Consider the following 115,343-nt stretch of genomic DNA (forward strand, 5'->3'; position numbering starts at 1 on the left):
TGAATGAGTTTTGTGTGGGAAAAGATGTGGATAACATCGAAGACATGTGGCAGGCGGCTTATGTCAGTTCCTACTGGCGCAACGGCCCGGTTCTGAACAACGCCCTTTCGGGACTCGATCAGGCGCTGTGGGACATCAAAGGCAAACGCGCCAACATGCCGGTGTATCAGTTGCTGGGCGGAAAAGCCCGGTTTGCGATTCCCTGCTACACCCACGCGGGCGGCAACACGCCCGAAGCGGCAGCCGACAGCGTGAAGAAATTTATGGAGCAGGGCTTTCAGTACATCCGGATTCAGCAGGGTGGCTACGGAGCCGTGGGGGCCAATTCGGCAACACCCGACTTCAAAGCCGCCGGTTTTGGCGGTGCCACCGACAACTACATGAACGAGCGGATGTACCTGAAATCGGTGCCAAAAATGTTCGAAGTCGTTCGGAAACAGTGCGGTGACGAAATCGAGCTGCTGCACGACATTCACGAGCGGGTGCAACCCATCGACGCCATCAATATGATCAAGCAGGTGGAAGAATACCGCCCGTTCTTCATCGAAGATCCGTTTTCGCCCGAAAACATGAAGTGGTTTGCGCAACTGCGTCAGGCGACGTCGGTGCCGATTGCGATGGGTGAACTGTTCAACAACATCAACGAATTCAAGGAGCCGATGGTGAACCAGTGGTTCGATTTCATCCGGATTCACGTTTCGCAAATCGGCGGTATTACGCCCGCCATGAAAGTGGCCCGGCTGGGCGAATGGTTCAACGTTCGGACGGCCTGGCACGGCCCGGGCGACGTGTCGCCGGTGGGCCACGCGGCTCACGCGCACATCGATCTGGCGGTCTGGAACTTCGGAATCCAGGAAGCGGTGCAGTTTTCGGACAAAATGAAGGAAGTGTTCAGCGGTTGCCCGACCATGAACAAAGGCTATATGTCGGTCAACGAGGTGCCGGGGCTGGGCGTCGATATTAATGAAAAAGAAGCCGCCAAATACCCCATCGGCACGAAATCAAACTGGCAGGTTCGGAAAATTGACGGGACGATTATCCGTCCGTAAAAAGAGTAATTTGGCAGGAAAAATTTTTCAAAAAGACACCTGTTTTGACCGCATTCCGTAAGCTACCCCGGAGGGGTTTACTGTTAATAGTCAAAAATCCTGAATAGTATTTGAGCTCCGGAGGAGCGTTCTAAATCCCAAAACAGGCACTAGGACGCCCCTACCGGGGCTCAAAACGATTAACTAACCTGGTTGGACTATTAACAGTAAACCCCTCCGGGGTAGCTCACGGAATGCGGTCAAACGAGTGTCTCCTCCCTTTAGTATGAACAATTCCAACCACTCCTCCAACCGCCGGGCGTTCCTGAAATCGGCGGCTGGTCTGGGCGCTCTCGGTACGGTTTTGCCCGAAGCAGTTCTGGCAAACAACCCACAAGTGGTGTCGCCCGATCCAGCCAAAGGCCACGTTTTTCTGAGCGAGCCGTATCTGCAATACACGGGGCCGGGTTCGATGACGGTGCGGTGGATTGCCAATCTGCCTTCGTACAGTTGGGTCGAATACGGCGAAACCGATTCTTTAGGCCAGAAAGCACACAGCGTGACGGATGGATTGGTCGATGCCTACAACCGGATCAATGGCATCACGCTCCGGGGCTTAAAACCGGGGACAACGTACCACTACCGGGTGTATTCCAAAGAAATTACGGATTTCAAACCGTATAAACTCACGTATGGCCAGACGATTGAAACCGGCCTGTTGCGTTTCAAAACACCTGACGAACAGTCCGATGCAGTCAGTTGTCTGGTGCTGAACGACGTCCACGACCGGCCCGAAACCATCACACACCTGCTGAGTCTGAAAGGCAGTGATCCGTTCAATTTTGTGTTCCTGAACGGCGATTTGTTCGATTACCAGACCGACGAGCAGCAACTGATCGCCCACCTGCTGACGCCCTGTTCGGCCGGTTTTGCCAAAGAAATTCCGTTTCTGTTTGTGCGGGGCAACCACGAAACGAGGGGCAAATACCGCCGTGAATTACCGCAGTATTTTTCCAATCCGGGCGGTAAGTCCTACTACAGTTATACCTGGGGGCCGGTTCATTTTACGGTCATCGACACCGGGGAAGACAAACCGGATAGCGAACCGGTTTACGCGGGCATTGTCGATTTTGATGCCTATCGTGAAGAACAGGGGCGTTGGGTCGAGCAGGTAATGCAGAGCCCGGCGTTCAAAAAAGCCAAATTCCGGGTGGTTTTCATGCACATCCCGACGTTTTACCACAACAACTGGCACGGCCCGATGCACTGCCAGAAAGTCTTTACGCCTTTATTCAACAAGTACAAAGTCGACCTTTGCATCAGCGGCCACACCCACAAATACGGAGTTCACGAGCCGGTGGCCAACCAACACAATTATCCCATCATCATCGGCGGTGGCTCGAAAGACGGCACCCGGACGATTATGAAACTGAAAGCTGACCGAAAAGACCTGCATCTGAGCATGTTGCTCGATGATGGCAAAGAAGTCGGAACGTACCATTTGAAGACTAAACGGTAACCGGTTCAATTCATGAAGAAGCGGTTGTGGCTGTTTAAAGGACTTGCGGTGCTGCTGCCCGTGCTGCTGTTGGCGCTGGCCGAAGGTTTTCTCCGGCTGTTTGGCTATGGCCAGGACTACCGACTGTTCGTGGAAGACCCGCAACGAAACGGTTTTTTGATCATGAACCAACGCGCGTCGGAGCGGTATTTTACCGAAACCGCCAACGCGACCGTTGGGAATTTCGAACCTTTCCGACAGCGAAAAGCGGACGGCACCTTCCGTATTTTTGTGCTGGGCGAATCGACCACGATTGGCTATCCGTATTTCCACAACGGCTCGTTCCACCGCTGGCTGCACTACCGGCTGATGCATACCTTCCCAAACCGTCATTTCGAAATCATCAACCTGTCACTGACGGCCGTCAATTCCTACACGGTTTTCGGGTTTGGCAAACAATTAATTGATTACGAACCGGATGCGGTTTTGATTTATACCGGCCACAACGAATATTACGGTGCCATGGGCGTCGGTTCGACCAGTTCGCTGGGTGGTCATCCTGCTCTCGTGCGTCTGGTGCTAAAGCTCCGGGAATTCCGGCTGATGCAACTCCTGAATCGAATGATTGCGGGCATTCGGAAAACCGTTTCGGATGAAAAGGTGGATTTGCGCGAAAACCTGATGAAACGCATGGCCGCCGACCAGCAAATTCTGTACGGATCGGATGCGTATCAGCAGGGCATTGAACAATTTAAAACCAACCTGAATGATCTCTGTCAACTCTTCTCGGCGCATCAGATTCCGGTATTGATCAGCAATCTGGTCAGCAATGAAAAGGATTTAAAACCGTTCATCAGTGCGCCGGGAAATGCCCACCAATCAGCGGAGAAGCAGTTTAAACAGGCCCAACAAGCCTACGCGAAAGGCGATACGAAGCAAGCCAAACAAAGTTTCGTTCAGGCGAAAGAATTGGATTTGCTACGGTTTCGGGCACCACGAGCCATCAATCAGGTCATTCAGGAGCTGGCGGCCCACTACCCAAACGTGACGGAAGTCGACACCCGGGCGGTTTTTGAACGGTATTCGCCAAATGGCATTCTGGGACACGAGACCTTGCTGGAGCATGTTCACCCGAATTTGCACGGCTATGCGTTGCTGTCCGACGCGTTTTACGAAGCCCTGAAAAAAAGGCGGCTCATTGCGACCGACTGGAAAAACGAAATGTCGTTGGCCCAACTCCGTCGGCAAATGCCGATTACGCCCGTCGATTCGCTGAAAGGCGTTTTTGAAATGCTGATTCTGAAAGAAGGCTGGCCGTTTAATGAACCCATGCCACCCGAAGAAAAACGTGCCAAAACCGTGGAGGAGCAACTGGCGGGGGCTTTGGTGGTGAAGCAACTTTCCTGGCGCAACGCGATGGATCAACTGCTGGCGCATTATCAGAAGGTGCATAATCCGCAGGGGGCTTTGCGGGTAAGCGAAGCTTTGTCGTTGGAACACCCGTATGATCCCGGTTTTTATGCGCAGGCCGGGAAATTATCCCTGAGCTTGAATCAGCCTGAACAGGCGGTTTGGCATCTAAAAAAGGCGTTTGACCTGGAACCAACTTTTCCCACGGCGCAGAGTCTGTTCATAACGTTGCTGAAACTGGATCGGCCCGACGAAGCCCTCATTTACCTCCGCTACGCAACCGCCCACAACGAAACGCCGTTCAGTCTGACCGAATTGCAAACGTTTGTTGAACAACTGGTGGCTGTCAAAAACCGGTATTTAACCGATACGACGAATGTAACGCTGAGCAATCAGCTAGCTGCCGGGTATCTGAAATTTGCCAATACTGACGGGGCCGCTAAATACGTCGCCAAATCTCTGCGCACCGATCCCCGAAATGCCGTAGCCCTGCAATTAAAAGCCCAACTCCAGGCGATCAAAAACTAACCCCACCCATGGAATTTCTACGCGAATTCTGGCTTTTCATGCGCACCCGCAAGCGATACTGGCTCTATCCGTTGCTGATTCTGTTGCTGCTCCTGAGTGCCCTGACGGTTTTAACGACGGGTTCGGCGCTGGCACCATTTATTTATTCACTTTTCTAACCCTGTCAGCGGTCGAAGACCCTGACAGCGGTTAGAAAAGCGATACTGCTGTTGTCGATTGCGTAATACTAACAACAAACCGCTGTCAGGGTCTTCGACCGCTGACATGGGTTCCGCACTATTGATTATCAACACTTTGATGAAGTGAAATCTTAACCCGCTGCTTTTCGTTTCCCTGTATAATCTCAAACTCATACTTTCCCTGCGGCAACTGGAAAAGGAGTTGTTGCATGCCTTCAGACTCGGTTTTGTTGTCGATCAGTTTTTTCACCGCCCGGCCTGATTCATCAAAAACCGTCAAGGTGATGGCTCCAGCCCCTCTTACGGCAAAGTCCAGCACATACGCGCCCCGATCCGGATGTTTCCAGAGATCGATGTAACCCGTCCGAAAATCCGGGGCGTAGGCGTAGAAACCCGTCGGATACACCGGCGTTTTGATCCCCATTTTGGTCAATCCCGCCCAGAGTTCCGGCGTTTTCTCACCCAGTTTCCAGAGCAAACCCGAGCGGTAATTTTCCATCATGACCACAATCGGCCCCTGATCGATGGCCAGATACTGGTTGGAATACCAGTTTAGTCCCTTGTTGTAGGCATCGTAAAAACCGTACGGCCCGAAAAACCGGTTTCCTTCGCGTAGATACAGATTTCGCAACACCTGCATCGAATAATACGGCGTGTAGGGAAACGACGACAAAGCCGCCGTCGGGCTAATGGTGCCGTTGTCGTTCGTCGGCGAATGAGCATCGTAGAAATTGTAGTCGTCGCTGGCGGTCAGGCCCCAGTTGCCCGGCCCGTAGCCAAACATCGCCTGACGCGGTTGCAGACAGTGCGCCCGGTTGACGAGCGTATGGTTTCGGTTCTGCTCCCAGTAATTCGTCTGCTCATCCTGCATCAGGCGCGGATCGAGGCTCAGGAAGGAATAATGCGTGAAGAACAGCGGTCCACCCATCGGAAAACCGAGCGGCAGTTTATAGCCAAAATACGTCTGATTGTTTGTGTAATGATCGCTTTGCTTGTAGGTATTCTGGTAGACTTCCGGTTTGATGGCGTGCGTTGGCGAACCGAGCGCCAGCACATACGTAATCAGGGTTTCGTCGTGGCCGCGAAGGGGGTGGTTCATTTTCCATTCGTGGTTCGGAGACCAATGCCAGAGCAGTTTTCCATCGCGAACGTACCAGTCCCATTCGACCTCCCGCCAGAGTTTATCGATCCGTTGCCGGAGGTCTTTTTCAGCAGCGGTCGTCCCATCGAAATACGCCCGTGCGCTCAGCAAACCGTTCACCAGAAAAGCCGTTTCGACCAAGTCTCCGCCGTTGTCATGCTCCGAAAAGGGAATCACTTTTCCCGAATTGCCATCGAGCCAGTGCGGCCAGGCGCCGTGAAACCGGTCGGCTTTTTCCAGAAAACCGGTCATTTTCCGGAGTTGCTCCACGGCTTCGGCACGGGTTACCCAACGGCGGTCGGCGGCTAAGATGATGGCCATAATCCCAAAACCGCTGCCGCCCGTCGTCACGATGTTGGGCGTAGCCGTTCGTTCGGGAGCCAGGCCGGAAACCGGGTGCGCAAAATCCCAGAAATACCGGAACGTGGCTTTTTGAGCGGTTTCGAGGTACTCGCTGTATTCGTTGGCAACGGGAGGAATGGCTTCGTTCGCAGACTGCGCCGAGCAGGTGGTCAGCCAGCCCAGAATAGGGGAAAAGAAAAGGAGTAATTTTAATAGTCTCATGCCTACAGAATTGGATGGGAACGCGGGTTGAACGGATCAAAATGGATTTACACAGATAAAAATCCGTTTTGACCCGTTCAATCCGCGTTCCCACCATCAACAAATTAATAACCGGGATTTTGCGTTAATACGCCCCCGCTGGCGTCGATTTGCGGCTGTGGAATGGGCATCAATTCGCTCTTGCCATCGACAAATTGCTTGTTGAGCGCCCGCAGAACCGCGCCAGCCCGGCCCTGCCGCACCAGATCCCAGAAGCGGTCGTGTTCCATGGCCAGTTCCACCCGGCGTTCCTTCCAGATCGCGGTTTTCAGTTGTTCCTTGCTGGCGAAAACGACATTGGGCAACAGGGCGGCATTGCTGCCCCGAGCCCGCGCCCGAACCGCATTCAGCGATGTTACGGCCTGGGGTGATTGTCCCAGTTCGTTGGCGGCTTCGGCGTTCATTAGCACAATGTCGGCATACCGCAACAGGCGAATGTTCTTGTTGGAATCCCCCATACCGTTGGGCGATTTGGTTTCGTTCTGCGCCACGTATGCCTTTTGATTGTAGTACGGATTCGTTGCATTCTGGATGATGACGACCCCATCGGGCATCGTTTCGCCCCGCTCGATAATCGTAGCCGCTTTTCGCGGATCACCGGTTTCGTAGGCTTTCACCAGATCTTCGGATGGCACATTGAAACCCCAGCCAAACTGCCCCCGGACGCTCTGCACCTCGGCATACTGCGACCCTCCACCGCCCTGGGGTAAGGCCGCATTTTGTACTTCGAACAGCGACTCGGACGTGTTCTCCCCGGCTTCGGTGAAGATCACTTCGTAAGGCGTTTTGAGGTCATACTGTCCCGATTGCATGATTTCATTCGTCAGCCGGAGTACTTCACTCCACTTTCCCTGATACATCGACACCTTCGCCAACCAGCCTTTGGCGGCTCCTTTGGTGACCCGGCCCAGTTCGGTGGCTGCGTATTCCGATTTTTCCGGTAACACCGTGATTGCGTCATTCAAATCCTTTTCGATCTGCTGGTAAATTTGCTGCTTGCTGGCACGCGGCACCGCCGGTGCATCGTCGTCCTGCAACTGCGTAATCAGCGGAACACCGCCAAAGGCCCTTGCCAGATTAAAGTAAAAGTAAGCCCGTAACATTTTGGCTTCTGCAATCAGCCGTGCCTTGAGCGTTTCATCCATTTCGATGGCCGGAACCCGCTCGATGACCTGATTGGCCTTGGCAATGCCCAGATACTGGCCGTTCCAGAAATCATTCAAACCGCCATTGGTCGACGTAACCGTAAACAGATCGAACTCGCTTAGGAAACTCGCATCGCCCGGTTCGCTCCCTTTATCAGCATCATCCGACGGTAGGCTCGAAAGACCGATGAATGCAAAAACGTGGGTCGGCCACTGGCGAAGTTGCCAGTAAATGGCATTGGTAGCCTGAACGGCCCCTTCCTGGCTGTTGAAAAAATCCTCGGTAATCAATTCACCCTGCGGTTTTTTATCCAGGAATTCTTCACTACACGCCTGTCCCGTCAGCATCAGGGAACCCGCCAGCGCAATTCTCAAAAATTGTTTCGATATGGAAATCATGATTCTTGCCCGTTAAAAATTAAAATCCAATTTGTAAACCAACCGTCGTCGTGCGGTAGACTGGCACAACGTCCAGGTCGACCCCCCGGCTCAGGGTGCTGGCATCGTTACCGCCTACTTCCGGCGAGAAGCCCGAGTAGTTGGTGAACGTAACCGGGTTCAGGGCATTGACATACGCCCGGATGGAACGCACACCCAGCGTACGCAGCAAGGTTGCTGGCAGGGTGTAGCCAATTTGAATGTTCCGAATCCGGACGAAGGAGCCGCTTTCGATGAAGTAATTCGACACATCGTAGTTGGGTCCGCCGTTGGTCAGACGCGGCTGGGTCGTCGATGGATTCTGGGCCGTCCAGCGTTCCAGGGCAATCCGTTCGTAGTTTTCGTTGCCGAAACGCACCGCCCGTCGGCCATTGTAAATTTTGTTGCCGTGCGTACCCTGCAAATCAACGCCCAGATCGATGCCTTTAAAGGCAAAGTTGGTATTGAAGCCCCAGAACATCTTTGGAATCGGTGTTCCCAGGTAAACACGGTCATCGCCGTTGATTACGCCGTCGCCGTTGACGTCCTCATAGCGCAGGTCGCCCGGTTTGGCATTCGGTTGGGCGCTGCTCCGCACTTCGTCCGCTGTCTGGAAAACGCCTATTCGGTTATAGCCGAAGAAAGCGCCAATGGGTCGGCCGACATCCGTCAGCGTGGCCGTCCGGCCATTGCCCAGGCTACCGCCAATGATCGGAATACCGCCGTTGCCCAGGTTGGTTACTTCGTTCTGCACCGTGGTGAGATTGGCGTTCAGGCTGTATTTCAAGTCGCCGGCGGTGTCGTTCCAACCCGTCGTGAATTCAAAACCTCGGTTGTAGGCACTGGCGGCATTGGACTGTACCTGACGGCCATTCCCGATGTTGACATTCAGGATCATGTCGGAAGTATTCCGGTTGTAGTAATCGATTTCTGCCGTCAGACGGTTATTGAGGAAGCCCATTTCCAGGCCAATATCCGTCTGGGTAACGGTTTCCCAGAGCAGGTTCGAGGTGTTGGTGCTTTGCAAAGTGGCTCCCTGTTGCAGCGTTTGCCCGGATCCAAAAATGGCGTTCAGACCGCTGCTGATGCGGGAATAATACAGATAGTTGGGAATGTTGGTGTTTCCCAGCTTTCCGTAGCTGACCCGCAATTTCAGGTTGCTGAACAACTGCTGGTCCATCATGAAGGGTTCGTCGATAATCCGCCAGCCCAGGCCAACGGCCGGAAAGGTGGCCCAACGGCTTTCGGTCGGAAAGCGCGACGAACCATCCCGCCGGAGACTTACCGTCAGTAAATACCGGTCCAGCAAACTATAGTTGACCCGAAACAGGTACGATGCGTAGGTAAATTCATAGCTCCGGTTGTCGGGATTGTCGGTCGTTTGGGCACCGACGGTGCTACCCAGCGACAGGAATTTCACGTTGTTGTTATACCCCGGCACGTTGAAGCGGATACCTTGTAGTACGTCGGCGCGGCTATTCTGCGCTGTCGCGCCCACCAGCACGTTTACATTGTGAATCTTGTTGAATGTCCGATTGAATGTCAGCGTGTTTTCCCACAACCAGGTCGTATTGAGTCCATACTCGCGGGTTAGTTTGCTCTGGTCATTCCGCTGGCTGGCCGACACCAGATATTGGGGCAGGTAAATGCTGCTGTTGTTGAGGCCCAGATCCACCCCGAAGCTGGAGCGCACGGTGAACGATTTCAAGAAGTCGAGTTCGCCGTAGATATTCCCGACCAGTTGGCCGCTTTTGGCAATGTCGTCGGTCTGATACGCCAACACCGCTGCCGGATTCGCTACCGTGCTGACACTCGAAAAACCGTAAGTGCCGTCGGCGTTGACCGGCGTGATGGTCGGGTCGGCGTTGTAAGCCGTTTGAACAATCCCCCCCGGGATGTTATTGGACTGCGCCCGTGAGAAAGCGAGGTTGTTGCCAAGCCGGAAATTTCCCGTCAGTTTGTAGGTATTGTTTAACCGGAAAGTCAGGCGGTTATAGGCCGACTTGTCCACAATTCCCTTTTCGTCGTAATAACTGCCACTGACGTTGAAGGTGACCTTTTCGTTGCCGCCTGAAGCCGTAATCTGGTGACTCTGTACACTCCCGTTGCGGAAAATATAATCGAACCAGTCCGTTCCGGCCCCAAACGAGTTCGGGTTCGGAAATTTAATGGCCCCACCTTCGCTGACGGCCACTTCGTTCACCAGCGTGGCAAACTCGCTGGCATTGGTCATATCGAGCTTTTTACTGAGCTGGGTAACACCACCGAAACCTTCGTAATTGAACGTGGTTCGACCGGATTTACCGTTTTTCGTTGTCACCAACACCACGCCATTCGCTCCCCGAACCCCGTAGATAGCCAGCGAGGAGGCATCTTTCAGCACATCGATGGTTTGAATGTCGGACGGATTCAAAAACCGGATGTCATCGACAAACATGCCATCCACCACGTACAGTGGATTGCTGTTTCCCACCGTGCCGACCCCCCGAATCCGGACGTTCGGTGCTGCGCCCGGCAAGCCCTGGTTGGTGGTAATCAACACGCCAGCCGCTTTGCCCTGCAAGGCCTGCGTCGCATTGGCCACCGGACGGCTGGCAATATCCTGGGCTTTCACGGTAGAAATCGCGCCGGTCACATCGGCCTTCCGCTGCACACCATATCCGACCGCTACTACTTCGGTCAATGTCGTCACATCTTCTTCCAACTGCGCATCCACGGTTGGGCCATTCACCGTGCGTTCGGTTGGCTTCATACCGATAAAACTAAAAACCAGCACATCCCCCTGATTAGCCTCGATGCTGTACTGACCATTGGCGTCGGTATTGGCTCCTTTCGTTGTATTCTTGATCTGAACACTGACACCCGGTAAGACCGAACCATCAATCGCTGTCACTTTCCCATTGACTCGTTGTTGCGCCCAGGCCGTAGCCGTCAGTAGCAACAATACCATTAAACTGAGTATACCCCTCTCCATAATTTTTCTGATAAATTGTTTGCTTATTCTTAGCTCAAATGTAAACGAACTCCGACCAGATTCTGTTAAAAAGGGGTACATCACTACCACATCATTTTAACTATACAATTAGTTAACCCCTTGAAAACTACCCAAAACTACCCATTAAAGCACTGTAAGTGAATACATTATATTTTCAATAACTTTTTACATTACTTGTGTACACTCATCATGTCAAGGCGTTTTCGACAAATAAGGAGGTTTATCTTCTTTCCAATTTGGTTACTCCTGTTATCCGATTTGACGGCGACACCTGCTTCCCAAAATTTGTTCCTGGCTCCCTACATCCGAAATTTTCCCAAGCAGGATTATCAGGCCTACAATCAAAACTGGTCGCTTTGTCAGGATAAGGTTACCGGTTTCTTCTATGCTGCTAACTCCAAAGGCTTGCTGGAATACGACGGAACGCGCTGGCAAACCTATCGACTGCCCAAACGGCAAATTGTTCGGTCGGTTGCGATTGATCCAACAGGACGCATTTATACAGGTGGTTTGGGTGAGATTGGCTATTGGCAAGCTAATGCTGCGGGCATACTTCAGTATCGTTCACTTTCCGGTCAAATCCCCAACAAGCTTTTCCCCAAAGAGGAAATCTGGAACATCGTTATTGGCTCCGACTTCGTCTTTTTTCAGTCTTTTTCAACCGGTTTTTTGTACCAACATGGGCGGATTTCCGAAGTGCGTTTACCGGGCAATGTGCTATTCCTTTACGGAGTTCGTAACCGGTATTATCTTCAATCCATCGGAAAAGGGTTGTATGAATTGGTGAATGGGAAATTCGTTTCCCTTCCCAATACGGAGCCGCTGGGTTCCACGGCGGTTCATGCGATCCTCCCGTACGGGCAGAAAGGGCTGCTGATCGGCACCCGTGATCACGGTTTATTTCTATACGAAAATGGCCAGCTTTCGAAATTGAACCACCCTGCCAGCCAGTTTTTGCAGCGGTATCAATGCAATAAGGGGCTGGCGTTGTCGGATGGCCGGTATGCTTTCGGTACGATTCTCAACGGGATGATTGTCACCGATACCATCGGCACTATTTTGTATTCTGTCAATCAGCGGGAGGGGCTACAAAACAATACCGTCCTCTCGCTGGCCCTCGACCTCAAAGGAAACGTCTGGGCCGGGCTCGATGATGGCATCGATGCCCTTGCATTCAGTTATCCGCTGAAGTATTTTACCGATCCGAACGGTCAGCTGGGAACACCCTACGATGCGGTTCTTTACGATAAGAAGCTGTATTTAGGCACCAATCATGGTGTTTACTGGTGCGAATTTCCCTCCGCCGGTTTACCGGTTTATCATCTGGTGGATGGCTCGCAGGGGCAGGTCTGGGATTTAACCGTGCTCGACGGACAGTTGCTCTGTGGCCACAACGCCGGTACATTTCGAATAACCCCTTCCGGTGGGTGGGAACCCCTTTTCACGCAAACCGGTGGCTGGAATTTACGCGCATTGGCTTCACAGCCCGGTTTTGCACTACAGGGGACCTATACCGGCTTGTGTGTTTATCGTCGTGCTCCGGACGGCAAATGGCAATTTAGCCATTCCATCGCAGGATTTAGCGAACCCATTCGGGAGGTTTGGGAAGATTCGGAGGGAAAAATCTGGCTGCGTCACGCCCACAATGGCGTGTATTCGATCCAATTATCAGCTGATTTACGGAAAATCATTCACCTCAACTGGGTGGCTTCCTACTCCAAAGAGGCCGATTTGAAAAAGCAGTTTGGGGTTTCGGGAACGATTCGGCGAATTTTTGATGGCTGGAACGATGAACAGCTCTTCTTACGGCAGGATGGCAGTCTCCTGGTGGCCAAACCGGATGGCTTAAAAGCGGAATTTTCCATCAGCCATTTCGCCTGGATGGACGATTATGAGAACATTGTCCCACTGGATTCTACTTATTACTTGCTGTGTTTTGAGAAAGGTTATGCGCTTTTGCCCCGGCAGGAGCTGTCAACGGTAAGCAATCAACAGCTGACCAGTAAACCCTTGATCCGGCAGTTGGCCGTTCTGAATGGAAACGACAGCCGATATTTTACCTTTCGCAGTGTCTCATTGCATTCATTTTCACCGGTTCTGAAAGCCAGAGAAAACCACCTGGTCTTTCAGTTTAGTCAACCCGAATCCATTCAGGAGCCTTTATTCAGCTACCGTCTGGCCGGATTGGACGAGGATTGGTCAGATTTCAGCCCACTGGCCGAAAAAGAGTATGCCAGTCTGAGGCCAGGTATCTACGAATTTCAGGTGCGCTCTACCTCTGACGGTTCCGTTACCTCGTTTCCGTTTGAGATTCTGCCGCCCTGGTACCAGCGCTTCTGGGCCTATGTTGCCTACTTTCTGATTGGATGCGGTTTGATTGGTGGGAGCTTTTACGTTCACCGGCGACAGGTGGCGGCTCACCAGACCAAAGTTCGGCAGCAAATGGAGGAGAAACTGACCCGTGAGCAGGAAAAGCACCGGCAGCAACTGATGCAGGTTCAGAAAGAAAAACTGGAGCAGGACGTCATCGGCAAGTCGGAGGAGTTGGCCAACACCACCATGAACCTGATTCACAAAAATGACCTGTTGCTCAAATTAAAAGGAGAAGTTGAAAAACTGAAAGATGAAGTGCAACAGCGGCAAACCATCGATCAGGCCACGGGACACATCAACCAGCTCGTCAAACTGATCGATTCAAATATTTCAAGCCGGCACGACTGGAAAGTGTTCGAAAAGAACTTCAACAAAGTTCACGAACAGTTCTTCAAGCGGTTACTGAGTCAATACGACGGTTTGACGCCCGACGACATGCGGCTGGCGGCCTATCTGCGGATGAATCTTTCGAGTAAAGAAGTGGCTAAATTGCTCAACATCACCGTCCGGAGTGTCGAACTGAAACGGTACCGCTTGCGAAAACGATTGAATCTCCCACAGGAAGCGAACCTGAACGAATTTATGATGGCCTTTTAAACGAAAAAAACCGCCTTTTGAGCGGTTTTTTCAATACGAATCTGGTTCGGATTAGAACCGGAAGTGGGAGAATGCCTTGTTGGCTTCGGCCATCCGGTGGGTGTCATCCTTTTTCTTGACGGCAGCGCCTTCACCTTTTGCTGCTGCTACGATTTCCGCTGCCAAACGATCGACCATGGTTTTTTCACCACGTGAACGGGCATACTTGATCAGCCATTTCATGCCTACTGATACTTTACGATCAGGACGTACTTCCGTCGGAACCTGGAATGTGGCACCACCTACCCGGCGGCTTTTCACCTCAACTGAAGGCATTACGTTGTTCAACGCCTTTTTCCAAACATCTAAGCCATTGTCGTTGGTTTTTTTCTCAACCAGCGCCAGTGCGTCGTAGAAAATGGAGTACGAAAGGCTCTTTTTACCTTCGTACATGAGGTTATTTACAAATTTCGTTACCAGCGTCTCCTTGTATTTAGGATCGGGTAAAACGTATCTTTTCTTTGGTTTTGCTTTTCTCATGATCTTCAGATGATAAATCTTACTCTAAACGTTGTGCATCTTTGGCAACGCTCAGTCAATTAAATCCGGGAGCTATTATTTTTTCTTTTTAGCTGGGGCTCCCTTCGTCGGTGCAGCTACCTGACCCGGTTTCGGACGTTTCGTACCGTATTTCGAGCGGGCTTGTTTCCGGCCGCTTACGCCAGCCGTATCAAGTGCTCCACGCACGATGTGATAACGCACACCCGGAAGGTCTTTCACCCGACCACCCCGTACCAGCACAATCGAGTGCTCCTGCAGGTTGTGGCCTTCGCCCGGAATATAGGCGTTAACTTCTTTGCCATGTGACAGACGCACACGGGCTACTTTACGCAAAGCCGAGTTTGGCTTTTTGGGGGTGGTTGTGTATACACGCGTACACACACCACGGCGTTGTGGGCAAGAGTCCAATGCCGGCGACTTTGATTTAAAAGTCAGCTTTTCACGGCCCTTGCGTACTAATTGTTGTATCGTAGGCATTGTATCAGAATTGGTATTACTACAGTCCTCTGGAAAAATAGGAGTGCAAAATTAGCTAAATTGGCCGAAAAACCAAAGTGACGGGCGAATTAATTTTTAGTAATTTCTTGTCCATTACCGCATTAGGCTTCGCCGATCGGCCCGCCAAATTGGGTCGGAAACCGAAATGCGTCCTCAGCCCCATTAATGTCACCGTAGGTATCTTCAAATTTCCGGATGTTCTCTTTCAGGGCTGTCAACAACCGCTTGGCGTGTTCGGGGGTCAGAATGATCCGGGATTTTACCTTGGCTTTGGGAATACCGGGCATCAGACGAATGAAATCGATGATGAACTCACTGTTGGAATGCGCAATCATGGCCAAATTGGCGTAGATCCCTTCCGCAATTTCTTCCGTTAATTCGATGTTGATCTGTGCGTCCTGATCGGGTAACTGGTTTTCCATAGTCATTCGGTGTAAGAATCAAAGATAAAGAACTCTCTGCGGTTTTCCGTAGTTCAAAAAAACTGCGGGTATTTTTTATCCACCTGACCAGCAACCTATTGACTATGCGGTGTCAGATTGTTCTGGATTGAGTCGGCATTGATCTATACAAAAACAGGGCCAGACCGAATGGCCTGACCCTGTTTACCTTTTATGTGTCGATCGAAACTAAACCGTTTCGCGTTTTTTGCTCCGCGTGAATTTCTCGCGCGTTTCAACGAACGTTTCGTATTCTTCTTTCGAGTTGACAATGATGTTGGCGTACCGGCGCGTTCCCGTACCAGCCGGGATCAGGTGGCCTACCAACACGTTTTCTTTCAAGCCTTCGAGATAATCGGCTTTTCCACGGATCGACGCTTCGCTCAACACCTTGGTCGTTTCCTGGAACGAAGCTGCCGACAGGAAGCTTTCCGTACCCAACGACGCCTGAGTGATTCCCTGCAGGGTCGGTTGTGAAACCGCCGGCATGGCATCGCGAACATCGACCAGTTTCAGATCCCGACGTTTCAGGCTCGAGTTTTCATCGCGCAGACGACGTACGGAAATGATCTGACCGGCTTTCAGGGTTTCAGAATCACCCGGATCCATGACGACTTTCATGTTCATGATTTTGTCATTTTCGGTCCGGAAGCTCCATTTGTCAACCGATTGCATATCCAGGAAGATCGTGTCACCAGCGTCCATGATTTCCACCTTCTGCATCATCTGACGAACAATCGCTTCGATGTGTTTATCGTTGATCTTCACCCCTTGCAGACGATATACCTCCTGAATTTCATTTACCAGGTATTCCTGCACCGCGGTTGGCCCTTTGATCGACAGAATATCCGACGGCGTAATGGCACCATCCGACAGCGGATCACCCGCCCGAACGAAGTCATTGTCCTGAACCAGAATGTGTTTAGACAAGGGCACCAGGTATTTTTTCTTCGTTCCGTCTTTCGACTCGATATAGATTTCGCGGTTACCGCGTTTGATCGTACCATAGGTAACAACACCGTCGATTTCGCTCACAACCGCCGGGTTCGACGGGTTACGCGCTTCGAACAATTCCGTTACCCGGGGCAGACCACCCGTGATGTCGCGGGTTTTACCGACATTACGCGGAATTTTCGCCACCGGCTGACCGGCTTTGATCGACTGACCATTTTTCACAACCAGACGGGCACTTACCGGCAGGTTATAGCTTTTCTCGGTTGTGTCTTCCAGCAGGATGCTGGTTCCTTTCACCATGATTGCCGGGTTTTTGGTCTTATCCCGGCTTTCGATGATCACCATTTCCTGGAAGCCCGTTTGTTCGTCAAACTCTTCGCGGTAGGTAATGGCCTCTTCGATGGCTTCGAATTCCAGTTTACCGGTTATTTCAGACAAGATAACGGCGTTGTAGGGATCCCAGGCGCAAAGTTCGTCTCCCTTCTTCACCAGTTGGTTTTCTTTAACCCGCATGAAAGCACCGTAAGGCACGTTATTGCTGATCAACACCAGATTCGGATTAGCCGGATCGACAATTTTCACTTCACCGGAACGACCCATCACGACCGTAATCGGGTTGCCTTCGTTATCGACCGATTCAACAGTCCGCATTTCTTCAAACTGAACCATCCCGTCGAATTTCGCCCGGATGGACGCATCGACTGCGATGTTTGAAGCAGTACCCCCAACGTGGAAGGTCCGAAGCGTCAACTGCGTACCCGGTTCCCCGATAGACTGTGAAGCAATTACGCCCACGGCCTCACCGATGTCGACCATCCGACCCGTTGCCAGGTTCCGACCGTAGCATTTCGCACAAACGCCTTTTTTGGCTTCGCACGTCAACACCGACCGGATTTCAACGGTTTCGATGCTGGTTTCGTCAATAGCAGCCGCGATTTCTTCGTTGATTTCGCTACCACCCGCCACGATCAGTTCTTTCGTCAACGGATTGTATACATCGTGTACCGTAACCCGGCCCAAAATCCGCTCCGACAGTGGTTCAACAACGTCCTCGTTGTCTTTCAAAGCCGAGATCTGCAGACCGCGCAACGTTCCGCAATCATCTTCCGTAATGATGACATCTTGTGCCACATCGTGCAAACGACGGGTCAGATAACCGGCATCCGCCGTTTTCAAAGCGGTATCGGCCAGACCTTTCCGCGCACCGTGCGTCGAGATGAAGTACTCCAATACGTCCAGACCTTCTTTGAAGTTCGACAGGATCGGGTTTTCGATGATTTCACCAACTGAACCTTGCAGGTTCTTCTGTGGCTTGGCCATCAAACCCCGCATACCACCTAACTGCCGGATCTGTTCGCGTGAACCCCGGGCTCCGGAGTGCATCATCATAAAAATCGAGTTGAATCCTTGCTGATCGGCTTCCAACTGCTTCATCAGGGTTTCGGTGATCCGGCTGTTGACGCGCGTCCAGATGTCGATCACCTGGTTGTACCGTTCGTTTTCTGTAATCAGACCCATCAGGTAGTTGTTCCAGACCGACTCAACCTCCTGTTTGGCTTCACCAATCAGTTTTTCTTTCGCATCAGGAACCTTCACGTCACTCAAACCGATGGACAAACCGCCTTTGAAGGCCATTTGGAAACCGAGTTCTTTGATGTCGTCCAGGAACTGAGCGGTTTTCGAACCACCCGAAATCTTGAAGATATACGAAATGATTTGCTGCAGTTTTTTCTTCGTCAGCAGTTCATTGATATAACCTACTTCTTCCGGCACGGACTGGTTGAACAGTACCCGACCGGCTACGGTTTCGATGATTTTGGTTTCCAGTTCGCCTTTTTCATTCCGAACTTTCGTCCGAACGTTCACATTGGCGTGTTTGGAAACTTTCTTTTCATTGATAGCAATGATTACCTCTTCTGCCCCGTAGAACGTCATGCCTTCGCCGATGATCGGATATTCGGGCGTACTCTTGCGGCCTTTCGTCACATAGTACAAGCCCAAAACCATGTCCTGCGACGGTACCGTAATTGGCGCGCCATTGGCCGGGTTCAAGATGTTGTGCGATGCCAGCATCAGCATCGACGCTTCCAGAATAGCTTCCTGTCCCAGCGGAACGTGAACGGCCATCTGGTCACCGTCAAAGTCAGCGTTGAAAGCCGTACAGACGAGTGGGTGCAACTGGATTGCTTTTCCTTCAATCAGTTTCGGCTGGAAAGCCTGAATACCCAAACGGTGCAGCGTTGGAGCCCGGTTCAACAAAACGGGGTGACCTTTCAATACGTTTTCCAGAATGTCCCAAATAATCGGGTCTTTCCGGTCAACGATTTTCTTCGCTGATTTTACGGTTTTGACAATACCGCGTTCGATCAGTTTCCGAATAATAAACGGCTTGAAAAGTTCAGCCGCCATGTCTTTCGGCAGACCGCATTCGTGCAGTTTCAGTTCTGGTCCAACGACGATTACGGAACGACCCGAATAATCGACCCGCTTACCCAACAAGTTCTGACGGAAACGTCCCTGCTTTCCTTTCAGCATGTCCGACAGCGACTTCAGCGCCCGGTTTCCTTCTGAACGAACCGCATTGACTTTCCGGGAGTTGTCGAACAAGGAGTCGACTGCTTCCTGCAACATCCGCTTTTCGTTCCGCAGAATCACCTCCGGCGCCTTGATTTCGATCAGACGTTTCAGACGGTTATTCCGGATAATCACCCGGCGGTATAAGTCATTCAAATCAGAGGTAGCAAAACGGCCACCATCCAGCGGCACCAGCGGACGAAGTTCCGGCGGAATAACCGGCACCATGCGAATCACCATCCACTCGGGGCGGTTTTCAACGCGGGTGTTGGCATCCCGGAAGGCTTCAACCACTTTCAGACGTTTCAGGGCTTCTGCTTTCCGCTGTTGTGATGTATCCGTTGCCGCAGCGTGGCGCAGGTTGTACGACAGTTCGTCCAACTTCACCCGTGACAGCAGCATCTCGAGGGCTTCGGCCCCCATTTTGGCAATAAACTTCTGCGGATCAGAATCCGGCAAAAGCTGGTTGCCACTCGGCAGTTTATCAACAATATCCAGGTATTCATCTTCCGTCAAGAAGTCCAGTTCCTGAATACCATCTTCCCCTTTGATACCGGTTTGAACGACAACGTATCGTTCGTAATAGATAATCTGATCAAGTTTCTTGGTAGAAAGACCGAGCAGGTATCCAATTTTATTCGGAAGGCTCCGGAAATACCAGATGTGAGCCACCGGAACCACCAGTTCAATGTGTCCCATCCGTTCCCGGCGCACCTTTTTCTCCGTTACTTCCACCCCACAGCGATCGCAAATAATGCCCTTGTAGCGAATCCGTTTGTACTTCCCGCAATGGCATTCCCAGTCTTTGACCGGCCCGAAGATCCGCTCACAGAACAAACCGCCCATCTCAGGCTTGTAAGTCCGGTAGTTGATCGTTTCAGGTTGGGTCACTTCCCCGTACGAACTCTCCAGAATGGACTCAGGCGAAGCCAGGCTTATCAGCACCCTGGAAAAGTCGCTGTTGAGTTTTTTGTTCTTCTTAAAGGACATACTTGTATGGATTTTTTAAAAGCTAACCACCACTAGATTAAACAACTTTTACGCAACTATCATTCACCGGTGTGATTGCCCGCACACCCTGTACATATTAGGTAGCTGATCGTAAAGCATCCTGCGCTTTTCAGGAAGAGAAAGAAAACCGGTTTTGGCAATGTAAAAGCGCATATGCATAAAAAACAAGCACGTAGATTGAGGATGTTCAACCGTGTACTTGTCGTTTTTTCAGGAAATTATGAGTTTTGGTGTCACACATGCAAATCCGTTCAGCGAACTAGTAATACCGGTCGATTCGGTTGAACCGACCGGTAAACTATTTTTATCAGTCCATCGTCACCTCAAGGGCCAGACCGCGCAGCTCGTGTACCAACACGTTGAACGATTCCGGAATATTGGGTTTCGGCAGATTTTCGCCTTTCACGATGGCTTCGTATGCTTTGGCACGGCCCACGACATCATCGGATTTAACGGTCAGGATTTCCTGAAGAATGTGCGATGCTCCGAATGCTTCGAGCGCCCAAACCTCCATTTCACCAAACCGCTGACCTCCAAACTGTGCCTTACCACCCAACGGCTGTTGCGTAATGAGTGAGTACGGCCCAATCGAACGGGCGTGCATTTTATCATCTACCAAGTGACCCAGTTTCAGCATGTAAATAACACCCACGGTAACCTTCTGATCGAAACGTTCGCCCGACAACCCGTCGTGGAGATACGTACGGCCAAATGAAGGCAGCCCGGCATCATTCAATTCCGAAACAACCTGATCTTCTGTCGCTCCGTCAAAAATGGGCGTAGCATATTTGCGACCCAATTTCAAACCGGCCCAACCGAGTACGGTTTCGTAAATCTGACCCAGGTTCATCCGCGAAGGTACACCAAGCGGGTTCAACACGATGTCGACCGGCGATCCGTCAGACAGGAACGGCATGTCTTCATCCCGAACAATGCGGGCCACAACCCCTTTGTTCCCGTGACGACCGGCCATCTTGTCACCCACTTTCAGCTTGCGCTTCTTGGCCACATAAACTTTCGCCAGTTTTACAATACCCGCCGGCAATTCATCACCCACTTCCAGCGTAAAACGCTCGCGCTTGAAGCGACCGGTGATTTCGTTCCGACGGTTGTTGTAATTTTTAACCATCTGGGTCAGCAACTTGTTCGTGTGCGGATCATCTGTCCATCCTTCGATCAACAAGTCACCCAACAGGTTCACTTCTTCCGGAACGGAATAGCTGCTTTCGTCACGATACGGGTTTTTGTCCGGGAACAGGTTATCCGTGATGTTCTTCCGTGTAAACTTAACGCCCTTGCTCGTGATGTTATCGCCGAATTTGTGGTTGATTCCCTGCGAAGTCTTCCCTTCCAGCAACGTCGACATCTTGTTGATCATGCGCTCGCGCACACCGATCAACTCCCGGCTATACCGTTTCATCAACGCCTTGATTTCATCCTTATGTTTAGAGCGTTCGTCTTTGTTCGGGCGCGAGAACAGCTTCGTATCAATCACAACACCTTTCAGCGACGGTGGTGCTTTTTTGGAAGCATCCTTCACATCACCGGCTTTGTCGCCAAAGATGGCACGGAGCAGTTTTTCTTCCGGCGTCGGATCGCTTTCTCCTTTTGGCGTGATTTTACCAATCAGAATATCGCCTTCCTTCACTTCCGTACCGACACGAACAATCCCGTTTTCGTCGAGGTTCTTCACGGTTTCTTCCGAAACGTTCGGAATTTCTGCCGTCAGTTCCTCTTCACCGCGTTTGGTATCACGTACTTCGAGTTCAAACTCTTCGATGTGGATCGACGTAAAGATGTCTTCGCGAACAACGCGCTCCGAAATCACAATCGCATCCTCGAAGTTATAGCCCTGCCAGGGCATGAAGGCTACCTTCATGTTCCGGCCCAGCGCCAGCTCACCGCCTTCGGTTGCATATCCTTCGCAAAGCGGTTCGCCTTTTTTCACTTTCTGACCTTTCAGAACCATCGGCCGCAGGTTGATACAGGTATCCTGGTTCGTCCGGCGGAATTTAATCAGGTTGTAGGTCTTCAGATCGTCGTCAAAACTGATCAACCGCTGATCGTCGGCCAAATCGTAGCGAACCACAATTTTGGTCGAATCCACGAACTCAATCACGCCGTTTTCTTCGGCAATAACCAGCGCGCGGGAGTCAATCGCAACGCGTCCTTCCAGACCGGTTCCGACGATCGGAGCCTGCGGGCGGAGCAGCGGAACGGCCTGCCGTTGCATGTTCGATCCCATCAGAGCCCGGTTGGCATCATCGTGTTCCAGGAACGGAATCATCGAAGCGGCCACCGAAACGATCTGGTTCGGCGCAATATCCATATAGGTAATGCTCGACGGTTCCGAGATTGGGAAGTCACCTTCAAAACGTGACTTGATCCGGTCTCCCGTCAGCACCCCTTTCGGATCGACCTGCGTATTCGCCTGGGCGATATAATGCGTATCTTCTTCTTCGGCCGTCAGGTATTTCACCGGAATATCGGGCACAACTTTACCGCTGTCAATAATGCGGTAAGGCGTTTCGATAAAGCCCATGCTGTTAACCTTCGCGTAGACACAAAGCGACGAAATCAAACCAATGTTTGGTCCTTCCGGCGTTTCAATCGTACACAGACGACCGTAGTGCGTGTAGTGAACGTCACGAACCTCAAAACCGGCCCGCTCGCGCGACAGACCACCGGGTCCGAGTGCCGACATCCGACGTTTGTGCGTCACTTCGGCCAGCGGGTTGGTCTGGTCCATAAACTGCGACAACTGGTTCGTACCAAAGAACGAGTTGATCACCGAGGACAAGGTCCGGGCATTGATCAAATCGACCGGTTTGAAATCTTCGTTATCGCGAACGTTCATCCGTTCTTTGATCGTCCGCGCCATCCGCGCCAGACCGACGCCAAACTGGGCGTACAATTGCTCACCGACCGTCCGGACGCGCCGGTTGCTCAGGTGGTCAATGTCATCGACAACGGCTTTAGAGTTGATCAGACCGATCAGGTATTTCACGATGGAAACAATATCTTCCGTCGTCAATACCTTCGTATCAGGCGCTACGTCCAGACCCAGTTTTTTATTGATCCGGTAGCGGCCAACATCGCCTAAATCATAGCGTTTGTCCGAGAAGAACAAACTCTGGATGATTTCACGGGCGGTTTGCTCATCCGGAGCCTCGGTGTTCCGAAGCTGACGGTAGATTTGCTCAACCGCTTCTTTCTCCGAGTTAGAGCTATCTTTCTGCAGGGTGTTGTAGATGATGTTGTAATCAGCGACGTTCATATCCTCCTTGTGCAGGATGATCGACTTCTGTCCTGAATCGGTAATGGTGTCGATGTGATCAGCCGCAATGACTGAATCACGCTCCATCAATACCTCATTCCGGCTGATTGACACTACTTCTCCCGTATCTTCATCCACAAAATCTTCCGTCCACGTCCGCAAAACCCGTGCAGCCAGCCGACGGCCTACTACTTTTTTCAGGTTTGCCGGCGTTGCCGGTATCTCTTCAGACAATCCGAACAAGTCCAGGATTTCCTTATCCGAACCAAAGCCAATGGCCCGCAGCAACGTCGTTACCGGAAATTTCTTTTTCCGGTCGATGTACGCATACATGACGTTGTTAACGTCGGTCGAGAATTCAATCCAGGATCCTTTGAACGGAATGATCCGTGCTGAATACAATTTCGTTCCGTTGGTGTGCTTGCTCATCGAGAAGAACACGCCCGGTGACCGGTGCAATTGAGAAACAATTACCCGCTCGGCTCCGTTGATGACAAACGAACCTTTCGCCGTCATATACGGAATATTTCCTAAAAATACTTCCTGCTCAATGGTCTCGAAGTCTTCGTTGTCCGCATCGTTACAGGAAAGCCGTAATTTAGCCTTCAACGGCACCGAATACGTCAGACCCCGGTCGATACACTCATCGACCGAATATTTCGGGGGATCCACCGAATAATCGATAAACTCCAGCACGAAATTCTCGCGGGAGTCAGAAATCGGAAAATTTTCTTGAAAAACTTTAAACAAACCTTCTTTCGAACGATTATCAGAAGGGGTGTCTAACTGAAAAAAATCTTGGAAAGATTGTATCTGAACATCCAAAAAATCCGGATATTCGATCACTGGTTTGATTTTCGCAAAGCTTATACGCGTGGTTGTTTTCGTAGCCAAGACTTCGTTGCGTTTAGTTATAGTGATCGAGATTGACTCGTCCGCTTACTTTTGCTATACAAAAGGGCGTAAACGGACAACGTAATATACAGGAAAATAGTTTGCTTTCCCGTGTGTACAGCGCAAAACTCCCCAAACAGGAAAAGACCTGACAGATGCCAGGCCTATTCCCGGGGGAGAATGTGATGCCCCAAGCAGGGTTATTTCACTTCAACTTCTGCTCCGGCTTCTTCCAGTTGCTTGCGCAGCGCTTCGGCTTCGTCTTTCGCAACACCTTCTTTCACTGGTTTTGGAGCTGTATCAACCAATTCCTTGGCTTCTTTCAGGCCCAGACCGGTCAGGTCTTTCACCAATTTCACAACGGCCAGTTTGCTGGCGCCTGCTGCTTTCAGGATCACGTCAAAAGACGTTTTCTCAGGAGCGGCTGCAACTTCTTCACCGCCACCACCACCGGCTACCATCACGGGAGCTGCTGCTGCTGGTTCGATGCCGTATTCGTCTTTCAGAATAGCAGCCAGTTCGTTAACTTCTTTTACCGTCAGGTTGACAAGCTGCTCCGCGAACGCTTTCAAATCTGCCATTTTCGTATTCTTGATTAGATTGTTACAAAATTGATTTAAAACTGTACCCAGGGACAAGAGTCCATGAGCCTTGTACTATATCAGGCGGCTTCCCGCTCCGACAGTGTTTTGAGGATACCGGCCAGTTTGTTGCCACCACTCTGCAGACCAGAAATAACATTCTTGGCAGGTGATTGCAGCAAGGCGATAACGTCGCCGATGAGTTCGTTCTTGGTTTTCAGTGTCAACAGCGTCTCCAATTGGTCGTGACCAATAAACAGGCTGTAATCAACCGATGCGCCTTTCAGCTTCAGCTTATCATTACCGGCTTCTTTGCGGTATTGCTTGATCAGCTTGGCTGGAACTTTACCCGATTCTGCGTGGAACATAACGCCGGAGAATCCCGTCAGTACAGCCTCATCGAAGGAAGCATAATCGGTTTCCAGCGTTTCCAGTGCTTTCCGGATCAGTGTGTTTTTGATAACCCGGTATTCGATACCCTGGTCGAAACACATCCGACGCAGTTTGTTTACTTCGGCAACCGACATGCCACTGGCATCGGTGATATAGAAGTAGGGAACCGTCTTGAACTTCTCGCTCAGTTCCTCAATAATCGCTCCTTTTTCTTCCCGTGTCATGTTACAGTCCTGATACCGTCGTTTTATCAATTACTACACTCGGACTCATCGTGCTTGACAAATGAATCGTTCTTACATACGTACCTTTGGAGGACGAAGGCTTTAGGCGCAGCAGGGTTGCAATAATTTCCTGTGCGTTTTCGGCCAGTTTGTCCGGGTCGAACGACACTTTACCAATACCGGCGTGAATGATTCCGAATTTATCGACTTTGAAGTCAATTTTACCGGCTTTCACTTCACGAACCGCCTTGCCTACTTCCGGCGTCACCGTGCCCGATTTCGGGTTTGGCATCAATCCGCGCGGCCCCAGAACCCGGCCCAGTTTACCAACTTTAGCCATAACGTTCGGCATCGTAATGATCACGTCGACGTCCGTCCAGCCTTGTTCGATTTTGGTAATGTATTCGTCCAGCCCAACGAAGTCAGCACCGGCTTCTTTCGCTTCAGCTTCTTTATCCGGTGTGCACAATACCAGCACACGAACGGTTTTACCCGTACCGTGGGGCAATGTAGCTACACCCCGTACCATTTGATCGGCTTTCCGGGGATCAACGCCCAAACGAACGTCGATGTCCACCGAAGCGTCAAACTTCGTATACGAGATTGTCTTTAAAATCTCGGCAGCCTGCGCCAATGAGTACTCTTTCGCAACTTCGTATTTGCTCAGAGCATCCTTTTGTTTTTTAGTCAGTTTTCCCATGATCGTCTCTGAATTTGACTGCTGAAATTAATTTTCCCAGGGAGCTTTCCCCGATACCGTGATGCCCATACTCCGGGCGGTACCGGCAATCATCTTCATCGCTGATTCGATGGTAAAGGCGTTCAGATCCGGCATTTTCGTTTCAGCAATCTGCCGAACTTGATCCCAGGTTACTGAGCCAACTTTGTTCCGGTTCGGCTGGGCCGATGCGGTTTTGACTTTGGCGGCCTCCATCAACAGGATGGGTGCAGGCGGTGTTTTGATGACAAATTCAAACGATTTGTCTTTGTAGTACGTGATCAGTACAGGAAGGACCATGCCTGCCTTATCCTGCGTCCGTCCGTTGAACTGCTTGCAGAATTCCATGATATTCAAACCCTTGGAACCCAACGCTGGTCCGATCGGAGGAGAGGGATTGGCAGCACCACCCTTCACCTGCAATTTCACGTAGCCAACTACTTCTTTTGCCATTGCTTCTGGTTTGTTACGCTAAGCCCTGCGAATGACTGTCCGTCCAGTGGGAAGCATACGACGGCATGGTCTCGGGCATAGCCAGTTAATTTTCCTTTTCTACTTGTGCGTAACTCAGCTCTACAGGGGTATTTCTACCGAAAATTTTGACTACCACATTCAGCTTCTTCCGTTCGTCGAACACTTCCTCGACGGTTCCAATAAACCCACTGAACGGGCCATCAACCACTTTTACCGACTCTCCTTTGATAAACGATACCGTAGGGGTCGTCACTTCCTGAGTTACCTCATCGACTTTCCCTAAAATACGATTTACCTCAGCCTGCCGCAACGGAACCGGTATTTTGGTCGGGCCGTTGGCGTTTCCCAGAAAGCCCAGAACGCCGGGCATGCTGGTAATCAAGTGGGAGACTTCGCCGTTGGAGAGATCGGCTGAAATTAAAATATAGCCCGGAAAGAACGTTTTCTCACGAACCCGCTTTTTTCCGTTCCGCATTTCGTATACTTTTTCAGAGGGAATCAGAATCTGAGGAACAAAGTCACCCAACCCTTGTCTGGCAATTTCATTTTCCAGATAAGACTTGACTTTCTTTTCCTGGCCAGAAATGGCCCGGACGACATACCATTTGATTCCGCTTTCCATCGTGAATTCGTTACGAATTGTAATTGTTGCTGAATGATTACCAACTCCGAATCACACAGAGACAATTATGACCTGGCATCAAAACGACTGATAAAAAAGGTTCAGCGCGTTTTCAAACAAAAAATCGATGCCTCCTACCAGCAGTGCAAAAATCAGCGATGCAATCAAGACCAATGTAGAGCTGGCTTGCAAATCGCCAAACTTTGGCCATGTAACATTGTGCTGAACCTCCTCCAGGGAGTCTTTCAGAAATGAGGTAACCTTGTCCATCTGTGATGTGATTGGCACGGGTGGAGAGATTCGAACTCCCATCAACGGTTTTGGAGACCGCTATTCTACCCTTGAACTACACCCGTGTTTAGTTAGAAGAAAGAGAAAAGAAATAAGACAAAAGATGCGAATCAGGCCTTTTATCTTAGCTCTTTTCTCTTTGTTCCGGTTTGCCCGCCGAAACGGACTGCAAAGTTACTAAATATTCAGAAAAAACAAGTGCATTCCCCGAAAGAAATGCACCTGTTTCAATAGCCTTGTATTAGTCGAGGATTTCCGTTACCTGACCGGCACCAACCGTCCGGCCACCTTCGCGAATAGCGAAACGAAGACCTTTCTCCATGGCGATTTTGTTGATCAGGACTACTTCAATCGTGATGTTATCACCGGGCATAACCATCTCAACGTTTGCAGGCAGAGAGATCTCACCCGTTACGTCCGTGGTACGGAAGTAAAACTGTGGACGGTATTTGTTAAAGAATGGCGTGTGACGACCACCTTCTTCTTTCGACAGAACGTAAACCTCAGCTTTGAATTTAGCGTGTGGTTTTACAGAGCCTGGCTTGCAAATAACCATACCACGACGGATATCAGTTTTTTCAATACCACGCAACAGCAAACCTACGTTGTCACCGGCTTCACCACGATCCAGAATTTTCCGGAACATTTCAACCCCCGTAACAACTGACTTCATGTTTTCGGCACCCATACCCAGAATCTCAACCTGCTCGCCAGAGTTGATGATTCCGCGTTCGATCCGACCCGTAGCTACCGTACCACGACCCGTGATGGAGAACACGTCTTCCACCGGCATCAGGAACGGAAGTTCGGTCTGACGTGGAGGCAGCGGAATGTAGCTGTCAACGTTAGACATCAGATCTTCGATGGTAGCAACCCATTTGGCATCACCATTCAGACCACCTAAAGCAGAACCCTGGATCACCGGAATGTTGTCACCATCATATTCGTAGAAGCTCAGCAGTTCGCGGATTTCCATTTCAACGAGTTCCAGAAGTTCCGGATCGTCGACCATATCCACTTTGTTCATGAAAACAACCAACTGAGGTACACCTACCTGACGGGCCAGCAGGATGTGCTCGCGGGTCTGGGGCATTGGGCCGTCTGTAGCAGCCACAACCAGAATGGCACCGTCCATCTGAGCAGCACCCGTAACCATGTTTTTCACATAGTCAGCGTGGCCTGGGCAGTCAACGTGTGCATAGTGACGATTTGCCGTCGAATATTCTACGTGCGAGGTATTGATGGTAATACCACGCTCTCTTTCTTCCGGTGCGTTGTCGATGGACGAGAAGTCGCGTTTTTCGGCCAAACCTTTTTCTGACAACACTTTCGTGATGGCAGCGGTCAGGGTTGTTTTACCGTGGTCAACGTGACCAATCGTACCAATATTGACGTGCGGCTTGGAACGGTCAAAATTTTCTTTAGCCATTGTTGGAAAAGCTTAAATTGAACTGGTTATTTTAAATTGATTGAAATTTGCCGTTTCTGAGCCGTTGAGGGGATTTGAACCCCTGACCTCTTCCTTACCAAGGAAGTGCTCTACCACTGAGCTACAACGGCTTTTGTATACGCAAAACTAAGAAAAATGAATAATGCAGAATGAAAATGATTGACTCGTCACGTTCATTATACACTATTCATTATCTGGAGCGGGAGACCGGGCTCGAACCGGCCACCTGAAGCTTGGAAGGCTACCGCTCTACCAAATGAGCTACTCCCGCTTTTTTCAGTTTTTAATTTTACTGCTCGCCGTTTCAACCGGAAACGATAAACTCAAAACTATAAACTAACTTCACTTTTACTTGGTGGGGAGTGGAGGATTCGAACCTCCGAAGGCGTACGCCAGCAGATTTACAGTCTGATCCATTTGGCCACTCTGGAAACTCCCCTTTCAGTCCTTAAAAAGTACTTTTTGATGTCACTCAACCAGCACTTCTGCCAACGGAGTTGCAAAATTACATGCTTTTTTTGCTAAGTCAACTATTCGCTTAAAATAAATTTAGATGAACCAATTTTGTAATAAACAAAAACCGCCACTGGCCTGCGCCAACGACGGTTTTTGCCCCTCAGAAATTCTTATAAACCAATTCCGAAGCTCAACGCCCGGACGTTCGGCCCTTTGTTGTCCTGGAACATGGGATTCAGATCGTACTTGACAAAGAAGTTCGTGCGGGCAATGCCGATGTGGGCAATGAGGCCATAGCGAAAATCATTCAGGTAAAAATTTGAGTGCTGCCGTTCCTTGTTATTATCCTGCTCTTTGATTTTCGTATAGCTATCGACCCGATACCCCGCGTATCCACCAAAACCCAGATGGCCCATCTTGCGGCCACTGCTGTTGTAAAAACTGAGCCGCGGCACCACCGGTAAATTTATGGAACAAACCGTCAGTTTACTTTTCTTTAAATCCCGCCCGGCATCTGAAAACACAATCCCGTCGGCCCCTTTCAGCGCAATGACATCGTTTTCAAACATGTAATTATTCCAGGACACTTCTATTCCGTAATAAAGCTTGAAACCTACGTGCTGGCTTCGGGCAATGGTTGGCATCTGACTCAGTGCCAGGCTGATGTAACGGGAACCCAATGGCCGTAGTCGATAACTTTCGGCGGGATAATTCGGATTGGCGCTCTTTTCAACCAGGCTGTTCAACCCGATGCCGCCCCCTTCGGCTCCCACTTCCCACTTGTCTTTTTTCCGACGACGGTTGTGGCTTCCGCTCGACCAGTCCGAATCATTATCCGAACGTTCATAGCGTCGATCATCCGATTCTTTGATCGTCACACTCACCTCGCCATCCCGCTGGGTCACAATCAAAACCGTATCCTGTAAATACCGCTGCACCCGGTTTTCGTCGATCACAATGAACGTCTCCCCCGCTTTGGCAGAATCGAGCTTCATGCCCATGTCGCGGATAATTTTATTGATGTCGTAATTGGACAACTGCCGGATTCCTTCTTTGTCGTTGGAGTGGATAACCAGCCGGGTTTTGTTGCCGAATAAAATAACCAGTGAGTCGGCTTTCAGACTTTCGGGAGCGGCCCACGCCAGGCTACCGAACAGCATCAGGAGGGTGGTGAATACGGATTTCATGGTTCTATTTGTTGTTTGGATTTTTCTTGAATGCACTGTAGCGCAGGTTCTCATACGAATTGGAAATCTTCTCTTTTCCTTCCTGAACCCGCTCCGACGCCCGGGCCAGCAACGCCCCCGGCTGAACGCCCACTTCTTCCCATTCGACGGGTTCACCGGATTTTATCTTGTTGAACTGGCGCAGTACCCGGCCCAAACGGAAGCGTTTTTTCTTCGGCTGATCCTCATCATTACGCTCCGTAAAATCAGCGTTTTCGGATTCTGTTGACGCCACCAGAGCCGTTGGTTTGATTTCCGGAGCCGCCATCTGAACCACCAATGTCCGTTCGGCCGGTTTAGGAGTTACTTCGGCCGCCAGCAGCGTTTCCGGTTTCCGGACTTCTTCCTGCGGGACTGAAACGGACGGTTTTTCAGTGACCACCAGTTCCTGAGCAGCTTGTGGAGCCGGCTTCACATCCTGATGGCTGTCTTCTTGCTGACTATTCTGACTATTGCTTCGACGAGCCGCCGGTTTTTCAAATGCGATGACCGGTTTTTCCATTTCGTCCAATGCTGACGGCAGATCGGTTTTCGATGGTGCAGGTTGCTGGCCCGGTGCTGCCTTTTTCAGCGTCTGCTGTGCTACCCGGTTGGTTGCCGGACTGTTTTCGACGGTTTCATCGCCCGACCACAACCACCACGACGCCAACAGCACGACAGCTACGCTGGCGGCCGATGCATACCACCAGACAAACGGTGATTTACGTTCTTCCTTCGCGTTCATTCGGCGCTGGAGTTCTTCCCACGAAGCCCGTTCCGGTTTCACCCTGTGGTCCCTTAACTGGCTGGAAAACAGATCGTCAATAGGATGCTGGCTCATAACTTACTGATTTTTTTTTTACGTCCAACTGCGTCAGCAACCGTTGCAGGAGAGCCCGTGCGCGGTGCAGTTGCGATTTGGAGGTACTTTCGGTGATTCCCAATGATTCGGCTATTTCGGCGTGGCTATACCCTTCGATGGCGTAGAGATTGAATACGGTTTTGTAGCCCGACGGCAATTGTTCGAGCAGATTCATCAGGTCTTCGGCCATCAAATCCTGATCGGCAAACGTGGTGTCGGCTTCGGGTGCGGCCTCTTCGAGCGCAATTTCGGCCCGCCATTGTTTGTTTTTCCGCAGATACATCAGGGATTCATTCACCATGATCCGCCGAATCCAGCCTTCAAAACTGCCTTCGTTTTTATACTGCCCGATTTTTTCAAAAACCCGCATAAAACCGTCCATCAGAATCTCCTCAGCTTCGTAGCGGTTGGAGACATATCGGACGCAGATCGTCAGCATTTTCGACGAATACCGCTCAAACAACGCCTTCTGCGCCCGGCTGTCCGCCCGTTGCAGTGCCGTTATGAGCTGCGCTTCCGTTGAATAGCCGAGTAATCGTCGAATCATGCTGGTTAAGAATCGTTTTCAGGAACAAGATGCAAACCGGGTTGGTCGAGGTTGCACGGTGGGTTGAAATTATTCAAAAAAGAAGCCCGGTCGACTGACCGGGCTTGAGGAAGTTCAAAATTCCGACGTTTTGCCGGGTTCGTAATAGATCCCCGATACAAAGTGAAGCCAGACGATTCGGGAAATGCGAAAATTGATGGGGGTAATCAGAACCAGTGCCGGACAAATGATCAGCACGTAGGTCCAGCCGCCCGGGTCGTTGAGTCCGTAGAAAATCAAAAAGCCAAGTACGAGGGCAACACCGGCCGATAAAACGTAACTGACAAACATGGCCCCCCAGAAATAACCGGGTTCAATTTCGTACCGCAAACCGCAGTGCGGACAATGCTCATACATTTCATCAAACCGCCGTACGTTGTAAACCGGGTATTTGAAAACTTTTCCCTGTCTACATCTGGGACATAACCCCCCGGACACGGCTTGCAATTGCGAGACGTTTGCCATGTTCTTTTTTGCTGGTTCTTATCCAAAGAAAGATGATGATCGCTACCAGCAGATATGGCGTTACCAACAAATAAAGAATACCGGTATTCAAGCCCACTGCAACCTGGTTACGACCGTTGCTCATCGTGCTTTCCACTGTTCCCCGACACATCGCACATTGGGCAAAGGTGTTGGTGAGGGTCAGCACATACAGTACGCCAAGTGCCAAGAAGCTTTTCCAGGTTTTCATAGCCCAATGAATTAATGATTGTAATAGGGAGCAATCAGTAAATAAACGACAACGCCGGTGATGCTGACATACAACCAGATGGGAAACGCCCACTTCACAACGGCCTTGTGTTTGGCAATCTGCCCGCTCAACGCAAAATAAACCGCCCGAAGCACAAACCACACCACGACAATGGACAAACTGATGTGGCTGATCAGCAGAAAGTAATAAACCGGCCGAATCCAGCCTTCTCCACCAAACGGCGTCGATTCATTCGATAAATGATACAATACATAACTCAGCAGAAAAAGAAATCCGAGCGTAAAAGCCGTTAGCATGGTCGCCCGGTGCGCTGCAATGTTTTTTTGTTTGATGAAGTAAAAGCCCGCCAGCAACAAAACCGCCGTGGCTGAATTGATGACGGCATTGATATGTGGCAGGTAAGTAGTCCAGTTGCCCAGATCCACTTTTTGGCGAATTCCTAACAGAACTGCCACCACTACCGGAATTACAATCGCCAGAATGTTGATCAGACGGCTGTATTTTTTGCTTTGTTCAATTTGCAAGGTTACCATACGATGCAGAAGCCTATTGATTGGAGTAAATGTCTTGTAGAACTCTGATTTCCAGAACCAACCGATCTACATCCGCTTTATCAGTTCCGTTATAGAAGCCCCGGATGTGGCCTTCGTGGTCTATTAATACCAACCCCTCGTAGAGTGTAAAAGTTTCGTTTTTCCGCCCCGTCATGGGACGTTGTTTAATCCGGTAATATTGTTCGCCCAGGAAGGTCGTTTCCAGCGTATCGGGCCTGGCAATGAGCCATTTTTCAGGCTCTACATCATTCGACATCATGACCTGCCTGGCTACCGAATCGGCATCGACAAATGACACAAGCCTGACGCCCGGTTTCCGGGAAAAGATGTCCTGCACCCGATTGAGCTGACTGGCCACTTTCGCACAGGTGCTGTCACACGTTAGACCAAAAAACGAAGCAACATAAAGTTTGCCTTTGAGAGCGGTCGTAGAGAACGGTTTTTGATCGGGCAAAGTCCCGACAATCGGGGGTAAGGTATAGAAAACCGTATCCTCTGCTCCTTTCCCCCAACCGGATTTGTCGGCGGGCCGGGTTTCGATTTTACCGGTTTTGGCATTGATTACCGGAAAAAAGGTCTGGAGAGCAAATTGATTGTGTCCGAAAACCTTCAGGAAAATAAAAACAAAAGCCGGAACCACCAACAAGAAGAGGAGGATTCCGGCCTTTATAAGACGCGCCATTTTATCGTGCCACGAAGATGAAGCCACCCTCCATCAGCAGGGCAAGCAACAACCAAACCACGAAGATACAAGGCAAAATAATCGCCCAGATCAGGGATTTGACTTCGTGTTTTAAGTGCATAAATTCACCGACAATGTAGAAAGCCTTCACGATGGTCATCAGAACGAAAATCGACGTTTTCAGAAAACCGGCGTGTAACGTAAAAGCGATCAAAAATTCGAAAGCCGTTAGAACCGACAGGATAATAAAGGTTTTCCAGATGGCCTTGGTTTGCGGTTCAGCAATAACACCGGGTTCCGTATCGTGGTGATGTGAGCTATGATCTGCCATGATTGTATCTCAGAAAGTTTATACCAGGTAAAAGAAGGTAAAGACAAATACCCAAACCAGGTCGACAAAGTGCCAGTATAGGCCTACTTTCTCAACCATTTCGTAGTGTCCACGACGCTGATACAAGCCGAATGCCGTCCGGTAGAAGATCAAAATATTCAACACGACGCCACTCAACACGTGTGTTCCGTGGAAACCGGTGATGAAAAAGAACAGATCCGCAAAAGCCGGCGGGCCATATTGGTTCTCGGTGAGGTTAGCCCCGAAAATGGTGCGTTCGACCCATTGCCCGTTTACGATTTCCCGAATGACAGACCCTTCATCGGTACCATGAATAAAGTGAGCCCACTCCCATGCTTGGCTACCCAGAAAAGTCAAGCCGCCCAGAATGGTCCACAGCATGTATTTTTCCACCGCAGCCTTGTCCATCCGGTGCCCTGCTTCCACAGCCAATACCATTGTAACCGATGAGAAAATAAGAATGAAAGTCATGATACCGACAAAAACCAGCGGCAACTCAATGCCGTGGAGAAACGGTACGGCTTCGTAAACCTTCTCAGGAATGGGCCAGTAGAGATTCGAGAAATGAAACTCTCCGTGAATGGCCGGATCGTAGGCCTGGAAACTGAAGCGGATTAACCCGTAGGTTACCAGCAATGCAGAAAAAGTGAAGGTATCGGAAATGAGGAAGAACCACATCATGAGCTTACCGTAGCTCACTTTCATCGGTTCTACACCGCCCATCCAGGTTTTCTTGTCGAACACCGGTGCTTCGGTTGTTGCAGTAGCAGCCATGCTTTACGGAAATTGAATCAATTAAAATACAATAAAAAACCAAACAGATAGACCCACAAGATATCTAAAAAATGCCAGTAGGTCATGCAAACTTCAAGCTGGGTCAGGTTTTTAGCGTGAATCTTCAACTGAAAAGAAGCACGCAGCGCATAGAGAAGCACGATCAAACCGCTAACCAGGTGAAACGCGTGAAGTCCGGTGAAAACGTACATGAATGAGCCGGATGGATTTCCGACAAAATACACGTTTTGAGCCACCAGATCTTTCCAGCCTACGAACTGCATCACTAAAAATGCCAGCCCGAACGCAAAAGTAATAGAAATTGCTGTTCTCAGGGTCCCGAAATCATCTTTTTTTGCGGCCCGGTACGCCCAATGCATGGAAACACTGCTGATCAGCAACACCACTGTGCTGTACATGAAAATAGCCGGCATTTTGAACTCCAGCCAGTTTCCTTCTGCCCGACGAACCAGATAGGCACTCGTCATAGCCGCAAACAACATTACAATACTGACCACGAACATCCAGACGATAAACTTTTTAGGGTTCATCGATAAGGTTTCTTCGGGTTCTTCCGCCACTGGCAAAACTTTAACTAGTTCGCTCATAGTTTGTTACAATTTGTCTAACAAGAAGGCAATTTGAACAATTGGCAAATACAGAAATGATCCGAACATAATCTGTAAAGCCGCCTTGTCCGTCCGTTTTCTCATTAAGTAAAACGTCTGAGTCAGAAATAGAATTCCGCAAATCATCGCAACAATCGCCGAGTTGATCCCCGTCATGCCCAGTTCATAAGGCAGCCAGCCAACCGGCAACAGAAACAGGGTGTAAATCATGATTTGCAAAGCCGTTTTCTCGTCCTTGCCACCCGTAGAAGGCAATAGTTTGAAACCGGCTTTTTTGTAGTCGTTATCGGCAACCCAGGCAATGGCCCAGAAATGTGGAAACTGCCAGAAAAACTGAATGGCAAACAAAATGCCGGGTTCCAGACCGTAATGATTCGTGGCAGCAACCCAGCCAATCATGGGTGGAAATGCGCCCGGCAGAGCACCCACAAAAACCGCAATGGGACCGACCCGCTTCAGAGGGGTATAGACAAACCCGTACAGCAGCAAGGAAAGCACCGCCAGCGCACACGCCCGCAGGTTAAAAACGACAATGAACAGATAGCTGGCAACGACGAAGAGGACAAATGCGAAAATAGCAGCTTCCTGAACCGATAACCGACCGGTTGGCAAAGGCCGACCCGCCGTTCGTTTCATCAGTTTATCGTATTCTTTCTCAATAATCTGGTTGATGATGTTTGCAGAACCGGTCATTGCCAGCGAAGCGACGAATAGCAGCCCAAGTTTTAGCCAGTCCATCCTGGTAACCGCGAGGCTGTAGCCAAACATGCCGGATAAAGCGACAAAGGCCGACAACCGAAATTTCAGCAAATCGAAGTACGCTTTTCCTTTTAATGCAAACGCACTGATACCAATGGTTTTGGTTTGTTGCATTCTATAGTTTTGAATAAATAGGCTGTTGAACAGCCCGATTTTTTAATAGTTGGTCGGCGTTCAGCACCAGAAGTGCGACAAACTGCAGACCCAGTATCACAATGGCCAACGTGAGGTGAATAGGCTGAGCCGCTGCCGGAACAGCGAAATAGGCCAACACGATACCCGTCAGAATCTCAACGACAACCATGACCATCAAAGCCGTAATCAGTTGAGAAAGCAGTCCTTTGGCCGCTGTGTGTTGGCGCAACTGGTAAATAACCGCCAGGTGAAACACCAGGATGACCAACGAGAAAGACCGGTGAATGTAAAAACGAAAATCCAGGTTATCAATCCACCGATACCGCTCACTATACCCTAACCGCTGAATAACCTCGTCAATCGATTCGCGCACCTGGGTTCCGATCAACACCTGAACGACGGAAAGAATCATTGCCCAGAGCAAAATCTGATTGACCAACCGTTTGTTTCGGTTTATTGGTTCAACGTTGACCCGTCCAGTATAGGATATGGCCATGACATAGAGCAAGGCAAACACCACCAGAATGGCCAGCAACATGTGCAGGGTCACCAAATAGGGTGCTAATTCTGTTGCGACGACGCGGGACCCCAGCCAGCCGTTCAAGCCAATCAGCACGAACGAGATTAGGCTCCAGTAAAAAACACGTTTATCGTTCTTCAGGTAAGGAATCGACACCAGGAGCAGGGCAAAAACCAGCAAACCGGAAAAGGCACCCAGCAAGCGGTTGACGTATTCGATCCAGGTTTTAACCGGATTAAACTCGACTTCCCCTTTCAGTTTGGCTCCGTAGATTTCCTGGTAGTTGGCAGGAAGTTGGGAGACTTCCGTGGGAGGAACCCATCGTCCGAAACACCGGGGCCAATCTGGACAACCCATTCCGGAGCCGGTACTTCTGACAATCCCCCCCGCCAGAATGAGCAGGTAAATGGTGATAACGGTCAGAAGGGCCAGGCGCCGGAACAGGTGCTCACGTTGATTAGTGAGGCTGCTTGAACTGGTCATTGTAGTTCTGTGCCTCAATCTCTTTCTCCAGGGCGATCAGCGCATTTTCATGCGGCAAATTCGATTCCGGCGTTTGGGAGTAGGGAACATTCTGCGGAATGAAATCGCTGGTTGCACCCGGTTTGCTGTAGTCATAAGGCCAGCGGTAAACCGGTGGGATTTCGCCCGGCCAGTTGCCATGCCCCGGATGCAGCGGAGTCGTCCATTCCAGGGTGTTCGAATTCCATGGATTGAGTGCGGCTTTCTTCCCTTTGAAGATGCTATAGAAGAAGTTCCAGAGGAAAATGAACTGCGCCGTAAAGGTGAAAATGGCCGCGATACTCACAAACATATTCAGATCTCCGAACGTACGGAAGGCTTCATAGGTAGTGAATGAATAATACCGACGCGGGAAACCGGCAATACCGATATAGTGTAACGGGAAGAACACCAAATAGATGCCGACAAAAGTAAGCCAGAAGTGGATATGGCCCAAAGTCGGGTTCATCATCCGGCCGAAGAATTTCGGGAACCAGTGGTACACCCCTGCCAGGAATCCGAAGGCCGAAGCAGCTCCCATTACCAGGTGAAAGTGAGCGACTACGAAATAGGTATCGTGTAATTGAATGTCCAGCGCACTGTTCCCAAGAATAATACCGGTCAAACCGCCCGAGATGAAGAAAGATACCAGACCAATTGAGAACAACATGGCCGGGGTAAAGACGATGTTACCACGCCACAGCGTCGTGATATAGTTGAACGCCTTTACTGCCGATGGAACCGCAATGATCAGCGTCAGGAACATGAAGATCGATCCCAGGAATGGATTCATCCCGGTTACGAACATGTGGTGAGCCCATACGATAAACGCCAGGAAGGCAATCCCGATCATGGACGCAATCATAGCCCGGTAGCCGAAGATCGGTTTACGAGCATTGGTAGCGATAATTTCGGAGGTGATTCCCAATGCCGGGAGCAATACGATGTATACTTCGGGGTGACCCAGGAACCAGAACAAGTGCTGGAACAGAATCGGGCTACCACCAATGTTTGGCAGCGCTTCTCCGCCAATGTAAATTTCAGACAGGTAGAAGCTCGTTCCCATGCTCCGGTCGAAAATCAGCAGCAGTGCTGCTGACAACAATACCGGGAATGAAATCAAACCCAGAATCGCCGTTAATAAGAATGCCCAGATGGTCAACGGCATTTTGCTGAACGACATCCCGCGGGTCCGCAGGTTAATTACCGTGGTGATGTAGTTGATTCCACCCAATAGTTGCGAGACGATAAAAATCGCCATACTCATCAACCAGAGCGTCATACCCAAACCGGAACCGGACATGGCCTGTGGTAAGGCACTCAGAGGGGGATAGATTACCCAACCACCGGATGCCGGTCCTGTTTCGATGAACAATGACGAGAACATCAAAACGCTGGACAGGAAGAAAAACCAGTAGGAAAGCATGTTCAGGAAGCCGGACGCCATATCGCGGGCACCTACCTGCAACGGAATCAGGAAGTTACTGAAGGTACCACTCAACCCGGCGGTCAACACGAAGAACACCATGATGGTGCCGTGCATGGTTACCAGAGCCAGATAAAATTCTTTATCAAGCTTACCGGATTCATCGATCCAGCCACCCAGAATAGGCCGAAGCCACTCCAGTGTCATGTTCGGAAATCCCAATTGCAACCGGAACAGAACGGAAAGCGATGCGCCAATGATCGCCCAGAAAATGCCCGAAAACATGTATTGTTTTGCAATCGTTTTGTGGTCTTCCGAGAACACATATTTCCTCAGGAAACTTAGCTCTTCGTGGTGGTCATGTTCTTCAACATGAACCGCCGATGATGCTGCGTTCGTTTCAACGGTTGCCATAGTATATGGTTTTATAGAATCTTTAGGTTAATTGGTTATCGCAACGATGCACTGGTTGTTGCCCCCACGCCCTCTTCAACGGGTGCTGCGGTGCTGTCGGCAGGTGCTGCAGCATCGGCCGGTGCGTATTTGGCGGCTTTCGCTTTCAGTTTCTCCGGAACACGAGCCAGATATTCCGGGTTTTTTGTCAACCACGGTTTCTGTTCAGCCATCCATTTGTTATAGGAATCTTCGTCCTCAACGATCAAGGTGGTTCTCATCGAGAAGTGTCCCTGACCGCAAACTTCCGTACAGGCAATTTCGTATTTGAAATTCTGATTACCTGTTTCGTTCCGCATCTGCTCGGTGGTTTTATCCGCAACAAACCAGAACCGCGTTGGCATTCCCGGTACGGCATCCATTTTCACCCGCATGTGTGGGATAAAAACACTGTGTAATACGTCTTTGGCGCGAATTTTCAACAAAACCGGACGATTCACCGGAATGTGCATTTCGTTGGATACCGTTACATCGTCGAATGAGGATTCGTCTTCCAGGTCGATTCCCAGGCTGTTGGCTGCATCGATGAGTTTGTAATTGTAGTTACCCAACTTGTCGTTGTCGACACCCGGATACCGCATTTCCCAGTTAAACTGCTTGCCAACAATTTCGATAGCCAGCGCGTTTTCCGGAGCTTCCTTGGTAATGTCCCGCCAGGCGCGCCAGCCGGTAAATACCAGCAAAGCCATCACAACAGCCGGAATAACCGTCCAGATCAACTCCAGTTTGTGGTTTTCCGGATAATAGGTAGCCTTGTGATTCTTCCGGTACTGGTATTTAAAGGCAAAGTAAAACAACAGTGCATTGGTCACCACGAAAGCAATCGTGATCACCGACATCGTTAACCAAAACAGGTTATCCGTATGCCGACCATGTGGAGAGGACGCTTCGGGCAGAAAAAATTGGGAAGCATGAATAAACGACCAGGCGGCTGCGCCTGCCCCCGCGACGAAAAAGACAAGAAATAGAAGCCCGTTAACCCGGTTGCTTACACTTGCACCTTCGCTTTCCTGGGTTGGGGTACCACCATTGACGCCTTTTAAAACAGAGGTCAATCGCGTCAGTACCAGAATAGCCAGTACAAGAAATACTAACGACAACAGTCCTACAAGGTAAACCATAGCAATCTGTGAATGAATTTGAATACGAAAAGGTACCGATTCTTAAATATCGTGGTGCAAAGATTCTTCCAGCATCGGGTGATTTTTGGGAATCAGGTTTGCCTTCGCCAATTGTGCAGATACCGACCATATAAAGGCACAGGCAAAAATCAGGATCATTCCGAATTCGATTGGCCCAAATCCGCCGTGCTCTCCCACCGTTCCGGGCATAATATTCGTGTAGAAGTCAAAGTAGTGACCCACAAGAATTCCCCAGCAAGCAACTTTCAAAATGATAGGCGTCCGCTTGGCATCCCGTGTCATTAATACCAGGAATGGAAAGACAAAACAAAGGAAGATATTGATGAAAAACGGGGCCTTGTATATACCGCCATACCCACTAAACCGTTCCCGGTAATAAATGGTTTCCTCCGGTAAGTTGGCGTAATAAATCAGCATAAATTGGGCAAACCAGACATAGGCCCAGAAGATACTGAACGCAAACATGAACTTACCCAGATCGTGTAAATGACTCTCATTAACAGCTTTGAGGTAACCTTTTTCGCGCAGGCTGACAACCACCAGTGTGATAATGGCCAGACCCGTTACGTGCCAGCTTGCGAGGGTATACCAACCGAACATCGTACTGAACCAGTGTGTATCGATGGACATGATCAAATCCCAGGCAGAGGTTGATGACGTAACCGCAAAAACAACCAGGAAAGCGGTCGAATACTTAATGCTTTTTTCGTAATACTCCGTTCCGCCTTCCAGATCTTCGTCCAGAGAGAATTTACGGACAATCCGCCACAAAGCATACCAGGCCACAAAGTAAAAGATCATACGGCCTACGAAAAACGGCGTATTGAGGAAGCCTTTCTTCCCGGCAATGATCGGATCGTACTCCGGCCCGCCTACTTCATACAGTCCTTCGTGCGTCCAGTGGAACAAATCGTGGCCGGCGACAAAGAAGGTAATCAGCATGATGACACCCGTAATCGGCAGGAAGGCCGGTAAGGCTTCCGGAATGCGTTTGAAAACCGCCGACCAGCCCGCTTGCGCCAGGTAGTTGTAGGCGATAAAAAACATACCGATGACGGCTGCTCCGGTGAAATAAACACTGTTTACCCAGACGTTGGCCCACAAACGGGTCGTCCACTTGTATTCATGATGTCCGCCAGCCGCAGCATGGGCTGCTTCACCATGTGCAGCGTGTCCGGCAGCACCGTGAGCCGCTTCGACGTGTTCGTGTCCGCCACCCCCTTTTGCCGCCAGATAGGCACCAATGCCAACCAGTACAACCCCAGCAATGATCCCGATGGTTAACCGGCGTTTGCTTTCGGCTGTAAATTCAAATTGTTCGTCAAGAGACGGGATTGAATGTGTATGAGCCATTCCTTTGTAAACTATAATGAGTCTTCTATGTACAACTTAACCCCCATTTTGTAATTTCTGGACATAATGCACGATTTTCCAGCGGTCTTCGGGCGTTATCTGAGAACCGTGTGGCCACATCCGGTTTCTACCGTGGGTAATCACGTGAAAGATGTGCCCTTCTTTCATGCCTGACATGGAGGCATAATTCGGAACTCCTTTGTATTGGGCAGCCACCAGGCCATCGCCTTTGCCGGCTTCACCGTGGCAATGCTGGCAGAAACGGGTATAGTATTCTTTTCCTTCGGCCAGCGTCTTCTCGTTCAGCGGAATGGGGTTAACCAGCGTCCGTTCGGCAATTTCGATGCTATCGGCAGGAATGTTATAAATCATCAGGTCGCTCGTCGTACTGTCACCATCCCCAAACGCCGTATTGTAATTACGCCGGGATACGGTTCCTTTTACGGGCAGCCATAAAGCCGTACCAGTTTTACTATAAGGAGTTTTGAACCCATCTACTTGCTTGTATGGCTCATAACCGACCGGTTCGTACATGTTGGGGGCAAATTGGCTGCCCGGATTGTCGTGACCCCGCTTGCAGGCGGTTATCGTTAGCATGGCGGCTGCCATCACCAGAAGAGAGCGGTTTAGTCGCGTAAACTTCATGTGTCGTCAGTCGGATTAAAATTGTTTTACATTTACTTCTGCCGCGCCCGATGCCCGCAAAACCGAGGCAATCTCTACTTCCGATTGCTTGTTTTTGCTTAGATCGATTGCCATCACAAACTTGTTATCCGTACTGCGCAGATCAAACATCAGTGGTTTCACTGTGGGACCTAAACCGTTGGATACCAGAAACGTGCCCACCATGCCAAGCGCCGTAAACAGAACGGTCAACTCAAACATCACCGGTATATAAGCCGGATAGGCGTAGTTATCTTTACCACCGATAATCATGGGCCAGTCGTAGCCCATTGTATAGTACGTCAACGACACCATCGTCAGAAAGCCGGTCAGACCAAACAGGAAGGCAGCAATCCCGATGCGGGTACGGGGGTGACCTAATGCGACATCAAGCCCGTGAATAGGAAAAGGAGTATAGACTTCGTGAATCCGGACACCCGCGCTTTTGACTTCGGTAACGGCTTTCAGAACGACTTCATCGTCGTCGTAAACGCCTACCAGAAATTTTGCGCTATCGTTATGATGAGACATTGCTATAATAAAATTTGAACCAGTTCTTCAGTTAATGTACTCCCAGTTACTCGATGTTTTTATTGTAGGTCGGGCTTGTCACGCTTTCGCCTTTGGCAACGCCCGATACCGACTTCGGCAGCTTTTCAGATGCCGACCGGATGATGGCCTTCACTTCGAACATGTTGATTACCGGCAGGAATTTGGCAAACAGCAGGAATAGGGTGAAGAACAATCCGAAGGAGAAAATATAGTCACCAATGTCGAACATGGTGGGTGAGAACATCGCCCAGCTTGATGGCAGGTAATCGCGGTGCAGTGACGTTACGATAATTACAAACCGTTCGAACCACATCCCGATGTTTACGATGACGGATAATACGAACGTCCACGTCACGCTCCGGCGGATTTTCCGTGACCAGAACAACTGCGGAGAAATTACGTTACAGGTCATCATGGCCCAGTAAGCCCACCAGTACGGTCCTAACATCCGGTTCAGGAACGCATACCGTTCGTATTCAACCCCTGAATACCAGGCAATGAAGAACTCCGTAATGTAGGCAACCCCTACGATCGAACCGGTCAGCGTGATGATTTTATTCATCGACTCGATGTGCTCGAAGGTAATGTAATCTTCCAGTTTGAAAACGACCCGTGTGATCAGCATTAAGTTCTGCACCATGGCAAAACCGGAGAAGATGGCACCCGCAACGAAGTAAGGAGGGAAGATGGTCGTGTGCCAGCCCGGGATCACCGAGGTAGCAAAGTCCATACTTACAATGGTGTGAACCGAGAGTACGAGTGGCGTTGAGATACCGGCCAAAATCAAGCTGATGTATTCGTAGCGAGCCCAGGTTTTAGCTCCGCCGTTCCAGCCCAATGAAAACGCACCGTAAATATAACGGGATACCTTGCTCGTTGCCCGGTCGCGGATGGTCGCCAAATCCGGCACCAGACCCATGTACCAGAAAACCAGCGATACGGTGAAATACGTACTGATGGCGAAAACGTCCCACACCAGCGGTGAGTTGAAGTTTACCCACAACGAACCAAAAGCGTTCGGCAGCGGCAACGCCCAGTAGGCCAGCCAGGGGCGGCCCATGTGCATCAGAATAAAGCTGGCCGCACAAAGAACGGCGAAAATGGTCATGGCTTCAGCCGCCCGGTTGATCGACGTCCGGTATTTCATCCGGAACAACAACAGAATGGCGGAGATCAGCGTACCGGCGTGACCGATCCCGACCCACCACACAAAGTTGGTAATGTCCCAGGCCCAGCCTACGGTTTTGTTCAAGCCCCAGACGCCCAGACCTTCCCACCAGGTCCAGAATACGCAACAGGTGCCGTAAATCAATACGACAAACGAAATGACAAAAGCGATGGTCCACTCGCGGGTCGGTTTTCCTTCAACCTGCTTGCAGATGTCTTCCGTCACGTCGGCATATGTCTTGCCCCCGGTTACCAGTGGGGTTCTCACGGGTGATGTAACGTGCATGGTAGTTAATTTTGAATGCTACTAGTTAACAAACTGGAAATACACAATCAGGGGTGGCGTTATTCAGCGTGCCCGGCTGCGGCTGCAACGGGTTTGGCTTCTTCATCCTTGTTCCGGATTTTGGTCAGGTACGAAATCTGCGGTCTCACATTGATTTCTTCCAGAACCTGAAAAGCCCGGGCTTCATTCTCCTCTTTCAACAGTTTCGAAATCGTGCTTTCCGGATCATTCATATCGCCAAAGATTATGCCACCGGTTGGGCAGGCTTGCGCACAGGCCACCTGAATTTCATCCGGTTTGGGTCTTCTGCGCTCTTTTTTAGCCGTCAGTTTCCCCTCCTGAATGCGTTGCACGCAGAATGAACACTTCTCAATAACGCCCCGCGAACGAACGGTCACATCCGGATTGATGACCATCTTTCCGAGATCGTTGTTGTAGTGGTAGTCGAAATTGTCGTTGTCGAAATATTTGAACCAGTTAAACCGGCGCACTTTATAGGGGCAGTTGTTGGCGCAATACCGGGTTCCCACGCAACGGTTGTAGGTCATCTGGTTTAGCCCTTCCGCGCTGTGCGTCGTTGCCAATACCGGACATACGGTTTCGCAGGGGGCATTAGAGCAATGCTGACACAGCATGGGCTGGAAGACGACTTCCGGATTGTTGGAAGCAATTTCCAGACCTTTCCGGTCTTCGGCTTCGGCATCGCTGCTGTAATACCGGTCGATCCGAATCCAGTGCATTTCACGGCGGTTGATGACTTCCTGCCGCCCAACAACCGGGATGTTATTTTCGGCCTGGCAACCCACCACGCACGCGGCACAACCGGTGCAGGAGTTGAGGTCGATAATCATGCCCCAGGAATGGTTCGTTTTTTCGTAGCCTTTCCAGAGCGAAATGTCTGTGGGAGAAACAGGCCCCTCGGACGTGACCACTTTCGGAAAATACCGACCGGCTTTCGGATCTTTTTTGTAAGCCGCTAAGATCGTTTCCTGAATAACCGCCCGGCGACCCATTACGGTATCGTGGGTTTGGGTCTGCGCAATCGTACGGCTTCCGCTGGCTTTGGTAATTTTTACGTCCATCGCGGAAAACAGCAACGAATTTGCCGAAACGGATGCCAGCGGGTAAACATTCTTACCAACGCCATCAGCCGATTTACCGGCTTTCTCGCGTCCGTATCCAATAGCGATCGAAACCGTACCATCAGCCTGTCCGGGCTGAACCAGAACGGGCAACTCAACGGCGGGTTTGCCCGTTACTTCAACCGAAACCAGGTCGAACTGCTGAACGCCCAGTTCGGTAGCGGTTTTCTGCGACAGACACGCGTAATTGTCCCAACAGGCTTTTGAAACCGGATCGGGCAATTCCTGTAACCAGGGATTGTTGGCCATGGCACCGGTTCCAATGCTCACTTTCTCGTAAAGTGACAATTCGAATCCTGTTGCGTTTGGCTTGTATTTTTGGGCAACCCCAGCGGCTGCGGCTACAACCGTTTCGGGTTTGAAAGCACCGGCAGCACCCGCTGCCGCGGCATTCACTTCCAGAACACCATTGTGCAGCGACTGAATCCAGAACTGGTCGAATGGCAAGCCGCTACCGGCTTGCGGATAAATGGATGTCCGCCAGTAGCTTTTGATAAAGTTTTCGTAATTCGGACTCAAACCGGCCCAGGTCAGCAACGAAACCTGCGGCTGACGGGTTTTAAAGATCGTATTGATCGTTGGCTGGGTCAGGCTATAGAAACCGGCTTTGGGTGACGCATCATCCCACGATTCGAGATAATGTGACGCCGGGCAGGTGTATTTACACAGGGAAGCGGTTTCGTCGGAACGATCGGCAAAGGAAACCGACAAGCCAATTTTTGGCAGGGCTTCTTTCAACTCTGCACCGCGTGGGTGATCGTAAACCGGGTTGGCTGCGTAGAAAATAGCGCCCTGAATCCGTCCCGCCTTGGCATCGGTGATGAAGGCATTCATGGCCGCATCGTTACCCTGGCGGTAATTGACTGGTCGACTCAGATCGATGGTAACCCCGTAGCTGCCTAACAGGTTGTTCAACGCATTGACCAGCACCTGAACATTAGGATCGTTTGAACCGGAAACAACCAGCGCAGCACCCCGGGCAGATGCCAGATCGGCAGCGGCTTTATCCAGATAAGGAACATCCACGGCGGCCGTACTAACCGGCGTACCACCCAATTTAGCCGCTACTTTATTGTAAAGCGCAGCGACCACCAGGCCTTCCTGCGAAGGTTTGATGGGACTCCGGTAATCGGCGTTTGAACCCGTCATCGACAAACCGGTTTCAAACTGGTAATGCCGTGACATTTCCTTTTTGTTACCAGCGTTTGCGCCGACTTTACGGGTTGAAATATATTGATCGGTGTATTCTAACGGAGCGATCCAGCTACCCAGAAAGTCGGCACCAACGCTGACGATTGTTTTGGCTTTGCTGAAATCGTAGGAAGGAATCACCGCCTGACCAAACGATGTCTGGTTGGCCTGAACCAATCCGGAGACGGAATTAGCATCATACTGAATGTGCGTAGCCGTTGGGTATTTGGCAATGAAAGCCGCAATCACCGATTTGGTCGACGGACTCAGCAGGGTTGACGAAACGATGCGGATGGCTCCACCCCGTTGCAACTGACCCAGAATTTCCTTGTCGATCGTTGCCCAGTCGCTATCGGTGTCTCCGCGTTTCGGGCCTTTCAGCTTGTCGTTGTCATACAGCGACAAAACAGAAGCCTGAACCCGCGCCGACGTTCCCCCTTTGGTGATGGTCGATGACGTATTCCCTTCAATTTTGATAGGCCGACCTTCGCGGGTCTTTACCAAAACCGGAATATAGTCGCCCCCTTCACTGTAGGTCGATGCGTAATAATCGGCAATGCCCGGAAAGGTGCTTTCCGGTTTATTAATATAAGGTATAGCACGGTGAACCGGCGTATCGCAGGCCGCCAGTGTCACAGCGGCCATGCCGAATCCCAATACTTTTAAGAAATCCCGACGGTCACTACCAATACCGTCGACAATACTTCCTGATTCGGTAGATGATTTATCACTATTGGCTTCTGGAAACTCCTTATACGCGTTTTTTACAAAAGATTCGTCGTTTCGTAGCTCTTCCAGTCCCCTCCAATACCGTTTATTTGTACTTTCCATACAGTCCTATTGATTCAGTTCAACTGTTTAATGGGATTCGGTGTGATTAATAATGGCATTTTGAACACTCGAGGCCACCAATATTAGCCACTCGCAACGGTTCTTTGCTTCCCTTTTTGTGGAGGGCAACTAATTTATCGTAGTAGGCATTATCCTTCGTAGCAACTTCGGTTTTCCGGTGGCAATCTATACACCAGCCCATCGTGAGAGACGATCGCTGCTCGACCACTTCCATTTTTTCGATCTCACCGTGGCAAGTCTGGCATTGCACCTGACCCACGTTGGTGTGTTGGGCGTGATTGAAATAGGCCAGATCAGGGAGATTATGAACGCGTACCCATTCCACAGGACGGTCTTCTTCGATGGCCTTGTAGATTTTCTGGATTTCCGGTGATTCGCGTTTGATTTCACCGTGACAGTTCATACAGATGTTGGCCGACGGAATGGTGGCTAGCTTTCCTTTGTAAACACTGGTGTGACAGTAGTTACAATTGATCTGGTATTGACCGGCGTGTAGTTTGTGCGAAAACGCGATGGGCTGTTTGGGAGCGTAGCCCTGCGAAACGCCGACGCTGTAAAGACCATCGAAGGTTTGCTTGGTCACTACAAATACAAACAGCCACAGAACAATGGAGCGCAGGGTGCTGTTGCTGGCGACAGCCGACAGGTTGCTTTTCAGTCGCTGGAAGAACGGCGTCGATTGGGTACCTTCCGCACCGGGGGTTGGCGCAACGGCTTTTGACAGAACCGATACCAGAACCAGTAAAACGCCCAGAACCAGCATCATAACGACAAGCAGCGCAACCAGCACGGCAGTGAATAGTCCGGATGGGCTTTCGCTGGCCGGTGCGGCAGCCGCTGGCCCGGCGGTTCCTCCAGCATCAGCCGGAGCAGCCTTTGGAGCACCAGCCGCTTCTACGTGCGCCAGAATGTTCTTGATGTCATCATCGGACAAATCCGGGAAGCTCTGCATCACCAGCGGCTGGTACTTGGCGTACAATGCCGTGGCATAGGCATCGCCACTGGAAATGACGGCTTGCGGGTTTTTCACCCACTTGATCAGCCATGCTTCATCCCGGCGGCTTTTGATTCCTTTCAATCCTGGACCGATTACTTTTTCGTCCGTTACGGCGTGGCATTGCTGGCATAAAGTCGAGAATAATTCCTTTCCTTTTGCTGCATCACCACCTGCAGCCGCGGCTTCCTGAGCCACTGACTGATAGCTGCTGAACAGTGCTATCAGTACAATTACTAAAGTACTTATTACACTTCGTGAGTACATTTTAATCAATGAGAAACCGATAAAATCAGTATGCATACCTACTAATTATTTTCCATTAACGCACAAAAGTAGCACAGGAACGGTTTTAATCAAACATCTGCGGTTTGATATTTTACCGGGGGATTTTATTTATACTTTGTCTAAGTAACTGGCTTTTCTGCGCGAATTAATCACTTTGAACGACCCTTCCAGACCTTAATTAAATCTAAAAAAAATGCCATCCGGCAGGCTTTGAACCTCCTCGGATGGCAATTCGTATTAAAATAGTACTTGTATCTATTCGATACAAAGGAAGAGGTCCCGAGCGGATTCGAACCGCTGTAAAAGGTTTTGCAGACCTCTGCCTAGCCACTCGGCCACAGGACCCTTTTTGGTTTCGGAGCTCAGGAATTTAAGGGGTGGGAGGTCTCCTTCAAGCCCTCCTGATTTCTCAAATTCCTAAACTCCTCAACTGCTTTTCGTGCCGCAAACTTACTACAATATTCATTCCAGACAGCACGGCACTTCAAATATTTCAGAACTTATTCTCCTTTCGAAGAACGACCTTCCATTTGCTCTTTCAAGGCAGCCAGAGCATCGAGATCTCCGAGCGTAGCACGCTCCGGTTCTTTGCTGCTGGTGGTCGGTGCTTTAGCAACGGCCTGTCTTTTCTCCGGTTTACGATCGTCGCCTTTTTCCTGCCACGTTTTCGAGTGTGACAGCATAATGCGTTTTTCGTCCTTCGAAAATTCAATCACTTTGAAGTCAACCGTTTCGCCGACATCCGCCCACGAACCGTCTTCCTTCTGCAGGTTTTTCAGGGCTGAGAAACCTTCAATACCGTAGGGTAATTCCAGCGTGGCAACCTTGTCGTTTTTCGACAGGATCGTACACCGGTGAACTGAACCCGGCGTGAAAACGCTTTCGAATGTATCCCACGGATTTTCTTCCAGTTGTTTGTGACCCAACGCCAGACGACGGTTGTCAACATCCAGTTCCAGAACGATTACTTCCAGCTCTTCGCCAACTTTAATGAAGTCAGAAGGGTGTTTGATTTTCTTCGTCCAGGACAGATCCGATACGTGTACCAGACCGTCGATGCCTTCTTCCAGTTCCAGGAACAAACCGAAGTTCGTCAGGTTCCGAACAACCCCTTTGTGTTTGGTACCAATGGCGTATTTCTCCACCAGTTCCGGACGCGACCAGGGGTCAGCCGTCAATTGCTTGATACCGAGGGACATCTTGCGATCGTTGCGATCCAGCGTCAGCACAACGGCTTCCACTTCGTCGCCCACTTTCAGGAAGTCCTGTGGATTGCGCAGATGCTGCGACCACGACATTTCAGAAACGTGGATCAGACCTTCAACACCCGGCATGATTTCCAGGAACGCGCCGTAGTCGGCCACGTTGACAATCCGGCCTTTCACCTTCGAGCCAATCTGCATGCCTTCCTGCAGCGAATCCCATGGATGCGCCTGGAGTTGCTTCATACCCAGTGAAATCCGTTTTTTGTCTTCGTCGAAATCCAACACAACAACGTTGACTTTCTGATCGAGGTGCAACAGTTCGGACGGGTGGCTGATGCGGCCCCACGAAATATCCGTGATGTGCAACAGACCATCGACACCACCGAGGTCGATAAATACCCCGAAGTTGGTCATGTTCTTGATCACCCCTTCCAGCACCTGACCTTTTTGCAGGTTGTTCAGGATTTGCTGACGTTGTGCTTCAAGGTCTTTTTCGATCAGTACTTTGTGTGAAACCACTACGTTATCGTTGGCGTAATTGATTTTCACCACTTTCACTTCCATTTTCTTGCCGACGAACACGTCGAAATCACGAATCGGCTTCACGTCGATTTGCGATCCTGGCAAGAAAGCTTCAATGCTATAAATATCGACAATCAGACCACCTTTGGTCCGGCGCTTCACGAATCCTTCGATGACCAGGTCTTCGTCCAGAGCGCGCTGAATTTTCTGCCAGGCCGTAATGACTTTGGCTTTCTTGCGCGACAACACCAGTTGACCATTGGGGTCTTCCTGATTTTCTACGTAAACTTCTACTTCATCACCAATTTTCATATCGGGCAGATCGCGGAATTCCGAAGCCGGAACCAGACCATCCGATTTAAAACCAATGTTAAGAATCACTTCCCGGTCAGTAATACCGACAACGGTCCCGATTACTACCTCTTTCTCGTTTACTTGCGCCAGGGTGTTATCGTACAGCTCCGACAGACGATTACGTTCTTCGTCTGAATAACCGCTACCGAAACCCCGGTTGTCTGCCTTATCCCAATCAAAATCAGGCAGTGTTTGCGTTTTGCTCATAAAAGTTTGGTTGTGGCCCATCGATACATCAGCCCCCGGGCCTTCCTGGCTGACTTTTAGTTGATACATGGAGACACTGCCCCAAAAAAGGAGGTGCAAAAATAGTGAAGTTTTCTGGAAAACCATCCAGGGAAGACAAAAAAATGTCACTTCCCGTCAACGGGGCGCTGATGAGCGGGTTGCTCAGTACATTTTTTCGCGTTTGGCCAGGAAAGGCACCCACGTTTCTTCGAGGGAGCCGGAAAAGTCGCGTAGAAAGACTAGAAAAGATGGTTTGAAGGGTTTCTGGTACAATTTCATACCGGCTTCCTCGGGCGTAAGGTCGCCTTTCTGGGAGTTGCAGCGTTTACAGGCCGTGATGAGGTTGTCCCAGTTGGTTTTGCCGCCCCTCGATTTGGGCAGAACGTGGTCGAGGGTCAGGTCTTCGTGTTTGCCGCAGTACTGGCACCGGTTCCCATCACGTTTAAAAATATTCTGACGGTTCAGCATGACCCCCTTGTAGGGGAGATGAATGTAGCGGTGCAGGCGGATGACGGTGGGAGACGGGTACTCAACGTCCACCGTTCGCAGGACAAAACCCTGAGATTTGGCAACCAGTTCCGCTTTGTTCAGGTAGACTAACAAGAACGCTTTCGGTACAGAACAGATGCCTAATGCGCTATAGTCTTGATTAAGTACCAGGACTTTCCTACCCATAAACAATGTATCTGACTCCTACTTTTTCAAGCAAGTTAATGATATTTCATTATAAATGACAGGTTATTCCCGGAATCGTACGTATTTTTTTAACCACGGCCGACGCGCCTGACCGTCAGGCAACTAAGCATCAAAACTGTTCCCGGCTCATCTCCCGCGAAACATCCCGCTCCTTGATCGAGTCGCGTTTGTCGTATAATTTTTTCCCTTTGGCCAGCGCAATCTCCAGTTTGGCAAACCCCCGGTCATTGATAAAAAGCTTGGTTGGGATGATCGTCAACCCCTGATCGGTCAGTTTATTGACCAACCGTTTCAATTCCCGCTTCTGCAACAGCAATTTCCGGTCGCGCAGCGGTTCATGGTTGTTATAGGTTCCTTCGGTATACTGCGAAATGTGCATTTGCCGGACATACAACTCCTCTTTGGAAAATAAACAATAGGCGTCTCCCAGGTTTACTTTTCCCTGCCGAACCGATTTGATCTCAGTGCCCGTAAGCATGATACCGGCGGTGAAAGTCTCCAGAAAAAAGTATTCGAAGGAAGCCCGGCGATTCCGGATTTCGATGTGTTTGGCCAGGGTTTTATCAGACATAACTATAGTGTGGTCAATGTAGTAATCGGATGGCGGTTCCTTTCTTCTTTCCAGAACGTTCACGTGCTGGAAAATAGGTTGGTAAACCGACTTTTAAATACTAAATCAAAAGTACCGATTTGTAAACAAAAAATACCCCGAAGTAATCTCCGGGGTATCAAATGATTCCTGCATTATAAACATTTTCCTGGCGAAGCCGGTGTTTTAACCGCATCCAAAAAGATACGGCGTACAGCCGAATCACAGCCTCAAGACCCTTCTGTACACACCGGCATTCTCCAGGATATCTTCATTTATACACACCCTGCGCGTGTACCAACCTTTAAAATTATAACCCTGTCCTTCCAGGCTAATGGCCGTTATTTAGAAAGATTATCGCATTGAATGAATCGCAATGACTTGTCGATACATACAACATCACCCTACGTTTAACAAATTTTATGCCGTTGTGCTGCTAACCTTCTAAAAACCCGGCATGAATCTTTATTTTGTTGGAAAAAGAACATAAAAAAACCCCACTACGAACTGGTAGTGGAGCTTCGTTTACCGTAGTTGACGGGTTTTTATTTTTTGGTCTGCTTTTGCTGATATTCTTTGTTTAGACCGCCAATGATCGATTTGGTCGCATCCAGCGTGGTGTCTGCGAAGAGAATGCCGCCCCCTCTGGAATAGCCCATCACAAAGTCATACTGATTTTGCTTGTTGACTTTCTTCAGATAATCATGAATCTGATTGTACAGTTCTTCATTCTTTTTTTGCTCTTCTTCCGCCAGTTGCTGAACCACCCGGTCGCGATAGGCCACCAAATCCTGCTGTTTCTTTTGCAAAGCCGCTTCCGTAGCCCGGCCCTGTTCCATCGTCATCGTCTGAGCCCGTTGCTGGAAGAAAGCCACTTCATTTTGCAGTGAACGTCCCTTGTTGTTCAATTCGTTGTCAAGCTGAAACCTTTTGCTTTCCAGCACTTTCCGGGTGTCTTTAAAATATTCATAATTGGTCAGCAAAGAGTCGACGTTGACATAAACCGTCTTGCGGACCGGCGCCGATTTCGTTGTACCGGCAGAAACCGGTTCTGTAGTGTTTTTGTCAGAGAAGTGCAGGTAGTATAAAACTGCTACAGCAACCGCCAGTACGGCGTTCAAAACAAGGGATGCGTTTTTCACAAGAAACAGTTAATTAATGGATTAATGATTTTACAAAGGTACGATTTACTCGTTATGTAGCAATCTGATGCGGCTCTGCGGAGCATTCATTCCGGTTTGGCCATAAAAACCGCACGGACCTGACGGCCCGCCAAACCCGCCAGGCCGCCTGTCAAACCGCCCAGCAGGGGCGTGATGAGGAGCAGAAAAACCGGCGTCTTCGTTTTAAAAAAAAGCTCCGCCATCCGACCCGTCAGAATACCGTCCGTTTGCAGATGAATCAAAAACGCATAGACGAACCAGACTACCGCAATGCCTAAAAAACCGGCACCAAAGGCCCGCCAACCGGTTTTGCTGCGCCAGAAACACACCCCAAATGCCACCAGGGCAATGCTCCACCACGGCAAGAACAACTGTGCGACGGCACTTAACAAAGCGATTAACAAAAAAGGCAGCATAGTTTTAACGGGTCAGTTGAAGCGTCGATTGGATACGCGGACTTTTTTCAGTTACCGATTTGAGATAAAGCAGCTCGTACAAGTCCCCTTTTCGCCAGGTTTCGAGCATATTCAGGTAATAGGGACTGCCGGGATTGCCGGATTGGCCACCCGGAAAAACACCATACGCCCGAACGTCAGGTCCCGTTTGCACAATCATCCGCCACGAGGGCCCGGCCCGGCGCCCGGCGGCATTGACGATGCCGCGCCCTCCGCCAATCTGCACATTCAACGCACTAAAAGCATCCAGACCGGGAATCAGATGCCGAACGGACGTCCCTTTGTGATCGCCCCAGGCCCAGGTTTTGCCCAATGGCCCATGCTGTTTTGCCAGTGAATCAACCGTAGCCCGAAAGCTGCTGGTGACGACTTCCTGAATCGTTTCTTTGCGGTTTGGCGTCTGCACGTTGTCGAACCAGCGGGAAGTGGGCTCTTCGGTGACGAGTTGCAGTGTGCGGTCGGTATTCGGATAACGCAGAGGCCGCCTGGTATTATCCGGAAAATCGTCGGCCCAGATCCCGGCTTCCAGACGGCTGATCCAATTCACGAAAATGGTGCCGGCAATCGATGCCGTATCCTGCTGGTAGTTCCACTGGCGGACGGTTTTCAATGCCTGTTTTTGCGGATCGGAAAGATCTTTTTCCTGAATGTAGGGCAGGAGAACCGGCAGAAATTTGGAAGCCTGATGGTTATATACATCATTTTGCAGATGGCGCAGGCTGTCCACCGTCACGTTTTGCATCTCCGTCAGCCGTTGGTTGATCCGCATGCCCCGGTCGGTCGTTTCAAACTCCCAGTTGATATAATAGGGATAAGTCGGGTCGGTCGACGATTGGTTGGCCGAACTGACAAAGCCCCTCGGCGGATTTTTGACCCGCGGATTCTGAGCCGCCGGAATCCAGCCCTGCCAATCGTTTGCAGCATTCGTACCGTCCAAAAGAAACTTGCCCTGATCGCGCCATTTTAACGGAAACCGCCCATTCGGCGAAATCGCGATGTCTTTGGCCGCATTGGCAAAAACGAAGTTCTGCGCCGGAGCCACGTAATACGACAAGGCCGTTACATAATCGTCGTAGGTTTTGGCCCGGTTTAGCAAATAGAACGTCTTGATGCCATTGTCGACCTCGTGGGCAATCCAGCGAGCGGCATAGCCCGTAGGAATGTTGTTTCGGAATGGTTTGTCTTCGGGCAAATAAACCACCGGGCCGTGGTGGGTATATAATATGGTGTCGACTACCGCCGGTTTTCCTTTTACCCGGATGGTTTCAACCCGCCGACGTACCGGTTTCCACTCCCCGTCGTGCCAGTATTCCTGCCGCCGGTTATCCCGAAAACGAATCTTGTAAAAGTCCAGCACATCGGCCCCGACGTTCGTAACGCCCCAGGCCACGTTCTTGTTAAAACCGATGATGACGCCGGGCGCGCCGGGCAACGACACGCCGTAGACGTTCATCGTGGGTGTAACCAACTGAACCTGATACCAGATGGAAGGCAAACTCAGCGTCAGGTGCGGGTCATTCGCCAGAATCGGGTAGCCCGTAGCGGTTTTCTCCGGACCAACGGCCCAGTTGTTGCTGCCGATGCCCGGGTCGTGCGGCTGCCAGTTCAGCGCAACGTTGCTATCGGTTTCAGTAATTGAGGGCGGTTTTGGTAATTTGACCGGCGTAAAATCCCAGCGCGTGCCGACCGGAATGATGGGGTCCTCTTTAAAAGGATAATCCGGAAACAAACTGGCCGTCAGGGCCGGGCCGAGATGTTGACGGACGTTGGTCATCATCAGATCGTCGGCACCCGCGGCCAGCGTCTGGGTCATCTGCTTGAGGAGAAATGCCACTTTGATGGGCGTCCACGGTTCGGGGGCATATCCCAGCAACTTGTACTCAATCGGGTAATCAGCCGGTTTCAATTGGTCGATGTATGCGTTGATGCCCGCCGTGTAGGCTTCCAGCACCGATTTGGAAACTGGGTCATTCGACATGCCTTCCAGCGATTTTTCAGCACCATAGGCCATACCCAGCCGCCGGTTGTAGCGGTCGAGTTCGACCGCACGGTCACCAATTAGCTCCGAAATCCGTCCGGCAGCCGCGTGGGTTTGAAACTCCATCTGCCACAAGCGGTCGCGGGCCGTTGCGTAGCCCTGGGCAAAATAAGCGTCGTAGTCATTTTTGGCAAAAATGTGCGGAACATGCAGATCGTCGAACAAAATGGTGACCTCCTCCCTCGCACCGTTGACGGATATTTTTTGTTCTGACGACTGACCAACGGTTTCGGCATTCTGCCAGAATCCTTCAAATGGGCTCAGCAAACGCCCCAAAGCCGGAACACTGCCCCAGGGTTGATCGAGTGCAACCGTTACACCAATGGAAATGATTAGACTCAGCAGGGCTTTCAAAACTTTCATAGAGGGAACGGCATGTGCCGGATCATTCACAAAGAAAATTTATTCTTGCTTTTATACCAATACAAAGCCTCTAAACTCCCGGTTTTTTCAACGGTGGCAGTTTACGAATTCCAACGAACAATATCCACCGAATCAGGTTATGAAGCAAAGTTCTTCTAAATGCAACATTTTTAGTAAGTTTGAATCAGAATTACCACTCCACGTATGACCCTGCTGAATACGACATTGAAATGGCTGCTGCTCCGGCGAGTGCCGCGCATCAAAGCTATGATGGCGCATCCCGGCGAGGTTCAGCAGGCGGTTTTTCAGCAGCTCATCAGCAAAGGCCGTCATACGCAATGGGGCCGCCAACACCACTACGATTCCATCCGCACCGTCCGTGAGTACCAGGAACGGGTGCCGGTTTCCTCCTACGAAGACCTGTTTCCGTATATTGAGCGGACGATGAAGGGTGAGCAGAAACTGCTGTGGCCCTCCCGCATTCACTGGTTTTCCAAATCGTCGGGCACGACCAACGCCCGCAGCAAATTCATTCCGGTTTCGCAGGAGTCGCTGGACGAAAGTCATTTTCGGGGCGGCAAAGACATGATGGCGCTTTACATTGCCAACAACCCGGAAAGCAAAACCTTTGAAGGGAAAGGGCTGTCGATTGGTGGTAGTTTACACGAAAATCCGTATGGTCAGCACGGCTACGCGGGCGACGTGTCGGCGGTGGTCATGAAAAACCTGCCGCCCTGGGCGCAGTACATCCGTACCCCGCCCATCGAAGTGGCGCTGATGGACAAGTGGGAGGAAAAAATCGACCGGATGGCCGAAATTGCCGCCCGCGAAAACGTGACGAGTATTCTGGGCGTTCCGACCTGGGCGCTGGTTTTGCTGGAAAAAGTACTGGCCATAACCGGCAAGCAGAATATTCTGGAAGTATGGCCTAATTTTGAAGTCTTTATCCACGGCGCGGTGGCTTTTCAACCCTATCGGGAGCTGTTTTCCAACGAAGTTTTTCCTTCCAACGACACCCGCTACCTTGAAATCTACAACGCTTCGGAAGGTTTTTTTGCGATTCAGGACGATCTGAAGCGGATCGGCGAAATGCTGATCATGCTCGACTACGGTATTTTCTACGAGTTTGTGCCGATGGAAGACGCTGATAAGCCTTTTCCAAAAGCCCTGACCATCGAGGAAGTTGAACTGAATAAGAATTACGCGCTGGTGATTACCACCAACGGCGGACTCTGGCGATACCGCGTCGGCGATACCGTGCGGTTTACCTCAAAATATCCCTTCCGGCTAAAAGTCAGTGGCCGGACCAAGCATTTTATCAATGCCTTCGGAGAGGAAGTGATCATTGAAAACGCCGAAAACGCCATTACGCAGGCTTGCGCAGCAACCGGCGCTACGGTGAGTGATTATACCGCCGGGCCGGTTTACATGGGCAGTGGTACCAACGGCCGGCACGAATGGATCATCGAGTTTTCGAGCGAACCCAACCACTTCGATACGTTCCGCAAGGTCCTCGACCAAACACTCCGGCAGGTCAACTCCGACTACGATGCCAAGCGGTATAACGACATGGTGCTGCATCCGCCCATTGTCCACGCCGTTCCGCGGGGGACGTTCTACGAATGGATGAAAACCCGGGGCAAACTGGGTGGTCAGCATAAAGTGCCGCGCCTGAGCAATAGCCGGGAGTATCTGGACGATATTCTGGGCCGTTTGACAACGCTCTCCTGATGGCCGGTCTTTAGCCGAACGAAGCGATTCCGTCGGTTGTTCTTCCAATGAAGTCTGTCTAATTTTGCCCGAATGAAATCCTTCAACATCCCGGAGTATTACCGCAGTACCATCATCAGCCCATTGAAAGAACTTCGGCGGAAACGCGATAAGCTCAAGCGCGATTTTACGCCCACGATTCTTGATTTCGGTTCGGTCCGCTTCCGCATTGCCCGGCACTTTGGGTTCTGCTATGGCGTCGAAAACGCCATTGAAATTGCCTATAAAGCGATTGCTGAAAATACCGGAAAACGCATTTTTCTGCTCAGTGAAATGATTCACAATCCGGATGTGAACCGGGATTTGCAGGAACGCGGGGTGCAGTTTATTATGGAAACCTCGGGGAAACAGATTATTCCTTGGGAGGAATTGCGGAAGGACGATGTCGTAGTGATTCCGGCGTTTGGCACGACCATCGAAATTCAGCAGAAACTGACCGACATCGGCCTGAATGTCGAACAATACGATACGACCTGCCCCTTTGTCGAAAAAGTGTGGAACAAAGCCACGCAAATCGGGCAGAAAGACTATACCGTGGTGGTTCACGGCAAACCGTCGCACGAGGAGACCCGCGCTACGTTTTCGCACAGCAAGGAGTCGGCACCGACCGTGGTGGTGAAAGACATGGCGCAGGCGCAGCGGCTGGCGACGTATCTCACCGGCGAGTCGACCAAAGAATCGTTTTATGCCGAATTCAATGGCCAGTTTTCGCCCGGTTTTGATCCCGAACGGGATTTGCAGCGCATTGGCGTCGTCAATCAAACCACCATGCTGGCGTCGGATACGCAACAGATTGCCGATTTCCTGAAAACCGTCATGATTCGTCACTACCGTCTGCTGCCAGACGAGGTCGACAGCCGCTTTGCCAACACCCGCGACACGCTTTGTTATGCGACCAACGACAATCAGGATTCTACCTACGCCCTGCTGACGCATCCCGCCGATTTCACGATTGTTGCGGGCGGCTACAACAGTTCCAATACGCTGCACATCGTGGAGTTGTGCGAAGAAAAACTGCCGACGTATTTTATTGAAACCGAACAGAAAATTCTGTCGCGGGAATTGATCCGGCATTTTAACCTGCATACAAAACAGGAAGTGGTTACCAAAAACTTTCTGCCGGATCAAAAACCGGTCACCGTTCTACTGACCTGCGGAGCGTCCTGCCCCGACGCGGTGGTGGAAGGCATTCTTCTTAAAATCGTCTCTTTTTTTGCCGATGCCCACCCGGTTGAAACCGTCATGGCGGAAGTCGAACAGCAGTTCGCTTCCTGAAATCCAGTGGACAATCGCCATAAATGTCCTGCGATGACAGTAAAAAGCAAAATAACCGTACTTTGCATTGCCTAAAAGGTGATAACCGATTGTGCGTGCTTTACACGGCAGGCCGAGGAAAAACCGTAGAAATCAAGACCAGATCATAACCAATCAACCCGTATGTACACCATTGGTATCAACACATTTTTATTTACGTCGCCCTTCACGAATGAAAGCGTAAAGTGGTTTTCAAAATTTGCGGAATGGGGTTTCGATACGGTCGAAATCGGGTTGGAAGATCCCGCCAATGTCGATCCACAACTGGTCAAACAAGCTCTGGCCGACGCCAAACTAGGTTGTAAGACGGTTTGCGCGGCCATGGGACCCGAACGGGATTTCCGTGGAGACGACGAACAGCAACAAACGGCGATGACGTATCTGAAAAGCTTGCTGGATGTCATGGAAATCATTGGGGCTGAAATGCTGGTGGGGCCATTGTATTCAAGTGTGGGCCGTGCCGAAGCGACTCCGAAAGACGTGTATGCCGAACAGCAAAAAGCCGTCGTTAAAAATCTGAAAGAACTGGCCGCTTACGCCGAAAGCAAAGGCTTGAAAATAGCACTTGAACCACTGAACCGATTCGAAACCGACTTTATCAATACCGCCGATCAGGCCATCGAACTGGCCGATCTGGTGGGTAACGACGCCGTTCGGCTGCACCTGGACACGTTTCACATGAACATCGAGGAGAAATTTCAGGCCGATGCCATTCGCAAAGCCGGTTCACGGCTGGAATTACTGCACAGTTGCGGTTGCGACCGGGGTATTCCGGGCAATGATCACATCGACTGGCCTTCCATTGGTCAGGCACTGAAAGACATTGATTTTAAAGGCCAACTGGTCATCGAGTCGTTTACACCCGAGGTGAAAGCCATTGCCAAAGCCGCAGCCATCTGGCGCGACATCGAAGCCTCCGGCGAAGACATTGCCGTGAAGGGGCTGGCGTTTTTGAAGACGGTATAATGATGATTATCCGTTGATAATGAGTGACTTATTGAATTATAAATGTAAAATGAGGAATGCCAAATGTAAAAGTAGTTAGGCTCACTACACTTTTACATTTGGCATTCCTCATTTTACATTTATAATTTTTTCTCCTTTACTCCTCCGGAACCCGCACATTGACCTGACTCGGCACGCTTTCGTTGTGCAGTCGATCCAGCGACGTGATCAGGTACACATACCGGCCATCGGCTTCGGCGGTTCGGTCGATAAACCGGGTGGTTCGCTCGCCCACGCAAATCGCCAGAATGTGAGTCGGGTCTTCCGTATTCACCTTGTCTTTCCGGTCAAAACGATACACCACATAATACCGGGCTTTGTCGCCATCGGGTGCCGGGCCGGGCTCCTGCCAAAGCAGTTCTACGCCCTCGGACGTCGGCCGGGCTTTCAGCTCTTTGGGCGAAAGGGGCGGTTCGGGATCTTTCCAGGGCATCGGCGGAATCAGCGCCGGATACCGGTAAAAATTTGTCAGCAATGTATCACGAACGCCATTCAGATTATCCGTCAGGGATTTGGAGCTAAAGAAAATGCTGCCATGAATCTGGCTGAACTGCCGGTTGTAGTTCAGTTGGGTCGTCATCTCGTTCGGATCGTTCCAGGCGCGGTCACGCGGGGTAGAGCGGTTAATCCGAAATGCCCCCTGACCAATGTAGAGATGCCGGTCGAAACCGTTTTTGATCCACCAATCGACCAAAAGCCGGTACGGAACCTTCTGAAAATCTGTACTAAAATACACTTGTGGCGCAATGTAGTCGATCCAGCCTTCCCGAATCCATTTGCGGGTATCGGCATACAGATCGAAGTAGGACGTTAAACCGCCCGTCGTGAGCGAGCCTTCGGGATCCTGACTGCTGTTTTTCCAAACCCCAAACGGACTGACGCCAAACTTCACATACGGTTTCAGGGCCTGAATCGAATCCCGGAGCTGGTGAATCAACTGGTTGATGTTTTCCCGACGCCAGTTCGCCAGGTTCATGCCGTTGAAATACGTTTTATAGGTCACCTCGTCGTGAATAACCTGTCCGGCCACTCCGTACGGATAAAAATAATCGTCAAAATGAATGCCGTCGACGTCGTAATTCCGAACGATGTTGGTCACAATACCGGTCACGTAATTACGGACTTCGGGCAAACCCAGATTGAATAGTTTCCGGCCACCGTATTGCAGCATCCATTCTGGTCGGCGGAAACTGATGTGATCGGGCGTAACGCTGGAATTTTTACTGAATGTGGCCCGGTCGAGATTAAACCAGGCGTGAAATTCCATACCGCGGTCGTGGGTTTCCCGGATCATAAATTCCAGCGGATCATAGAACGGCACCGGGGCGCGGCCCTGCTGGCCCGTCAGCCAGAACGACCAGGGTTCCGAACTTTTGGCGTAAAAAGCATCCGCAGCCGCCCGGATCTGCACCACCACGGCGTTGATGCCCGCCCGCTGGTGCTGGTCGAGCAAAGCAATGAACTCGGCCTGCTGATTTTCGGCCGGCAGCCCCCGCACACTCGGCCAGTCGATGTTGTCTACCGTTGCAATCCAAACCGCCCGAAACTCCCGCTTAGGTGGAAGCTGGGCAATCGCGTCAGACGTTTCCCAAAAAATGCAGACGAAAAAGACAAAGAAAGCCCGGTAGTGAAAGCGCATGCGCACGAGATTGGTCAAAAAAGATGATGCTCAAAGATACGGAAGAACCCTCTCCCCTTTCAAACTTTGTTACCAATCGGTTTATTGCGTTGCCTCAGTCGCAGCCCCCTGAGTCAAAGCTCTTCCTTTTTGGATTTAAAGAAGACAATTGCTTTTTTTTGGGAAGTCTTTTCAGAAAACCGCCCCGGCATACACAAAATATTATTTGGAAAAAATTTAGGAACGGTTAATATTAATGTTGAACAGTATTTGGTATAACTATTGTATACAGTAATTTTGTAGCTAAAATTGGGCCGCAAAACCAATCATTATTTTACATTTTAGTAAATAATCCATATTTTTTTATAAAAATAAAAGGATTGTGGTTAATTTTGCGTGATCTCATATTGGTTGGATAAAGTTTTAAGGTCATCACTATTATGTCAGGAATCAAGCTCGATCAGATTGATCGGAAAGTATTAGAAATTCTACAGACAAACGCTAAAATCACCAATGCCCAACTGTCGAAGGAAATTGGTTTGTCCCCCGCACCTACCCTTGAGCGCGTCAAAAAACTGGAAACTTCGGGCATCATTCAGAGCTACCATGCGCAACTGAACCGGGACCGGGTTGGCCTGGGTGTTACAACGTTTGTGCAGGTGTCGCTGGTTGGTCATAAGAAGCAGGTAACCGAATCGTTTGTCAACGCCGTGAAGGGAATTCCGGAGATTATCGAATGCCATCACATCACGGGTTCCGGCGATTTTCTGCTGAAAGTCATCGCCAAAGACATTGCCTCGTACCAGGTTCTGATGCTGGAAAAAATCAACGAAATCGAAGAAGTCGCCAGCACCCAAACCATGGTCATTCTGTCGACTTTCAAAGAAAGTAAAGTACTTCCGATCCCTTGAAAAAGAAATTAATATCGAATAATGAATGTTGAATAACGAATATCGAAGTTTAAAAAGCGTGCAGAGCTACTTCGATATTCGTTATTCAACATTCATTATTCGATATTAAAGCTCATCCTCTCCGCGCTTTCCTCCGTTCTTCTCTCCGCAATTTTTTCAGGCTATCCAAACCGTCCTTGGCTTCTTTGTGCTGGCTGGATTTGCGGTCGGCTTTGTCAATGACTTCCTTGTAGTAGGTTTGCGCCTGGTCGTAATTTTTTTCCGCAGCCGCAATTTTTCCCAGACTCAATACCGACGCCCAGTAATAGGCTGCATCATAGGAGTTAGTCTGTTTGGCAAACTCGATGGTTTTCAGGTAATACTGCTTGGCTTTGGCCAAATCACGGGTATAATGCTGATTGTTGTACGCCAGAATATACGCTGCTGTTCGACCCCCAACGCCTTCATAACCGTCCATCCCCCGTTCAATTTTGCTTAAAATGCTGTTGGAAGCGGATGTAGCTTCGTTGCTGTAGCCGCGCACAAAAGCCGTCCGGGCATAATACCGCTCGAAATAGGGATTGTCGGGATACTGCTGCCACATGTATTTGGCCAGATCATACGCCTTTTCGTACTGGTTCTCCATGCTATAAATCTGAAGCAGGAAATACCGGGCCTCGGTTCGGGTATAAAAAGCGTTGTTGGCGGTTTTTTCCAACTGCCGAATGCCTTCCTCTTTGTTGCCTTTCGGGAAAAACATCAAAATCGGTTTCAAAGCCGGGTAGTTTTTTGGAATCCACTGGGCGTAGTAATTGAACAACCCATCGCCAAACAGCAGTTCGGGCGTCAGATCACCATTGCCTTTGCATTTATCAAAATATTTCAGGGCGTTTTTTCCGGCCCAAGTGGCCTTTGCCCATTTCTTACGCTCCGAATACAATCGCCCTTTGAAACCGTAGCCAGCCGCCAGAAAAAACGCGGGTTCTACTTTGTTTTCTTTATCGTCATACAACTTTTCGGCTTTTGTAATCGTCGTATCCAGGTAGGCCAGACACTTGTCATCAAAGTCGGTATTTTCGGTATTGGGGACAATTTTCCACCACTCGGCGAGGGCCATCAAAAAGTACGGCATCGGGTGATCGGGATACCGCATTTTCAGCCAGCGAAACTCTTTGTCGGCTTCGTAAAATTTGTAATTATACAAGTTATTGATAGCTTCCGCCGACTCGATCTGAACGTCGGGACGCTTCATCAGCATATCGTATTTTTTGTCAAATTCAGCCAGTGAATAGACCTGAGCGCGAGTCGTTAAGGTCAGAAACAAGCCGATTAGAACCAGAAGGTTTTTTTTCATTTTTAAAGGACACGGATATCGTCTTCTATCAACGAAGTTTTTGAATTTCCAGTTTACGCCACCAAAAGTTTTTACGAACCCTTTCGATGCCTTACCTTTGAGTTTCGCGCCAACGGCTATACCATGCTGACTATCAAAGACAAGAGTTTCGTTCCGTTTATTGATCAAAACACGCTGAAAAACCGCATTGTTCAGTTGGCCGAACAGATTAATGAGGACTACCGGGACCGGGAGCCCATGCTGGTGGTGGTGCTGAACGGCGCTTTTATCTTCGCGGCTGAACTGATGACGCACCTGACCATTCCGTGCCGGGTCACTTTTATTCGGGTCAGTTCCTACCAGCAGACGGCTTCAACGGGCGTTGTCAAACACATCCTGGGCCTGAGCGAGTCGCTGGCGGGTCAGGATCTTATTCTGATTGAGGACATTATCGATACCGGACTCACCATCCAGCAGGTTTCTCAGCAACTGCTGGAGCAGCAGCCCGCATCCCTGGAAATCGCGACGATGCTGTTCAAACCGGAATCTTTGCAGATTGACGTCGCCATTAAATACGTCGGTTTCGAGATTCAAAACGAGTTTGTCGTCGGCTACGGATTGGATTACGACGGTTTTGGCCGCAATACAAAAGAGATTCTGATACTCGCCTAACGGTCTACTTCACCCATTACGACATCGATCGAGCCGATGATGGCGACTAAATCGGCCATCATGGCACCTTTGGAAATTTCGCTGATGACCGACAGGTTGTGATATGAACACGACCGAGCCCGACACCGGAAAGGCATATCGGCCCGGCCGTCGGCCCGGAAGTAAAAACCCAGTTCACCCTTCGGAATTTCGCCCCGGATGTAAAACTCCTGCGCTTTCGGACGGATTTTTTTGGGCGCCATCGCCTGCGGATCAAAATCCCGGGTGCGTTTCAGATCGCCCGTCAGCCGCGCCAGGCATTGTTCGGCAATTTTCACCGACTCCCAACATTCCAGCACGCGCACATAATTGCGGTCCCAGCAGTCACCCAGCGTCCCGACGGTTCCTTCACCAATCGGAATGTCAAAATCCAGCTCAGGATACACGGAATAGGCATCGACCCGGCGCAGATCGTAGCGCAAACCCGATGCCCGCAAAACCGGCCCTGAACAGCCGTAATTGATGGCCACCGGCAACGGCAACACGCCCACATGAGCGGTTCGTTTCACGAAAATCTTGTTTTCGATCACCAGTTGCTGCAATTCCACCAGTTTCGGTTTCAGGTAAGTCAGAAACTCCTGACACCGTTCTTCAAAACCAACCGGCAAATCGTAATATAAACCGCCAATCCAGATGTAATTATAGAGCATCCGCGCCCCGCTGACCCATTCCAGCAACCGTTGGAGGTGCTCGCGGTCGCGCATCATCCACAGAAACGGCGTGTAGGCGCCAATGTCCAGCGCGTAGGTTCCAATGGCCACGAAGTGCGACGCCAGTCGGTTTAGTTCCGAAACCAGCACCCGGATGTATTCGATCCGGCGGCCGTTGGGCGTCGTCAGCAGTTCCTTGTCGATCCCCAGCATCCGCTCGACGCCCATGCAAAAGACGTGCTCGCTGTTCATGGCAGCCATATAATCCAGGCGGTCGACAAACGGCAGGATCTGGTTATACGGCAAGGCTTCGGCGTGTTTCTCGAAACAGCGGTGCAGATAGCCCAAATGCGGCACGACATCGACAATAATCTCGCCATCGGTGACGATTTCCAACCGGAGAACACCGTGCGTCGAGGGGTGTTGTGGCCCCATGTTCAGAATCATCTCGCCGGAGCCGAGTTCATCGAGCGTATATTTATTCGGCTCGGAAGCCTGAAACACGCCGGGCTGGTAGTCGTATTGGATGGTTTGTGTGGTCATCGTCCGTCAAAGGTCGGCAGGAGACGTTCAAAAGTCAAACCCGGCAGGGTTTTCGGTATACGGTTTTCAGTTTACGTTGGCTGACGCAAGTTTAGGATGAATGCGTCAGCCACCGTAAACTGAAAACCATATACCGACTCAACAATTATTTCGCTATCAACCATTGTGGTTTTTAAGACTTTATCTTACCTTTGCGTTCCTGTTTGAGAAAATATTTACAGCAATGGCTAAGAAAGGCAATAGAATTCAGGTGATTTTGGAGTGTACGGAGCAGAAGGATACGAATGTACCGGGTACTTCACGCTACATCACCACCAAAAACCGTAAGAATACGCCAAGCCGGATCGAACTGAAAAAGTACAATCCGAACTTGAAACGCGTAACCGTACACAAAGAAATTAAATAATTGTAACCGCGGGACTGTTCCCGACGATCCAAGATGGCAAAGAAAGTTGTTGCAACCCTGAAGAAGGAAGGTGGCGGTAAGAACTTCGCGAAGATTATCAAAGCCGTGAAGTCGCCGAAAACCGGTGCCTACACCTTTAGAGAAGAAATGGTCCCGCTGGAAGAAGTACAAGCCGCGTTGAAAGGCTAGTTTTTCCGGTTTTATGGTACAGCGAAAGTCCCCTTTGTGGGACTTTTTTGTTTGTATCTTTGTTCGACAAAACAGACACGAGGCTGTATACGTACGAATCGCCGTCTGTAGTCTGCCATCCAACGTTCTAACGACAAAGAAATGGGTCTGTTTGATTTTTTCTCGAAGGAAAAAAAAGAATCACTCGATAAAGGGCTGGAGAAGTCCAAAGAAAGTTTTTTCTCGAAACTCAACCGCGCCGTCGTTGGCAAATCGACGGTCGATGAGCAGGTTCTGGACGAACTGGAAGAAGTCCTGATTACGTCGGATGTGGGCGTTGGCACCACCGTGAAAATCATCCGGCGCATCGAAGACCGCGTTGCCCGGGATAAATACGTCAGCACCAGCGAACTCGATACCATCCTGCGGGAAGAAATTGCCGCCTTGCTGGCTGAAAATAAATCGGAGGATGTTGACGAGGATTTTTCGTTGCCTGCCGGCAAAAAACCGTACGTGATCATGGTCGTGGGCGTCAACGGCGTGGGCAAAACCACCACCATCGGCAAACTGGCCTCGCAGTTTCACCAGCGCGGCTATAAAGTAGTATTGGGCGCGGGCGATACGTTCCGGGCAGCCGCCGTTACGCAATTGAAACTGTGGGGACAGCGCGTTGGCGTTCCGGTGATTGAACACGGCATGAACACCGACCCCTCAGCCGTGGCTTTCGATGCCGTTAAAAAAGCCGTAGATATGAACGCCGATGTGGTGATTATTGACACCGCAGGGCGTTTGCACACGAAGGTGAATTTGATGAACGAGCTATCGAAAATCAAACGCGTTGTGCAGAAATTCCTGCCCGAAGCGCCCCACGAGGTTTTGCTGGTACTCGACGGGTCGACCGGCCAGAATGCGTTTATTCAGGCCACGGAGTTTACCAAAGCGACGGATGTGACGGCACTGGCCATCACGAAGTTAGACGGAACGGCCAAAGGCGGTGTGGTGATCGGTATTTCGGATCAGTTCAAGATTCCGGTGAAGTACATTGGTGTGGGTGAAAAAATCGAAGATTTGCAGACCTTCCACAAGATGGAGTTCGTGGATTCGTTTTTTAAGAAAATCTGACAATGACTGTTGTAACCGATTTAGAGGCTGTTAATCGCGAAGTGACCGACATCATGAAACGGCACTACGGCGATCGGCTGGCTAAAATTTTGCTATTCGGTTCCTATGCCCGGGGCGATTTTAACGAAGAATCGGATGTAGATTATTTGGTGTTACTGGACGAAGAAAACGTTTCCCCCTTTAAGGAAGTCGCCACGACCGTTGCTGATCGAAACGCGTATTATCTCGAAACATTAATTGCCATCTCAGCGGTTGTAATCTCTCATAGTCAATTCCTTACCTCAAACCGCTTTTTTTTCAGAGAGGTCAGAAAAGACGGAAAATGTATCTATGAGCGAGGATTTACAACTAGCTGTTAAGAAAGCTGAAGCCTATCTGGCAAATGCTAGAACACTCGTGTTGACAGATTTTCCACTTGGTGCTGTTACATCCAGTTATTACAGCTTTTTCTGGCTCATACGTGGTCTACTTTCTGATAAAAACGTCCTTACAAAACGACATTCTGCCACTCGCGAAATGTTCTCCCTGCATTTTATAAAGTCAGGTGAAATACCTGAGCGATTCAAAGATGATTTGAATCTGCTATTTGACCGTCGCCAAATAGCAGATTATGACCTGGAGGGCGATTTTCCTCTTGAGGAAATCAATGATTTGATCATAAGATCCGAAAATTTCCTTCATTTTGTCAAAGAGAAATATGCCTGATAATCAACTCTCCAACATTCTAAAACCATCTTTGCTCCTGCTGGCATTCACCCTTTTCGTCGCCTGCAAACCCAGCCAGAACAGCAAGTCATTTCAGGGCATTTGCGGAACGGTTCTATTCAAATCCGGCAACCACATGCCCGGCCCCGACCGTCCGCAGCCGAAAGGCCAGCCCGCCGTTCGGGAGGTTTTAATTTATGAATTGACGAAAATTGACCAGACCGCAGCCACCGACGACGGCTTTTACTCCAAAATCAACACCCGGCTCATCAAAAAAATCAAATCCGATCAAGACGGAAAATTTTGCGTCAGTCTGCCCGCCGGAAGTTATTCCGTTTTTGTACAGGAAGAAAAAGGCTTATACGCCAACCTCTCCGACGGCCAAAACAACATTTTTCCGGTAACGGTGGAGAAAAACCGCCGGTCCACAATCGCATTTGATATTTCGTACCAGGCGGTATTTTAACCGTTATGAACGCTTTTCTGATCACGGTTTCGGTGCTGGCTCCCTTTGCCTGGGTCATCTACAAGTTGCTCCGCTACACTGCTAAGTCGCTGGGCGATGAATCGCCGTTAGCAACCGTTGTGAGCTACAAAATCGACGATTTGGAGTATTTTATCAGCTTCAATTTTTTCTTTTTAATCTTCTTTACCCTGATTAATCTATTTTTTCTTTACGCTACCGTGTTCTTTCTGATTCCCGCTGCTGCCGTCTACTGGCATTGTTTTATTACAGTAGGTTGTCTGGCTATCTCGGTTTACGCCTTGTGGTGGTGCATACTCATTTTTCGGCTTGACTGGCAATATTGGACCATTACCAGGGGGAAAACGATCACGATGGACCCGGCTGATAAAAGCCTGGAAATAGCGACCAGCGACGAAACCGTTTGCTTCACAGCCGCCGAGGTAGATGGGGTTGAAAAACATGGACCTGGTTTTAATTCCGGCAAACTCGTTGCTGGCTACCGTTATTTCATTTTTAAATTGAAAGACGGGCGTCGGATTTATCTCAATCATAACAAAAGCTACCTCGATTTCGCCATCGACGACTATTTCAAAACCGTTCCGATTCAGTATGTCCCGCATAAAATTCCGTGGATTGTTGCCCCATAACTTTCTCCTGAATTGTACTTTTCCGAACTTTGCCCAAAATACCAGTGTTGTGCCAAAACGGTCACCGCTTTGGCTGTGTCATTTAATCCGGTCGGATCAACAATCCATCATCCGACACGCGGACAATCCTGTTAATCAGGCTAATCCGTTTTAATCTTGGTCTACTTTGAAAACAAAAGGATTACGCACGAATAAAATCAATATCGTCACGCTGGGCTGCTCCAAAAACCTGGTGGATTCGGAAGTACTATTCACCCAACTGAAAGGCAACGGCTACAACGTTTCGCACGAATCGAAGAAAGACGATGCCAACATTGTGGTGATCAATACCTGCGGTTTTATCGATAATGCGAAGGAAGAATCGATCAACACCATTCTGCGGTATGTGGATGCCAAAGATGCGGGCGTGGTCGACAAAGTATACGTAACCGGGTGTTTGTCACACCGCTACAAAGACGAACTGGAAATTGAAATGCCGACGGTCGATGCGTGGTTTGGCACCAATGAACTGCCACGCTTGCTCAAAACGCTGAAAGCCGATTACAAACACGAGCTTGTGGGCGAAAGGCTTTTGACGACCCCCGCCCATTATGCGTACCTTAAAATTGCGGAAGGCTGCGACCGCCCCTGCTCGTTTTGCGCCATTCCGCTCATGCGCGGACACCACGTTTCGCGCCCGGCCGAAGAGCTAATCAAGGAAGCGCAGTCGCTGGCCCGGCGCGGTACCAAAGAACTGATTCTGATTGCCCAGGATTTGACCTATTACGGGCTGGATATTTATAAAAAACGCACGCTGGCCGACCTCATCAACCGCCTAGCCGACGTTGAAGGCATCGAGTGGATTCGGTTGCAATATGCCTACCCGTCCGGTTTTCCGATGGATGTGCTCGATGTGATGCGCGAGCGGTCGAACGTATGTAACTACCTCGACATGCCGCTGCAAACCGGCTCGACCGAACTCCTGAAATCCATGCGCCGGGGCATTACCCGCGAGAAAACCGAAGCCCTGATCGACACCATTCGCGAAAAAGTACCCGGTATTGCGCTCCGAACCACGTTGATTGTCGGCCATCCCGGCGAAACCGAAGCGATGTTTGACGAAACGTACGATTTTGTCGAACGGATGCGGTTTGACCGGCTGGGGGCTTTTACGTATTCCCACGAAGACAACACGCATTCGTACACCATGCCCGACGACGTGCCGGCCGACATCAAGCAGGAACGCGCCGACGCCATCATGGATCTGCAACAGGGCATTTCGGCGGAGTTGAATCAGGCTAAACTCGGCAACACCTATAAAGTGCTTTTCGACCGGAAAGAAGGCGGTTTTTTCATTGGCCGAACCGAGTTTGACTCGCCCGAAGTCGACAATGAAGTGCTTGTTCCGGCGGGGCAATACGTCCGCCAGGGCGATTTTGCCCGGGTCCGTATTACGGAAGCCCACGAGTTCGACGTATACGGCGTCGTAACCGAATAACAAAAACAGCTAACTCCCTCTCAACCAAGCCGGTTTTTCAGTATATTTGGGACCGAACCTTCCCGACGGTATGGCTCCTCTTTACCGGCTTGTTGTTTTTCTGTGTCTACTCTCTCCGGTTTTTGTCTGGGCAGACCAACCCGTCATACCCGTTCCGTCCGGTAATCAGACACTGGTTCTCGATCATGATCTCTGGTTCGTTCAGGATACGGCCCATCGCCTGACCATCGATCAGGTCGTGCGACCGGAAATGGCCGCAACGTTCCAGCCCAGTTCGTCGCCCATTCCGAATTTTGGCTACAGCAGCGGCAATCAGTTTTCACACCCGGTCTGGGTGCGCTTCCGGCTGAAAAATACGACGAATCAAATTCAGGCGCTGTTCTGCGAAATCGATTTCTGGGCCTTCGACGACCTGCAACTGTTTATTACCGACGGTCAAAAAGTCGTTTATACCTCTCCCGTATACGGCTGGAAAACGCCCGTTACGCAGAAAATGGTTTACCACCGCAACTACTGGTTTCCGTTTACCTTGCCCGCGGGCATGGAAGTGACCTGTTACGTTCGGTCCTTCAAAAGCCGGGGCGTCCAGGTCGTTCCGATCACCATTCGGCCACAAGGAGGGCTCGACACCTTCATTCTGGGCGATTACGCGTTCTGGGGTGGTATTTTTGCAGTCTTTCTCTTCGTTATTGCCATCAGTTTTTTCTTTTACCTGACCACCTTCGACCGGATTTACGCGAAGTACATTCTCTGTGTAATCGGTCTGGCCGGTTATTTTTTCATCAACGACGGTTTTTTATACCAGTTCTATTTCGACAGTCAGTTCCGGATGCCCAACCGAAACATCTACTTCGTGTTTCCGTTGCTGCTCTTTTTCTTCCAACTGCTGTTCGTGCGTTCATTTTTGTCGCTGGAAAAAACCCCGAGTCGTCTGTGGCATCGCGTGGCAACGGTGGCGCTGGTGGGTGGTGTTTTCTGTTTGACGTCTTTGCTGGTCGAATGGATCACGTATGTTCCTCCCCTGGTCGAGCTGATGGTGATGCGGCTTTTTATCGTTTTTTACTGGCTGCCGATGCCGCTGATCTGGGCTTTCATCGTCATCAACCTCATCCGGCGCTATCGCGTGCAGGAAGCCTGGCTTTATCTGGTGGCCGTCAGCCCGTTTTACACCCTCAATTTTCTGGTGATTCTCTGCAATCTCAAGTTGTTTCCGACCTACGCGTTTCTGGAAAGCTACGAGAATTTCGCCCTGGCGGCTTTGTTTGAAGTGATGGTGCTGACTTTCGGACTGGCCTACCGGTATAAACTCATCCGCGACCACAACGAACGGCTTAGCGAAGAACGCACCCAGCAGCAACGGCTGGCTTTTGAAGCCCATGTGCAGGGGCTTCAGCTCAGAAATGAATCCTTCCAGGAAAAAGAACGCATTGCCCGCGATCTGCACGACAACGTGGGCGCGCAATTGTCGTTCATTGTCAACAGTTTGCAGCAAATCGCGCGTCAGGCCGAAAAACAGCCGGTCGCCAACACCCGGCCGTTGTCGTCGCAGCTCCGTTCCGTCGTCGATTACACCCGCGAAGCCATCAAGATGCTCCGCGATACCATCTGGGCCATCCACCAGGAGAGTTTTACGCTGGAAGAATTTGAGGAACGAATCAACCACTACGTCAGCCGGTATTTTCAGCAACTGGACCCGCTTCAAATTACAATCCACACGGAAGGTGAACTCACCCAGCCGCTGACGTCGGTTCAGGCCCTGAACATGTTCCGGATCATGCAGGAAGCCCTGCACAACGTGGTCAAACACGCACAGGCTACGGAAGTGACGGTTTTGCTGCTCGCCAAGCCCGACGGATCTTTCCAACTGAGTGTCAGCGATAACGGCAACGGTTTAGCCTGGAATCAGGACGAATCGCTCGACAACCACTACGGGTTGCAAAACATGAAAAAGCGCGCCGAAGAACTGGGTGGCCAGTTCCGGATTTACTCCGATCGCGGCACGGTCGTGGAAGTGGCGGTCTGATCGTTATTCCATCCAGACGGTTTTGATATTCAGGAATTCTTTCATCCCGACTTCCGCCAATTCCCGGCCGAAACCCGACAGTTTTACCCCACCGAACGGCACCCGCGGGTCGGAGCGCATCAGCGAATTGACAAACACCGAACCGGCCTGAATCTGCCGCGCCAGCCGTTCGGCCCGCTCCAGATCCCGCGTCCAGAGTGCCGAGCCCAGACCGTACTGGGATTGATTCGCGAGCTTCACCGCATCCTGTTCGTCTTTTGCTTCAACGATAACCGCCAGCGGACCGAACGTTTCCTGATCGAAAGCCGTCATTCCCGGTTTTACTCTATCCAGCAAAATCGGTTGCACATTACAACCTTCCCGGTTTCCGCCCGATAGCATGCGGGCGCCCTGCCGAACGGTTTCCGCACACTGGCTCTCAATTGTTTCGGCCAGATCGACCCGCGCTACCGGCCCCATAGTCGTGGTTTCCAGCGTCGGATCGCCCTGCTGAATGGCCTGGATATGGCTAAGTACCTGCTCCGTAAATTCTTTCCTGACCGATTTTTCAACGATAAACCGCTTGGCGGCAATGCAGCTTTGCCCGGCGTTCTGCATCCGCGACTGCACGGCGGTTTGGGCGGCTTTTTCCAGATCGGCATCGGCCAGTACAATCAGGGCGTCGCTACCGCCCAGTTCGAGCACCGATTTTTTGATCTGGCTGCCAGCAATCGACGCCACCGACATCCCGGCTTTTTCGCTGCCGGTGAGTGTGACGGCTTTCACGCGCGGGTCTTTCAGAACGGTTTCGACGGTTTTCGATTCGATAAGTAAGGACTGAAACGTGCCGGTCGGAAAGTCGCAGGCCCGGAAGATTTCTTCAATCGCCAATGAACAGCCACTGACGTTGGCGGCATGTTTCAGCAACCCGACGTTGCCCGCCAGCAACGACGGAATGGCAAACCGGAACACCTGCCAGAACGGAAAATTCCAGGGCATCACGGCCAGCACCACGCCCAGCGGTTCGTAGGCTACAAAACTCTTTTTAGCTTCTGTCTTGATCGTCAGGTCAGCCAGAAACCGGGGGGCGTTTTCGACGTAATAATCGCAGCCAACGGCACATTTCTCCACTTCGGCTACGGCTTCCTTGAGCGTTTTGCCCATTTCAGCCGTCATCAACGCCCCATACCGCTGTTTTTCCTGGCGCAAATGAACCGCTACGTTCCGAAAATAGGCCAGGCGTTCTTCCAGCGAAAGCGCCGACCAACCCGTAAAAGCGCGGTCGGCTTTCTTAATTTTCTGGTCGAGCGACTCCGCACGCAGGGCCGGATAGGACTTGATTTTTTTCTGGGTGTAGGGGTTGACGGACGTGAAGTTCATGGCCTGTGGTTTTTATTTCTAAACAAAAAAATACCCTAACCGACTGACCAGTTAGGGTGAAATTTCAGCAGCAATCCTTATTGCACGCAGTGAATACCCGATAAGGGTCCGGTATCTTTTTCGATTTCCCGCACCAGCATCACCATCGTATCGATCATCTGTTCAACCCGTTCGCGACCGGCAATGGCCTGGAACTTCTCCCGAATCTCCTCCATGCAGTTGAAAACCGCTACCATCAACTGTTTCCCGCGTTCATTGATAAAAATCTGGCTGGAACGCGAATCGCGCTCATTTTTCACCGTGTAAATATAGCCGTCGTCTTCCAGCAACTTGACGACCTTGCTCATGGCCTGTTTGGTAACACCCGCCCGTCTTGCCAGCTCATTGTTCGTAATGCCATCCTCCTCCAGATTGGCCAGAAAGGCAATGTAACTCGCTTTAAAATCCGGAAAACCCAGCTCAGGAAGCCGTTGCTCGACATAGCGGCCGATGAACCGCTTCATTTTCGACATGACCCGGCCTAACGTCCGCTCACGCACTTTGTAAAAAAACTGAAAATCAAACGGTTTTTCAACCGCCACCACTTCGGTATTCATACGTCTTCCTTTGCGTCGTTACAGAGCCGACAAGTTACAAACTTTTCACAAGGTGAGGAACATCGGCTGCGTAAACGGTCGTTGGCCGGGCTTCATCGCCTGCTATTAAAATCCCGTTAAAGTACGAAAACAACTAGTCAATTAAGTTGACTATTCTCGAAACTTCTCCTACTTTTGCCCAAAACTAGTCAACCTAGTTTACTAAAACAAGATTCGTATAACTTTTCCTAAAAATGGCAACAGAACAAACCACGCCCGTCAAAAAGTATCTACCCCGTCTGCTCGTGCTGGTTGTTGTGGTAGCGGCTGCTTTCTACGGTTTTCAATCGTATCGCTATAACCAACACTACGAAACGACCGACAACGCCCAAATCGAGGGCAACACAGCCCCGGTTCTGGCGCGGGTGGCCGGATATGTGCAACAGGTTGGCATCGAAGATTATGCCGCCGTCCAACGCGGTCAGGAACTGATCACGGTCGATCCGCAGGAATATGAAGTAGCGCTGCAACAGGCCGAGGCCGATTACCAGCAAACGCTGGCCGATATTCAAACCGCCCGGGCCGACTTGCAAAATGCACAGGCCACGTTCCGGAATGTGCAGCAAAATCTGAAAGTCACCCAGTCGAATGCCAATGTGCAACAATTACGGGTCTCGAAAGCGGCCAACGACCTCAAGCGCGACGAAAATCTGTACAAAGGCCAGTCGCTGACGCAAAAGCAACTGGAAGACAGCCGCAACAACTCCGAGGTTCAGGCCCGGCAGTTCGACGCCAATGTGCAACAGATCGGGCTGGCCAAAACCTCCGAAGCTGTGGCCCAGGCCAACATTGCGAAGGCCCAGGCCAACATTCTGAAAGCGCAGGCGCTGCTGAAAGTGAAACAGGCCGCCATCGACAACGCCAAACTCCGGTTGGGTTATGCCAAAATTACCGCCCCCATTGCGGGAAAAATCGGCAAGAAAAACGTGGTGGTTGGTCAGTATGTGCAGCCCGGTCAGAACCTGTTCACCATCGTCAATGACTCGACGTTCTGGGTAGTAGCCAATTTCAAGGAAACGCAACTGCAACACATGCGCGTCGGGCAACCAGTCGACGTGAAGATCGATGCGTACCCGGATCTGGAAGTCAAAGGCAAGGTGGTTTCGCTCTCGGAAGCGACCGGGGCCAAGTTCGCCCTGCTGCCCGCCGACAACGCTTCCGGCAACTTTGTGAAGGTAACCCAGCGGGTTCCGGTGAAAATAGAAATCGAAAATCCGGCAAAATACAAAGACCTGCTGCGGGCGGGTTTGAGTACGGACGTAGCCGTGAAAGTGCAATAAGATGGCATCAGCAGGATTTAAAAAGTGGATTATCGTCATCACAACCGTGTCGGCAGCCATTCTGGAGCTGATCGACACGTCGATTGTCAACGTCGGGATTACCCAGATGGCGGGCAATCTCGGCGTCACGATTGAAGACATTTCGTGGGTCGTCACGGCTTACGCGATTGCCAACGTGATCATCATTCCGATGACCGGTTTTCTCCAGAACTATTTTGGCCGAAAAACGTACTACATCGGTTCCATCATTCTCTTTACGCTTGCGTCCTATTTCTGCGGCATTGCCGACAATCTGTGGACGCTGGTGGCCTTTCGTTTTTTGCAGGGAATCGGCGGGGGCGCGTTGCTCTCGACCTCGCAGGGCATCATGTATGACGCATTTCCGCCCTCGCAACGCGCCATTGCCTCGGCTCTTTTCGGGATGGGCATCGTGATGGGCCCGACCCTCGGACCCACCCTGGGCGGCTACATCATCGACAATTACCATTGGAGCTGGTTGTTTTTCATCAACGTTCCGATCGGGATACTGGCGGTTTTTCTGTGCTCGACCTTTATCGACAAACAGCCGTCCGAATACAGCATCGATCGGAGTACGATCAAGATCGACCAGATCGGGATTCTGTTGCTGGCCGTGGGCGTCGGGAGTTTGCAGTATGTGCTGGAACGGGGCGAAGCCGACGACTGGTTCGACGACCGCGCCATTCTGTACCTGACCGTCGTAGCCGCCATTTCCATTCCATTGTTTCTGTGGTGGGAATTGAAAACCAAGAGTCCGGTCATGGATTTAAGGGTGGTGAAAAACCGCAACCTGGCCGTCGGTTCGGTGCTGGTGTTCATCATCGGCTACGGTTTGTTCACCTCGATTCTGCTCTTTCCCCTGTTTGCCCAGCGGATTGTCGGCTATACGGCGACCAAAACCGGGAACATCCTGATTCCGGGCGGGGCGGTGGCGTTGATCATGTTTCCGGTGGTTGGGCGGTCGATGGCGGCTGGTGTTTCTCCGCGGATTTTCGCCATTCTGGGCTATCTGGCGTTCATTCTGTTCTGCTACATGATGTCGAACCTCAATGCCGACGCCAGCGAACGCGATTTTACGTGGGCGTTGCTGGTGCGCGGGGCCGGTTTAGCGATGATCAATGCGCCGTTGATCAACCAGTCCATTTCAACCCTAAAACCGTCTGAACTGCCGACCGGTATTGCGTTTACCAACATGGTGAGGCAATTGGGTGGAGCGTTCGGGGTCGCGATCACCAATACCTACATCGCCCAGCGCAGTGCCGTTCACCGCAACGATCTGGTTTCGAACCTGCAACCCAATGATGCGTTGACCACCGACCGGTTGAATGCGATGGCCCAGAGCCTGGCCTCCCGGGGTGTCAATGCGTTCGACTCCGTTACGGCAGCCTACCGAAACCTGGATGCGCTGATTTCCAAACAGGCGCTGATGGTTTCGTATCTGGATACGTTTCGACTCGCCGGGCTATTTTTCGTGGTGACCCTGCCACTGCTGTTTCTGATGCAGAACAAAAAAATGGACCCGGCAGCCGCCAAAGCCGCAGCCGATGCTGCCCACTAACCAGCCGACCAATCAAGAATCTCATACAAAAACACAATGAAACCATTTAGTCTCCTTTTTATTCTCACGCTGATTGCGGAAACCGTAGGGGCCCAGTCGATTCCGGACGACCTGCGGGGACTCATCAATCAGGCCAACACCAACTATCCGCGTCTGAAAGAGCAGCAGCAACAACTCCGGGCGGGCGAGGTACACGTGGCCATTGCCCGTTCGGCCTATCAGCCCAATATTACCGGCAACGCTATTTATCAGTACGTTACGCCCGTTGCGAAGGCCACCTTACCGGTCAACGGCCAGGATGCCACGATCCAGTTTCAGCCCAACCACAATGCCAATGCGAACATCGGCATCGGGCAGACCCTGTATGACTTTGGCCGGACGGATGCCAGCATTAAGCAGGCTGTCGATCAGGTGCAGTTGCTGCGCCGAAGTCTGGAGCTGACCCGTCAAAACCTGGGTTATCAGGTGGCTGCGGTTTATTACGGCATCGGTTTTCTGGAAAAAAGCATCGTGGTGCAGGATTCGGTCATTACAGTGGCGCAGGGAAACATCCGGATTTTTGCGAACCGCCTGCAAAATGGGGAAGCGTTGCAGTATGATTTGCTGACACAACAGGTTCGGTTGAAAACCGCCCAGAATCGAAAAATTGATTTGCAAAACAATCTGGAGCGGCAACGGGCGTTATTGACGTATCTGACCGGCGATCCAAATCCGGCCATCAGCCCTGTTGCCGCTCAGTTCGATGAACAGGTTCAGCCATTCACACTGGAAGGAAGCCTGCAAACGGCTCAATCAACGAATAAAGAAGTACAACTAGCGCAAGACCGGGTACGGGCGGCTCAAACCGATGTGTTGGCCAACGATCGCAGTGGACGGCCGAACCTGAGTTTTAACGGTTCAGCGGGATACAAAAACGGGTATTTACCGGAAATTGGCGCGCTGAGGTTTAATGTAGCCGCCGGGGTCAATCTGACGATACCGATTTATGCCGGTAAACGATACAGCTTGCAAAACCAGGCCGCCCGTCTGAATCTGGACGCCAGCCGGTATGCCGTAGAGAACGCCAGTGCCCAGTTGCGGCAGAGTCTGGAACAATTGAATGCCGATATTCGGAGCAACCGGCAGCGGTTGCAGAACCTGGAAACGCAGGTGTTACAGGCGCGGAAAGCCCTGGAAATTGCCCAGATCCGGTTAACCTCCGGTGTCATCACACCCGTTGAGTTGCAGAGTGCGGAAACCGGTGTGGAAGAAGCGGAACTGGCCCGTTTGAACTATCAGTACCAACTATTACTCAATCATTTAGAGTATAAACGATTGCTGGGCGAAAATTTATAGGTACCGGAAACGAAAAGTTGATTGTCTGGCAAACTAAAAAAGAAAACAGACGGTTCTTTCAACGTGGCCACGTACACAAATAGCCGCTCTCACACACCAGCAGATGCTCGTCTGCACGACTAGACAACCTGAAAACAGTTTACGACTATGAAAGATCGCGTAACCAACATCCTCAAGAACTTCGGCATCAAGGAATCGGCCATTCATCCTACCGTTCACTTTACGCGCGACCTGGGCCTCGACAGCCTGGACACCGTTGATTTGATCATGCAGTTGGAACAGGAATTCGGTGTTCGGATTCCCGACGAAGATTACTCGAAACTGACTACCTTTCAGGGCGTTGTAGACTATTTGCAGACGGAGCAACACGTTGCCATGCAGGACTAAGCCAGATTAAAAAATAGAATACGAAACGAGCCGACGTGCGATCCCGGAAGGAGATGCGCGTCGGCTCGTTTTTTATGGACTACACCTCCATACTGACCAGCGCACTACCCCGCAAAACCGGGACGACATCGTACAGATCGTGTTGCAAACAGTAAATGATATCCTTGTGAATGCTGAGCCGGTGGAGCCGCCGGACGTGTGAAGAACTGGACAGAAAAGCGGGCAAATCGTTTTTACCCTGGGCATACAGCCGCAAGGCCATCAGTCCGCTGTCTTCCGGAACCATGTATTCGTCTTTCAGCCGCTCGATCAGCGCCCCGGCAAACAGGGTGTCTTCCAGATTGACGCGCCCTTTCCAGCCTGCACACAAGATCAGCACGTCGTAGCGTTCGCCCTGGAGAAACCGCGCCACCGCTTCCAGGTTCAGGAATGACCCGACCAGTACCTTCACTGCGTTTCGTGAGCGCGTGATGGCGTAGGTGCCGTTGGTAGTCGTCATGGCGATGTTGGCGCCGATCAGTCGCTCGTCCATGTAGCTGAACGGCGAATTGTCCAGTTCGAAACCGTCCACTTTTTTGGCGTTTCGTTCGGCTGCGGCCAGATAGCCCCGGCCCTGCAACTGGCTGCACTCCTCGACCGTCGCCACCGGCGTAATGCTGTTGACGCCGTGGGCAAAAGCGGTCACCATACAGGAGGTAGCCCGGAATACGTCCGCTACAACAACGATGGAATTTTCGAGAGAATCGGCATGCAGGTGGAGTAAATCGGGAGTCAGGCAGACGTCGATAGTTTTCAAAATAGCGGTTTTTAATGTTTACGGTTTTCAGTATTCGGTTTACGGTGGCTGACGCGCGAAGTCTAACGCGTCAGCCACCGTAAACCGAACACTGAAAACCGTAAACAGACTTTAATTCTTTACAAAAGGTAATTTCACAACCTGCGCCTTCAACAGCCGGTCGCGGACTTTGACAAATAGTTCAGAACCCGGTTTGCTGTATTCCGTCGGAACGTAACCCATCCCGATGCCCTTGCTGAGCGTGGGCGACTGGGTGCCGGATGTGACTTCACCGATGCGGTTTCCATCGGCATCGCAAAGTTCATAGTGGCTCCGCGGAATACCCCGGTCGATGAGTTCAAACCCGACCAGTTTCCGTTTTAACCCTTCCTTCTTCTGATTTTGCAGGTTTTCGGAATTGACAAACGGTTTGGTAAATTTCGTCACCCAGCCTAAACCGGCTTCCAGGGGCGAAATCGTATCATCTACATCATTTCCGTAGAGACAATAGCCCATTTCGAGTCGCAACGTATCGCGCGCACCCAGTCCGATGGGCTGGATGCCGTAGGGTTCGCCGGCTTTCATGATCGCATTCCAGACGGCTTCGGCCTGTTCATTGGCCACGTAAATTTCAAAACCGCCCGCACCGGTGTAGCCCGTAGCCGAGACAATCACGTTGGGGAAACCGGCAAAATCCGTCTTCTCGAAGGTATAATACGACATCGAATGCAGCAGGACGTTGGTCAGCGGTTGCAGTGCCTGAGCCGCCAGGGGCCCCTGAACGGCGAACAGACAGGTGCCGTCCGAGATGTTGATCATCTCCAGGCCGCTCCCGAAATCGTTCTGGCTCTGAATCCAATTCCAGTCTTTTTCGATGTTCGACGCATTTACCACCAGCATATATTCTACCTTGCTGATCTGATAAATGAGCAGATCGTCGACTACGCCCCCCTGATCATTAGGCAAGTAGCTGTATTGCACTTTGCCGTCGTAGAGCAGCGAGGCATCATTGGCCGACACTTTCTGAATTAGATCAAGGGCTTTTTCACCTTTCAAAATGAACTCACCCATGTGTGACACATCAAAAATACCGACGGCATTTCGGACGGTCTGGTGCTCCAGAAGGTCGGAAGAATACCGCACCGGCATCAGAAATCCGGCAAACGGCACCATTTTTGCCCCGAGTTGTTCGTGAATCGTTTCGAGCGGTACGTGCTTTAAATCCATAAAACGGAAGAATTGTGAATGCGATTCGGATTTCGGTTCAACGCATCGATCGCGCTCTTTATCCAATTACCCGAATTACAAAACTACCGAATTGTTGACGGTTTTCCATGTACATGACCACCTGCTGCCGGTTTCTGTTTGCCTTTGTTTTTTTATTCAGTCCTTCATGGATGTTTGCTCAAACGATGATCAGGGGGCAAGTCCGGCTTGACAGCACCAGTCAGCCGGTTTCCTACGCGCTGATCAGCGAGCCACAGCACCGGTTTGGCACCTACGCCGATGCACAGGGGCGGTTTTCGGCCCGGATTCCGGAAGGTATCGACACGCTCCTGATTAGCTGCGTCGGTTTTGAGAACCTGATGCTGCCGCTGGCTGGTTTGTCGGACAGCACGGCGGTTTACCGGCTGCGGGCCAAACCAAACGTGCTGACCGAAATTGTGGTCCGGGGCCGAAAACCGAAGGTGGTGGCCGTCGGGGCCATCCGGAAGCGCGCGCCGATTGTCTGGGGCAACTGCTCGGGCCGGAACATCGAGTTTGCGTTACACGTCCGCAATGTCAAAGGCATTCGGGGTTATCTGCACCGGGTTTCGTATCTGATTGCGCGCGGGGGCGTGGCGACGGCCCCGTTTCGGGTGCGCATCTACGCCAACGCGGACGGCGAACCGGGCGAAGACCGGCTGCCCCAGAGCGTGGTGACGGCCGCCCGGCGGGGCAATGCCTGGTGCGAGGTCGATCTGTCGCGCTACCAGATTGAATTTCCGAAAGAAGGCCTTTTCATCGCGATGGAGTGGCTCCCGACCGACGAAGACCGGTATAAATTCGCGACCTCGTTCAAAATGCCGGATGGTCAGAAGAATATGCGGGAGTGTTTCGGGCAATACCTGGCGTTCAACCGGGAACTGCGGACGGCAACCTACTGGGAGCGCATCAACGGCGGCACCTGGCGACGCAACGCGCCCCTCTCACGGGTCGGAATGGGCGAACATCCGGTGATTCAGGCGAAGATTGCGCTGGAGTGATATACTTAATGTATTTTTGTTCACTATGAGTAAACTTGTTTCAACAAGAAGATGTTTAACATCATAGCACATCGAACTTTATTGGATTATTGCAGGCTATATCCACAAGCCGCTAACGCACTGAAACAATGGTATGCAGAGCTATAGGGACGGGAATTTACTACCTTCAATGAACTGAAAGCCGTCTATGGTTCTGTTAGTATTGTTGCTGATGATCGGGTAGTTTTCAATATAATGGGCAATAAATACCGGCTGGTTGTTCGAATGGTATTCGACTATAAAACCATTCAAATCAAGTGGTTTGGCACTCATGCAGAATACGATAAGGTTGACGTAACAACAGTACAATACCAGAAACTATGAAACTGAAGCCCATTAAAACCGAGCAGGAGTACGACGAAATGATGGCTTGGGTAGACGAGCAATTTGATCAGAAATTGCGGCCCGATAGTCCTGAGGGAGAAACCTTGCAAGTCGCATTATTGCTGGTGAAAGCGTACGAAGATGAGCATCATCCCATTCCAGCTCCCGATCCTATTGAAGCTATTCGCCTAAAAATGGAAGAAAAAGGAGTCAGGAATAAAGATTTTGTCGGAAAACTGGGTAGTAAGAGCTATATCTCAGCCGTATTAAATCGGCGTAAACCGCTAACGCTGGCTATGGCAAAATTTTTCCACAAAGAGCTAGGAGTACCGGCCAGTGTATTGCTGGCTTAAGAAATCAACATATTCTCAAGCAAACGCCCTGACCATCAAACCAGGGCGTTTGCCAATTAACCAACCAGATCCTTAACTCGCCAGAAAGTTAACGGTTTCACTGATCGACATCTTGACCTGACACAATTTGGATAAAGCTGATCGGCGGCATCCAGTATTCTTGGCTCTTTTTAGGTGTAAAAACGTTTTTTCTTTTCTTTACGCCGTAGGTATAGTCAACATTTTTTGTTGCGTAAAAATCGATTTAATGAAGCGGAATCACTGAACCCTAACCGATCCGCAAGCTCCGCTTTCAACATATCAGGAGAAGTCCGTTCATAGTAGTTGGCTAATTCGAGTCGAACTTCAGTTAAAATGGCTTGGAACGACAATCCCTCTCGCTGAAGACGTCGCTGAAGTGATCGGGGCGATTGAGACAACTGATGCGATACAGACTCAAGTGTTGGGTTATCCAACCGCTTCGGGAGTTCTAAAACTCGTTTAACCTGCCAATATAATGTAGAACTTTCCTCCCTAAATGGAGCTAACTCCAATTCATAAACCCGGAATGCTCGTTCGTTAGCTGAGGCAACCCGATGCGATAAGAGTACACTAGGCAAGGAAATTTGCAGATAAGGATAATCAAATTGAACCGGGCAATCGAAATAGGTTTCTATTAAATCAACAGAGCCGATCTTAGAATAAGGCAGTGATAAAGCCAAGGGAGTTACATCATGGCCTAAATATTCCCGTTTATGGCGTAGAGAAAATCCAATATTATGCTCAATCATTTGCCGCGCAGCCATTGGATAAGCCGCTTGCCAATCCGGATCGCTGATCGTTATAATATGTATCTGCTGGCTATCTTTTTCCCAATAATAGGTATTGATACCATCCAGCCAACCGATATGCCGCTGCATGGCCGTCAGCATATCAGCCAGTGTGGCGCAACTTTGATATAACCCACCCAGGCTTCCTAAAATCGAAAGTGGAGTCCGGAAGCCCATTTTAAAACCCAGTCGCTCGTCGCCAGTCAGTTGCACCATGTTTTCAAGCAGTTGACCAAATACGTTTGCTGATAGTCTGAAATCATCCCGAAAAATTGTCGGAAGATTCAAACCAACCGAGTTTAGCAACCCGTTGCTATCAATCTTCTGGTCGTCGAGTTGGGCGACCAGCGTACGAAGTACAAGGTTATTAATCTGTTTCATCCTTTAAACTAACCCTATTGTCGTGATTCGCCAATTTTTTGGCGTTTTACGTACCCATTCGATTGCTTTCATTTGCTCAACTTTGCTACACGTAGGACAGAGAGTCCTCGTGGGCGGAATCACGGCTCATTTTAACCAATCTGTCGGTGTTGCCTTCGCCATCCATAGTGCTTTCTCAATATTTTATGCCATTAGTGTTGGAGCTGATGGGGTGCTTTATCCGATAACGAAACCTTGAAATGGGTTAATCATGGGCAATACGGTAACGCTTCTATAAATGAAATGATAAAATTTAAACATCCATTCTCCATCCTTTTGGGTAAACTAAGTTTAGGACTGATTAGTATATTCATCGCCTGTCTGGCTGGTCTATATTGGAAATCTCCGACTTTGTTGACCATTCTAAGATACCGGCAACCAACTCCTCAAACGTTCCGCCATTTTCCCCAAGAATCGATTGCTGCTAGTCCAGACCCTTTTCATTTTATCAAAGCAACTCATCCGCGACAAGATCTGGATACCTTATCCGTCTATGATGGTCGTCATCGACTGCTTCCTTTGGCCGATTACTTGCGAATGGGCAAAACAACGGCCTTTGTTGTCATTCGGAACGATTCCATTATTTATCAATACTATGCCCCTGGCTTCAGTGATACAACGACGGCCAGCGTTTTTTCCATTGCCAAATCAGTCCTTGCGATTTTAGTGGGTTGTGCCCTACAGGAAGGAGCGATTCGATCGTTAGACGACTCGATCACGAGCTATCTTCCAGAATTACGAAAAAAGCCTGTTTTTGCGGGTATTACCGTCCGTCACCTGCTAACCATGAATTCAGGGCTGGCATTCAAGCGAAAGGGAGAAGGCCTTTTATCCGATTTATTTTCGGATGAAGCACTGTATTTTTATACAACCGATAGTAAACAAAGGCTGTTGCAGAGTCAGTCAGCGACTCGCCCCGGTACCCAATGGCAGTATAAAAATATTGATCCGCTCTTGCTGGGTTGGCTACTTGAGGTGGCTACTCATCAGCGGTTGGCCCAATATACTCAAACCAAACTCTGGAACCCCATAGGAGCAGCCTATCCGGCCAGTTGGGGGTTAGACCATACTGGGGGGCTAGCCAATACCGCCAGTAGTTTTCAAACAACACCCCTTGATCTAGCCAAGATAGGCCGCTTATTTTTGCTGGCCCAACAACCCCGAACAATACCTCTGGCATCAGCAGGCTGGTTAAACCAGTTAACCCAACTTGACCGAACCAATAATTCGCCACCAAAAGGGTGGATACAAACGCGTCATCAGTATTATTGGTGGCTTCCTCAAAGGAAGCCAACCGGCGATTTTGCCGCAGAAGGCATGCTGGGGCAACGACTTTATGTGCATCCCTCTACTGATACCATTATTGTCCATTTAGCGGAGGCTGGTGCGGGTGATTATCCATATCGGAAAGTGGCCGCTTACTTGGGGGGACAGATCTTCAGATACCCAGAGCGATGAGGAGCCCTAATCAACCGGATGAGGTGATTATCGTCACTGCTCCCGTTCCGGGGCGATGCCTCCCGCACATCGCCACTGGACAAAATCTCCCTGGTGTTTACGATTATCCTGGCGGTTATCTTCCTGAAAGAAAAATCAACTGGCAAGTCATTGCGGGCGCCGTCCTGATGGCCGGTGGGGCCGTATTGATCGCCCTGTAGAAGGAGTAGTATTCAATCCTTCGCCGGTTTCCCACCGGGCAACCGGCTTTTCAGAAAGGCAATCTGGCCCTGGTGGTTCGATTCGTGCTCGCAGACGTGGAACCACTTCCAGTAGGTATTAATCGACATTTTTGACTCCTTCGACCAAACCCCGGCATCGCCAAGTTCCATCGCGGCATTCCACTCTTTCTTCTCGGCCTCCAGCTTGGTTTCTCAAGATACACAAACCCGTGGCAAGGTCGGCGTCCTTTCTATTGAACGTAAAAACCGGTGCTTGGCCAGTCACGAAAAAGCCCCGGCAGTGGCGGCCGGGGCTTCGTTTCATCGGTAGGTTGCGTCAACTCGCCAGAAAATTAACCGCCTGTTTCAGCGTCCGCTCGTTCCCGGTTTCGGGGTCGCTATACGATCGCTCACCCACCTCAATCGTTAATTCTTTGCCCATCAACTGTTTGGTATCTAGTTCTTTGCCTTCCTGGGCTTTGATCCCAACCTGATCGAATAAACTGACGATCGCGGGCATACCCGCCGGGGATTGATAAAACCGGTGGGAGACGTAACCCGATTCGTTTTCAAACCGGACGGCAAAAAACGGAATTCCCTTGCGCTCGCTAACGCCCTCCTCAATGTGCGCGATCGTAACGGTTTGACGACCATCGGCCAGCACCGTCTTATCCTGCCCTTCTTCTACTGCGATTTTCATAGCGTTGATTGTATAGTATATTTATATCATACAACCGACTCAAAGCAATCTTTGTTTGAAATTTCCAGATTTAAAGCCCGGGAAAACCGGATTTAAGCAATTTTATATATTTTAGATATATTACAAGTAAGGATAAAGAACAAATGCGCGGCTCACGTATCTGAAAAAAACCTTTCAATCAGATTTTATATCCTTTTCCTTCAACGAACGCTTCCTGATTGTATACTTATCTTCTATCAACTCATGTGGATCGTTTTTTCGTTACTGGCCGCTCTAGCTTCCGCTGTCGTGGTGACACTTTCCAAAGCGGGCATCAAACACGTTGATTCCAGCCTGGCGTTTGCGATTCAATCGGTTTGCATCCTGCTGGTGTCGTGGGGCGTTGTGATCGGGCAGGGCAATCTGCCGGATGTCAGTCGCATTGAACGGCGCGTCTGGATTTACCTGATCGCTGCGGGCATCATTACCTGCGTCTCGTCATTACTTACGTTCCGGGCATTGAAACTGGGCGATGCCTCCCGCACGTCGCCACTAGACAAAGTCTCGCTGGTGTTTACGATTATCCTGGCGGTTATCTTCCTGAAAGAAAAAATCAACTGGCAAGTCATTGCGGGCGCCGTCCTGATGGCTGGTGGGGCCGTATTGATCGCCCTGTCGAAGGAATAACTGATCTGGCGGCCGACGCCATTGCAATTCCATCTGATGCGGATTAAAAATCCGCAAACACAAAGATCAAGATTTCAAATCTTGATCAGCACTGAGTCGAACGCCAAATTATCACGTAAGTATCTCTTCAACAGCACATTCCCGCAATCTGGTCTGATAGAAGTCATACAGGTACAATCCAATCAACTCGTGACCGATTGCGTTCAGATGGCCCGAATCACCCGTGATGAAATACTGTTTCTGAGCGCGAATGTAGAGGTGCGTATCCAGCACCGAGACGCCCCGCTGCTGACCAATCTGACGAAATAGCTGTCGGCCCCGTTGCCGGAGCCAGTGCGTGACGGGTTCGAGGTGCGGAAACGGGGTTAACAAAACCACTTTCCGGCGATGGGCGTGCAGCGCGTGCAGGACATCATTCAATTGCTGCCCTACCTCATTCAGCCGCTCCACGTTCCGGGTCAGATTCAACGCTTTCAGTGCCATGATTTTAACACCGGTTTTTAGCTGCTTGCCGAGGGTGTTCGGGCCGGTTGGAAAGGGAGCCTGCGATTGGCTCCGCAACGTGGCAATCCGGATGGGCGTTGCCCATTGGGTTGAGCCCGGTTTCGGAGCAGCCGCCTGCACCCGGTTTTTGAGGAGGGTTTTAAACGCCGACGGGTGCTGAAGCCGGTAGTTGCCCAGTTGGAGCAGAATGAGGTCGTACTGATCCAGATTCAGATTACGCACCAGCGAACCGGCAACGGACAAGTCGAAAGGAGTATAATAATCAATTTCCACATACAAGCCGATCTGCTCCAGACGTCGGCCAAATTGCTCCACAAAACTCTGTCCGGGGCGCACACCATAGCCATAGGTGTGGCATCCGCCAATTACCAGCATCCTCATTCGTACAGTACAGTAGTCAGGTTGTATTCTCTTTCCTGTCCTTACGCCAGCGCACGGATGAGCGTTGCAGATGGTCGCCGAAAGAATGGAAAAATGAGGTGATCGGGAAAAAACTGCTCTTCTAATGGACTTACTATCAACCGGATACTAAAATCAGTAACCTAGTCAATCACTCTCTTAGCAATTTGCTGCGCCGAACGGTTTGTCCGTCTTCATCCTGAATCAATACAAAAAACAGGCCCGGTGACAAGGTAGACACGTCGATGTTTGCGGAGTAATTGGTAGCGGTTCGGGTCAGGAGCGCCGAGCGAAGGACAATGCCCCGAACATCCACCAGCGTAAACCGGTAGGTTCGGCTGTTGACCGATTCCGGCACAAACGCAACCGTCACCTGCCGGGAAGCCGGATTTGGCGAAATCCGCAGGCTCATTCCCTGACTGACGGATGGATTTATAGACGTAATGACATCCAGCGTGATTTCTGCCGAAACCAGTTCGGCACAGCCGTTGGCGTTGGCACGAACCGAATACCGTCCCGATTGGGTGGCCGTGTAGGATTGCTGCGTGGCCCCCGCAATCGGAACGCCGTTCAACAACCACTGGTTGCCCGTTGTCGCGTTGGATCGCAGGGTGTAGCCATCGCGGGTAATCACCGGTGCCTGTGGATCTTTGACCGTAACGACCACAGCCGCCGAGGTCGCCGTGGGGCATTCGCCCGACACCCGGACGCTGTAGGAACCGGCAGAAGCCACCGCCAGCGTAGCGGAGGTAGCCGCCGAAATCGTCTGTCCGTTCAACAACCACTGATAGGCATAACCGGCCACGTCCTGCGCCCGCAGCACCACCGAACTGCCCCGGCAAATGTCCGTTGCGCCATCGGGCGTTACCACGGCCACCACCGCAGAACCCGGTTTTGGCGTCACGGCCACGCGCTCCGATACCGGACAACCCGTTGCTTTCACCCGCAGGTTGTAGAGGTAATAATAGGCGTTCGTCAGCGTATCCCCGTTGAACAGCGATCCTTTCAGACTGATGACACCGGGAATCTGGAACGGAAAACCCGTGACGCCGACATTGCTCCGAAAAATGGTTGCGCCATCTTCATAAGCAATACCAATCGTATAATTGCCAGCTTCAGGAATCGACAGATTGAGCAGATAGTCGGCACCCGGATCGGTAGGGTCGTCCGATTGCTGGCCCGACGGGGGCGTTCCAACGGGCGTGCTGGGGCTTCGTGTGGGCGTCACATCGAGTGTTACGCTGGAAACGAAGGCCCCATCCGGTTTTTGAACCGTAAACGTAATCCGCCCTGCGCTGCCGATATACAGCCGGGCACTTTCCAGAATAATCGGAACCTGCGTCGAAATCACCGGTTGCGGACCAAAATTCCCCGAATACGTTCCTCCGCCAAACGTCTGCTTGGTCGCCGGACCGAACGTGCCGGTAAACTGGTTGAGTGCGGCATAATAAATTCCGCTGGCTGACTGGCTGAGCGCCGTTGCCTGATTACCCGCACCGATCAGGTTACCGCCCGTCGGAGCATCGTACCAGAAAGCCGTGCCGCTGCCGGTATTTCGGAGCGAAACCGCACTGTTGTCACAGGCCGAAACCGAAAAACTCCCCTGTTCGGTGGTGGCTGCCGAAGTTGTCAGAATGCTGACCAGTTGGTCGTTTGCTGCATTCTGATCCGCCGGTAAACGCGTCTGAACCGTGAAGCGATAGGCGGTTGCGGTTCTGAACTCCGCCGAACCCCGCAGAATTAACCGGGCTTCCTGCGATGGCCCCAACGTTACTTTCAGCGTGTCGCTCAAATTGGCAACAGCCGCGCCAAACGGGGCCAGAATCTGAACGGTAACCGGAATATTCCGCTGCTCGGTGGAGCCATAGTTACGCACCGTTACGGTTACCTGAATCTCGGACTGGCTGCAAAAACCGTTCTGGGGCGACACCAGCGCACTAATTCCGACATCGCTTTGCGGACGAACGAAGCGCACCTGATAATCCTGCGTTTCGCCATTAGCGTAATTTCCGCAAGCCTGCACGGCGCTGGCATCGCTGGTTTCGACCGTCACAATCCGAAGGCGTGTCGATTGTCCTTCGACTAAACCGCCCGGCACCGTTACAGTTGTCGAGAAGGTTGCCGAAGTCGTCAGCACCCCCGAGGTGGCCACCAACTCATCCGTATCATCAAAATCGCCGTCTAAATTCCAGTCGATAAACGCTCTGGTAATGGTCTGCCGGTTTTCGCCACAACTGCCGAGGGTCACGTTCAGCGGTAATTGCTGCCCGATGGAAACGTTGCTGATCACACTCGTGAAATCAGAATACGACTGGCAGCCGTCGCGTCCGGCCTGGTCGATGGTTCCGAAGCGAACGCGGTCGATGTTGGCCGCCCCCGCCGAAGCAGCCGCCGATGCACAGTAGGCTTTCCCGCCGGTTCCGCTGACGATCAAGCCGAAATCCTGACGGTTATTCAATAGGTTGTTTTTGTGCGAAATCGTCAAGGTGTAGGTTTTCCCCGGAATGGCGTCGGCAATCAGAATCTGCTCGACATTGTCCCGAAGGTTATCACCCCGCGTGGCTGGATTGGCCGGGTTGGCGGGATCGAGCACCCAGGGCAAGAGTGTCTGCGACCCATCTGCCACCCGAATATCCAGGTCGTTGACCAGTCGCGGACTGCGGTTGTTGAAATTCGCCACCGAAGCGCCCAGACTCGTCCCGGCCGGGTCGGTCCAGCAAATCGTGACCACCAGCGGTCCGCGTCCGGAGGCTACGATCTGCACGGTTTGTCGTTCACCCTGATTCAGGCTTCGTTCTTCCAGCAAATGGCTCTTGTCGGTATTGGCAATGACGCGCGCGGCTTTTTCCACATTGAGCAGCCCCCAGCCAAACCGGTAGTCGGGGCCGGGCGCGTCGCCGGCCTCGTTGGCGGTGTGCAACGCCAGTCCTTTCAGCGTCGACGATCGCATGAGCTGGCCGTTGTGCAACTGGCTATAGTATTCCTGCAACAAAAGCAATGACCCCGACACATTGGGTGCCGCCATCGACGTGCCGGAAAGCGTGGCGTAGGCATTGTCATTGGCCGATCCGGCAGCCAGCACGCTAACGCCCACGCCCACCAGATCCGGTTTGATGCGCCCGTCGTCGGTTGGCCCCCAGGAGCTGAAACCCGCCAGCCGGACATCCGAAGGCTGGGCATATTCGGTGGCAATGCTGCTGACAGCCCCCACCGACAGAATATTCTTGGCGTTGCAATCCGTCGAAATCTGATCGTAGCCGGTCTGGTTGTTACGGGGAGTGCGGCTGGCGGCATTCCGGTTGACGAGCCAGTAAGGTTCGTTGGCTCCCGGGCCGTTCTGGCCGTGTGTATTGCCCGCCGATTTTACCAGCAGATAATACGGAGCCGCCACGGCAATCCGGTCCAGATCGCGGGCACCGCTGTTGTAAATTCCGAATTTGTAATCATCCAACGCATTGACGGTCGTATCGCCCCACCATTCCCATTTGACGTCACCCGCGCGGTCGGCGTTGAAAACCCAACCGGCCTGAATGTTGTACGAATGGTTGGAAAGCAACAAATCGGCCGCAGCTGCAGCGATTTCGGCGTCATCATTGCTGAAGTCATACGCTTTCAGATTGGCCCCGAAAGCCATTCCGCGCGCCCGGTCGTTTACCCCGGCGCCGATCATGATGCCGGCCACGTGGGTCGGGTGGTTGCTAATGGCACCGCTGCTGTCGACCTGGGTTACCCGCCCGGTCAGTTCCGCGTGGGTCGCACGCACTTTGCCGCCATCCCAGATGCCCAGTTTATCGCGCACAGCCGCGCTATTGCCCGACAGATTCACGCCGAGCGAACCGCCCGTATACAGCGATGAAGTACGGGTTGTATTGCCCGCCCGGGTGGCGCTGGTTGTCGCCTTAAAAAGCAGATTGTTGTGTTCATCGACGCCGTGGAGGAGCACGACCGTTCCGTCGGAGCGTTCCTGGCGCAACGGAACCTTCCTTTTTTGAGCAATTTCGACGGCCCGGAGGTACGATGGGCGACGGTTTTGCTGCAAACCCTGACTGAGTTGATTAAGAACCGTCTTTTGTTGCCGGTTGTACAGCGGTTTTTGAGCATTGGCTCCGAGCGCCATCCCCACCAGCAAGCCAATCCACAGAAATCGGAAACGTGAAGCCATAAAAAAATGCTAAGCCCAACAAGTTATTAAAACTGTTGGGCTTAGCATGTAATCAGAACGGATTTTTAATCCGTTTCGTATTAAACCGCCTTCTGGGCGGACAAAACTACGTCTTTTACCTTTTTAGTGGTCGCGTTGGAAACTTCAACCCGGTAGGTACCGTTGACGGCATCTTTCAAACCGAAATGAACCGTGTTTCCTTCTCCCAATTGTTCGCTGGCAATCACTTCGCCGTTTAATTTTGACAACCGAACCGTAATCGGCTGATCATCAACTCTATTGACAACGACGGTTACATTCGCCTTCGGACCAGATTGGCCCATCAACGAACCAAGCAGTGATTTAGGAGTAACGGCGTCGACTACGCAAATCATAATAAAGCCCATCCCCAGGGCCATCAACGAAGCTTTCAGTGTGGTGTTCATCTTTCTATTTGTTTACAGTGGAAAACCTTTTTTCAAACTATTCAACAAAGTAACTATTAAAAGATGATATAAAGTTCTACCCATTTAAGGTGCTGGTTTTCAGTGCAATTTCAATTTCAACAGCTTATTACAATTGTACTTATACGCACCAAATATTATTTGGCACCCGTACAAAACGGATTCATTTAATTTTCAGATAAGCCGCTTACTCAAGTATCAGAAATAATTGAAAAATTCAAAAGTTCTTTATATAATGCAATTTTATTTTTCACAAGCTGGAGATAAACCGAGGTTTTACAGTCATCAGGCTATTTTCAAAGTGCCGTAAACGGCGCTGGAACGGTCGTTTTAGCCATACAGGATAGAAACGGAGTGTATTGAATAGTAAACACAATACCGCAGAATAATACAACATGACTCTACCATTCTATCAGCTTTTGTTTGAAAGACAAATGCAAAAAAAAAGCGGTGTAGGTTGATCCTACACCGCTTCCGTGGTTTCTGGCTCGGCCAGAACCGGTTTTGGCTGCTTTGGCGGGGGAATATATTGCCGGAAAAAGCTGGCAATTTTCATTTGTAAAACGCCAAATACGGCTTCTTTGAAAATTCCGCTCGACATTTTAGAGGCTCCCCGGGTGCGATCGGTAAAAATAATCGGCACTTCGGTGATCCGATACCCGTATTTCCAGGCTAGAAACTTCATCTCGATCTGGAACGCATAGCCAACAAACCGAATATTATTTTGCAGGATGGTTTTCAGCACGTCCCGGTTGTAGCAGATGAATCCGGCGGTGGGGTCCATAACCGACATCCCGGTGATGAAGCGAACGTAAATCCCGGCAAAATAAGACATCAACACGCGCCCCATCGGCCAGTTCACCACATTGACGCCCGTAATGTACCGAGAGCCGATGGCTACATCGTTGCCGGTGTTGACACAGGCTTCATAGAGCCGCGCCAGATCGTCGGGGTTGTGCGAGAAATCGGCATCCATTTCACAAATATACCGGTAGCCCTGTTCCAGCGCCCAGCGAAAACCAGTGATATAGGCTGTTCCGAGTCCCAGCTTGCCTTTCCGCTCCATCAGGTGAAGCCGCCACGGCAATCCATCGGCACCATACTCCTGCTGCAATTCTTTCACCCGCCGGGCTGTCCCGTCCGGTGATCCATCATCGACAATCAGCACATCGAAAGGCGTCGGCAGACTCATCACCTTTCGAATGATGAGTTCAATGTTTTCAATTTCATTATAGGTCGGAATGACCACTAAGCATTCTTTCAAGGCAACAGTCAGGTTAGAGTATGTTACTCCTAAAATAACAAAAAAAAATACCGGAATCAGGTACTAATGCCCTTAAAATTTGTTAAAAACCGGGTATTACTCAGCGATTTCCAAATCGGCCAGTCGTGCGCCCAACGTTTTTGCTTTCCGGATGCAGTCGGACAGACTCGGCCCCTCGTACCAGTTAGCGCACACATATATTCCGTCCGTTTCCAGCGTTGGCGTCTGCTCCCGAACCGGCACCATCCGGGCGTCATACTGCGGAATAGCCCGTTCCCAGCGCGTAAGCCACTGCCGCACCGGCGCTTCGGCCCGGATGCCAAACGCCTGCACCAGTTCCCGATGCACCCGCTGCCGGATGACCTCGTCCGGGTGTTGGGTGTTTTCCGCTCCCTGCTGTCCGCCCACCAAACTGGTAAACAACACTTCATCCGCCGGGCAGCGGTCGTCAAAAACCGAGCTGCTCCAGATATGGCCAGCCACAAACTGGTTTTCGACCCGTGGATTCAGACCGCCAAAACCGTCGAGCGGGTGGGTAACATCGGCGCGTTTATAAATCGAATGAACGGCGGTCATGGGCGGATACTCGATTTGGCGAAGCCGGTTGGCCACCTCCGGCCAGGTCGTTTCGAGCAGGTGAGCCGCAGCGGCTGTGTCACAGGCCATCACAACCGCTTCGGCAGGATAGGTTCCGCTTTGTGCTTCGAGCAACCAGCCGGTTTCGGTTTTGGTCAGGCGGTTTACGGAATCGTTCAGGTTAAGGGCTGTGAGTTGGGCCGCCAGGGCATTGGGCAAGGTTTGCAATCCCTCGCGGAAACTGAACGACTGCCGACGCTCCGCCGAACCGGCGTTTTTGATGAATCCTTTCAACACCGAACCATACTGCTTTTCGTATTCCAGCAGCATCGGATAGGTTTCCGAAACCAGCAACTGATCCGGATCACCGGCGTAAACACCGGCCACGAACGGCGCCAGCGCATAATCGACCACCTCCTGCGAAAACCGCCGACGAAAAAAAGCACTCAAGGTTTCGCCGGGGGGTGAAATCGTCGGGTTGGAACGCTCCCGCCAGAACGCTTTTTTGGTTTCCCAGCTAAAGAACGATGAAAAAAGCAGCGACAACGGCCCCGCGGGCAGTTTTCGATAGGCTCCGTTCCGGTAAATATACCGCGCTTTACTCACCGGTTTGGCAAACCGAATGTCCGGCGTCAGCCCCAACTGGTCGAGCCAGGCCAGCAAAACCGCATCACCCAGCAGCGAATTCGGGCCCCGCTCGATCAGATACGGTCCGTCGCGCCGGGACTGCATGAGTCCGCCCGGTTCACGCCCGCGATCGAATAATCGATACGGTATCTGGCGTTGCTGAAGGTCATACGCCAGCGTCAGGCCCGAGATACCTGCTCCAATAATGGCAATCATTTCGTTAAATTTTTCAGTCGGGTCGGCAGCTTGCTTTTTTTCACGCTGCTGGTATCCGTCGTTTTTTTGCGCCGTTCCAACTCTTCTGTAACCTTTTTATAAATTTCGGCCAACTGTTCCGGGTCCGATGAGTAGTAGGTGTAACTCTTCGAATAAGCGGCCGTATCGACCTGGTATTTTCGAAAAATCTGTTTTTCGAGATGCTTGTAAATCAGCGTGTTGCTATCCTGCGAAATCCGGTTCAGCTTCGTAACCCGGGCTTCGGCCAAATGGATTTCGGTCAGAATCTGCGCCATTTTTGCTTCCGGAATCAGGTTTTCGGGTGCTTCTGCCACGGGCGTTTGGCAGGCCTGCAACAGAGCCAGAAGCAGGAACAGCAGGCCTATTCGGAATTGGCTGCACAGTTGCGCGTTCATTTTCGTTATTTTTGTCAAAGCTGGCATTTGAATAGCCCCTAAATCCGTAACGACGGCCCGGCCCTAAAGGGGACATTGGACACGGAAATATCCATATCTATAAAATCCTCTGAAGGGAATTTAGGGATATGGAAAGTTATGCAAATGTCGGGAATCCTGTTCTTAGTAACACGCTGTTCAACGCGGCTATTCTTGACTGAATTCCTTTTCACGGGATTTTCAGCCGCGTTGAGCCAAAAAAAGACCATGCACGAGTTTTTGGCAAGACTATATCAGTTTGAAATTCGGATCCGGAAAGCCGTCAATTCGCAGATGCGCGGCAATTTTCGCTCCATTTTCAAAGGTTCCGGACTGGAGTTCAGCGATTTGCGGACGTATCAGTACGGCGACGACGTGCGGGCAATCGACTGGAACGTGTCATCGAAAGGCCACGGAACGTTCGTAAAAATCTTCCGGGAAGAAAAAGACCAGACGGTTTTTTTCCTCATCGACGTCAGTGCATCGCAGGAAATTGGCACCACCACCCGCTCCAAACTTGATACGACCCGCGAAGTGTGTGGCGTTCTGGCGTTGTCGGCCATCAAGGAAGCGAGCCACGTCGGCATGTATTGTTTTTCGGATCAAAAGGAAAAATACCTGAAACCGTCGAACAGCATGAAACACGGTTATCAATTGATTGTCAACCTGTTCAAGCTGAAACCAGAGTCTGTCCGAACCAGCCTGACCGATGCGCTGTTGTTTACGCTCAATGTGCTGAAACGCCGGAGTGTGGTTTTTCTGGTATCGGATTTTATCGATTCGGGCTACGAACACAGTCTGAAAGCCCTCGCCCGAAAACATGATCTGGTGGTGATTCACATGTATGACCAGCGGGAAACCAGTCTGCCCCGGCTGGGCATCATCCCGGTTTACGATACGGAAAGCCGCCGAACGGTTTGGGTCAACACCTCCTCTTCGGGCTTCCGAAACGGCATCAAGCAGACCTTCCGGCAGAGTCAGCAACAGTTGGAGCGGTTTTGTAAACAATATAACGCCAATTATGTGGCCCTCGATTCGCAGGCTGATTACGTTCCGCCCCTGATTGAGTTGTTCCGAGTCCGAAAAACCCGTTGAACTGATGATAGGAAAACGGATTCAACCGATTAGAACGGATTTTATGCACCGATGGCTCGCTATTCGTTATTCGCTATTCTTTATTCTTTATTCTTTATTCATTTCGACATACGCCCAGCCTCCCAAAGGTGTTTTCCTTACCGACACGATTGAAATTGGCAAACCATTTCAGTATTCCCTGAGCATTCGCCACCGGACCAGCATCGATGTTTTGTTTCCGGATACCGCCCGGCACTTTGCGCCGTTTCTGGTGCGCGACATTTCGATTTTTTCGACTAAAACCGACGCCCGGGGCAGCCTCGACAGTTCGGTGTATACGCTCGTATCGTTCGAGACGAGTCCGACCCAGACGTTGAAAGTGCCGGTATTTCTGCTGCGCACGCCCACCGACTGCACCCTTGTTTTTTCCAATGTTGATACGATCCGGCTGCGGGAGCGCATTCAGACGATGCGCCCCGATACGCTCCGGCTGTCGACCAATACCACTGTCGTTTCGCTCCGGCAACAAATGAACTACCCGTTGCTGATGACAATTTTGATGGGGCTGTGTGTGCTGGCGGGAATTCTGTTTCTGTTTTTCGGACGAACCATCCGAACGCGCATCCGGCGCTATCAGTTGTATCGGCAATACCTGGATTTTCAACGGGCGTTCACCCGCCTGACGCGCGGCATTGGCCCCGAAACCGCCCACGAAGACGCCGGACGGGCGGTGGTGATCTGGAAAAAATACATGGAGCACCTGGAGCGGAAACCGTATACATCGCTGACAACCCGCGAAATTGTTGAATCGGTGCAGGATAACCGACTGGCCGATGCCCTGAAAGAAATCGACGGCGTTATTTATGGAAGTGTGTATTCCGACCAGACGCAGCAGTCGCTCCGCATTCTGAACGAGGTGGCGGATACGGCCTACCGCCGGAGCAGCGTTCGGCTGGAGGAAGTGAATCAGGAAGTGCTTATTTGAACAGTTTTCTATGGAATGGTTTTCGTATCAATGGTTTACAATTTCGCAACTGCGCCAGTTTACCTGGGCGCAACCGATTTATTTGTACGCCATTCCGGCCATTCTCATGCTCTTCGGCTTGCGATCGTTGTTGTCCAGCCCATCGCGGCAACGGCTGAATGTGGCCCTCAACAAGACCGAACTCCAACCCTCGCTGGTGGGAAGTTTGCGGCATTTAGTGCCCCTCAGCCTGTTTATTGCCACCACGCTTCTGCTGATGGCACTCGCCCGGCCCCAGATCATTCGCGAAGAAACCGAGCGGGTCGCCGAAGGAATCGATTTGATGCTCGCCATTGATATTTCGTCGTCAATGGCCGAAACCGACCTGAAACCCAACCGACTGGAAGCCGCCAAGCGCGTGGCCCGCAGCTTCGTTAAAAGTCGTCAGAACGACCGGATCGGGCTGGTTATTTTTGCCGGAGAAGCGTATTCACTCTGTCCGCTAACCACCGACCACGACCTCCTGAACGGGTATCTGAACGATCTGGACGACAGCATGATCAAAACTTCCGGCACGGCCATCGGCAGCGCCCTGGCGGTTTGCATCAACCGCATGCGCGAATCGAAGGTCAAGAGCAAGGTGACCATTCTGCTCAGCGACGGCGACAATACGGCGGGCAACCTCGACCCGGTGACGGTGGCGCGGCTGGCGAAAGCGTTCAACATCCGGATTTATACCGTAGCCATTGGCCGCCCGCCACTGCCGAGTGTGTCGAGCAACCTGACGACGGTGACGGTGGACGAAGGCATTCTGACCACCATCGCCAACATCGGGAGTGGCAGTTTTTTCCGGGCGGGCGATGCCCCGCGTCTCCAGGCGGTTTTCAACGAAATCGACCGGCTGGAAAAAGCGCCGGTTAAAACCGTGATTTACAAGGATGTCAAAGATTTTTACCGCGTCTATCTGTACTGGGCCATCGTGTTCCTGTTGCTGACGCTGTTCCTGAAAAACACGATCTTTGGAAATATTTTGGAAGACTGAAAGAGGGGGAAAGAGACGATGGACCATTGACCATGGTGGGCAACAGTCTATGGTCAATCGTCCATGGTCAATTGTCCCATATCTAACTATGCTGCTATCCTGTTACAACGAAAACTACATTGAAGCGGGGCTGGATGAGGTCGGGCGGGGGTGTCTGGCGGGGCCGGTGGTGGCGGCAGCGGTTATTTTGCCGAAGAACTACACGCATCCTATTCTGACCGATTCGAAACAACTGACCCGATTTCAGCGCGAGCAACTGCGGGAAGAATTGCAGCGCGACGCCCTGGCCTGGGCTGTTGCCGAGGTATCGAACGAGGAAATTGACCGGATTAATATCCTGAAAGCCAGCTTCCTGGCAATGCATCAGGCGTTGGACGCCATCATGAGTCAGATTGGTGGTGTCAGACCGGATCATTTGCTGGTTGATGGCAACCGGTTTGTCAATTACCCGATGATTCCGCACACCTGCATTGTCAAAGGCGACACGAAGTTCCTATCGATTGCAGCCGCGTCGGTTTTGGCGAAAACGTATCGGGATGATTTGATGGAAAACCTTGCGATCGAGTTTCCGCACTACGGCTGGGAGCGGAACGTGGGCTACCCGACGCCCTACCACCGCCGGGCTATTCTGGAGTTCGGGCCGTGTCGGTGGCACCGGATGAGTTTTCGGCTGGTATAGAAATTCCACCGCCGATTACAACGCTTTCCCCTAAACGGGAATCCTGTCGGTATCTGCCTTTCTTCCAACCCTTTATGAAGAATATTTCTTTTCTATTTCTGCTCCTTCTGGTAACGGCCTGCAACCGCAAGAACGAAGATGCGATTCTGGCCAGAGGCTCCTCCTTTCGTTTGATTCGAACGGATTATTACGGAAGTCCGGCGAATCCGGCTTCGTTTCGGTCCACCCGCTACGACTACGACGAGAACAACCTGCTCCGCGAGGTCATTTCGGAAAACACAAACGGCACGGTCGACAGCAAACAGGTCTACCGGTGGACGGACGGCACTACGCTTCGTGTGGAACAGCATTTTACCAATCCGCCCTGGTCGAGCAGCATTCAATCGGGGCAACTTTTAAGACTCTATTCCTACGATGACACGGTTTTCAATCCCGACACGACCATCCGCAAACGACAAAGCTATAGCCAGACCGATACGAAAACCGAGTATCGCTCCTCCACCACATTTCAATACGCCTACGGGAATCGAATCACAAGGAAAAATATTTACACGAGCGATGGAAAGCTGGCTTCGTACACCGTATTCCAGTACGATAATCGGGGAAACGTGACGATGGAGGAGCTATATACCGACGTTTCCGATAACGCCCGGCCCAATGTCAGTACAACCTACGAATACGATACCGCGCCAAATCCGTACCGCACGGCCCGCCTGAACTCCGAGATTAGCTGGTATATGAGTCCCAACAACATTGTCCGGCAAAAGTCGATCAACCTGGTTTCTCTCATCAGCACCGACGAACAATGGAAGTACGAATACCGTCCTGACGGCTATCCCGCCCGGATGATTTATGCCGATGGCCGGAAAGAGGAGTTTATTTATAACGAATAGGTTTTCTGTATACGGTTTTCTGTTTTCGGTGGCTGACGCATGACAGCTAACGCAGTTACAAATCCACCAGGAAGCATGCGTCAGCCACCGAAAGCCGTATACTGAAAACCGTAAACCATTACCCCTGCTTTGGGCGCTTGTACAGCGGCACGGTGCTGCAGGGTTCGCCGAACATGATGCTCTGGGCGACAGGGCGTAACCGGCGGGTGATTTCGACGTAAGCCGCGGTCGGCACCGGTACTTTGCTGCAGCCTTTCACCACCACGCGGGTGTCACGGTAGTCTTCGATGTTGATGCGGGCGATGGCGTCGAAATAGAGTTTTTCTTCCAGATCCTGCAGCGAACCGAACACCACGGTGTGGGCGTAGGGTTCCAGGTGAATCGTCAGGAGCATGAACGCCCAGGTCGGAACGATGGCATCTTCGGTGCAGATGACGGCCACATTTTTATCGGTATACTGGCTCCAGTCGTGGGTTTTCAGGAATTCGCGAAAATCTTTTTCCTTGAGAATCAGCCCCATAAACAGGTTGTCCTTCAAGTCGTAGACAACCCGTTCGCCGGGGTGGTAATAATCTTCCAAGTCCAGGGATACCAGGCCGCTTTTGGCAACCCGATTGACAATCAGTTCCGTTTCCATACCTGCTAAACAACCAGCTTCTTCGGCTTGGTTCCCACAAAATCTTTTAAGTAATACGGCTCAAAATCGGCGACACTTTCAAACCGGCCTTCCTGATACGCCAGAGCGGCCAGTTGGCCCACCGTTCGGGCCGAGGGATGAATGACTTGTTCGGGAAAAACCGCATTGGGTTGATGCGCCAAAACCGCCCGACACTTGGCCGCACCATTCCCGAAAAACACAACGGGTTGTTGCGCCAGCAAGTCTTCAAACGAGTTTTCATCAATGATCTGCGCCGAGGTCGGTACTCTTTCACGGCCTTCGGAATCATAAACCGCACAGTAGACTTCCATCCGCCGGGCATCGAGCAGGGGGCAAAGGGCGTGGGATGCAGGATAAAAACCGTTCACCTGCCACGCCATCGCTTCGAGCGTGTTGATCGCCAGCAGCGGTTTATCGAGCGCGAAACACAGTCCTTTGGCCGTCGAAACGCCAATCCGCAAACCCGTGTAGGACCCCGGCCCTTTGGCCACGGCGACCGCGTCCAGTTCAGAAAGCTGGTGTCCACTCTGATGAACCACATTCTGAATCAGCGTCGTCAACATGCCCGACGATGATTTTTCGGTAAACAATTCAAAACAGGCCAAAACCGCTCCGTCGCGATGAAGGGCTACCGAACAAACGGTGGTGGAGGTATCAATGGAAAGAATGAGAGACATGAAATGAATGATGAGTTATGAATGATGAACGGGCTGGCGCACAAATTCATCGTTCATAACTCATCATTAAAAAATTAAGGTTTTCCTTTCAAAATAGACTGGTACCGGTTCATGTCTTTGAACAGGTCGAGGGCGGCTTTGATTTCCGGATCGGTCGCGAACGACACTTCTTTCATACCTTTCTGGAGGTAATAATGTCCGACAATTTCCTGTTCCAGCAACGTTTTCAGTTCGCTTTTGAACGTCACCAGATCGACATCCTTGCTGTGCGACAGTTTCGTACGCAACGCTTTTAGCTGATCCTGAATCTGATCGAACGATTTTTCTTTCTTAGCCGAGGCTTCGAGCGTTCCCAGCTCCTTTTCAACCTGCGTGGTGTAATCGTATTCCTTGTCTTTCAGCCACGTCACAAAATTCTGGTATTCGGCATCAGTCAGGCTGAACTCGCGGGCGGGCTTGATCGTCGGGTGGTCGTGCCGGTATTTGATGGCGTAATCGAAAATTAACCCCTTGTTGGTCAGGCTGATCGCGATTGGAGCGGGTGTCGTCGGCTCCACCAGCACATCCGGCGTAACGCCACCACCGTCGTAAACCGGGCGACCGGCTTTGGTTTTGAAGGCGGTTTTCAGCGAATCCGGAATCTTGCCCACGCTGCCGTCCGGGTTGCGGTGGCTGTAGTCGATGGCCTGAATGCAGCGACCACTCGGAATGTAGTATTTGGCCGTGGTAATTTTCAGTTTGGTGTTGTACGACAGTTCGCGGGTGGTTTGCACCAGCCCTTTTCCGTAGGTCAGTTGCCCCACCAGAACGCCCCGGTCATAGTCCTGAATAACGCCCGAAACGATCTCGGCCGCCGACGCACTCCGGCTGTTGGTCAGCACCACAATCGGGATTTCCAGATCCAGGGGCGGGTTCAGCGCCGTGTAGGTTTTGTTCCATTCGGTCACTTTGCCTTTCGTCGTCACAATTTCCGACTCGCGCGGCAACCAGATATTGGCAATGTCGATGGCCATGTTGAGCAAACCGCCCGGATTTTCGCGCACATCCAGCACCAGCTTTTTCATGCCTTTGCCTTTCAGTTCGACAAACGCATTCCGCACCTCACGCGACGCCGTTCCGGTAAAATCTTTCAGGTCGATGTAGCCAACATCGCCCGAAATCATGCCGGAATAGGGCACGTTGGTCATTTTGACGACATCGCGCGTCACGTTCAGGTCAATGGGGTCTTTAGCTCCAAAGCGTTTCACCGTCAGTTTGACCGCTGTGTTGGTTTGTCCCCGGAGCAGTTTGTCGGAATCCAGTTCGCGCCGGGTTTTGATGTCCACGCCGTCGACCTTAAGGATTTCATCACCGATTTGCAAACCGGATTTCTCAGCGGGTGTGCCTTCATAAATCATCATCACGATGCTGCGTCCCTGCCGCGAGCCGATGAGCGCCCCGATGCCGTTGTAGCGTCCGGTGGTCATCGTCATGTAATCCTCGATTTCGTCTTCGGCGAAGAAGTTGGTGTAGGGGTCGAGCGACTTCAGCATGGCGTCGATGCTGTTCTTCACCATCCGGTTCGGATTCAGTTCGTCGACGTAATACAGGTTCAGTTCTTTGAACAGCGTCGCGTAAATGTCCAGGTTGCGGGCGATTTCAAAAAACCGGTCGTCGTTGCGGAACGAATAAAAACCCAGGCTTCCTGCCAGAAGGGTCGCTCCCAGGGCGACAGTCAGACGTTTGCGCATATCGTTAAGGAAAATGAGTTGTTTCGCGGAGCTAATCAGAGGACATCAGAGTTTATCAAAGTTTTCTCTGTGTAACTCTGATGTCCTCTGATTAGCCCTGTGTAACAGTAACCCGAGCCAAAGCTAATTTCATACTTTTTTCTATCTCTTCAAACGAAATTATTGCGCGGGCGGTATATAAAAAGACAATATAGGCGGGCGGTTGCTTCGGTTTTTCAGCAGTTCCGAACAGAAGTGCCTTATTCAAGCGGTAGGCTTCGCGGACCCGGCGACGGATGAGGTTGCGGTCGACGGCTTTTTTGAAGTTTCGGCTGGAGACCGAAATCAGGATGGCAGGCAGCGGATTGCCCCGTTCGGGATCGTCCGTATAGAGGAGTCGAAATGGAAAAAGGTAGAACGTCCGCGTGGTCGCACTACCTTTTTGAAATAACTGGCCAATGGTTTTCTTACTGCAAAGCCGTTCGGATTTTTTGAACGTTTGCTTCATCTCCGTTTACGGTTTATGGTTTACGGTTTACGGTCTACGTAATCGAACCGTAAACCGTAAACCATAAACCGTAAACGACTAATTAGATCTTAAACCGATCGCCTTTTTTCTCGTCCGAAACCGTCAGTTTATGACGTCCTTTTGCGCGACGGGCGGCCAGTACTCTGCGGCCATTGGCTGATGCCATGCGCTCGCGGAAGCCGTGCTTGTTCCGGCGCTTACGGTTCGAAGGTTGAAACGTTCTTTTCATGACTAACTATATCTTGGATGCCTATTTTTCAAATGAGTCTGCAAAGGTAGAGAATGTTACGGAACGAAACAAGTTTGATTCCCATATTTAGCGTTTTCACAAACAAGCGGTTATATTCGCCCATATGCACTACCGTATTTCGTCGACCAACCCTTCGTCCCGGCTCCTTGAAGTTGATTTTCTGCTGACGGCCATTTCATCTTCCACCGTTGATTTGCAGCTCCCCGCCTGGCGCCCCGGCCGGTATGAGATTCAGAACTTTGCCAAAAACATCCAGCGGTTCGAAATTTTTGACCAAACCGGAAAACCGCTCGCGTTTCAGAAAATCACCAAAGACCGCTGGCGGGTGCAAACCGAAGGCGTTTCGGAACTGGTCGCCCGGTATACCTATTACAGCAACACCATCAATGCGGGAACCAGCTACGCCGACGACCGGCTGTTATACATCAATCCGGTCAATCTGTGCCTGTATGCCGACGGCCGTTTGCTGGAACCCTGCACGCTCGAACTGGCCATCCCGGACGATTGGCAGGTGGCCTGCGGAATGCAGCAAACCGCATCCAATATCCTGACAGCCGCCGACTTCTACGAACTGGTCGACTGCCCTCTCATCGCTTCGCCCGATCTGCAACATCTGGCATACGAGATTGATGAAACGCGGTTTCACGTCTGGATCAATGGCAATATAAAACCGGATTGGGAACGAATCCGGCACGATTTCCGACGGTTTTCGGAAACCCAAATCCGGCTCTTTGGCGAATTTCCCGAAAAAGACTACCATTTTCTGACGCTGATTCTGCCGACGGCGCATTACCATGGCGTCGAACACCGCAACTCTACCATGCTCGTGCTGGGTCCCAACGACGAGGGCGAGGGCCTGTATACGGATTTGCTGGGTGTTTCGTCGCACGAATTGTTTCACACCTGGAATGTCATCCGCATCCGGCCAACGGAACTTTTGCCGTATGATTTTACCCGGGAAACGTACTTCACGACCTGCTTTGTGGCCGAAGGCGTTACAACCTATTACGGGGATTTGCTCCTCCGCCGGGCGGATGTTTTCACCGATGCGGCTTACTGGAAAGAGCTTCAGGTGCTGCTAAAGCGGCATTTTGAACCCAGTGGCCGGTCGTTTCAGTCGCTCACCGAATCATCCTGGGATTTGTGGCTGGACGGTTACGACAAAGGCGTGCCAAACCGGAAAGTGTCGGTGTATTACAAGGGCGCTACGGTAGCGCTCATTCTGGATTTACACATTCGCCGGAAATGGAACCACGCCCGGTCGCTCGACGATGTCATGCGGCTGATGTGGGAACGATTCGGAAAACCGTTCGTGGGGTATACGCTCGAGGAGTACCGCGCCATTACGGAAGAAGTGGCCGGTGAACCACTCGACTGGTATTACGAACGCTGCATCTTCGGCAACGAACCGCTGGAACCACTCCTGAACGAATACCTGGCGTTTGTCGGCCTGCAACTGGAATACGATGCCACTGACCTGGTGAGTGCGCCTTCGGTGCTGCTCGTTCAGCACGAGGACGCGGCCGGTTTGCAAAACCGCTACCAGTGGCTGGGTGTTCAATCCTGATCGGGTGATAAGACTGGTAAAGAGTCCATCGTAAGAGCATCTGCTATTTTTTCTTTTCTCAATGAAACGCCTTGCCAAAACCGCCCTGCTCCTTCTGATCGGATGGACCGGCTCCAGCCATCGAACCAGTTTCACGGAACCGGCAAAACCGCTCGCTCCCGTAGTAACGATCAACTTGAATGAGGAATTTCAAACCATCCACAGCTTCGGCGCGTCCGATTGCTGGTCGGCCAAGTTCATTGGTATCTGGAACAATGAGACTAAAAAGAACCAGATCGCCGATCTGCTCTTTAGTCAGGACACACTGGCCAACGGCCAGCCGAAGGGCATTGGCTTGTCGTTGTGGCGGGTGAATATTGGTGCGGGAAGTTTTGAACAGAAAGACAGCAGTGCCATCCGGGATGAATGGCGCCGGGAAGAAAGTTTTCTGACTCCAGACGGGCGTTATGACTGGAGCAAACAGGCTGGAAGTCAATGGTTTTTGCAGGCGGCTCGTCAGCGGGGTGTGCGCTACACGCTGGGCTTCACGAACTCTCCGCCCGTACAAATGACCCGCAACGGCAAAGCTTTTTCGCCGGGCGGCAAAGCATTCAACCTCAAACCGGCCGCGCTCGAACCCTTCGCCGATTTTCTGGTTACTGTGGCCGACCATTTCAAACTCGATTACCTGAGCCCCATCAACGAACCGCAGTGGGACTGGACTGCCAGCAAAAACGGCAAAGCCAATCAGGAGGGTTCTCCAGCCGAGAATGCCGATATTCTGGCGGTAACCAAAGCGTTATCGACCAAACTGGCCGCCGGAAAATCCAAAACAAAAGTGGTAACGGGCGAAGCGGGCCAGCTCGACTTCCTCTACGAAAAAGCCGAAAGTGGACGCGGAGAGCAGCTCGATTACTTTTTTGGTCCGAACAAAACCGCTTCGATGACCAAACTTCCCAATGTGGAACCGATCTGGGCGTATCACAGCTACTTTACGACCTGCCGGGATTCGGCGTTGGTGGCGATGCGCCAGAAAACCGCTCAACGCGCCAAAACCGTAGGCAATCCGCAACTCTGGCAAAGCGAGTTTGGCGTTCTGGGCGACATCTGCGGCCAATACAACGGGAGTCCGCGCCACACTGACATCGACTATGGGCTGTACGTGGCCAAAGTGATTCACAACGACCTGACCATCGCCAACGTGACCTCATGGCAATGGTGGCTGGCCATCAATCCGTACAACTACAGCGATGGGCTGGTGTATATCAACGGACCCGATGGCGGGTATAAAAACCACGACAATGCCCGGCACGACGGCCAGGTGATCGACTCGAAACAGCTTTGGGCGTTCGGCAACTATGCCCGTTTTATCCGACCCGGTATGAAACGGGTAGCGGTCCGCATCGGTGACGTGGCCAACCCGGTGGCCGAAGCGAGTCAGTGTATGGTGTCGGCTTACAAAGATGCCGCGCGTAAACAGCTTGTGCTGGTTTGCGTCAACATGACCGCCGATGCCCAGACCATACCGCTTAGCGGAGTAAAAATCCGGAACGGACGCTTTGCGGGTTACACCACCTCCGAAACCAAAACCCTGACGAAATCCAGCGTGCGGGCCGACCAGATTCAACTGGAACCCAAATCGGTCGTTACGCTGGTGGGAACGTACCAATAACCCGTGAATACCGCCCAAATCAGTTTTTCTTTCTGGCGCGCATTTCCGGGAGCGTCTGTCCGGTATCGCCCTGAGCCGCCTGTGGAGCATCCAGCGAATTGGTGGTTGTGTCACCCTGAATTCCCATAATGCTCGTATCATTCGCCATTTCCGCCGAATTGGTGCCCGATTGCGTACTTTCCGTTTTGGAATTACAGCTCAAACAAAAGATGGTTAGCAGGATACCCAACGCAGTGGTCAGGCTCCGGCTTCCATTTTTCAGGTTGTTTTTCATGGTATTTAAACGTTGAGTGATTTCTATCGTAACCGCGAGTTGCGCGGGTTGTTTGGAAAAAATGACAAAATGAGCATACGCTAACAATCCTGACAAAGAACGGTTATCTTTAAAACCCTTCTTGTTTCAATCTTGCTTTTTTCGTATCTTAGCTTGTTATGAATTTCAAGCTGACTTCAGAATTTAAACCGACTGGCGACCAGCCACAGGCCATTGAAAAGCTGGTAAAAGGGATTAAAGAGGGCGAACCGTCGCAGGTGTTGTTGGGTGTTACCGGGTCTGGAAAAACGTTTACAGTAGCCAACGTCATTGCCCAACTCGACCGCCCGACGCTCGTGCTGAGCCACAACAAAACACTGGCAGCCCAGCTCTACGGCGAGTTCAAGCAGTTCTTTCCCGAAAATGCCGTCCAATATTTCATCTCGTATTACGATTACTACCAGCCGGAAGCGTTTATCGCGACGACCAACACGTACATCGAAAAAGACCTGGCCATCAACGAAGAGATCGATAAGCTCCGGCTGGCCACGGTTTCGGCCCTGATGAGCGGTCGGCGGGATATTGTGGTGATTGCATCGGTTTCCTGCATTTACGGCGCCGGTAACCCGAACGAATACCAGAAAAGCATCGTGCGGCTGGGCGTGGGCGAAACCATCAGCCGCAACCAGTTTCTCTTCAAGTTAGTCGAAATTCTGTATAGCCGCACCGAGGTAGAATTTACCCGGGGCTCGTTCCGGGTCAAGGGCGATACGGTCGACATTTTCCCCGGTTATGCCGATTTCGCGTACCGTATTGTTTTCTTTGGCGACGAAATCGAAGCCATTCAGCGCATCGATCCGGCTTCAGGCAAAAAGATCGGCGACGACCGGATCATTGCCATTTTCCCGGCGAATCTCTTCGTAACCGGCCGGGATACCCTGAACATGGCCATCGGCGAAATCCAGAATGACCTGGTGGCGCAGATTCGCTATTTTCAATCCGAATTCCGGAACATGGAAGCCGAGCGGATCAAGGAGCGGACCGAGTTCGACATCGAAATGATGCGCGAACTAGGCTATTGTTCCGGTATTGAAAACTATTCGCGGTATTTCGATCGCCGGATGCCCGGCCAGCGCCCTTTCTGTTTGCTCGACTATTTCCCCGACGACTTTCTGACCATCGTGGACGAAAGCCACGTGACGATGCCGCAAATCCGGGCGATGTGGGGTGGTGACCGCTCCCGCAAAGAAGCCCTGGTGGATTACGGCTTTCGGCTGCCATCGGCGCTGGACAACCGCCCGCTTACCTTTCAGGAATTTGAGCAAATGGCCGGCCAAACGGTTTTTGTCAGCGCCACGCCGTCCGATTATGAATTGCGCCGGAGCGAAGGCGTGGTGGTCGAACAGTTGATTCGTCCAACGGGTTTGCTGGACCCCGCGATTGAAGTGCGGCCCAGCCTCAACCAGATCGACGACTTGCTGGAAGAGATCGACATCCGCGTCAAACGCAAGGAACGGGTGCTGGTGACGACCCTGACCAAACGCATGGCCGAGGAGTTGAGCAAATACCTGGAACGGGTGGGCGTCAAAGGCCGCTACATTCACTCGGAAGTGAAAACGCTGGATCGGGTTGAAATTCTGCGGGAATTGCGACTCGGTGTTTTCGATGTGCTGGTGGGTGTCAACCTGCTGCGCGAAGGACTCGACTTGCCGGAAGTGTCACTGGTGGCCATCATGGACGCCGACAAAGAAGGGTTTCTGCGCGATATTCGATCCCTGATTCAAACCATTGGCCGGGCCGCCCGGAATTCCAACGGACGCGTGCTCATGTATGCCGACCGCATCACCGGTTCGATGGAAAAAGCCATTAGTGAAACCAACCGACGGCGGGAAATCCAGATGGAATACAACGAGAAACACGGCATTACGCCCATGACGGTTTTGAAATCCCACGATGCGATTATGGGCCAAACCAGCATTGCCGACTCGCGTCCGGAGGCCAAACAATACTATGTTGAACCCGAAGAATTCCGGATTGCGGCCGATCCCGTGGTGCAGTATATGGGTAAAAGTGACCTGGAACAGATCATCAAGGAAACGCAGCAAAAAATGGAAAAAGCTGCCAAAGAGCTTGATTTCATGGAAGCAGCCCGGCTACGGGATGAGTTGTTTCAGCTCCGCGACCGGTTGAAAGCGACGCAAAAAGTCTAAAAAATTGTTTGAATTAAGGCCGGAAGCCTTCCCTGTCAATAGTCAAAAGGTTATCCACAACTGGTAGCTCCGGAGGAGCGGGCTAAAAACAACTTCAGGCCGCTCCTCCGGAGCTACCAGTTGTGGATAACCTTTTGACTATTGACAGGGAAGGCTTCCGGATTAACCCAAATAGATTCCAGTCCGTAAGATCCCTCTGTCCAAGCTCCTAAAATGATAAGAATCTCACGGACTAGAGCGGCAGCGGCTTTCCGACCAGAGTACTTATACCAACGCGGCTTCTTTCATCCGTTCGGCGTTTTCGGCCATGCGCAGTTGATCGATGAAGTTGTCGATGTCGCCGTCCATGACCGTCGGCAGGTTATACACCGTCAGGCCAATACGGTGGTCGGTCACGCGGCTTTGCGGATAATTATACGTCCGGATTTTGTCGGAACGGTCGCCACTGCCCACCATCGACTTGCGCTGCGAACTGATTTCGTCGTTGTGTTTCTGCAACTCAATTTCGTATAACCGCGACCGCAAAACCGTCAGGGCTTTTTCGGTATTTTTGATCTGCGAACGTTCATCCTGACATTGTACGACCAAACCGGACGGAATGTGCGTCAGCCGAACCGCCGAATAGGTGGTGTTGACCGACTGCCCTCCCGCACCCGACGAACAGAACGTATCTTTCCGAATGTCGTTCATATTAACCTGAACATCAACCTCTTCCGCTTCGGGCAAAACCGCCACGCTGGAGGCTGAGGTGTGAATCCGTCCCTGCGATTCGGTGGCCGGAACCCGCTGAACGCGGTGAACTCCCGATTCGAATTTCAGTTTGCCATAGACGTCTTCGCCTTCGACCTGGCAAATAATTTCTTTGTAACCGCCCGAGGTTCCTTCGGTGAAATCCATCAGCGACATCCGCCAGCCCATGCGGTCGCACAGGCGTTGGTACATGCGGAAGAGATCACCGGCAAAAATGGATGCTTCGTCGCCACCGGTTCCAGCCCGGATTTCCAGAATGACGTTTTTGCTGTCGTTCGGATCTTTCGGAATCAGCATTTCTTTCAATACCTCTTCCATCGGTTCGCGCTGCGGCACCAGTTCATCGAGTTCGGCTTTGGCCATTTCGCGCAAATCTTCGTCGCGTTCGGTCGCCAGCAGATCCTTTGCCCCGTCGATGTCATTCAGCAGTTTTTTATAAACCTGGTACTGTTTGACGATCTTTTCGAGGTCTTTGTATTCCTTGCTCAACTTGGTGTATTTCTTCTGATCCGAAACGATTTCCGGCATCATGATTTGCTGAGAAACCTCCTCAAACCGTTCTTTTATGGATTCTAATTGATCGATCATTGTTCAGCAACGTTATCCTTCTAATTGCCCCTGATCCCTTAAAGGGGACTTTTGCATCCTAATTATTACCGTCCAAGTCCCCTTTAAGAGAACGGGGCGAATTTTGATACAAATCTACGAAAATTCGGTCAGTCAACACTTGGGTCGTACATTTGTCAACGAAACGGGCAATCCCATCGTTATCCAGATTGATGACAAGATTTCACTTCACTAAGTTCCTGGCAATGAACCGTATCTTTTCCCCTTTTGCTTTCCTGCTCAGTCTGTTGTTTCTTCTATTTTTTGAGTCCGCCTGCTCTCCCGACCAGAATCAGAATACGAAGGAACTGGCGCAGGAAATGAACGACCGAAAAATCAAGCGGGTCACCAACGTTCAACTCACGACCACCGTCGACGAATGGGGTAAAGCCCTCATTCTGACCACCCGAAAAGCCCTAACTAGTAAACTGACGAATAAGCCTGGAGACTCCACCTTCTGCAACCTGGAAAACGTACCGGCCATTCAGAAACTGGAGAAACAGTATGCCATTACGATCGATTTGCTGAAGGCAAAAGATGTAACAAACCCAGCCCTGGACCCCAAAGAGCGGGATTTGCTGGGGGCTTATGTCTACAACGCTCAGAATAAACTGGAGCAGAACGATAACGTCCAGAAACTGAACGACACCCTGTTTGTCTACAATTCACCCGTTGCGACGGATGATATCATCTGCAAAACCTGCACGGACAACGCAGCTTTGCCGTTCGTGATCTGGCGCATCGTGTTCAATAAACGAGAAGTGATCCGGCGGGTCAATCCGAAGAAATTGAAGTAACCCTGACAGCGGTCGCCAGACCCTGTCAGCGGTTGAAAAATCTATTAGCCAGATCAACCGCTGACAGGGTCTGGCGACCGCTGTCAGGGTTATTGAAAATACAATTAAATAGTACTTCAGAAACGATGATTTTGTACTTTTAACACATTCGTATTCCATCCCTTAACAAACATACTGTTTAACGTATGAGCAATCTGAAGAATAAAGCCGATCAGGCGGTTAGCCGACGCGGTTTTGTCAAAGCCTCGTCGCTGGCCCTGGCTGGCGTCACCATTCTGCCCCGGCATGTGCTGGGTGGCAAAGGCTTCATTGCCCCGTCTGATAAACTGAACGTCGCCGGGGTCGGCATCGGCGGCATGGGAAAAAGCAACCTCAACGCCTTAGCGCCCACCGAAAACATTGTGGCCCTCTGCGATGTCGATGAGAAATACGCCGGCCCGGTTTTTGAAAAATACCCGAATGCCAAGCGGTATAAAGACTACCGCAAGATGCTCGAAGCCCAGAAAGACATCGACGGCATTGTAGTGGCTACGCCCGATCACCTGCACGGTGTTATCGCGTCGGCCGCCATGAAACTCGGCAAACACGTCTACGTGCAAAAACCGCTGACCGTGACCGTTTGGGAATCGCGTGAATTGGCGCGGCTGGCAAAAGAAAATCCGAAAGTCGTTACCCAAATGGGAAATCAGGGCCACTCGAACGACGATGCCCGGCTGATTAACGAATGGATTGCCGACGGCGCCATTGGCAAAGTGCAGGAAGTCCACGTCTGGACCAACCGCCCCATCTGGCCGCAGGGCATGGAGGTTCCGAAAGAAGCCGTCGACGCACCATCGACGCTGGACTGGGAGCTGTTTTTAGGCCCCGCTCCCCACCGGGCCTACAATCCGGCCTATACCCCGTTCAAATGGCGCGGCTGGGTCGATTACGGTGCCGGTGCGCTGGGTGATATGGGCGCTCACCTGGTCGATCACCCGTTCTGGGCGCTGGGCCTCAACCCGCCGATCACCGTCGAGGCTTCCTCTACGCCGTTTAACAAGCAAAGTTATCCGGTTTCATCGCTGGTGACCTTCGAGTTTGAAACGAAAGACAAGAAAAACCCACTGACGATGACGTGGTATGACGGCGGTATTCTGCCACCCAAACCGGTCGAATTCGGCGACGGCCCCGTTCCGAAAGGTGGTGGCGTTTTGTATGTGGGAACGAAAGGAAAACTGTTCCACGAAACCTACGGCTCCAAACCGCGTCTGCTGCCGCAGGAAAAAATGGATTCCTACAAAAAACCGGCGCAGACCATTCCACGCGTCGGCATGAGCCACGAACGCAACTGGGCCGAAGCCTGCAAAGGAAATGGCAAGGCGGTTTCGCCGTTTGAATACGCCGGTCCGTTGTGCGAAACCATGCTGCTCGGCATCGTAGCGCTCTACAAACAGGGTACCAAACTGAACTGGGATACGAAAACCATGGCCTTCACCAACGCTCCGGAACTGAATCCGTATCTGAAACGCGAATACCGCCAGGGCTGGGCGATGTAACAACAAATGACCCCTAAATCCCCTGAAGGGGACTTTACGCATCTGGATGATGCTGCGTCCAAGTCCCCTTCAGGGGATTTAGGGGTTAATAGACAAACCTATGAAAAAAATTTCACTGACCGCGCTGTTTGTCGTATCGATTATTCAACTGTTTGCGCAGGCTCCAAATACCTTAACCGCACAGGAAAAGAAAGATGGCTGGAAACTGCTCTTCAACGGAAAAGACGTCAGCGGCTGGCATACCTACGGCAAAACCGGTGTCGGCTCGGCCTGGATTATTGAGAATGGCGCACTAAAACTGCATGTGCCGGAACGTGCCGGTAACAAAGCCAAAAACGGGGGCGATCTGGCAACGGATCAGACGTTCAAAGGCGACTTTGAATTCAAGGCGGATTGTAAAGTTGAACGGTTTACAAACAGCGGTATTTTCTTTTTTGTAACCGAAGCCCCGGAATACAAAGAGATTTATCATACCGGCCTGGAGCTTCAGGTGCTCGACAACGCCATCTACGAGGGTGCTCCTGAAAACAAACACCGCGCGGGCGATTTCTTCAGTGTCGCCAACGCCCGCATCCGCGAACCAAAGCCCGTGGGTGAGTGGAACCAGATTCATTTCAAACTGAAAGGGAAAGTACTGTCGGTCTACATGAACGGCTATCTCATTCAGGAACACAACGTTGACAGTGCCGACTGGAAAAAACGAATCGCTGAAAGCAACCTGAAAAATGCTCCGATCAGCAAAGGCAAGCTAGAAGGA

The 115,343-nt window shown here is 51.1% G+C and carries 102 protein-coding genes, 5 tRNA genes and 1 pseudogene (2 of these 108 only partly in view); 39 read left to right on the forward strand and 69 right to left on the reverse strand.

Going from position 1 to position 115,343, the window contains the following annotated elements; genetic code table 11:
• From ACO064_RS13315 to ACO064_RS13330, 4 genes are all read left to right on the forward strand, one after another.
• Positions 1–1,049 carry the 3' portion of an enolase C-terminal domain-like protein gene (locus ACO064_RS13315; RefSeq protein WP_229317402.1) on the forward strand. 322 nt of this gene lie to the left of the window's left edge, so the window shows 1,049 of its 1,371 coding nt (coding positions 323–1,371); its start codon lies off the left edge, out of view; the stop codon is at positions 1,047–1,049.
• A 265-nt stretch (positions 1,050–1,314) separates the two neighbouring features.
• Positions 1,315–2,547: a metallophosphoesterase gene (locus ACO064_RS13320; RefSeq protein WP_421827809.1), complete on the forward strand. Its 1,233-nt coding sequence runs from the start codon at positions 1,315–1,317 to the stop codon at positions 2,545–2,547.
• Between the two features lie 12 nt (positions 2,548–2,559).
• Positions 2,560–4,464, forward strand: coding sequence for a hypothetical protein (locus tag ACO064_RS13325; protein ID WP_421827810.1), 1,905 nt, complete (start codon positions 2,560–2,562; stop codon positions 4,462–4,464).
• Between the two features lie 8 nt (positions 4,465–4,472).
• Positions 4,473–4,622 (forward strand): DUF5989 family protein, encoded by a 150-nt coding sequence (locus tag ACO064_RS13330; protein WP_171062891.1) that lies wholly within the window; start codon positions 4,473–4,475, stop codon positions 4,620–4,622.
• Between the two features lie 118 nt (positions 4,623–4,740).
• Here ACO064_RS13330 and ACO064_RS13335 read toward each other — a convergent pair whose 3' ends face one another.
• The 3 genes from ACO064_RS13335 to ACO064_RS13345 all read right to left on the reverse strand — a co-directional run bounded on the left by ACO064_RS13335 (position 4,741) and on the right by ACO064_RS13345 (position 10,899).
• A complete protein-coding gene (locus tag ACO064_RS13335) occupies positions 4,741–6,348 on the reverse strand; it encodes a glucoamylase family protein (protein ID WP_421827811.1) in 1,608 nt (535 codons plus the stop codon).
• Between the two features lie 104 nt (positions 6,349–6,452).
• A complete protein-coding gene (locus ACO064_RS13340; RefSeq protein WP_421827812.1) occupies positions 6,453–7,931 on the reverse strand; it encodes a RagB/SusD family nutrient uptake outer membrane protein in 1,479 nt (492 codons plus the stop codon).
• A gap of 19 nt (positions 7,932–7,950) precedes the next feature.
• The gene (locus ACO064_RS13345) at positions 7,951–10,899 is read right to left on the reverse strand and encodes a SusC/RagA family TonB-linked outer membrane protein (protein WP_421827813.1); all 2,949 of its coding nucleotides are present in this window, start codon (positions 10,897–10,899) and stop codon (positions 7,951–7,953) included.
• 303 nt (positions 10,900–11,202) lie between these two features.
• On the opposite strand from ACO064_RS13345, the gene ACO064_RS13350 reads away from it, so the two are divergent.
• Entirely contained in the window at positions 11,203–13,914 is a 2,712-nt protein-coding gene (locus tag ACO064_RS13350) for a triple tyrosine motif-containing protein (protein ID WP_421827814.1), read from the forward strand.
• A gap of 51 nt (positions 13,915–13,965) precedes the next feature.
• On the opposite strand, the gene rpsG is transcribed toward ACO064_RS13350, so the two are convergent.
• From rpsG to ACO064_RS13565, 43 genes are all read right to left on the reverse strand, one after another.
• Positions 13,966–14,433 carry a 30S ribosomal protein S7 gene (gene rpsG, locus ACO064_RS13355; RefSeq protein WP_114406408.1) on the reverse strand — a complete coding sequence of 156 codons (468 nt, stop codon included), beginning with the start codon at positions 14,431–14,433 and terminating at the stop codon, positions 13,966–13,968.
• A gap of 75 nt (positions 14,434–14,508) precedes the next feature.
• The gene (rpsL, locus tag ACO064_RS13360) at positions 14,509–14,931 is read right to left on the reverse strand and encodes a 30S ribosomal protein S12 (protein WP_114406409.1); all 423 of its coding nucleotides are present in this window, start codon (positions 14,929–14,931) and stop codon (positions 14,509–14,511) included.
• Between the two features lie 122 nt (positions 14,932–15,053).
• Positions 15,054–15,374, reverse strand: coding sequence for a DUF3467 domain-containing protein (locus tag ACO064_RS13365; protein ID WP_421827815.1), 321 nt, complete (start codon positions 15,372–15,374; stop codon positions 15,054–15,056).
• Between the two features lie 207 nt (positions 15,375–15,581).
• Positions 15,582–19,910: a DNA-directed RNA polymerase subunit beta' gene (rpoC, locus tag ACO064_RS13370; RefSeq protein ID WP_421827816.1), complete on the reverse strand. Its 4,329-nt coding sequence runs from the start codon at positions 19,908–19,910 to the stop codon at positions 15,582–15,584.
• A gap of 328 nt (positions 19,911–20,238) precedes the next feature.
• Positions 20,239–24,102: a DNA-directed RNA polymerase subunit beta gene (gene rpoB, locus ACO064_RS13375; protein WP_421827817.1), complete on the reverse strand. Its 3,864-nt coding sequence runs from the start codon at positions 24,100–24,102 to the stop codon at positions 20,239–20,241.
• A gap of 200 nt (positions 24,103–24,302) precedes the next feature.
• The gene (gene rplL, locus ACO064_RS13380) at positions 24,303–24,683 is read right to left on the reverse strand and encodes a 50S ribosomal protein L7/L12 (protein ID WP_114406413.1); all 381 of its coding nucleotides are present in this window, start codon (positions 24,681–24,683) and stop codon (positions 24,303–24,305) included.
• Positions 24,684–24,763: 80 nt separating this feature from the next.
• Positions 24,764–25,300: a 50S ribosomal protein L10 gene (gene rplJ, locus ACO064_RS13385; RefSeq protein ID WP_114406414.1), complete on the reverse strand. Its 537-nt coding sequence runs from the start codon at positions 25,298–25,300 to the stop codon at positions 24,764–24,766.
• A 1-nt stretch (position 25,301) separates the two neighbouring features.
• Positions 25,302–26,000 (reverse strand): 50S ribosomal protein L1, encoded by a 699-nt coding sequence (gene rplA, locus ACO064_RS13390; RefSeq protein WP_114406415.1) that lies wholly within the window; start codon positions 25,998–26,000, stop codon positions 25,302–25,304.
• Between the two features lie 27 nt (positions 26,001–26,027).
• Positions 26,028–26,471 carry a 50S ribosomal protein L11 gene (gene rplK / locus ACO064_RS13395; RefSeq protein ID WP_421827818.1) on the reverse strand — a complete coding sequence of 148 codons (444 nt, stop codon included), beginning with the start codon at positions 26,469–26,471 and terminating at the stop codon, positions 26,028–26,030.
• 85 nt (positions 26,472–26,556) lie between these two features.
• The gene (gene nusG, locus ACO064_RS13400) at positions 26,557–27,114 is read right to left on the reverse strand and encodes a transcription termination/antitermination protein NusG (protein WP_138993071.1); all 558 of its coding nucleotides are present in this window, start codon (positions 27,112–27,114) and stop codon (positions 26,557–26,559) included.
• Positions 27,115–27,192: 78 nt separating this feature from the next.
• Complete coding sequence (gene secE / locus ACO064_RS13405; protein WP_114406418.1) at positions 27,193–27,384, reverse strand: preprotein translocase subunit SecE; 192 nt, start codon at positions 27,382–27,384, stop codon at positions 27,193–27,195.
• 12 nt (positions 27,385–27,396) lie between these two features.
• A tRNA-Trp gene (locus tag ACO064_RS13410) sits at positions 27,397–27,470 on the reverse strand.
• 176 nt (positions 27,471–27,646) lie between these two features.
• A complete protein-coding gene (gene tuf / locus ACO064_RS13415) occupies positions 27,647–28,834 on the reverse strand; it encodes an elongation factor Tu (protein ID WP_114406419.1) in 1,188 nt (395 codons plus the stop codon).
• A 59-nt stretch (positions 28,835–28,893) separates the two neighbouring features.
• Positions 28,894–28,965: transfer RNA gene (locus tag ACO064_RS13420), tRNA-Thr, on the reverse strand.
• An 85-nt stretch (positions 28,966–29,050) separates the two neighbouring features.
• Positions 29,051–29,126 (reverse strand) — tRNA-Gly (locus tag ACO064_RS13425).
• An 82-nt stretch (positions 29,127–29,208) separates the two neighbouring features.
• A tRNA-Tyr gene (locus tag ACO064_RS13430) sits at positions 29,209–29,294 on the reverse strand.
• A gap of 187 nt (positions 29,295–29,481) precedes the next feature.
• Positions 29,482–30,498 carry an outer membrane beta-barrel protein gene (locus ACO064_RS13435; RefSeq protein WP_421827819.1) on the reverse strand — a complete coding sequence of 339 codons (1,017 nt, stop codon included), beginning with the start codon at positions 30,496–30,498 and terminating at the stop codon, positions 29,482–29,484.
• A 4-nt stretch (positions 30,499–30,502) separates the two neighbouring features.
• Positions 30,503–31,357 carry a hypothetical protein gene (locus ACO064_RS13440; protein ID WP_421827820.1) on the reverse strand — a complete coding sequence of 285 codons (855 nt, stop codon included), beginning with the start codon at positions 31,355–31,357 and terminating at the stop codon, positions 30,503–30,505.
• Entirely contained in the window at positions 31,338–31,925 is a 588-nt protein-coding gene (locus ACO064_RS13445) for an RNA polymerase sigma factor (RefSeq protein WP_421827821.1), read from the reverse strand. The genes ACO064_RS13440 and ACO064_RS13445 overlap by 20 nt, the downstream gene beginning before the upstream one ends.
• Positions 31,926–32,039: 114 nt before the next feature.
• Positions 32,040–32,321 carry a DUF983 domain-containing protein gene (locus tag ACO064_RS13450; protein WP_262510990.1) on the reverse strand — a complete coding sequence of 94 codons (282 nt, stop codon included), beginning with the start codon at positions 32,319–32,321 and terminating at the stop codon, positions 32,040–32,042.
• Between the two features lie 52 nt (positions 32,322–32,373).
• Positions 32,374–32,658 (reverse strand): hypothetical protein, encoded by a 285-nt coding sequence (locus tag ACO064_RS13455; RefSeq protein WP_421827822.1) that lies wholly within the window; start codon positions 32,656–32,658, stop codon positions 32,374–32,376.
• Between the two features lie 11 nt (positions 32,659–32,669).
• Positions 32,670–33,212, reverse strand: a complete 543-nt coding sequence (locus ACO064_RS13460; protein WP_421827823.1) for a DUF420 domain-containing protein — start codon at positions 33,210–33,212, stop codon at positions 32,670–32,672.
• A gap of 13 nt (positions 33,213–33,225) precedes the next feature.
• Entirely contained in the window at positions 33,226–33,915 is a 690-nt protein-coding gene (locus ACO064_RS13465; RefSeq protein WP_421827824.1) for an SCO family protein, read from the reverse strand.
• 1 nt (position 33,916) lies between these two features.
• Complete coding sequence (locus ACO064_RS13470; RefSeq protein WP_421827825.1) at positions 33,917–34,246, reverse strand: cytochrome C oxidase subunit IV family protein; 330 nt, start codon at positions 34,244–34,246, stop codon at positions 33,917–33,919.
• Between the two features lie 18 nt (positions 34,247–34,264).
• Entirely contained in the window at positions 34,265–35,041 is a 777-nt protein-coding gene (locus ACO064_RS13475) for a cytochrome c oxidase subunit 3 (RefSeq protein ID WP_421827826.1), read from the reverse strand.
• 17 nt (positions 35,042–35,058) lie between these two features.
• Entirely contained in the window at positions 35,059–35,649 is a 591-nt protein-coding gene (locus ACO064_RS13480) for a cytochrome c oxidase subunit 3 (RefSeq protein WP_421827827.1), read from the reverse strand.
• Between the two features lie 6 nt (positions 35,650–35,655).
• A complete protein-coding gene (gene cyoE / locus ACO064_RS13485; RefSeq protein ID WP_421827828.1) occupies positions 35,656–36,543 on the reverse strand; it encodes a heme o synthase in 888 nt (295 codons plus the stop codon).
• Between the two features lies 1 nt (position 36,544).
• Positions 36,545–37,567: a COX15/CtaA family protein gene (locus ACO064_RS13490; protein WP_421827829.1), complete on the reverse strand. Its 1,023-nt coding sequence runs from the start codon at positions 37,565–37,567 to the stop codon at positions 36,545–36,547.
• Complete coding sequence (locus ACO064_RS13495) at positions 37,542–39,425, reverse strand: cytochrome c oxidase subunit I (RefSeq protein ID WP_138993059.1); 1,884 nt, start codon at positions 39,423–39,425, stop codon at positions 37,542–37,544. Before ACO064_RS13495 ends, ACO064_RS13490 begins: the two co-directional genes overlap by 26 nt.
• A 35-nt stretch (positions 39,426–39,460) precedes the next feature.
• Positions 39,461–40,585: a cytochrome c oxidase subunit II gene (gene coxB / locus ACO064_RS13500; protein ID WP_421827830.1), complete on the reverse strand. Its 1,125-nt coding sequence runs from the start codon at positions 40,583–40,585 to the stop codon at positions 39,461–39,463.
• 42 nt (positions 40,586–40,627) lie between these two features.
• Positions 40,628–41,959, reverse strand: coding sequence for a quinol:cytochrome C oxidoreductase (locus tag ACO064_RS13505; RefSeq protein ID WP_138993057.1), 1,332 nt, complete (start codon positions 41,957–41,959; stop codon positions 40,628–40,630).
• Positions 41,960–41,995: 36 nt separating this feature from the next.
• Positions 41,996–42,604 carry a c-type cytochrome gene (locus tag ACO064_RS13510; RefSeq protein ID WP_114406435.1) on the reverse strand — a complete coding sequence of 203 codons (609 nt, stop codon included), beginning with the start codon at positions 42,602–42,604 and terminating at the stop codon, positions 41,996–41,998.
• Between the two features lie 15 nt (positions 42,605–42,619).
• Entirely contained in the window at positions 42,620–43,153 is a 534-nt protein-coding gene (locus tag ACO064_RS13515; protein WP_138993056.1) for a DUF3341 domain-containing protein, read from the reverse strand.
• A gap of 46 nt (positions 43,154–43,199) precedes the next feature.
• Complete coding sequence (nrfD, locus tag ACO064_RS13520; RefSeq protein WP_421827831.1) at positions 43,200–44,627, reverse strand: NrfD/PsrC family molybdoenzyme membrane anchor subunit; 1,428 nt, start codon at positions 44,625–44,627, stop codon at positions 43,200–43,202.
• A 59-nt stretch (positions 44,628–44,686) separates the two neighbouring features.
• Positions 44,687–47,791, reverse strand: coding sequence for a TAT-variant-translocated molybdopterin oxidoreductase (locus tag ACO064_RS13525; protein WP_421827832.1), 3,105 nt, complete (start codon positions 47,789–47,791; stop codon positions 44,687–44,689).
• A 46-nt stretch (positions 47,792–47,837) separates the two neighbouring features.
• Positions 47,838–49,109 carry a c-type cytochrome gene (locus tag ACO064_RS13530; RefSeq protein WP_421827833.1) on the reverse strand — a complete coding sequence of 424 codons (1,272 nt, stop codon included), beginning with the start codon at positions 49,107–49,109 and terminating at the stop codon, positions 47,838–47,840.
• A gap of 259 nt (positions 49,110–49,368) precedes the next feature.
• Positions 49,369–49,439, reverse strand: a tRNA-Cys gene (locus ACO064_RS13535).
• Between the two features lie 155 nt (positions 49,440–49,594).
• Entirely contained in the window at positions 49,595–51,382 is a 1,788-nt protein-coding gene (gene rpsA, locus ACO064_RS13540; protein WP_114406514.1) for a 30S ribosomal protein S1, read from the reverse strand.
• Positions 51,383–51,565: 183 nt separating this feature from the next.
• Complete coding sequence (locus ACO064_RS13545) at positions 51,566–52,078, reverse strand: HNH endonuclease (RefSeq protein ID WP_114406440.1); 513 nt, start codon at positions 52,076–52,078, stop codon at positions 51,566–51,568.
• A gap of 130 nt (positions 52,079–52,208) precedes the next feature.
• A complete protein-coding gene (gene smpB / locus ACO064_RS13550; RefSeq protein WP_138993052.1) occupies positions 52,209–52,670 on the reverse strand; it encodes an SsrA-binding protein SmpB in 462 nt (153 codons plus the stop codon).
• A gap of 563 nt (positions 52,671–53,233) precedes the next feature.
• The gene (locus tag ACO064_RS13555; protein WP_421827834.1) at positions 53,234–53,830 is read right to left on the reverse strand and encodes an OmpH family outer membrane protein; all 597 of its coding nucleotides are present in this window, start codon (positions 53,828–53,830) and stop codon (positions 53,234–53,236) included.
• An 86-nt stretch (positions 53,831–53,916) separates the two neighbouring features.
• Entirely contained in the window at positions 53,917–54,267 is a 351-nt protein-coding gene (locus tag ACO064_RS13560; protein WP_421827835.1) for a hypothetical protein, read from the reverse strand.
• Positions 54,268–54,271: 4 nt separating this feature from the next.
• Positions 54,272–56,707 (reverse strand): penicillin acylase family protein, encoded by a 2,436-nt coding sequence (locus tag ACO064_RS13565; protein ID WP_421827836.1) that lies wholly within the window; start codon positions 56,705–56,707, stop codon positions 54,272–54,274.
• A 204-nt stretch (positions 56,708–56,911) separates the two neighbouring features.
• Here ACO064_RS13565 and ACO064_RS13570 point away from each other — a divergent pair, with 204 nt between their 5' ends.
• From ACO064_RS13570 to ACO064_RS13580, 3 genes are all read left to right on the forward strand, one after another.
• Entirely contained in the window at positions 56,912–58,438 is a 1,527-nt protein-coding gene (locus ACO064_RS13570) for a GH3 auxin-responsive promoter family protein (protein ID WP_421827837.1), read from the forward strand.
• 72 nt (positions 58,439–58,510) lie between these two features.
• Complete coding sequence (locus ACO064_RS13575; RefSeq protein WP_421827838.1) at positions 58,511–59,752, forward strand: 4-hydroxy-3-methylbut-2-enyl diphosphate reductase; 1,242 nt, start codon at positions 58,511–58,513, stop codon at positions 59,750–59,752.
• Positions 59,753–59,914: 162 nt separating this feature from the next.
• The gene (locus ACO064_RS13580; RefSeq protein ID WP_421827839.1) at positions 59,915–60,757 is read left to right on the forward strand and encodes a sugar phosphate isomerase/epimerase family protein; all 843 of its coding nucleotides are present in this window, start codon (positions 59,915–59,917) and stop codon (positions 60,755–60,757) included.
• A gap of 136 nt (positions 60,758–60,893) precedes the next feature.
• Here the strand turns inward: ACO064_RS13580 and ACO064_RS13585 are convergent, their stop codons facing one another.
• Positions 60,894–62,435, reverse strand: a complete 1,542-nt coding sequence (locus ACO064_RS13585; protein ID WP_421827840.1) for a glycoside hydrolase family 10 protein — start codon at positions 62,433–62,435, stop codon at positions 60,894–60,896.
• A 419-nt stretch (positions 62,436–62,854) separates the two neighbouring features.
• Here ACO064_RS13585 and ACO064_RS13590 point away from each other — a divergent pair, with 419 nt between their 5' ends.
• Complete coding sequence (locus tag ACO064_RS13590) at positions 62,855–63,325, forward strand: Lrp/AsnC family transcriptional regulator (protein WP_114406450.1); 471 nt, start codon at positions 62,855–62,857, stop codon at positions 63,323–63,325.
• Positions 63,326–63,437: 112 nt separating this feature from the next.
• Here the strand turns inward: ACO064_RS13590 and ACO064_RS13595 are convergent, their stop codons facing one another.
• Positions 63,438–64,658 carry a tetratricopeptide repeat protein gene (locus tag ACO064_RS13595; protein WP_421827841.1) on the reverse strand — a complete coding sequence of 407 codons (1,221 nt, stop codon included), beginning with the start codon at positions 64,656–64,658 and terminating at the stop codon, positions 63,438–63,440.
• A gap of 123 nt (positions 64,659–64,781) precedes the next feature.
• Between ACO064_RS13595 and hpt the strand changes: the two genes are divergently transcribed.
• Positions 64,782–65,309, forward strand: coding sequence for a hypoxanthine phosphoribosyltransferase (gene hpt / locus ACO064_RS13600; RefSeq protein WP_421827842.1), 528 nt, complete (start codon positions 64,782–64,784; stop codon positions 65,307–65,309).
• Here hpt and ACO064_RS13605 read toward each other — a convergent pair.
• Positions 65,306–66,541 (reverse strand): NADH-quinone oxidoreductase subunit D, encoded by a 1,236-nt coding sequence (locus ACO064_RS13605; RefSeq protein ID WP_421827843.1) that lies wholly within the window; start codon positions 66,539–66,541, stop codon positions 65,306–65,308. The genes hpt and ACO064_RS13605 overlap by 4 nt on opposite strands.
• 223 nt (positions 66,542–66,764) lie before the next feature.
• Between ACO064_RS13605 and rpmG the strand changes: the two genes are divergently transcribed.
• From rpmG to ACO064_RS13650, 9 genes are all read left to right on the forward strand, one after another.
• Entirely contained in the window at positions 66,765–66,947 is a 183-nt protein-coding gene (rpmG, locus tag ACO064_RS13610; protein ID WP_038121932.1) for a 50S ribosomal protein L33, read from the forward strand.
• 33 nt (positions 66,948–66,980) lie between these two features.
• Positions 66,981–67,136 (forward strand): DUF4295 domain-containing protein, encoded by a 156-nt coding sequence (locus ACO064_RS13615; protein WP_111626371.1) that lies wholly within the window; start codon positions 66,981–66,983, stop codon positions 67,134–67,136.
• A gap of 141 nt (positions 67,137–67,277) precedes the next feature.
• Complete coding sequence (ftsY, locus tag ACO064_RS13620) at positions 67,278–68,237, forward strand: signal recognition particle-docking protein FtsY (RefSeq protein ID WP_421827844.1); 960 nt, start codon at positions 67,278–67,280, stop codon at positions 68,235–68,237.
• 2 nt (positions 68,238–68,239) lie between these two features.
• Positions 68,240–68,596, forward strand: coding sequence for a nucleotidyltransferase domain-containing protein (locus ACO064_RS13625; RefSeq protein WP_421827845.1), 357 nt, complete (start codon positions 68,240–68,242; stop codon positions 68,594–68,596).
• Entirely contained in the window at positions 68,568–68,942 is a 375-nt protein-coding gene (locus ACO064_RS13630; RefSeq protein WP_421827846.1) for a HEPN domain-containing protein, read from the forward strand. The genes ACO064_RS13625 and ACO064_RS13630 overlap by 29 nt, the downstream gene beginning before the upstream one ends.
• A complete protein-coding gene (locus tag ACO064_RS13635) occupies positions 68,935–69,408 on the forward strand; it encodes a hypothetical protein (protein WP_421827847.1) in 474 nt (157 codons plus the stop codon). The genes ACO064_RS13630 and ACO064_RS13635 overlap by 8 nt, the downstream gene beginning before the upstream one ends.
• Positions 69,409–69,413: 5 nt before the next feature.
• Positions 69,414–70,055 (forward strand): hypothetical protein, encoded by a 642-nt coding sequence (locus ACO064_RS13640; protein ID WP_421827848.1) that lies wholly within the window; start codon positions 69,414–69,416, stop codon positions 70,053–70,055.
• Positions 70,056–70,221: 166 nt separating this feature from the next.
• A complete protein-coding gene (gene rimO, locus ACO064_RS13645) occupies positions 70,222–71,532 on the forward strand; it encodes a 30S ribosomal protein S12 methylthiotransferase RimO (protein WP_421827849.1) in 1,311 nt (436 codons plus the stop codon).
• Positions 71,533–71,602: 70 nt separating this feature from the next.
• Positions 71,603–73,555: a sensor histidine kinase gene (locus ACO064_RS13650; protein ID WP_421827850.1), complete on the forward strand. Its 1,953-nt coding sequence runs from the start codon at positions 71,603–71,605 to the stop codon at positions 73,553–73,555.
• Between the two features lie 3 nt (positions 73,556–73,558).
• On the opposite strand, the gene ACO064_RS13655 is transcribed toward ACO064_RS13650, so the two are convergent.
• Both ACO064_RS13655 and ACO064_RS13660 read right to left on the reverse strand, forming a co-directional pair.
• Positions 73,559–74,914 (reverse strand): NAD-dependent succinate-semialdehyde dehydrogenase, encoded by a 1,356-nt coding sequence (locus ACO064_RS13655; RefSeq protein ID WP_421827851.1) that lies wholly within the window; start codon positions 74,912–74,914, stop codon positions 73,559–73,561.
• Between the two features lie 77 nt (positions 74,915–74,991).
• Positions 74,992–75,510, reverse strand: coding sequence for a MarR family winged helix-turn-helix transcriptional regulator (locus tag ACO064_RS13660; protein WP_421827852.1), 519 nt, complete (start codon positions 75,508–75,510; stop codon positions 74,992–74,994).
• 233 nt (positions 75,511–75,743) lie between these two features.
• On the opposite strand from ACO064_RS13660, the gene ACO064_RS13665 reads away from it, so the two are divergent.
• The 4 genes from ACO064_RS13665 to acpP all read left to right on the forward strand — a co-directional run bounded on the left by ACO064_RS13665 (position 75,744) and on the right by acpP (position 80,127).
• Complete coding sequence (locus ACO064_RS13665) at positions 75,744–76,829, forward strand: HlyD family secretion protein (RefSeq protein WP_421827853.1); 1,086 nt, start codon at positions 75,744–75,746, stop codon at positions 76,827–76,829.
• Position 76,830: 1 nt separating this feature from the next.
• Complete coding sequence (locus ACO064_RS13670; protein ID WP_421827854.1) at positions 76,831–78,405, forward strand: DHA2 family efflux MFS transporter permease subunit; 1,575 nt, start codon at positions 76,831–76,833, stop codon at positions 78,403–78,405.
• A gap of 36 nt (positions 78,406–78,441) precedes the next feature.
• On the forward strand, positions 78,442–79,740 hold the full coding sequence (locus ACO064_RS13675; RefSeq protein WP_421827855.1) for a TolC family protein: 1,299 nt from the start codon (positions 78,442–78,444) through the stop codon (positions 79,738–79,740).
• A gap of 147 nt (positions 79,741–79,887) precedes the next feature.
• Complete coding sequence (gene acpP, locus ACO064_RS13680) at positions 79,888–80,127, forward strand: acyl carrier protein (protein WP_114406463.1); 240 nt, start codon at positions 79,888–79,890, stop codon at positions 80,125–80,127.
• 79 nt (positions 80,128–80,206) lie between these two features.
• Here acpP and ACO064_RS13685 read toward each other — a convergent pair whose 3' ends face one another.
• On the reverse strand, positions 80,207–80,923 hold the full coding sequence (locus tag ACO064_RS13685) for a 2-phosphosulfolactate phosphatase (protein ID WP_421827856.1): 717 nt from the start codon (positions 80,921–80,923) through the stop codon (positions 80,207–80,209).
• Between the two features lie 111 nt (positions 80,924–81,034).
• Complete coding sequence (gcvT, locus tag ACO064_RS13690) at positions 81,035–82,129, reverse strand: glycine cleavage system aminomethyltransferase GcvT (protein WP_421827857.1); 1,095 nt, start codon at positions 82,127–82,129, stop codon at positions 81,035–81,037.
• A gap of 185 nt (positions 82,130–82,314) precedes the next feature.
• Between gcvT and ACO064_RS13695 the strand changes: the two genes are divergently transcribed.
• The 3 genes and pseudogenes from ACO064_RS13695 to ACO064_RS13705 all read left to right on the forward strand — a co-directional run bounded on the left by ACO064_RS13695 (position 82,315) and on the right by ACO064_RS13705 (position 83,864).
• Positions 82,315–83,148, forward strand: coding sequence for a carboxypeptidase-like regulatory domain-containing protein (locus ACO064_RS13695; protein WP_421827858.1), 834 nt, complete (start codon positions 82,315–82,317; stop codon positions 83,146–83,148).
• Positions 83,149–83,313: 165 nt separating this feature from the next.
• Positions 83,314–83,511, forward strand: a pseudogene (locus ACO064_RS13700) (type II toxin-antitoxin system HigB family toxin); the annotation flags it as partial.
• Entirely contained in the window at positions 83,508–83,864 is a 357-nt protein-coding gene (locus ACO064_RS13705; protein WP_421827859.1) for a helix-turn-helix domain-containing protein, read from the forward strand. The pseudogene ACO064_RS13700 and the gene ACO064_RS13705, both read left to right, overlap by 4 nt.
• 215 nt (positions 83,865–84,079) lie before the next feature.
• Here ACO064_RS13705 and ACO064_RS13710 read toward each other — a convergent pair whose 3' ends face one another.
• Complete coding sequence (locus ACO064_RS13710) at positions 84,080–85,054, reverse strand: AraC family transcriptional regulator ligand-binding domain-containing protein (RefSeq protein ID WP_421827860.1); 975 nt, start codon at positions 85,052–85,054, stop codon at positions 84,080–84,082.
• 234 nt (positions 85,055–85,288) lie between these two features.
• Between ACO064_RS13710 and ACO064_RS13715 the strand changes: the two genes are divergently transcribed.
• Positions 85,289–86,551 (forward strand): serine hydrolase domain-containing protein, encoded by a 1,263-nt coding sequence (locus tag ACO064_RS13715; protein ID WP_421827861.1) that lies wholly within the window; start codon positions 85,289–85,291, stop codon positions 86,549–86,551.
• A gap of 212 nt (positions 86,552–86,763) precedes the next feature.
• Here ACO064_RS13715 and ACO064_RS13720 read toward each other — a convergent pair whose 3' ends face one another.
• Both ACO064_RS13720 and ACO064_RS13725 read right to left on the reverse strand, forming a co-directional pair.
• A complete protein-coding gene (locus ACO064_RS13720; RefSeq protein WP_421827862.1) occupies positions 86,764–86,922 on the reverse strand; it encodes a hypothetical protein in 159 nt (52 codons plus the stop codon).
• Between the two features lie 166 nt (positions 86,923–87,088).
• Positions 87,089–87,451: a hypothetical protein gene (locus ACO064_RS13725; protein ID WP_421827863.1), complete on the reverse strand. Its 363-nt coding sequence runs from the start codon at positions 87,449–87,451 to the stop codon at positions 87,089–87,091.
• Between the two features lie 243 nt (positions 87,452–87,694).
• On the opposite strand from ACO064_RS13725, the gene ACO064_RS13730 reads away from it, so the two are divergent.
• Positions 87,695–88,117, forward strand: coding sequence for an EamA family transporter (locus tag ACO064_RS13730; RefSeq protein ID WP_421827864.1), 423 nt, complete (start codon positions 87,695–87,697; stop codon positions 88,115–88,117).
• A gap of 111 nt (positions 88,118–88,228) precedes the next feature.
• Here ACO064_RS13730 and ACO064_RS13735 read toward each other — a convergent pair whose 3' ends face one another.
• The 6 genes from ACO064_RS13735 to ACO064_RS13760 all read right to left on the reverse strand — a co-directional run bounded on the left by ACO064_RS13735 (position 88,229) and on the right by ACO064_RS13760 (position 96,724).
• Positions 88,229–89,002, reverse strand: coding sequence for a hypothetical protein (locus ACO064_RS13735; RefSeq protein ID WP_421827865.1), 774 nt, complete (start codon positions 89,000–89,002; stop codon positions 88,229–88,231).
• Positions 89,003–89,171: 169 nt separating this feature from the next.
• A complete protein-coding gene (locus tag ACO064_RS13740; RefSeq protein ID WP_421827866.1) occupies positions 89,172–93,182 on the reverse strand; it encodes a S8 family serine peptidase in 4,011 nt (1,336 codons plus the stop codon).
• A gap of 80 nt (positions 93,183–93,262) precedes the next feature.
• The gene (locus tag ACO064_RS13745) at positions 93,263–93,607 is read right to left on the reverse strand and encodes a hypothetical protein (RefSeq protein WP_421827867.1); all 345 of its coding nucleotides are present in this window, start codon (positions 93,605–93,607) and stop codon (positions 93,263–93,265) included.
• Positions 93,608–94,088: 481 nt separating this feature from the next.
• Positions 94,089–94,889, reverse strand: coding sequence for a polyprenol monophosphomannose synthase (locus tag ACO064_RS13750; RefSeq protein ID WP_421827868.1), 801 nt, complete (start codon positions 94,887–94,889; stop codon positions 94,089–94,091).
• Between the two features lie 96 nt (positions 94,890–94,985).
• Positions 94,986–96,308, reverse strand: coding sequence for a protoporphyrinogen oxidase (gene hemG / locus ACO064_RS13755; RefSeq protein WP_421827869.1), 1,323 nt, complete (start codon positions 96,306–96,308; stop codon positions 94,986–94,988).
• Positions 96,305–96,724, reverse strand: a complete 420-nt coding sequence (locus ACO064_RS13760; protein WP_421827870.1) for a DUF4296 domain-containing protein — start codon at positions 96,722–96,724, stop codon at positions 96,305–96,307. The genes hemG and ACO064_RS13760 overlap by 4 nt, the downstream gene beginning before the upstream one ends.
• 246 nt (positions 96,725–96,970) lie before the next feature.
• Between ACO064_RS13760 and ACO064_RS13765 the strand changes: the two genes are divergently transcribed.
• From ACO064_RS13765 to ACO064_RS13785, 5 genes are all read left to right on the forward strand, one after another.
• Positions 96,971–97,837 (forward strand): DUF58 domain-containing protein, encoded by an 867-nt coding sequence (locus tag ACO064_RS13765; protein WP_114406518.1) that lies wholly within the window; start codon positions 96,971–96,973, stop codon positions 97,835–97,837.
• Between the two features lie 43 nt (positions 97,838–97,880).
• Positions 97,881–98,801: a hypothetical protein gene (locus tag ACO064_RS13770; RefSeq protein WP_421827871.1), complete on the forward strand. Its 921-nt coding sequence runs from the start codon at positions 97,881–97,883 to the stop codon at positions 98,799–98,801.
• 10 nt (positions 98,802–98,811) lie between these two features.
• Positions 98,812–99,822: a vWA domain-containing protein gene (locus ACO064_RS13775; protein ID WP_421827872.1), complete on the forward strand. Its 1,011-nt coding sequence runs from the start codon at positions 98,812–98,814 to the stop codon at positions 99,820–99,822.
• An 88-nt stretch (positions 99,823–99,910) separates the two neighbouring features.
• Positions 99,911–100,501 (forward strand): ribonuclease HII, encoded by a 591-nt coding sequence (locus ACO064_RS13780; protein WP_421827873.1) that lies wholly within the window; start codon positions 99,911–99,913, stop codon positions 100,499–100,501.
• A gap of 74 nt (positions 100,502–100,575) precedes the next feature.
• Positions 100,576–101,394 (forward strand): hypothetical protein, encoded by an 819-nt coding sequence (locus tag ACO064_RS13785; RefSeq protein WP_421827874.1) that lies wholly within the window; start codon positions 100,576–100,578, stop codon positions 101,392–101,394.
• Positions 101,395–101,512: 118 nt separating this feature from the next.
• Here the strand turns inward: ACO064_RS13785 and ACO064_RS13790 are convergent, their stop codons facing one another.
• The 5 genes from ACO064_RS13790 to rpmH all read right to left on the reverse strand — a co-directional run bounded on the left by ACO064_RS13790 (position 101,513) and on the right by rpmH (position 105,196).
• The gene (locus tag ACO064_RS13790; protein WP_421827875.1) at positions 101,513–102,031 is read right to left on the reverse strand and encodes a DUF2480 family protein; all 519 of its coding nucleotides are present in this window, start codon (positions 102,029–102,031) and stop codon (positions 101,513–101,515) included.
• Between the two features lie 5 nt (positions 102,032–102,036).
• Complete coding sequence (gene tsaB, locus ACO064_RS13795; protein WP_421827876.1) at positions 102,037–102,729, reverse strand: tRNA (adenosine(37)-N6)-threonylcarbamoyltransferase complex dimerization subunit type 1 TsaB; 693 nt, start codon at positions 102,727–102,729, stop codon at positions 102,037–102,039.
• A 74-nt stretch (positions 102,730–102,803) separates the two neighbouring features.
• A complete protein-coding gene (locus ACO064_RS13800) occupies positions 102,804–104,459 on the reverse strand; it encodes a S41 family peptidase (RefSeq protein ID WP_421827877.1) in 1,656 nt (551 codons plus the stop codon).
• A gap of 91 nt (positions 104,460–104,550) precedes the next feature.
• Positions 104,551–104,946, reverse strand: a complete 396-nt coding sequence (gene rnpA / locus ACO064_RS13805; RefSeq protein ID WP_421827878.1) for a ribonuclease P protein component — start codon at positions 104,944–104,946, stop codon at positions 104,551–104,553.
• Between the two features lie 82 nt (positions 104,947–105,028).
• Positions 105,029–105,196: a 50S ribosomal protein L34 gene (gene rpmH, locus ACO064_RS13810; RefSeq protein ID WP_111628991.1), complete on the reverse strand. Its 168-nt coding sequence runs from the start codon at positions 105,194–105,196 to the stop codon at positions 105,029–105,031.
• A gap of 124 nt (positions 105,197–105,320) precedes the next feature.
• On the opposite strand from rpmH, the gene ACO064_RS13815 reads away from it, so the two are divergent.
• Positions 105,321–106,784 (forward strand): M61 family metallopeptidase, encoded by a 1,464-nt coding sequence (locus tag ACO064_RS13815; protein ID WP_421827879.1) that lies wholly within the window; start codon positions 105,321–105,323, stop codon positions 106,782–106,784.
• Between the two features lie 61 nt (positions 106,785–106,845).
• Positions 106,846–108,435 (forward strand): glycoside hydrolase, encoded by a 1,590-nt coding sequence (locus tag ACO064_RS13820; RefSeq protein ID WP_421827880.1) that lies wholly within the window; start codon positions 106,846–106,848, stop codon positions 108,433–108,435.
• Positions 108,436–108,454: 19 nt separating this feature from the next.
• Here the strand turns inward: ACO064_RS13820 and ACO064_RS13825 are convergent, their stop codons facing one another.
• Positions 108,455–108,709, reverse strand: a complete 255-nt coding sequence (locus tag ACO064_RS13825) for a hypothetical protein (RefSeq protein WP_421827881.1) — start codon at positions 108,707–108,709, stop codon at positions 108,455–108,457.
• 158 nt (positions 108,710–108,867) lie between these two features.
• Between ACO064_RS13825 and uvrB the strand changes: the two genes are divergently transcribed.
• Positions 108,868–110,898: an excinuclease ABC subunit UvrB gene (gene uvrB, locus ACO064_RS13830; RefSeq protein WP_421827882.1), complete on the forward strand. Its 2,031-nt coding sequence runs from the start codon at positions 108,868–108,870 to the stop codon at positions 110,896–110,898.
• A gap of 264 nt (positions 110,899–111,162) precedes the next feature.
• On the opposite strand, the gene prfA is transcribed toward uvrB, so the two are convergent.
• The gene (gene prfA / locus ACO064_RS13835; protein ID WP_421827883.1) at positions 111,163–112,236 is read right to left on the reverse strand and encodes a peptide chain release factor 1; all 1,074 of its coding nucleotides are present in this window, start codon (positions 112,234–112,236) and stop codon (positions 111,163–111,165) included.
• Between the two features lie 224 nt (positions 112,237–112,460).
• On the opposite strand from prfA, the gene ACO064_RS13840 reads away from it, so the two are divergent.
• The 3 genes from ACO064_RS13840 to ACO064_RS13850 all read left to right on the forward strand — a co-directional run.
• Positions 112,461–113,051 carry a hypothetical protein gene (locus ACO064_RS13840; RefSeq protein ID WP_421827884.1) on the forward strand — a complete coding sequence of 197 codons (591 nt, stop codon included), beginning with the start codon at positions 112,461–112,463 and terminating at the stop codon, positions 113,049–113,051.
• 185 nt (positions 113,052–113,236) lie between these two features.
• Positions 113,237–114,586 carry a Gfo/Idh/MocA family protein gene (locus ACO064_RS13845; protein ID WP_421827885.1) on the forward strand — a complete coding sequence of 450 codons (1,350 nt, stop codon included), beginning with the start codon at positions 113,237–113,239 and terminating at the stop codon, positions 114,584–114,586.
• Between the two features lie 100 nt (positions 114,587–114,686).
• Positions 114,687–115,343, forward strand: partial view of a 3-keto-disaccharide hydrolase gene (locus ACO064_RS13850; protein WP_421827886.1) — the 5' portion only. 66 nt of this gene lie beyond the right edge of the window; 657 of the gene's 723 nt are visible here — the first part of the coding sequence; it begins with the start codon at positions 114,687–114,689; its stop codon lies beyond the right edge, outside the window.

Origin of the sequence: Larkinella sp. (assembly GCF_965227735.1) — a bacterium.
GTDB lineage: Bacteria > Bacteroidota > Bacteroidia > Cytophagales > Spirosomataceae > Larkinella.

Excerpts from the sequence above, each read along its gene's own strand:
- ACO064_RS13475 (WP_421827826.1), bottom strand. The coding sequence starts at position 35,041 with ATGGCTGCTACTGCAACAACCGAAGCACCGGTGTTCGACAAGAAAACC.
- ACO064_RS13710 (WP_421827860.1), bottom strand. The coding sequence starts at position 85,054 with ATGAAACAGATTAATAACCTTGTACTTCGTACGCTGGTCGCCCAACTC.
- ACO064_RS13725 (WP_421827863.1), bottom strand. The coding sequence starts at position 87,451 with ATGAAAATCGCAGTAGAAGAAGGGCAGGATAAGACGGTGCTGGCCGAT.
- ACO064_RS13625 (WP_421827845.1), top strand. The coding sequence starts at position 68,240 with ATGACTGTTGTAACCGATTTAGAGGCTGTTAATCGCGAAGTGACCGAC.
- ACO064_RS13790 (WP_421827875.1), bottom strand. The coding sequence starts at position 102,031 with ATGGAAACGGAACTGATTGTCAATCGGGTTGCCAAAAGCGGCCTGGTA.
- ACO064_RS13455 (WP_421827822.1), bottom strand. The coding sequence starts at position 32,658 with ATGAAAACCTGGAAAAGCTTCTTGGCACTTGGCGTACTGTATGTGCTG.
- ACO064_RS13585 (WP_421827840.1), bottom strand. The coding sequence starts at position 62,435 with ATGCGCTTTCACTACCGGGCTTTCTTTGTCTTTTTCGTCTGCATTTTT.
- ACO064_RS13825 (WP_421827881.1), bottom strand. The coding sequence starts at position 108,709 with ATGAAAAACAACCTGAAAAATGGAAGCCGGAGCCTGACCACTGCGTTG.
- ACO064_RS13785 (WP_421827874.1), top strand. The coding sequence starts at position 100,576 with ATGAAGAATATTTCTTTTCTATTTCTGCTCCTTCTGGTAACGGCCTGC.
- ACO064_RS13815 (WP_421827879.1), top strand. The coding sequence starts at position 105,321 with ATGCACTACCGTATTTCGTCGACCAACCCTTCGTCCCGGCTCCTTGAA.
- ACO064_RS13770 (WP_421827871.1), top strand. The coding sequence starts at position 97,881 with ATGCACCGATGGCTCGCTATTCGTTATTCGCTATTCTTTATTCTTTAT.
- rpoC (WP_421827816.1), bottom strand. The coding sequence starts at position 19,910 with ATGTCCTTTAAGAAGAACAAAAAACTCAACAGCGACTTTTCCAGGGTG.
- nusG (WP_138993071.1), bottom strand. The coding sequence starts at position 27,114 with ATGGAAAGCGGAATCAAATGGTATGTCGTCCGGGCCATTTCTGGCCAG.
- rplL (WP_114406413.1), bottom strand. The coding sequence starts at position 24,683 with ATGGCAGATTTGAAAGCGTTCGCGGAGCAGCTTGTCAACCTGACGGTA.
- ACO064_RS13840 (WP_421827884.1), top strand. The coding sequence starts at position 112,461 with ATGAACCGTATCTTTTCCCCTTTTGCTTTCCTGCTCAGTCTGTTGTTT.
- ACO064_RS13325 (WP_421827810.1), top strand. The coding sequence starts at position 2,560 with ATGAAGAAGCGGTTGTGGCTGTTTAAAGGACTTGCGGTGCTGCTGCCC.
- ACO064_RS13510 (WP_114406435.1), bottom strand. The coding sequence starts at position 42,604 with ATGAAGTTTACGCGACTAAACCGCTCTCTTCTGGTGATGGCAGCCGCC.
- rpsG (WP_114406408.1), bottom strand. The coding sequence starts at position 14,433 with ATGAGAAAAGCAAAACCAAAGAAAAGATACGTTTTACCCGATCCTAAA.
- ACO064_RS13650 (WP_421827850.1), top strand. The coding sequence starts at position 71,603 with ATGGCTCCTCTTTACCGGCTTGTTGTTTTTCTGTGTCTACTCTCTCCG.
- secE (WP_114406418.1), bottom strand. The coding sequence starts at position 27,384 with ATGGACAAGGTTACCTCATTTCTGAAAGACTCCCTGGAGGAGGTTCAG.
- rpmH (WP_111628991.1), bottom strand. The coding sequence starts at position 105,196 with ATGAAAAGAACGTTTCAACCTTCGAACCGTAAGCGCCGGAACAAGCAC.
- ACO064_RS13460 (WP_421827823.1), bottom strand. The coding sequence starts at position 33,212 with ATGGTAACCTTGCAAATTGAACAAAGCAAAAAATACAGCCGTCTGATC.
- ACO064_RS13575 (WP_421827838.1), top strand. The coding sequence starts at position 58,511 with ATGAAATCCTTCAACATCCCGGAGTATTACCGCAGTACCATCATCAGC.
- ACO064_RS13465 (WP_421827824.1), bottom strand. The coding sequence starts at position 33,915 with ATGGCGCGTCTTATAAAGGCCGGAATCCTCCTCTTCTTGTTGGTGGTT.
- ACO064_RS13665 (WP_421827853.1), top strand. The coding sequence starts at position 75,744 with ATGGCAACAGAACAAACCACGCCCGTCAAAAAGTATCTACCCCGTCTG.
- ACO064_RS13320 (WP_421827809.1), top strand. The coding sequence starts at position 1,315 with ATGAACAATTCCAACCACTCCTCCAACCGCCGGGCGTTCCTGAAATCG.
- ACO064_RS13495 (WP_138993059.1), bottom strand. The coding sequence starts at position 39,425 with ATGGCAACCGTTGAAACGAACGCAGCATCATCGGCGGTTCATGTTGAA.
- ACO064_RS13435 (WP_421827819.1), bottom strand. The coding sequence starts at position 30,498 with ATGAAATCCGTATTCACCACCCTCCTGATGCTGTTCGGTAGCCTGGCG.
- ACO064_RS13365 (WP_421827815.1), bottom strand. The coding sequence starts at position 15,374 with ATGGAAAACCAGTTACCCGATCAGGACGCACAGATCAACATCGAATTA.
- rpsA (WP_114406514.1), bottom strand. The coding sequence starts at position 51,382 with ATGAGCAAAACGCAAACACTGCCTGATTTTGATTGGGATAAGGCAGAC.
- ACO064_RS13655 (WP_421827851.1), bottom strand. The coding sequence starts at position 74,914 with ATGAACTTCACGTCCGTCAACCCCTACACCCAGAAAAAAATCAAGTCC.
- ACO064_RS13450 (WP_262510990.1), bottom strand. The coding sequence starts at position 32,321 with ATGTATGAGCATTGTCCGCACTGCGGTTTGCGGTACGAAATTGAACCC.
- ACO064_RS13605 (WP_421827843.1), bottom strand. The coding sequence starts at position 66,541 with ATGACCACACAAACCATCCAATACGACTACCAGCCCGGCGTGTTTCAG.
- ACO064_RS13670 (WP_421827854.1), top strand. The coding sequence starts at position 76,831 with ATGGCATCAGCAGGATTTAAAAAGTGGATTATCGTCATCACAACCGTG.
- prfA (WP_421827883.1), bottom strand. The coding sequence starts at position 112,236 with ATGATCGATCAATTAGAATCCATAAAAGAACGGTTTGAGGAGGTTTCT.
- ACO064_RS13705 (WP_421827859.1), top strand. The coding sequence starts at position 83,508 with ATGAAACTGAAGCCCATTAAAACCGAGCAGGAGTACGACGAAATGATG.
- uvrB (WP_421827882.1), top strand. The coding sequence starts at position 108,868 with ATGAATTTCAAGCTGACTTCAGAATTTAAACCGACTGGCGACCAGCCA.
- ACO064_RS13525 (WP_421827832.1), bottom strand. The coding sequence starts at position 47,791 with ATGGAAAGTACAAATAAACGGTATTGGAGGGGACTGGAAGAGCTACGA.
- rpsL (WP_114406409.1), bottom strand. The coding sequence starts at position 14,931 with ATGCCTACGATACAACAATTAGTACGCAAGGGCCGTGAAAAGCTGACT.
- ACO064_RS13345 (WP_421827813.1), bottom strand. The coding sequence starts at position 10,899 with ATGGTATTGTTGCTACTGACGGCTACGGCCTGGGCGCAACAACGAGTC.
- ACO064_RS13640 (WP_421827848.1), top strand. The coding sequence starts at position 69,414 with ATGAACGCTTTTCTGATCACGGTTTCGGTGCTGGCTCCCTTTGCCTGG.
- ACO064_RS13515 (WP_138993056.1), bottom strand. The coding sequence starts at position 43,153 with ATGTCTCATCATAACGATAGCGCAAAATTTCTGGTAGGCGTTTACGAC.
- coxB (WP_421827830.1), bottom strand. The coding sequence starts at position 40,585 with ATGGTTTACCTTGTAGGACTGTTGTCGTTAGTATTTCTTGTACTGGCT.
- ACO064_RS13775 (WP_421827872.1), top strand. The coding sequence starts at position 98,812 with ATGGAATGGTTTTCGTATCAATGGTTTACAATTTCGCAACTGCGCCAG.
- ACO064_RS13490 (WP_421827829.1), bottom strand. The coding sequence starts at position 37,567 with ATGACCAGTTCAAGCAGCCTCACTAATCAACGTGAGCACCTGTTCCGG.
- ACO064_RS13480 (WP_421827827.1), bottom strand. The coding sequence starts at position 35,649 with ATGAGCGAACTAGTTAAAGTTTTGCCAGTGGCGGAAGAACCCGAAGAA.
- ACO064_RS13780 (WP_421827873.1), top strand. The coding sequence starts at position 99,911 with ATGCTGCTATCCTGTTACAACGAAAACTACATTGAAGCGGGGCTGGAT.
- rplJ (WP_114406414.1), bottom strand. The coding sequence starts at position 25,300 with ATGACACGGGAAGAAAAAGGAGCGATTATTGAGGAACTGAGCGAGAAG.
- smpB (WP_138993052.1), bottom strand. The coding sequence starts at position 52,670 with ATGTCTGATAAAACCCTGGCCAAACACATCGAAATCCGGAATCGCCGG.
- ACO064_RS13545 (WP_114406440.1), bottom strand. The coding sequence starts at position 52,078 with ATGGGTAGGAAAGTCCTGGTACTTAATCAAGACTATAGCGCATTAGGC.
- ACO064_RS13765 (WP_114406518.1), top strand. The coding sequence starts at position 96,971 with ATGCACGAGTTTTTGGCAAGACTATATCAGTTTGAAATTCGGATCCGG.
- ACO064_RS13470 (WP_421827825.1), bottom strand. The coding sequence starts at position 34,246 with ATGGCAGATCATAGCTCACATCACCACGATACGGAACCCGGTGTTATT.
- ACO064_RS13745 (WP_421827867.1), bottom strand. The coding sequence starts at position 93,607 with ATGAACACCACACTGAAAGCTTCGTTGATGGCCCTGGGGATGGGCTTT.
- rplA (WP_114406415.1), bottom strand. The coding sequence starts at position 26,000 with ATGGGAAAACTGACTAAAAAACAAAAGGATGCTCTGAGCAAATACGAA.
- ACO064_RS13730 (WP_421827864.1), top strand. The coding sequence starts at position 87,695 with ATGTGGATCGTTTTTTCGTTACTGGCCGCTCTAGCTTCCGCTGTCGTG.
- ACO064_RS13760 (WP_421827870.1), bottom strand. The coding sequence starts at position 96,724 with ATGAACGCGCAACTGTGCAGCCAATTCCGAATAGGCCTGCTGTTCCTG.
- ACO064_RS13660 (WP_421827852.1), bottom strand. The coding sequence starts at position 75,510 with ATGAATACCGAAGTGGTGGCGGTTGAAAAACCGTTTGATTTTCAGTTT.
- ACO064_RS13530 (WP_421827833.1), bottom strand. The coding sequence starts at position 49,109 with ATGCATACTGATTTTATCGGTTTCTCATTGATTAAAATGTACTCACGA.
- gcvT (WP_421827857.1), bottom strand. The coding sequence starts at position 82,129 with ATGGATTTAAAGCACGTACCGCTCGAAACGATTCACGAACAACTCGGG.
- hpt (WP_421827842.1), top strand. The coding sequence starts at position 64,782 with ATGCTGACTATCAAAGACAAGAGTTTCGTTCCGTTTATTGATCAAAAC.
- cyoE (WP_421827828.1), bottom strand. The coding sequence starts at position 36,543 with ATGCAACAAACCAAAACCATTGGTATCAGTGCGTTTGCATTAAAAGGA.
- ACO064_RS13675 (WP_421827855.1), top strand. The coding sequence starts at position 78,442 with ATGAAACCATTTAGTCTCCTTTTTATTCTCACGCTGATTGCGGAAACC.
- ACO064_RS13580 (WP_421827839.1), top strand. The coding sequence starts at position 59,915 with ATGTACACCATTGGTATCAACACATTTTTATTTACGTCGCCCTTCACG.
- ACO064_RS13800 (WP_421827877.1), bottom strand. The coding sequence starts at position 104,459 with ATGCGCAAACGTCTGACTGTCGCCCTGGGAGCGACCCTTCTGGCAGGA.
- ACO064_RS13595 (WP_421827841.1), bottom strand. The coding sequence starts at position 64,658 with ATGAAAAAAAACCTTCTGGTTCTAATCGGCTTGTTTCTGACCTTAACG.
- ACO064_RS13330 (WP_171062891.1), top strand. The coding sequence starts at position 4,473 with ATGGAATTTCTACGCGAATTCTGGCTTTTCATGCGCACCCGCAAGCGA.
- ACO064_RS13740 (WP_421827866.1), bottom strand. The coding sequence starts at position 93,182 with ATGGCTTCACGTTTCCGATTTCTGTGGATTGGCTTGCTGGTGGGGATG.
- ACO064_RS13440 (WP_421827820.1), bottom strand. The coding sequence starts at position 31,357 with ATGAGCCAGCATCCTATTGACGATCTGTTTTCCAGCCAGTTAAGGGAC.
- nrfD (WP_421827831.1), bottom strand. The coding sequence starts at position 44,627 with ATGCACGTTACATCACCCGTGAGAACCCCACTGGTAACCGGGGGCAAG.
- ACO064_RS13445 (WP_421827821.1), bottom strand. The coding sequence starts at position 31,925 with ATGATTCGACGATTACTCGGCTATTCAACGGAAGCGCAGCTCATAACG.
- ACO064_RS13340 (WP_421827812.1), bottom strand. The coding sequence starts at position 7,931 with ATGATTTCCATATCGAAACAATTTTTGAGAATTGCGCTGGCGGGTTCC.
- ACO064_RS13820 (WP_421827880.1), top strand. The coding sequence starts at position 106,846 with ATGAAACGCCTTGCCAAAACCGCCCTGCTCCTTCTGATCGGATGGACC.
- ACO064_RS13720 (WP_421827862.1), bottom strand. The coding sequence starts at position 86,922 with ATGGAACTTGGCGATGCCGGGGTTTGGTCGAAGGAGTCAAAAATGTCG.
- ftsY (WP_421827844.1), top strand. The coding sequence starts at position 67,278 with ATGGGTCTGTTTGATTTTTTCTCGAAGGAAAAAAAAGAATCACTCGAT.
- ACO064_RS13590 (WP_114406450.1), top strand. The coding sequence starts at position 62,855 with ATGTCAGGAATCAAGCTCGATCAGATTGATCGGAAAGTATTAGAAATT.
- ACO064_RS13505 (WP_138993057.1), bottom strand. The coding sequence starts at position 41,959 with ATGGCTCATACACATTCAATCCCGTCTCTTGACGAACAATTTGAATTT.
- ACO064_RS13570 (WP_421827837.1), top strand. The coding sequence starts at position 56,912 with ATGACCCTGCTGAATACGACATTGAAATGGCTGCTGCTCCGGCGAGTG.
- rnpA (WP_421827878.1), bottom strand. The coding sequence starts at position 104,946 with ATGAAGCAAACGTTCAAAAAATCCGAACGGCTTTGCAGTAAGAAAACC.
- ACO064_RS13615 (WP_111626371.1), top strand. The coding sequence starts at position 66,981 with ATGGCAAAGAAAGTTGTTGCAACCCTGAAGAAGGAAGGTGGCGGTAAG.
- tuf (WP_114406419.1), bottom strand. The coding sequence starts at position 28,834 with ATGGCTAAAGAAAATTTTGACCGTTCCAAGCCGCACGTCAATATTGGT.
- ACO064_RS13565 (WP_421827836.1), bottom strand. The coding sequence starts at position 56,707 with ATGAAAGTTTTGAAAGCCCTGCTGAGTCTAATCATTTCCATTGGTGTA.
- ACO064_RS13735 (WP_421827865.1), bottom strand. The coding sequence starts at position 89,002 with ATGAGGATGCTGGTAATTGGCGGATGCCACACCTATGGCTATGGTGTG.
- ACO064_RS13845 (WP_421827885.1), top strand. The coding sequence starts at position 113,237 with ATGAGCAATCTGAAGAATAAAGCCGATCAGGCGGTTAGCCGACGCGGT.
- ACO064_RS13695 (WP_421827858.1), top strand. The coding sequence starts at position 82,315 with ATGATCAGGGGGCAAGTCCGGCTTGACAGCACCAGTCAGCCGGTTTCC.
- ACO064_RS13560 (WP_421827835.1), bottom strand. The coding sequence starts at position 54,267 with ATGCTGCCTTTTTTGTTAATCGCTTTGTTAAGTGCCGTCGCACAGTTG.
- hemG (WP_421827869.1), bottom strand. The coding sequence starts at position 96,308 with ATGATTGCCATTATTGGAGCAGGTATCTCGGGCCTGACGCTGGCGTAT.
- ACO064_RS13335 (WP_421827811.1), bottom strand. The coding sequence starts at position 6,348 with ATGAGACTATTAAAATTACTCCTTTTCTTTTCCCCTATTCTGGGCTGG.
- rpmG (WP_038121932.1), top strand. The coding sequence starts at position 66,765 with ATGGCTAAGAAAGGCAATAGAATTCAGGTGATTTTGGAGTGTACGGAG.
- tsaB (WP_421827876.1), bottom strand. The coding sequence starts at position 102,729 with ATGTCTCTCATTCTTTCCATTGATACCTCCACCACCGTTTGTTCGGTA.
- ACO064_RS13630 (WP_421827846.1), top strand. The coding sequence starts at position 68,568 with ATGAGCGAGGATTTACAACTAGCTGTTAAGAAAGCTGAAGCCTATCTG.
- acpP (WP_114406463.1), top strand. The coding sequence starts at position 79,888 with ATGAAAGATCGCGTAACCAACATCCTCAAGAACTTCGGCATCAAGGAA.
- rplK (WP_421827818.1), bottom strand. The coding sequence starts at position 26,471 with ATGGCAAAAGAAGTAGTTGGCTACGTGAAATTGCAGGTGAAGGGTGGT.
- ACO064_RS13635 (WP_421827847.1), top strand. The coding sequence starts at position 68,935 with ATGCCTGATAATCAACTCTCCAACATTCTAAAACCATCTTTGCTCCTG.